The sequence below is a fragment of the Mesorhizobium kowhaii genome, assembly GCF_042431665.1.
Taxonomy (GTDB): Bacteria; Pseudomonadota; Alphaproteobacteria; order Rhizobiales; family Rhizobiaceae; genus Mesorhizobium; species Mesorhizobium kowhaii.
This window is the reverse complement of the sequence record NZ_JBHLYT010000013.1, coordinates 115343-227012: the sequence shown is the minus strand read 5'-3', so window position 1 is coordinate 227012 and position 111670 is coordinate 115343. Positions and strand designations below refer to the sequence as shown.

Annotated in this window: 112 protein-coding genes, 1 pseudogene and 1 riboswitch (2 of these 114 cut by a window edge); of the genes and pseudogenes, 57 read left to right on the top strand and 56 right to left on the bottom strand. The window is 63.5% G+C overall.

Translation table 11 applies throughout. The annotated features are described in order from the left end of the window. Positions 1-741: the 5' portion of a substrate-binding domain-containing protein gene (locus ACFFNA_RS13210; protein ID WP_378918775.1), read on the bottom strand. It extends 282 nt beyond the left edge of the window; only the first 741 of its 1023 coding nucleotides appear in the window; its start codon is at positions 739-741; its stop codon lies off the left edge, out of view. A 362-nt stretch (positions 742-1103) separates the two neighbouring features. Here ACFFNA_RS13210 and ACFFNA_RS13205 point away from each other — a divergent pair, with 362 nt between their 5' ends. The 5 genes from ACFFNA_RS13205 (at position 1104) to ACFFNA_RS13185 (ending at position 7695) form a co-directional block, all read left to right on the top strand. After that, a complete protein-coding gene (locus tag ACFFNA_RS13205) occupies positions 1104-2459 on the top strand; it encodes an ABC transporter substrate-binding protein (protein WP_378918773.1) in 1356 nt (451 codons plus the stop codon). 243 nt (positions 2460-2702) lie between these two features. Continuing rightward, positions 2703-3716 (top strand): carbohydrate ABC transporter permease, encoded by a 1014-nt coding sequence (locus tag ACFFNA_RS13200; protein WP_111544995.1) that lies wholly within the window; start codon positions 2703-2705, stop codon positions 3714-3716. 1 nt (position 3717) lies between these two features. Continuing rightward, positions 3718-4872 carry a carbohydrate ABC transporter permease gene (locus tag ACFFNA_RS13195; protein ID WP_378918771.1) on the top strand — a complete coding sequence of 385 codons (1155 nt, stop codon included), beginning with the start codon at positions 3718-3720 and terminating at the stop codon, positions 4870-4872. Positions 4873-4876: 4 nt separating this feature from the next. Next, entirely contained in the window at positions 4877-6541 is a 1665-nt protein-coding gene (gene bglA / locus ACFFNA_RS13190; RefSeq protein ID WP_378918769.1) for a beta-galactosidase BglA, read from the top strand. A 41-nt stretch (positions 6542-6582) separates the two neighbouring features. Then, on the top strand, positions 6583-7695 hold the full coding sequence (locus ACFFNA_RS13185; protein WP_378918767.1) for an ABC transporter ATP-binding protein: 1113 nt from the start codon (positions 6583-6585) through the stop codon (positions 7693-7695). An 83-nt stretch (positions 7696-7778) separates the two neighbouring features. Here the strand turns inward: ACFFNA_RS13185 and ACFFNA_RS13180 are convergent, their stop codons facing one another. The 3 genes from ACFFNA_RS13180 to ACFFNA_RS13170 form a co-directional block, all read right to left on the bottom strand. Next, positions 7779-8015 carry a DUF680 domain-containing protein gene (locus ACFFNA_RS13180; protein WP_378918765.1) on the bottom strand — a complete coding sequence of 79 codons (237 nt, stop codon included), beginning with the start codon at positions 8013-8015 and terminating at the stop codon, positions 7779-7781. Positions 8016-8086: 71 nt separating this feature from the next. Next, on the bottom strand, positions 8087-8290 hold the full coding sequence (locus ACFFNA_RS13175) for a DUF680 domain-containing protein (protein ID WP_378918763.1): 204 nt from the start codon (positions 8288-8290) through the stop codon (positions 8087-8089). 71 nt (positions 8291-8361) lie between these two features. Further along, complete coding sequence (locus ACFFNA_RS13170; RefSeq protein ID WP_111545001.1) at positions 8362-8559, bottom strand: DUF680 domain-containing protein; 198 nt, start codon at positions 8557-8559, stop codon at positions 8362-8364. 56 nt (positions 8560-8615) lie between these two features. Here ACFFNA_RS13170 and ACFFNA_RS13165 point away from each other — a divergent pair, with 56 nt between their 5' ends. The 3 genes from ACFFNA_RS13165 (at position 8616) to ACFFNA_RS13155 (ending at position 11917) form a co-directional block, all read left to right on the top strand. Then, positions 8616-9071: a hypothetical protein gene (locus tag ACFFNA_RS13165; RefSeq protein WP_378918761.1), complete on the top strand. Its 456-nt coding sequence runs from the start codon at positions 8616-8618 to the stop codon at positions 9069-9071. Beyond that, positions 9072-9273, top strand: a riboswitch (cobalamin riboswitch). It abuts the gene before it with no gap. Positions 9274-9388: 115 nt separating this feature from the next. Beyond that, positions 9389-10636 carry an aromatic ring-hydroxylating oxygenase subunit alpha gene (locus ACFFNA_RS13160; protein WP_378918759.1) on the top strand — a complete coding sequence of 416 codons (1248 nt, stop codon included), beginning with the start codon at positions 9389-9391 and terminating at the stop codon, positions 10634-10636. A gap of 180 nt (positions 10637-10816) precedes the next feature. Further along, on the top strand, positions 10817-11917 hold the full coding sequence (locus tag ACFFNA_RS13155) for an FAD-binding oxidoreductase (protein WP_378918757.1): 1101 nt from the start codon (positions 10817-10819) through the stop codon (positions 11915-11917). 64 nt (positions 11918-11981) lie between these two features. Here the strand turns inward: ACFFNA_RS13155 and ACFFNA_RS13150 are convergent, their stop codons facing one another. The 6 genes from ACFFNA_RS13150 to ACFFNA_RS13125 all read right to left on the bottom strand — a co-directional run bounded on the left by ACFFNA_RS13150 (position 11982) and on the right by ACFFNA_RS13125 (position 18157). Beyond that, positions 11982-12728 carry a ferredoxin reductase gene (locus ACFFNA_RS13150; RefSeq protein WP_378918755.1) on the bottom strand — a complete coding sequence of 249 codons (747 nt, stop codon included), beginning with the start codon at positions 12726-12728 and terminating at the stop codon, positions 11982-11984. Next, complete coding sequence (locus tag ACFFNA_RS13145; protein ID WP_111545004.1) at positions 12725-13336, bottom strand: molybdopterin-dependent oxidoreductase; 612 nt, start codon at positions 13334-13336, stop codon at positions 12725-12727. Before ACFFNA_RS13145 ends, ACFFNA_RS13150 begins: the two co-directional genes overlap by 4 nt. A gap of 150 nt (positions 13337-13486) precedes the next feature. Further along, the gene (locus ACFFNA_RS13140) at positions 13487-15010 is read right to left on the bottom strand and encodes a DegQ family serine endoprotease (protein ID WP_378918753.1); all 1524 of its coding nucleotides are present in this window, start codon (positions 15008-15010) and stop codon (positions 13487-13489) included. 259 nt (positions 15011-15269) lie between these two features. Next, the gene (locus ACFFNA_RS13135) at positions 15270-15989 is read right to left on the bottom strand and encodes an MBL fold metallo-hydrolase (protein ID WP_378918868.1); all 720 of its coding nucleotides are present in this window, start codon (positions 15987-15989) and stop codon (positions 15270-15272) included. 34 nt (positions 15990-16023) lie between these two features. Then, on the bottom strand, positions 16024-17190 hold the full coding sequence (locus tag ACFFNA_RS13130) for a diphosphate--fructose-6-phosphate 1-phosphotransferase (RefSeq protein ID WP_378918751.1): 1167 nt from the start codon (positions 17188-17190) through the stop codon (positions 16024-16026). Positions 17191-17389: 199 nt separating this feature from the next. Next, the gene (locus tag ACFFNA_RS13125) at positions 17390-18157 is read right to left on the bottom strand and encodes a L,D-transpeptidase (RefSeq protein WP_378918749.1); all 768 of its coding nucleotides are present in this window, start codon (positions 18155-18157) and stop codon (positions 17390-17392) included. Positions 18158-18398: 241 nt separating this feature from the next. Between ACFFNA_RS13125 and ACFFNA_RS13120 the strand changes: the two genes are divergently transcribed. Beyond that, a complete protein-coding gene (locus tag ACFFNA_RS13120) occupies positions 18399-18521 on the top strand; it encodes a hypothetical protein (protein WP_013528283.1) in 123 nt (40 codons plus the stop codon). A 95-nt stretch (positions 18522-18616) separates the two neighbouring features. Continuing rightward, positions 18617-19240 (top strand): LysE family translocator, encoded by a 624-nt coding sequence (locus ACFFNA_RS13115; RefSeq protein WP_111545008.1) that lies wholly within the window; start codon positions 18617-18619, stop codon positions 19238-19240. Between the two features lie 57 nt (positions 19241-19297). Here ACFFNA_RS13115 and ACFFNA_RS13110 read toward each other — a convergent pair whose 3' ends face one another. Then, the gene (locus ACFFNA_RS13110; RefSeq protein WP_378918746.1) at positions 19298-22048 is read right to left on the bottom strand and encodes an autotransporter family protein; all 2751 of its coding nucleotides are present in this window, start codon (positions 22046-22048) and stop codon (positions 19298-19300) included. 271 nt (positions 22049-22319) lie between these two features. Here ACFFNA_RS13110 and ACFFNA_RS13105 point away from each other — a divergent pair. Together ACFFNA_RS13105 and xylB are read left to right on the top strand one after the other, a co-directional pair. Continuing rightward, a pseudogene (locus tag ACFFNA_RS13105) lies at positions 22320-23645 on the top strand (tetratricopeptide repeat protein). Positions 23646-23727: 82 nt separating this feature from the next. After that, the gene (xylB, locus tag ACFFNA_RS13100) at positions 23728-25182 is read left to right on the top strand and encodes a xylulokinase (RefSeq protein ID WP_378918866.1); all 1455 of its coding nucleotides are present in this window, start codon (positions 23728-23730) and stop codon (positions 25180-25182) included. 32 nt (positions 25183-25214) lie between these two features. Here xylB and ACFFNA_RS13095 read toward each other — a convergent pair whose 3' ends face one another. After that, positions 25215-25577: a nuclear transport factor 2 family protein gene (locus tag ACFFNA_RS13095; protein ID WP_378918744.1), complete on the bottom strand. Its 363-nt coding sequence runs from the start codon at positions 25575-25577 to the stop codon at positions 25215-25217. A gap of 113 nt (positions 25578-25690) precedes the next feature. Between ACFFNA_RS13095 and xylA the strand changes: the two genes are divergently transcribed. The 4 genes from xylA (at position 25691) to ACFFNA_RS13075 (ending at position 28846) form a co-directional block, all read left to right on the top strand. Beyond that, complete coding sequence (xylA, locus tag ACFFNA_RS13090; protein WP_378918742.1) at positions 25691-27016, top strand: xylose isomerase; 1326 nt, start codon at positions 25691-25693, stop codon at positions 27014-27016. A gap of 149 nt (positions 27017-27165) precedes the next feature. Beyond that, positions 27166-27642 carry a GNAT family N-acetyltransferase gene (locus ACFFNA_RS13085; RefSeq protein ID WP_111545013.1) on the top strand — a complete coding sequence of 159 codons (477 nt, stop codon included), beginning with the start codon at positions 27166-27168 and terminating at the stop codon, positions 27640-27642. 175 nt (positions 27643-27817) lie between these two features. Continuing rightward, positions 27818-28021 (top strand): hypothetical protein, encoded by a 204-nt coding sequence (locus ACFFNA_RS13080; RefSeq protein ID WP_136616442.1) that lies wholly within the window; start codon positions 27818-27820, stop codon positions 28019-28021. Positions 28022-28081: 60 nt separating this feature from the next. Continuing rightward, entirely contained in the window at positions 28082-28846 is a 765-nt protein-coding gene (locus ACFFNA_RS13075) for a TIGR01458 family HAD-type hydrolase (protein WP_378918740.1), read from the top strand. Here the strand turns inward: ACFFNA_RS13075 and ACFFNA_RS13070 are convergent. Further along, positions 28824-29807 (bottom strand): GlxA family transcriptional regulator, encoded by a 984-nt coding sequence (locus tag ACFFNA_RS13070; RefSeq protein ID WP_111545016.1) that lies wholly within the window; start codon positions 29805-29807, stop codon positions 28824-28826. The two genes, ACFFNA_RS13075 and ACFFNA_RS13070, sit on opposite strands and share 23 nt — an antisense overlap. Positions 29808-29941: 134 nt before the next feature. Between ACFFNA_RS13070 and bcoG the strand changes: the two genes are divergently transcribed. From bcoG to ACFFNA_RS13030, 8 genes are all read left to right on the top strand, one after another. Further along, on the top strand, positions 29942-30859 hold the full coding sequence (gene bcoG / locus ACFFNA_RS13065; protein WP_111545017.1) for a 3-dehydrocarnitine:acetyl-CoA trimethylamine transferase BcoG: 918 nt from the start codon (positions 29942-29944) through the stop codon (positions 30857-30859). Between the two features lie 77 nt (positions 30860-30936). Next, a complete protein-coding gene (locus ACFFNA_RS13060) occupies positions 30937-31566 on the top strand; it encodes an HD domain-containing protein (protein WP_111545018.1) in 630 nt (209 codons plus the stop codon). After that, positions 31563-32666 carry a carnitine 3-dehydrogenase gene (locus tag ACFFNA_RS13055; protein WP_378918736.1) on the top strand — a complete coding sequence of 368 codons (1104 nt, stop codon included), beginning with the start codon at positions 31563-31565 and terminating at the stop codon, positions 32664-32666. The genes ACFFNA_RS13060 and ACFFNA_RS13055 overlap by 4 nt, the downstream gene beginning before the upstream one ends. A gap of 4 nt (positions 32667-32670) precedes the next feature. Beyond that, a complete protein-coding gene (locus ACFFNA_RS13050; protein ID WP_111545020.1) occupies positions 32671-33834 on the top strand; it encodes an acyl-CoA dehydrogenase family protein in 1164 nt (387 codons plus the stop codon). 84 nt (positions 33835-33918) lie between these two features. Beyond that, on the top strand, positions 33919-35997 hold the full coding sequence (locus tag ACFFNA_RS13045) for an acetate--CoA ligase family protein (protein WP_378918734.1): 2079 nt from the start codon (positions 33919-33921) through the stop codon (positions 35995-35997). Beyond that, entirely contained in the window at positions 35990-36772 is a 783-nt protein-coding gene (locus tag ACFFNA_RS13040) for a carnitinyl-CoA dehydratase (protein ID WP_378918732.1), read from the top strand. The genes ACFFNA_RS13045 and ACFFNA_RS13040 overlap by 8 nt, the downstream gene beginning before the upstream one ends. 10 nt (positions 36773-36782) lie before the next feature. Continuing rightward, a complete protein-coding gene (locus tag ACFFNA_RS13035) occupies positions 36783-37721 on the top strand; it encodes an alpha/beta hydrolase (RefSeq protein ID WP_378918730.1) in 939 nt (312 codons plus the stop codon). 129 nt (positions 37722-37850) lie between these two features. Beyond that, complete coding sequence (locus ACFFNA_RS13030; RefSeq protein ID WP_111545024.1) at positions 37851-38171, top strand: hypothetical protein; 321 nt, start codon at positions 37851-37853, stop codon at positions 38169-38171. Positions 38172-38228: 57 nt separating this feature from the next. Here the strand turns inward: ACFFNA_RS13030 and dapA are convergent, their stop codons facing one another. Next, complete coding sequence (dapA, locus tag ACFFNA_RS13025) at positions 38229-39185, bottom strand: 4-hydroxy-tetrahydrodipicolinate synthase (RefSeq protein WP_378918728.1); 957 nt, start codon at positions 39183-39185, stop codon at positions 38229-38231. Positions 39186-39201: 16 nt separating this feature from the next. Between dapA and ACFFNA_RS13020 the strand changes: the two genes are divergently transcribed. Together ACFFNA_RS13020 and ACFFNA_RS13015 are read left to right on the top strand one after the other, a co-directional pair. Then, positions 39202-39477, top strand: coding sequence for a hypothetical protein (locus ACFFNA_RS13020; RefSeq protein ID WP_378918726.1), 276 nt, complete (start codon positions 39202-39204; stop codon positions 39475-39477). Positions 39478-39537: 60 nt separating this feature from the next. Next, on the top strand, positions 39538-39837 hold the full coding sequence (locus ACFFNA_RS13015) for a hypothetical protein (protein WP_378918725.1): 300 nt from the start codon (positions 39538-39540) through the stop codon (positions 39835-39837). Positions 39838-39875: 38 nt separating this feature from the next. On the opposite strand, the gene ACFFNA_RS13010 is transcribed toward ACFFNA_RS13015, so the two are convergent. From ACFFNA_RS13010 to ACFFNA_RS12985, 6 genes are all read right to left on the bottom strand, one after another. Next, a complete protein-coding gene (locus tag ACFFNA_RS13010; RefSeq protein ID WP_378918723.1) occupies positions 39876-40067 on the bottom strand; it encodes a hypothetical protein in 192 nt (63 codons plus the stop codon). 203 nt (positions 40068-40270) lie between these two features. Further along, on the bottom strand, positions 40271-41929 hold the full coding sequence (locus tag ACFFNA_RS13005) for an FAD-binding dehydrogenase (RefSeq protein ID WP_378918721.1): 1659 nt from the start codon (positions 41927-41929) through the stop codon (positions 40271-40273). Positions 41930-42039: 110 nt separating this feature from the next. Further along, entirely contained in the window at positions 42040-43026 is a 987-nt protein-coding gene (locus ACFFNA_RS13000) for a Gfo/Idh/MocA family protein (RefSeq protein WP_378918719.1), read from the bottom strand. A gap of 79 nt (positions 43027-43105) precedes the next feature. Further along, positions 43106-43681, bottom strand: a complete 576-nt coding sequence (locus ACFFNA_RS12995; protein WP_378918717.1) for a YceI family protein — start codon at positions 43679-43681, stop codon at positions 43106-43108. A 71-nt stretch (positions 43682-43752) separates the two neighbouring features. After that, complete coding sequence (locus ACFFNA_RS12990; protein ID WP_378918715.1) at positions 43753-44331, bottom strand: cytochrome b; 579 nt, start codon at positions 44329-44331, stop codon at positions 43753-43755. 44 nt (positions 44332-44375) lie between these two features. After that, on the bottom strand, positions 44376-45266 hold the full coding sequence (locus ACFFNA_RS12985) for a LysR family transcriptional regulator (protein WP_111545032.1): 891 nt from the start codon (positions 45264-45266) through the stop codon (positions 44376-44378). A gap of 183 nt (positions 45267-45449) precedes the next feature. Here ACFFNA_RS12985 and ACFFNA_RS12980 point away from each other — a divergent pair, with 183 nt between their 5' ends. Then, a complete protein-coding gene (locus tag ACFFNA_RS12980; RefSeq protein WP_378918712.1) occupies positions 45450-46445 on the top strand; it encodes an aldo/keto reductase in 996 nt (331 codons plus the stop codon). A 114-nt stretch (positions 46446-46559) separates the two neighbouring features. Here ACFFNA_RS12980 and ACFFNA_RS12975 read toward each other — a convergent pair whose 3' ends face one another. The 8 genes from ACFFNA_RS12975 to infC all read right to left on the bottom strand — a co-directional run bounded on the left by ACFFNA_RS12975 (position 46560) and on the right by infC (position 53548). Then, positions 46560-47162, bottom strand: a complete 603-nt coding sequence (locus ACFFNA_RS12975) for a nucleotidyltransferase family protein (protein ID WP_111545034.1) — start codon at positions 47160-47162, stop codon at positions 46560-46562. 39 nt (positions 47163-47201) lie between these two features. Then, positions 47202-49610 (bottom strand): phenylalanine--tRNA ligase subunit beta, encoded by a 2409-nt coding sequence (gene pheT / locus ACFFNA_RS12970; RefSeq protein ID WP_378918710.1) that lies wholly within the window; start codon positions 49608-49610, stop codon positions 47202-47204. Continuing rightward, positions 49607-50029 (bottom strand): GFA family protein, encoded by a 423-nt coding sequence (locus ACFFNA_RS12965; RefSeq protein ID WP_111545036.1) that lies wholly within the window; start codon positions 50027-50029, stop codon positions 49607-49609. Before ACFFNA_RS12965 ends, pheT begins: the two co-directional genes overlap by 4 nt. After that, the gene (pheS, locus tag ACFFNA_RS12960) at positions 50026-51111 is read right to left on the bottom strand and encodes a phenylalanine--tRNA ligase subunit alpha (protein ID WP_184873102.1); all 1086 of its coding nucleotides are present in this window, start codon (positions 51109-51111) and stop codon (positions 50026-50028) included. The genes ACFFNA_RS12965 and pheS overlap by 4 nt, the downstream gene beginning before the upstream one ends. 95 nt (positions 51112-51206) lie before the next feature. After that, entirely contained in the window at positions 51207-51608 is a 402-nt protein-coding gene (rplT, locus tag ACFFNA_RS12955; protein WP_023672281.1) for a 50S ribosomal protein L20, read from the bottom strand. A 37-nt stretch (positions 51609-51645) separates the two neighbouring features. After that, the gene (gene rpmI, locus ACFFNA_RS12950; protein ID WP_006201248.1) at positions 51646-51849 is read right to left on the bottom strand and encodes a 50S ribosomal protein L35; all 204 of its coding nucleotides are present in this window, start codon (positions 51847-51849) and stop codon (positions 51646-51648) included. Positions 51850-52041: 192 nt separating this feature from the next. Continuing rightward, positions 52042-52668, bottom strand: a complete 627-nt coding sequence (locus ACFFNA_RS12945) for a methyltransferase family protein (protein ID WP_378918698.1) — start codon at positions 52666-52668, stop codon at positions 52042-52044. 343 nt (positions 52669-53011) lie between these two features. Further along, positions 53012-53548 carry a translation initiation factor IF-3 gene (gene infC / locus ACFFNA_RS12940; protein WP_010912915.1) on the bottom strand — a complete coding sequence of 179 codons (537 nt, stop codon included), beginning with the start codon at positions 53546-53548 and terminating at the stop codon, positions 53012-53014. Between the two features lie 206 nt (positions 53549-53754). Here infC and ACFFNA_RS12935 point away from each other — a divergent pair, with 206 nt between their 5' ends. The 4 genes from ACFFNA_RS12935 to ACFFNA_RS12920 all read left to right on the top strand — a co-directional run bounded on the left by ACFFNA_RS12935 (position 53755) and on the right by ACFFNA_RS12920 (position 57144). Then, positions 53755-54543, top strand: coding sequence for an alpha/beta hydrolase (locus ACFFNA_RS12935; protein ID WP_378918696.1), 789 nt, complete (start codon positions 53755-53757; stop codon positions 54541-54543). Beyond that, positions 54543-55727, top strand: a complete 1185-nt coding sequence (locus tag ACFFNA_RS12930; protein WP_378918694.1) for a benzoate/H(+) symporter BenE family transporter — start codon at positions 54543-54545, stop codon at positions 55725-55727. The genes ACFFNA_RS12935 and ACFFNA_RS12930 overlap by 1 nt, the downstream gene beginning before the upstream one ends. A 75-nt stretch (positions 55728-55802) precedes the next feature. Continuing rightward, entirely contained in the window at positions 55803-56285 is a 483-nt protein-coding gene (locus ACFFNA_RS12925; RefSeq protein WP_111545041.1) for a DUF2852 domain-containing protein, read from the top strand. Positions 56286-56385: 100 nt separating this feature from the next. Then, positions 56386-57144: a M48 family metallopeptidase gene (locus ACFFNA_RS12920; protein WP_378918692.1), complete on the top strand. Its 759-nt coding sequence runs from the start codon at positions 56386-56388 to the stop codon at positions 57142-57144. Between the two features lie 13 nt (positions 57145-57157). Here ACFFNA_RS12920 and ACFFNA_RS12915 read toward each other — a convergent pair whose 3' ends face one another. Continuing rightward, the gene (locus ACFFNA_RS12915; RefSeq protein WP_111545044.1) at positions 57158-57376 is read right to left on the bottom strand and encodes a hypothetical protein; all 219 of its coding nucleotides are present in this window, start codon (positions 57374-57376) and stop codon (positions 57158-57160) included. A 113-nt stretch (positions 57377-57489) separates the two neighbouring features. Here ACFFNA_RS12915 and ACFFNA_RS12910 point away from each other — a divergent pair, with 113 nt between their 5' ends. The 6 genes from ACFFNA_RS12910 (at position 57490) to ACFFNA_RS12885 (ending at position 63204) form a co-directional block, all read left to right on the top strand. Further along, positions 57490-58149 carry a phosphoribosylanthranilate isomerase gene (locus tag ACFFNA_RS12910; RefSeq protein WP_378918690.1) on the top strand — a complete coding sequence of 220 codons (660 nt, stop codon included), beginning with the start codon at positions 57490-57492 and terminating at the stop codon, positions 58147-58149. A gap of 87 nt (positions 58150-58236) precedes the next feature. Continuing rightward, positions 58237-59487 carry a tryptophan synthase subunit beta gene (trpB, locus tag ACFFNA_RS12905; RefSeq protein ID WP_378918688.1) on the top strand — a complete coding sequence of 417 codons (1251 nt, stop codon included), beginning with the start codon at positions 58237-58239 and terminating at the stop codon, positions 59485-59487. A 2-nt stretch (positions 59488-59489) separates the two neighbouring features. Further along, entirely contained in the window at positions 59490-60329 is an 840-nt protein-coding gene (trpA, locus tag ACFFNA_RS12900) for a tryptophan synthase subunit alpha (RefSeq protein ID WP_378918686.1), read from the top strand. A 48-nt stretch (positions 60330-60377) separates the two neighbouring features. Continuing rightward, on the top strand, positions 60378-61304 hold the full coding sequence (gene accD / locus ACFFNA_RS12895) for an acetyl-CoA carboxylase, carboxyltransferase subunit beta (protein ID WP_111545048.1): 927 nt from the start codon (positions 60378-60380) through the stop codon (positions 61302-61304). Positions 61305-61424: 120 nt separating this feature from the next. Then, on the top strand, positions 61425-62750 hold the full coding sequence (locus ACFFNA_RS12890; protein ID WP_378918683.1) for a bifunctional folylpolyglutamate synthase/dihydrofolate synthase: 1326 nt from the start codon (positions 61425-61427) through the stop codon (positions 62748-62750). A gap of 34 nt (positions 62751-62784) precedes the next feature. Further along, positions 62785-63204: a VOC family protein gene (locus tag ACFFNA_RS12885; RefSeq protein WP_378918681.1), complete on the top strand. Its 420-nt coding sequence runs from the start codon at positions 62785-62787 to the stop codon at positions 63202-63204. Between the two features lie 30 nt (positions 63205-63234). Here the strand turns inward: ACFFNA_RS12885 and ACFFNA_RS12880 are convergent, their stop codons facing one another. From ACFFNA_RS12880 to ACFFNA_RS12820, 13 genes are all read right to left on the bottom strand, one after another. Then, the gene (locus tag ACFFNA_RS12880; RefSeq protein ID WP_378918679.1) at positions 63235-63516 is read right to left on the bottom strand and encodes a cupin domain-containing protein; all 282 of its coding nucleotides are present in this window, start codon (positions 63514-63516) and stop codon (positions 63235-63237) included. 130 nt (positions 63517-63646) lie between these two features. Continuing rightward, complete coding sequence (trxA, locus tag ACFFNA_RS12875) at positions 63647-63970, bottom strand: thioredoxin (protein WP_111545430.1); 324 nt, start codon at positions 63968-63970, stop codon at positions 63647-63649. Positions 63971-64045: 75 nt separating this feature from the next. Then, positions 64046-67558 carry a double-strand break repair helicase AddA gene (gene addA, locus ACFFNA_RS12870; RefSeq protein WP_378918677.1) on the bottom strand — a complete coding sequence of 1171 codons (3513 nt, stop codon included), beginning with the start codon at positions 67556-67558 and terminating at the stop codon, positions 64046-64048. Next, positions 67555-70689 (bottom strand): double-strand break repair protein AddB, encoded by a 3135-nt coding sequence (gene addB / locus ACFFNA_RS12865; RefSeq protein WP_378918675.1) that lies wholly within the window; start codon positions 70687-70689, stop codon positions 67555-67557. Before addB ends, addA begins: the two co-directional genes overlap by 4 nt. After that, positions 70686-71414, bottom strand: coding sequence for a nucleotidyltransferase family protein (locus ACFFNA_RS12860; RefSeq protein WP_378918673.1), 729 nt, complete (start codon positions 71412-71414; stop codon positions 70686-70688). The genes addB and ACFFNA_RS12860 overlap by 4 nt, the downstream gene beginning before the upstream one ends. Further along, positions 71411-72922, bottom strand: coding sequence for a tRNA (adenosine(37)-N6)-threonylcarbamoyltransferase complex ATPase subunit type 1 TsaE (gene tsaE / locus ACFFNA_RS12855; RefSeq protein ID WP_378918671.1), 1512 nt, complete (start codon positions 72920-72922; stop codon positions 71411-71413). The genes ACFFNA_RS12860 and tsaE overlap by 4 nt, the downstream gene beginning before the upstream one ends. A gap of 8 nt (positions 72923-72930) precedes the next feature. After that, on the bottom strand, positions 72931-75486 hold the full coding sequence (locus ACFFNA_RS12850) for a sensor histidine kinase (RefSeq protein ID WP_378918669.1): 2556 nt from the start codon (positions 75484-75486) through the stop codon (positions 72931-72933). Between the two features lie 200 nt (positions 75487-75686). Continuing rightward, positions 75687-77087, bottom strand: coding sequence for an adenosylhomocysteinase (gene ahcY, locus ACFFNA_RS12845; protein ID WP_111545056.1), 1401 nt, complete (start codon positions 77085-77087; stop codon positions 75687-75689). 181 nt (positions 77088-77268) lie between these two features. Further along, the gene (locus ACFFNA_RS12840) at positions 77269-77565 is read right to left on the bottom strand and encodes an HPr family phosphocarrier protein (RefSeq protein WP_111545057.1); all 297 of its coding nucleotides are present in this window, start codon (positions 77563-77565) and stop codon (positions 77269-77271) included. Continuing rightward, positions 77562-77963, bottom strand: a complete 402-nt coding sequence (locus ACFFNA_RS12835; protein WP_056589309.1) for a PTS sugar transporter subunit IIA — start codon at positions 77961-77963, stop codon at positions 77562-77564. Before ACFFNA_RS12835 ends, ACFFNA_RS12840 begins: the two co-directional genes overlap by 4 nt. A 164-nt stretch (positions 77964-78127) precedes the next feature. Then, the gene (locus tag ACFFNA_RS12830) at positions 78128-78589 is read right to left on the bottom strand and encodes an HPr kinase/phosphorylase (protein WP_111545059.1); all 462 of its coding nucleotides are present in this window, start codon (positions 78587-78589) and stop codon (positions 78128-78130) included. 123 nt (positions 78590-78712) lie between these two features. After that, the gene (locus ACFFNA_RS12825) at positions 78713-80497 is read right to left on the bottom strand and encodes a sensor histidine kinase (protein ID WP_111545060.1); all 1785 of its coding nucleotides are present in this window, start codon (positions 80495-80497) and stop codon (positions 78713-78715) included. An 84-nt stretch (positions 80498-80581) separates the two neighbouring features. Further along, positions 80582-81283 carry a response regulator transcription factor gene (locus ACFFNA_RS12820; protein ID WP_065011523.1) on the bottom strand — a complete coding sequence of 234 codons (702 nt, stop codon included), beginning with the start codon at positions 81281-81283 and terminating at the stop codon, positions 80582-80584. 343 nt (positions 81284-81626) lie between these two features. Here ACFFNA_RS12820 and ACFFNA_RS12815 point away from each other — a divergent pair, with 343 nt between their 5' ends. The 3 genes from ACFFNA_RS12815 (at position 81627) to ACFFNA_RS12805 (ending at position 84501) form a co-directional block, all read left to right on the top strand. Then, positions 81627-83237, top strand: coding sequence for a phosphoenolpyruvate carboxykinase (locus ACFFNA_RS12815; RefSeq protein WP_111545432.1), 1611 nt, complete (start codon positions 81627-81629; stop codon positions 83235-83237). A 76-nt stretch (positions 83238-83313) separates the two neighbouring features. Then, positions 83314-83751, top strand: a complete 438-nt coding sequence (gene arfB, locus ACFFNA_RS12810; RefSeq protein WP_111545061.1) for an alternative ribosome rescue aminoacyl-tRNA hydrolase ArfB — start codon at positions 83314-83316, stop codon at positions 83749-83751. 96 nt (positions 83752-83847) lie between these two features. Then, a complete protein-coding gene (locus tag ACFFNA_RS12805) occupies positions 83848-84501 on the top strand; it encodes an alpha-ketoglutarate-dependent dioxygenase AlkB family protein (protein WP_111545062.1) in 654 nt (217 codons plus the stop codon). A gap of 37 nt (positions 84502-84538) precedes the next feature. Here ACFFNA_RS12805 and coaA read toward each other — a convergent pair whose 3' ends face one another. Genes coaA through hisB form a run of 9 tightly spaced genes read right to left on the bottom strand, consistent with a single transcriptional unit; the run spans position 84539 to position 90262 of the window. After that, entirely contained in the window at positions 84539-85498 is a 960-nt protein-coding gene (gene coaA, locus ACFFNA_RS12800) for a type I pantothenate kinase (protein WP_111545063.1), read from the bottom strand. Positions 85499-85521: 23 nt separating this feature from the next. After that, positions 85522-85845 carry a phosphoribosyl-ATP diphosphatase gene (locus tag ACFFNA_RS12795; protein WP_378918663.1) on the bottom strand — a complete coding sequence of 108 codons (324 nt, stop codon included), beginning with the start codon at positions 85843-85845 and terminating at the stop codon, positions 85522-85524. Positions 85846-85854: 9 nt separating this feature from the next. Further along, complete coding sequence (gene hisF, locus ACFFNA_RS12790) at positions 85855-86649, bottom strand: imidazole glycerol phosphate synthase subunit HisF (RefSeq protein ID WP_378918661.1); 795 nt, start codon at positions 86647-86649, stop codon at positions 85855-85857. Next, positions 86646-87482 (bottom strand): arginase family protein, encoded by an 837-nt coding sequence (locus ACFFNA_RS12785; RefSeq protein ID WP_111545066.1) that lies wholly within the window; start codon positions 87480-87482, stop codon positions 86646-86648. The genes hisF and ACFFNA_RS12785 overlap by 4 nt, the downstream gene beginning before the upstream one ends. Beyond that, entirely contained in the window at positions 87479-88228 is a 750-nt protein-coding gene (hisA, locus tag ACFFNA_RS12780; protein ID WP_111545067.1) for a 1-(5-phosphoribosyl)-5-[(5-phosphoribosylamino)methylideneamino]imidazole-4-carboxamide isomerase, read from the bottom strand. The genes ACFFNA_RS12785 and hisA overlap by 4 nt, the downstream gene beginning before the upstream one ends. A 4-nt stretch (positions 88229-88232) precedes the next feature. Then, on the bottom strand, positions 88233-88523 hold the full coding sequence (locus ACFFNA_RS12775; protein WP_378918658.1) for a DUF1330 domain-containing protein: 291 nt from the start codon (positions 88521-88523) through the stop codon (positions 88233-88235). A gap of 6 nt (positions 88524-88529) precedes the next feature. Beyond that, positions 88530-89180 carry an imidazole glycerol phosphate synthase subunit HisH gene (gene hisH, locus ACFFNA_RS12770; RefSeq protein ID WP_378918656.1) on the bottom strand — a complete coding sequence of 217 codons (651 nt, stop codon included), beginning with the start codon at positions 89178-89180 and terminating at the stop codon, positions 88530-88532. A 1-nt stretch (position 89181) separates the two neighbouring features. After that, a complete protein-coding gene (locus ACFFNA_RS12765; RefSeq protein WP_378918655.1) occupies positions 89182-89658 on the bottom strand; it encodes a DUF2628 domain-containing protein in 477 nt (158 codons plus the stop codon). A 4-nt stretch (positions 89659-89662) separates the two neighbouring features. After that, a complete protein-coding gene (gene hisB / locus ACFFNA_RS12760; RefSeq protein ID WP_378918862.1) occupies positions 89663-90262 on the bottom strand; it encodes an imidazoleglycerol-phosphate dehydratase HisB in 600 nt (199 codons plus the stop codon). 213 nt (positions 90263-90475) lie between these two features. Between hisB and hslV the strand changes: the two genes are divergently transcribed. The 5 genes from hslV (at position 90476) to ACFFNA_RS12735 (ending at position 94658) form a co-directional block, all read left to right on the top strand. Beyond that, entirely contained in the window at positions 90476-91027 is a 552-nt protein-coding gene (gene hslV / locus ACFFNA_RS12755; protein ID WP_111545071.1) for an ATP-dependent protease subunit HslV, read from the top strand. Next, on the top strand, positions 91017-91544 hold the full coding sequence (locus ACFFNA_RS12750) for a GNAT family N-acetyltransferase (protein ID WP_378918653.1): 528 nt from the start codon (positions 91017-91019) through the stop codon (positions 91542-91544). The genes hslV and ACFFNA_RS12750 overlap by 11 nt, the downstream gene beginning before the upstream one ends. A 3-nt stretch (positions 91545-91547) precedes the next feature. After that, on the top strand, positions 91548-92147 hold the full coding sequence (locus ACFFNA_RS12745) for a DUF2585 domain-containing protein (RefSeq protein WP_378918651.1): 600 nt from the start codon (positions 91548-91550) through the stop codon (positions 92145-92147). A gap of 4 nt (positions 92148-92151) precedes the next feature. Continuing rightward, positions 92152-93465, top strand: coding sequence for an ATP-dependent protease ATPase subunit HslU (gene hslU / locus ACFFNA_RS12740; RefSeq protein ID WP_378918649.1), 1314 nt, complete (start codon positions 92152-92154; stop codon positions 93463-93465). A 233-nt stretch (positions 93466-93698) separates the two neighbouring features. Then, positions 93699-94658 carry a DUF1402 family protein gene (locus ACFFNA_RS12735; protein WP_111545075.1) on the top strand — a complete coding sequence of 320 codons (960 nt, stop codon included), beginning with the start codon at positions 93699-93701 and terminating at the stop codon, positions 94656-94658. A gap of 71 nt (positions 94659-94729) precedes the next feature. Here ACFFNA_RS12735 and ACFFNA_RS12730 read toward each other — a convergent pair whose 3' ends face one another. Genes ACFFNA_RS12730 through ACFFNA_RS12720 form a run of 3 tightly spaced genes read right to left on the bottom strand, consistent with a single transcriptional unit; the run spans position 94730 to position 97405 of the window. Then, entirely contained in the window at positions 94730-95968 is a 1239-nt protein-coding gene (locus ACFFNA_RS12730; RefSeq protein ID WP_378918644.1) for an NAD(P)/FAD-dependent oxidoreductase, read from the bottom strand. Further along, positions 95965-96279 carry a MocE family 2Fe-2S type ferredoxin gene (locus ACFFNA_RS12725; RefSeq protein WP_111545076.1) on the bottom strand — a complete coding sequence of 105 codons (315 nt, stop codon included), beginning with the start codon at positions 96277-96279 and terminating at the stop codon, positions 95965-95967. Before ACFFNA_RS12725 ends, ACFFNA_RS12730 begins: the two co-directional genes overlap by 4 nt. Positions 96280-96313: 34 nt before the next feature. After that, on the bottom strand, positions 96314-97405 hold the full coding sequence (locus ACFFNA_RS12720) for a fatty acid desaturase family protein (protein ID WP_111545077.1): 1092 nt from the start codon (positions 97403-97405) through the stop codon (positions 96314-96316). A gap of 142 nt (positions 97406-97547) precedes the next feature. On the opposite strand from ACFFNA_RS12720, the gene ACFFNA_RS12715 reads away from it, so the two are divergent. From ACFFNA_RS12715 to ACFFNA_RS12675, 9 genes are all read left to right on the top strand, one after another. Next, positions 97548-98579, top strand: coding sequence for a LacI family DNA-binding transcriptional regulator (locus tag ACFFNA_RS12715; RefSeq protein ID WP_378918642.1), 1032 nt, complete (start codon positions 97548-97550; stop codon positions 98577-98579). Between the two features lie 365 nt (positions 98580-98944). After that, positions 98945-99886, top strand: coding sequence for a sugar ABC transporter substrate-binding protein (locus tag ACFFNA_RS12710; RefSeq protein WP_111545079.1), 942 nt, complete (start codon positions 98945-98947; stop codon positions 99884-99886). Between the two features lie 99 nt (positions 99887-99985). Beyond that, the gene (locus tag ACFFNA_RS12705; protein ID WP_111545080.1) at positions 99986-101062 is read left to right on the top strand and encodes an ABC transporter permease; all 1077 of its coding nucleotides are present in this window, start codon (positions 99986-99988) and stop codon (positions 101060-101062) included. 2 nt (positions 101063-101064) lie between these two features. Next, entirely contained in the window at positions 101065-101832 is a 768-nt protein-coding gene (locus ACFFNA_RS12700; protein WP_095083257.1) for an ATP-binding cassette domain-containing protein, read from the top strand. Positions 101833-101944: 112 nt separating this feature from the next. Next, positions 101945-102946, top strand: a complete 1002-nt coding sequence (iolG, locus tag ACFFNA_RS12695; protein ID WP_378918639.1) for an inositol 2-dehydrogenase — start codon at positions 101945-101947, stop codon at positions 102944-102946. 37 nt (positions 102947-102983) lie between these two features. Then, positions 102984-103778 carry an SDR family oxidoreductase gene (locus tag ACFFNA_RS12690; RefSeq protein WP_378918637.1) on the top strand — a complete coding sequence of 265 codons (795 nt, stop codon included), beginning with the start codon at positions 102984-102986 and terminating at the stop codon, positions 103776-103778. A 191-nt stretch (positions 103779-103969) separates the two neighbouring features. After that, positions 103970-104236 (top strand): type II toxin-antitoxin system Phd/YefM family antitoxin, encoded by a 267-nt coding sequence (locus ACFFNA_RS12685; RefSeq protein WP_111545435.1) that lies wholly within the window; start codon positions 103970-103972, stop codon positions 104234-104236. Continuing rightward, entirely contained in the window at positions 104233-104655 is a 423-nt protein-coding gene (locus ACFFNA_RS12680; protein ID WP_111545082.1) for a type II toxin-antitoxin system VapC family toxin, read from the top strand. Before ACFFNA_RS12685 ends, ACFFNA_RS12680 begins: the two co-directional genes overlap by 4 nt. A 255-nt stretch (positions 104656-104910) precedes the next feature. Next, positions 104911-106002 (top strand): 3-deoxy-7-phosphoheptulonate synthase, encoded by a 1092-nt coding sequence (locus ACFFNA_RS12675; protein ID WP_378918634.1) that lies wholly within the window; start codon positions 104911-104913, stop codon positions 106000-106002. 38 nt (positions 106003-106040) lie between these two features. On the opposite strand, the gene ACFFNA_RS12670 is transcribed toward ACFFNA_RS12675, so the two are convergent. Beyond that, positions 106041-106676, bottom strand: coding sequence for a LysE family translocator (locus ACFFNA_RS12670; RefSeq protein WP_378918632.1), 636 nt, complete (start codon positions 106674-106676; stop codon positions 106041-106043). Between the two features lie 126 nt (positions 106677-106802). Here ACFFNA_RS12670 and ACFFNA_RS12665 point away from each other — a divergent pair, with 126 nt between their 5' ends. After that, positions 106803-107504, top strand: coding sequence for a helix-turn-helix transcriptional regulator (locus tag ACFFNA_RS12665; RefSeq protein ID WP_111545085.1), 702 nt, complete (start codon positions 106803-106805; stop codon positions 107502-107504). 42 nt (positions 107505-107546) lie between these two features. On the opposite strand, the gene ACFFNA_RS12660 is transcribed toward ACFFNA_RS12665, so the two are convergent. Next, positions 107547-108656: a Gfo/Idh/MocA family protein gene (locus ACFFNA_RS12660; RefSeq protein ID WP_111545086.1), complete on the bottom strand. Its 1110-nt coding sequence runs from the start codon at positions 108654-108656 to the stop codon at positions 107547-107549. A gap of 154 nt (positions 108657-108810) precedes the next feature. Here ACFFNA_RS12660 and ACFFNA_RS12655 point away from each other — a divergent pair, with 154 nt between their 5' ends. After that, entirely contained in the window at positions 108811-109656 is an 846-nt protein-coding gene (locus ACFFNA_RS12655; RefSeq protein WP_167458532.1) for a MurR/RpiR family transcriptional regulator, read from the top strand. A gap of 195 nt (positions 109657-109851) precedes the next feature. Continuing rightward, positions 109852-111670 carry the 5' portion of a bifunctional 5-dehydro-2-deoxygluconokinase/5-dehydro-2-deoxyphosphogluconate aldolase gene (locus tag ACFFNA_RS12650; RefSeq protein WP_378918629.1) on the top strand. Its footprint extends 116 nt past the window's final position, so only the first 1819 of its 1935 coding nucleotides appear in the window; its start codon is at positions 109852-109854; its stop codon lies beyond the right edge, outside the window.

Sequence of the window (111670 nt, the reverse complement as noted above, 5' to 3'; positions counted from 1 at the left end):
GGAGCAGACGATCGCGGTCGGCGCGTCGCCCGCCTCCAGCAAGCGCCTGGTGGCGCGATAGCCGTTCTCCTCGGTCATGACCACCGAGCAGACATGGCGTTCGCCCAATGCCAGCCCGCTCGCCGCCAGCGCCCGGCGCACCCCGCGCTCGCGGTGGATGGCAAAGGTCTCGCGGTCGTCACCATTGATCAGCGCCAGCCGCCGGTGGCCGAGTTGGATCAACAGCCGCGACGCCTCGTGAAAGGCGCCCTCATTGTCGATGTCGGTGAACGGATAATCGAAATCGAAGCCTTCGCTGCGGCCGTGGACGATGAAGGGAATGCCGAGCGTGTTGACCAGCGCCACGCGGCGGTCGGCGGGCCTTGGCGAGGAAATGTAGACGGCGTCGACCTGCCGGTTGGCGACGATGCGCCGGTAAGTCGTTTCCTGGTCGTCGGCATCGGCCGGCGACAGCACCAGGTCCAATTCATGCGAGCGGGCATAATCGCCGAGGCCGGACAGGAACTCGACGAAATGCGGATCGATGTCGACGGACGCACCGGTCGGCAGGACATAGCCGATCATGCCGGTCTTGCCCGTCGCCAGCCGGCGCGCGCTGGGGTTGGGACGATAGCCATGGCGCTTGGCGGCGTCCATCACCCGCCGGCGCGTTTCCTCGTTGACCTCGGGATAGCCGTTCAGGGCACGACTTACCGTGGTTTGCGAAAGCGCCAGCATATGGGCGAGCTGCTTGAGGTTCACAGGAGGCCTCCACGCCTCAAAGCGCTTTTAATTCGATTGGATCTGGGCTCCACGAGGGGCGCAGCGATATGAAGATAAGCATAGGCGTGCTTTGGGCGAGTTTGAAACAAAAATTACTGCTGCACTGCCATAAATACATGCTGCAGCGCACTTTTCGCGTCTCGCAAGCCCAAAATTAAATCGATTAGCCAGCCACCCTCTTGACTTCCGAGCGATTCAATGGCGTGATCAAGAAAGCCAAAGCGCTTTGGAAGACTCTTCGAAAGGTTGCGGTTCCTTTGCGACTGAGTCACAGTCCTGCGGCGTCGGCGGGCGGAATGGAGGTTCCGTCCGGTGTTTGTGACCCACTGGGAGGAATACCGATGAAGAAAATGCTTTTGCTGGGTGCTGCGTTTGCCACGCTCGCCCTGAACGCGCCCGCGCAGGCCGAACTGAAGTTCAAGCCGGGCGAGGATCCGCGCTTCAACTGGGCGAACTACGAAGAGCTCAAGAAAGTCGATCTCAAGGGTGAGACGCTGTCGATCTTCGGACCGTGGCGCGGTGAGGACGAAGGCCTGGTGCGCGGCGTTCTCGACTATTTCTCGGAAGCCACAGGCGTCGAGATCAAATACTCCTCCTCGGAGAATTACGAGCAGCAGATCGTCATCGACACGCAGGCCGGCAGCCCGCCCAACATCGCCGTGCTGCCGCAGCCGGGCCTGATCCAGGACCTGGCATCCAAGGGCCTGCTGACGCCACTGGGCGACGACACCGCCAAATGGGTCAAGGACAATTACGGCGCCGGCCAGTCATGGGTCGACCTCGGTACCTTCAAGGACAAGGACGGCAAGCCGGGCTTCTTCGCCTTCCCCTACAAGGCCGACGTGAAGTCGCTGGTCTGGTACTCGCCGGATAATTTCGAGGAAGCCGGCTACAAGGTGCCGAAGACGCAGGAAGAACTCGCCGACCTCGAGAAGAAGATCATCGCCGATGGCGGCAAGCCGTGGTGCATCGGCCTCGGCTCCGGCGGCGCCACCGGCTGGCCGGCGACCGACTGGGTCGAAGACCTGATGCTGCGTACCCAGGCTCCGGACGTCTACGACAAATGGGTGAAGAACGAGATCCCGTTCAACGATCCCGCGGTGGTCAACGCCATCGACATCTTCGGCAAGATCGCGACCGACGACAAGATGGTCGACGGCGGCGCCAAGGCGGTTGCGGCGACCGATTTCCGCGACAGCCCGAAGGGCCTCTTCTCGGTCCCGCCGAAATGCTACCTGCACCATCAGGCGTCATTCATCCCGACCTTCTTCCCGGAAGGCACCAAGGTCGGCCAGGACGCGGACTTCTTCTACTTCCCGCCCTATGCCTCCAAGCCTGAACTGGGCACGCCGGTGCTCGGCGCCGGTACGCTGGCGATGATCACCAAGGACTCAAAGGCCGCGCGCGCCTTCATCGAATTCCTGAAGATGCCGCTCGCTCACGAGATCTGGATGGCCGAGGGTGGTTTCGTGACGCCGTTCAAGGGAGTCAACAAGGCTGCCTATGCCAGTGATGCGCTGAGGAAGCAGGGCGAAATCCTCGCCAATGCCTCGACCTTCCGCTTCGACGGTTCCGACCTGATGCCGGGCAAGATCGGCGCCGGCGCCTTCTGGACCGGCATGATCGACCTGGTCGGCGGCAAGTCCGCGCAGGATGTCGCCACCGACATCCAGAAGAGCTGGGACGCGATCAAGTAGCGGCTGGCAAGCAGCGGCCGTCCGGCTCGGCGACCCTACCATTCTCGCACTGGATCCGGGCCCTGCCGGCCCGGATCCGACGGCGGCCCGTGCCGCAGCCTTTCGTCATGAGCGCATAGACATGAAGCGCAATCGGCATGTGAACAGGTTTCCATCGCCGATGACGCTCCAAACAACTGAATCGGCGCCTGGTCCCGTCACCAAGGTCATTCCTTGTCGGATCATGCGCAGGGGGAGGGACCCATGGCGGCTCAGATTTTCTCGGCCATATTCGTCATCATCGTCGGGGTCGGCGGTTGCGTCGCCTATTTCTGGGGCGCCAACAAGCTGGTCGACCTGATATTCCCGTCGCGCGGCGTCGCCGGCGCCGCGGCCATCGACAATCTGCGCCGGCAAGGGCTGGTCCGGCCTTGGCTGTTCGTCGGTCCGGCGATGATCATCCTGACCATCTACCTCATCTATCCGGTGGTCGAGACGCTGCGGCTGTCATTCCTCGATCGCGGCGGCATAAACTTCGTCGGCTTCGCCAATTATGAATGGGCGTTCGGCGATCGCGAGTTCCGCAACTCGATCCTCAACAACATCGTCTGGCTGGCGGTGGTGCCGGCCGCCTGCACCTTCCTCGGCCTGATCATCGCCGTGCTTACCGACAAGATCTGGTGGGGCACGATCGCCAAGAGCCTGATCTTCCTGCCGCTGGCGATCTCTTTCGTCGGCGCCAGCGTGATCTGGAAATTCATCTACGAGTACCGTGGCGAGGGCCAGACCCAGATCGGCCTGCTCAATGCCATCATCCAGCATTTCGGCGGCCAGCCGCAGGTCTGGATATCGCTGCCGTTCTGGAACAATTTCTTCCTGATGGTGATCCTGATCTGGATCCAGACCGGCTTTGCCATGGTCATCCTGTCTTCCGCCTTGCGCGGCATCCCGGAAGAGACGCTGGAAGCCGCCGTCATCGACGGCGCCAATCCGTTCCAGATCTTCTGGAAGATCATGGTGCCGCAGATCTGGGGCACCATCGCCGTCGTCTGGACCACGATCACCATTCTGGTGCTCAAGGTGTTCGACATCGTGCTGACCATGACCAACGGCCAGTGGAACAGCCAGGTGCTGGCCAATCTGATGTTCGACTGGATGTTCCGTGGCGGCGGCGATTTCGGCCGTGGCGCCACCATCGCCATCATCATCATGATCGCGGTCATTCCGATCATGGTCTGGAACATCCGCCAGGCGAACAAAGAGACGGGAGGACATTGAGATGGCCGTTGCGACCGGAAATTCCTTCGCCAGCCGCTTTGGCGTCCACATTGCCGTCTTCATCTTCGTCGCCATCTGGACCATACCGACGCTCGGCATCCTGGCCTCGTCGCTGCGCGACAAGGACCAGATCATCGCCTCGGGCTGGTGGAACTCGTTCTCCAGTTCCACCCAGACGGAAGCCGGCCGGCTGCCGGCCGCCTCGACGCAAGTCGAAAAGGACGGCAAGTTCGTCCTTCAAGGCAACATCTTCGGCGACAGCGCTCACCGCAACATCAGCGCCTTTGGCGTCAAATCGGCGGCACCGACGCAATATCCCGCCGGCACGTCAGCCGATCTCGGCGACGGCGTCACCCTGCAGCTCAACGCCGACGGCAGTTTCGTCATGGCCTCGCCCAAGGCTTTCGAAGGCGATCGCGGCCAGCGCGTCTACTATGCCTCCTCGGCACCGCCGAAGTTCACCACCGACAACTACAAGACCGTGCTGTTTTCGGAAGGCATCGGACGGTCGTTCATGAATTCGCTGACCGTCACCATCCCGGCGACCGTCATCCCTATCCTGATCGCCGCCTTTGCCGCCTATGCATTGGCCTGGATGCGCTTTCCCGGCCGGGCGCTGTTGATTGCGGTCATCATCGGACTGCTGGTGGTGCCGCTGCAGATGTCGCTGATCCCGCTGTTGAAGCTGTACAACGGCGTCGGCGCTTTCTTCGGCATGCCGTCGAAAACCTATCTCGGCATCTGGCTGGCGCATACCGGCTTCGGCTTGCCCTTCGCCATCTACCTGCTCAGGAGCTACATTGCCGGTCTGCCGCGCGAAATCATGGAATCGGCGCGCATCGACGGCGCCAGCGATTTCGAGATCTTCGTCAAGATCGTGCTGCCGCTGTCCTTCCCGGTGCTGGCCTCGTTTGCCATCTTCCAATTCCTGTGGGTATGGAACGATCTGCTGGTGGCGATGGTTTTCCTGGGTACAGAGGCAGACCAGATCGTACTGACCGCCAAGCTCAACGCGCTGCTCGGCTCACGCGGCGGCGATTGGGAGATCCTGACGACATCGGCTTTCGTGACCATCATCGTGCCGCTGATCGTGTTCTTCTCGCTGCAGCGCTATTTTGTCCGCGGGCTGCTTGCCGGCTCGGTGAAAGGAGGCTGAGACAATGCAATCCGCTTTGAAGGCCAGTTCGAAGCCTGACCTCGCCATCGATCGCGACTGGTGGCGGGGTGCGGTGATCTACCAGATCTATCCGCGCAGCTACCAGGACTCGAACGGCGACGGCATTGGCGACCTGAAGGGCATCATCGGCCGGCTCCCCTACATCGCGGCACTCGGTGCGGATGCCATCTGGATTTCGCCGTTCTTCAAGTCGCCGATGAAGGATTTCGGCTACGACGTCACCGATTACTGCGACGTCGATCCGATGTTCGGCACGCTGGCCGACTTCGACGCGCTGACCGCCGAAGCACACAGGCTGGGCTTGAAGGTGATGATCGACGAGGTACTGTCGCACACCGCCGACAATCATCCATGGTTCAAGGAAAGCCGGTCGAGCCGCAACAACCCGAAGGCAGACTGGTACGTGTGGGCGGACGCCAGGCCGGACGGCACGCCACCCAACAACTGGCTGTCGATCTTCGGCGGCTCGGCGTGGCAATGGGACACCAGCCGCCAGCAATATTACCTGCACAACTTCCTGGCCGAACAGCCCGATCTCAATTTCCACAACCACGAGGTCCAGAACGCGCTGCTCGACGTCACCCGCTTCTGGCTGGAGCGTGGCGTCGACGGCTTCCGGCTCGACACCATCAATTTCTACTTCCACAGCCAGGGTCTGGAAAACAATCCGCCGCTGCCGCCCGAGCAGCGCAACGACCAGACCGCACCCGCGGTCAATCCCTACAACTACCAGGACCATCTCTACGACAAGAGCCGCCCTGAAAACCTCGGCTTCCTCGAACGCTTCCGCGCCCTGCTCGATGAATATCCGGCAACCGCCGCGGTCGGCGAAGTCGGCGATTCGCAGCGCGGGCTGGAAGTGGTGGCGGCCTATACGGCCGGCGGCAAGCGCGTGCACATGTGCTATTCCTTCGACTTCCTGGCGCCGGAAAAGATCAGTGCGGCCAAGGTCCGCTCGGTGCTGGAATCCTTCGGCAAGGTCGCCAGCAACGGCTGGTCGTGTTGGGCCTTTTCCAACCATGACGTGATGCGCCCGGCCTCGCGCTGGGCGGCAGGCGAAGCCGATCCGACCGCCTATCTCAAGGTCATTTCGGCGCTGCTGATGTCCTTGCGTGGCTCGGTCTGCATCTACCAGGGCGAGGAACTTGGGCTCGGTGAAGCCGACCTCCGCTTCGAGGATCTGCAGGACCCCTACGGCATCCGCTTCTGGCCGGAATTCAAGGGCCGCGACGGCTGCCGCACGCCGATGGTGTGGGACGGCAGCGCCAGGAATGGCGGCTTCTCCTCGGCCAAGCCCTGGCTGCCGGTGCCGGCCAAGCATCTGTCGCAAGCGGTCAATGTCCAGCAGGGCGACGAGACCTCGCTGCTCGAGCACTACCGGCGCTTCCTCACCTTCCGCCGCGCCCATCCGGCGCTGGCCAAGGGCGACATCACATTCATCGACAGCGAGGGCGACACCGTCGCCTTCACGCGCCGCGCAGGCAACGAGCAGATCGTCTGCGTCTTCAATCTGGGAGCCGGGCCAACCAAGGTTGACCTTGGCAACCGATCGCTGCAACCTTTGCCCGGGCACGGATTTTCGGGGCAGGCGAGCACTGGTTCCATACAGCTCGGCGGCTACGGCGCCTGGTTCGGGCGCATCGACTGAATTTCAAATCACTTGAATTTCAAATTACTGGGAGGAAACCAATGGCCGATGTCACGCTAAGACAAGTGAAGAAGTCCTACGGCAATCTGAACATTCTCCACAGCATCGACCTCGATATAAAGTCGGGCGAGTTCATCGTCTTTGTCGGCCCGTCGGGCTGCGGCAAGTCGACATTGCTGCGGTCGATCGCCGGGCTTGAGGAAATCACCTCCGGCGAACTCAAGATCGCCGGCGAGGTGGTGAACGACGTGCCGCCGTCGAAGCGGGGCATCGCCATGGTGTTCCAGTCCTACGCGCTCTACCCGCATATGACCGTCTACGACAACATGGCGTTCTCGATGAAGATCGGCAAGGAGAACAAGGCCGAGATCGACCGCCGCGTAAAGCAGGCCGCCGAAATCCTGCAGCTGACCAAATATCTCGACCGCCTGCCCAAGGCGATGTCGGGCGGCCAGCGCCAGCGCGTCGCCATCGGCCGCGCCATCGTGCGCAATCCGAAAGTGTTCCTGTTCGACGAGCCGTTGTCGAACCTTGACGCGGCGCTGCGCGTTGCCACCCGCATCGAAATCGCCAAGCTCAAGGAATCGATGCCCAACACGACCATGATCTACGTCACCCATGACCAGGTCGAGGCGATGACGCTGGCCGATCGCATCGTGGTGCTCAAGGAAGGCCATATCGAGCAGGTCGGCACGCCGATGGATCTCTACAAGAAGCCCGGCAACCTGTTCGTCGCCCAGTTCATCGGCTCGCCGGCTATGAACATCCTGCCGGCGACCATCGACAAGACCGGCAACCCGACCGTGGTCAGCCATGTCGGCGGCCGCAAGGCAAGCGTGCCGATCGCGACGCCGGCTTCGGCAAAGGGTGCTGCTTTGAGCTTTGGCGTGCGGCCGGAAGATCTGATCATCGCCAGCGGCGCGGACTATCTTTTCGAGGGAACGGTGGACTATGTCGAGCAGCTCGGCGAGGTCCAGCTTGTCTATGTCGACATCGGCCGCGCCGACCTGCCGCTGGTGACCAAGATGCCAGGCAATGTCGAGGTCAAGCGCGGGGCGACGCTGCGGCTGAGCGCGGACGCCAGCGACCTTCACATCTTCGACGCGGACGGGCACTCCTTCTCGCTCCGTCAGCCGGAAGCAAAGGCGGCCTGAGGTCAGGACATCGGAGGCCGTATAAAAGACAAAGAGCGGCGGGCACAGGCCCGCCGCTCTTGTTTGGAGATCAGCTTCGGTTGTTAGTGGCCGAAGAGGTTCCGGTCGCTGCCCTGAGGGGCGGACTTCTGTACGTCGCCCGACGAATTGAGCAGCTTGCCGACGAAACCACCGGTGTTGCGGATCGAGCCCGTATGCGAGCTGTCAACCGACGTGACCGCGGGCTGATTGGCACCATCGGAGCCAAAGTTGTCGCTGCCGGCGAAAGCGCTACCGGAAAGCGCCAGAACGGCAGCGGTAGCAATAAGGATCTTGTTCATTTTAGTCTCCTGAATTTTTCGAGCCTCTCCAAGGCGGCGGGACAGACCCGCCGTCCGCGGGGAGTTGGCTGTTAGTTGTTGCCGAACAGGTTGCGGTCACTGCCCTGAGCGGGCGTCTGAGCAACCGGTTGCGACGTCTTGGTGGAAGCCGTGTACGAGTGGTCAACCGCGGCTGCAGGCTGTTTGGCGCCGTTCGAACCATAGTTGTCGCTGGCGGCGAAGGCGCTGCCGGAGATGGCCAGAACGGCGGCGGCGGCGATGAGGATCTTGTTCATTTTAGCTCTCCTGAATTTCTGGATTTCACCAGGGCGGCGGAGCGAGGCCGACGCCCTCTGGGAATCGGCTGTTAGTGGCCGAAGAGGTTACGGTCGCTGCCCTGGACAGGCGTCTGAGCAGCCGGTTCCGACTTCTTGACCGAAGCGGTGTAGGAGCTGTCGACAGCGGTGGCTGCCGGGGCGTTCGAACCATAGTGGTCGCTACCGTTAGCGAAGGCGCTGCCGGAAATGGCCAGAACGGCGGCGGCAGTGAGAATGATCTTTTTCATTTTTTGGTACTCCAGTATTTCTTATTTTTGCCGTCCGTCTAGCGGCGTGTCTTGGGATGAAATCGCGTCGTTCGGACAGCCCCGATGTGGGAAAGCCATCCAGCCATTTCCAATCACGAAGTTGTTCCGCGTGGACCAAGAATCTGCCACTTGAAATTGCGCCAGGAGTTTCCACACTCAATGTTTTTCTGATTTATATCAAAGAGTTGTATGAAACCGCCGGCCAGATCACCAACTGTGTCGGAGGCCCAGTGTTCACCCGTCCTGCACGCACCGTCAACAGAAACGAACCGTTCGGTTCGATTTTAGATGCTGCTAATAGTCACTTTTCGAAACCGTTAACCTTTTTTGGCCCCTGGCAAGGGGTCGAACTCGAGGAGATTGCAGCCGGCTATGGCTGCCGAAGAGATAGGATTTCGGCCCGGCAATCGCCAACCTGGGCGTTTCGCACACGTGTCGCGCCGCATGGATACGATGTCGTTTTCATGCCGATGACGCGCCCGCGATCGTGATTAGATCATGTCATCTCAGGTGCCGCTTCGTGACGACGAGGCGGAGAATTGGGAAGCCGGTCAGAATCCGGCGCTGCCCCCGCAACGGTGGTGGAGTTCAAGTCGCAACGGGAGACCACTGGGCAATCGCCTGGGAAGGTGTCGCGATGGTCCGCAAGGACAACTCCAGAGCCCGGAAACCAGCCCGAGATGTTTGAACTCGACTGATCGCGGTGGGCGGTCAAGAGGTGGATAGTGCATGTCCGGCGCATCGCCGGCCTGCGTCCGATCCTTCCTCCGTCACCACCAGTTCAGTCCTTAGATAACGAGGACAGGACATGGATGCTCGCAACGACATGCTGAGGCTCTTGAGTGGGCGCCGGCAAGGCTTTTCGCTGGAACAGCCCTTCTACACCGATCCAGACTATTTCAAGCTCGACATGGAGCTGATCTGGTATCGCGACTGGCTGTTCATCGGCCATGATTGCGAACTGCCGAAGCCGGGCAGCTACATCACGGCACAGATCGGCGACTATCCGGTCGTGCTTGTCCGCGACCAGCAAGGCAAGATCAACGCCTTCCACAATTCCTGCCGCCATCGCGGTAGCCGCGTCTGCAATTCCGACAAGGGCACGGCGGCAAAGCTGGTCTGCCCTTATCACCAATGGACCTATGAGCTGGACGGAAGGCTCTTGTTTGCCAGGCAGATGGCCGACGGTTTCGACAAGAGCCAGTTCGGCTTGAAGCCCGTCGCCTGCGAAAGCGTCGGCGGCTACATTTTCATCTGCCTGGCCAAGGAGCCGGCGGATTTCGCGCCGATGCGGGCGGTGATCGAGCCTTACCTTTTGCCGCACCGGCTGCGTGAGGCCAAGGTGGCGTTCGAATCGACCATTGTCGAGAAGGGTAACTGGAAGCTGGTCTGGGAAAACAACCGCGAGTGCTACCATTGCGCCGGCAATCATCCGGAGCTCTGCAAGACTTTCCCGGAAGCGCCCACGGTGACCGGCGTGCAAGGCGCCGACAGCGACCCGGAAATGCTTGCGCACTGGGCGAAATGCGAAGCGGCCGGCCTGCCGAGCAAATTCCGCATCGATCCGGCCGGACAGTACCGCGCCACCCGCGCGCCGCTGCTGCGCGATGCCGTCAGCTACACGATGACGGGAAAGCGCGCGGTCAAGAAGAACCTATCCGACAGCGTTTCGACCGACCGCATCGGTTCCTTGCTGCTCTATCACTATCCGACGACCTGGAACCACATCCTGGGCGACCACGCCGTCACCTTCCGGGTGCTGCCGATCAGCGCCACGGAGACCGCGGTGACGACCAAATGGCTGGTCCACAAGGATGCGGTCGAGGGCGTCGACTACGATCTCGCCGAGCTTACCCATGTCTGGACCGAGACCAACGATCAGGACCGCCGCATCGTCGAGGAAAATGCCTTCGGCATCCTGTCGCCCGCCTACGAGCCCGGCCCCTATTCGGAGCTGCATGAGGGGGGCGTGATCCAGTTCGTCGAGTGGTACGCGTCGTTCATCGGTCCGCGCCTTGCCGAAGGCGGCCGGCCGGCGCTGCGCAGCGTTGCCTAATGCATGTCGCTCAAAAGTGGCCCCGGTTTCGAGACAACGACATGCATACAAACAAAGACTTAAAGCGCGGCGCATGAATCCGTTTCGACGCGACGCGCTTTAGGGCATGTCGCCCAAAAGTGCCCGGCGGTTTTGGGATCACGGCATGCACCGAACAAAAGGGACAAGAGGATGAATGCGATGACGGACCTTGGCCTCTATCGCCATCTCGACCAGATGACGCCCTGGAACGACAGGCTCCAGGTGCTGGAAGTGATCGGCGTCAGCGACGAAGCGCCTGATGTGAAGACCTTCACCTTCCGCTCCGACAACCAGACCTGGTTCCGCTACAAGCCGGGCCAGTTCGTGACGCTGGAACTGCCGACCGCCGACGGGCCGCTGATGCGCACCTACACGCTGTCGTCTTCGCCATCGCGGCCGTTCTCGATCGCGGTGACGATCAAGGCGCAAGCGGGCAGCATCGGCACACGCTGGATGTTCGACCATCTGACGCCCGGTTCGCACGTCAAGGCCTATGGGCCGACCGGCGACTTTTCGCTGCACAGCCACCCGGCGGCCAAGTATCTGTTCATTTCGGCCGGCTCCGGCGTGACGCCGATGATGTCGATGCTGCGCTGGCTGAACGACTGCGCGCCATGGACCGATGTCGGCTTCGTCAATTGCGCGCGACGCCCCGAAGAGATCATTTTCCGCAAGGAGCTCGAGCTGCTCGGCAGCCGCATGCCGGGCCTGTCGCTTGGCTTCATGATCGAGGAGCGATCGAGCCGCGAGGGCTGGTTCGGCCATATGGGCCGCATCGACGCGATCCGGCTGCCATTGCTGGCGCCCGATTTCCGCGAGCGCGAAATCTTCTGCTGCGGCCCCGATCCCTTCATGCGCGCCGTGCGCGGCATGCTGGACGCCGCCGGCTTCGACATGACGAAATACCATCAGGAGAGCTTTGCGGCGCCTGTTGTGGAGGAGATTCCGGCACCGTTCACCTCGCCGGCGGAAGACGGCGCTGGCGTCATCGTCGAAGCCGCGACGCCGATCCGATTCGCGCTTTCGGATGTCGACGCCGAATGCGTCGCCGGCCAGACCGTGCTGCAAACGGCCCGCGCCTCGGGCGTGCGGATTCCCGCCGCCTGCGAGTTCGGCCTCTGCGGAACCTGCAAGGTGAAGAAGGTCGCGGGCACCGTCGAGATGAGCCACAATGGTGGCATCCTTGATCACGAAATCGACGACGGCTTTATCCTCGCCTGTTGCTCAAAACCGCTTTCGGCGCTCGAAATCGAGGCGTGACCGGTGGGCGATGCCGAGCCTCGGAACGGCGGCTGCGAGAAACCTCTCGAAGGGCTGCATCCGTTCAAACTCCGTAGCGCTCGGTGCGGATGATGTCCGCTGCAACGCCGGCATCGATCAGCGCTTGGGCGGCGGCCGAAACGAAGGCGTTGGAGCCGCAGACGAAGGCGATATCAGGCGGTCCGGGCAGCCGCGCCATGGATTGCACCATCATGGGAACGTCCACCCGCCGCGAATAATCGGCAGGACGGCGCGCGGCTTCGCGCGTCAGTGTCAGCACGAGGTCGAAGCCGTCCTTGCGATCATCGAGAGCGATCAATTCGTCGCGAAAGATCACTTCGTCCCAGACCCGCGCTGAAAAGACCAGGGCGACGGGCACCATCGAATTGCGCTTGGCGCGATGACGGACCATCGACATCAAAGGCACGACGCCCGAACCACCCCCGACCAACAGAAGCGGCCCGCTATCATCGTGTGGCCAGATGAAATGCCCGCCGAGCGGCCCGCGCAGTTCGACCTCATCGCCAACCGCTGCAACGTCATGGAAGAACGGAGAGACCTCGCCATCGTCGAGTTTTTCGATCGCCAGTTCGATCACCCCGTCCGTCTCGGGCGCGGAGGCAATCGAATAGGAGCGGCGCGCCTGATAGCCGTCCGGCGCTGTCAGCCTGACGTCGACATGCTGACCGGCCCGATAGGGGAACGGCCGCGATGGCTGGAAAAAGAAGCTGGTGACACGCGGCGTGCGCTTTTCGATACGGACGATCCCGGCCGTCTGCCAGGGCGATTGCGGCGCTTGTGCGTCGCTCATGGATCGTTCGTGTAGCGCTGCTCACGCCATGGGTCGCCATAGATGTGATAGCCGCGCAATTCCCAGAAACCCGGCTCATCGCGCTCGGTGAACTGGAGGCCGTTCAGCCATTTGGCCGATTTCCAGAAATACAGATGCGGCACCAGCAACCGCGCCGGGCCGCCATGGTCCGGCGTGATCGGCTTGCCTTCGTAAAACAGCGCGACCATCGCCTTGCCGGCGGTGAGGTCCTTTATCGGCACATTGGTGGAATAGCCGTCGAACGAATGCGCCAGCGTGAAGGCGGTCGGCGGCTCGATGCCGGCATCGGCGAGAATATCGTCGATCAGCACGCCTTGCCATGGCGTGTCGAACTTGGTCCACGCGGTCACGCAATGGATGTCGCGTGTCATCTTGGTCAGCGGCAAGGCGTTGAACTCGGCCCAATTCCATTTCTTGATCGGCCGCGGCCCGTGCTTCAGCGTGAACGACCACTCCTCGGTGCGCACCCGCGGCGTCGGGCCGGCTGACAGGACCGGAAATCCCTGCTCGAGATATTGCCCTGGAGGGATGCGCGCGTCGCCGTCGGTCGGCGGGCGCCGTCCTGAAAGGAAACCTCGGGTGACCATTGCGGCAATCCCCCTGCATCGGGCCATCTGTCAGACTTCATGCAGTTTTCTCGAAGATGCCGTGGCGGGCAACTGAAATCTTGACGGACTGGATCGGCGGCTCGTTGTCGCCGAGTCCCGCCGATCCTGCCTTCAAGTCAGCGCCACGTGTCAGCCATTGGCAAACGGCACCGCGACATAAATCTGGCCGCCGTCGCGCTCCAACAGCAACAGCACCGATTTCCTGCCGGATTTGCCGGCCTGGGCGATCGCCTGGGTGACCTGCCTGGCGCTCTTCACCGGCACCTGATTGACGGCGATAATGATGTCACCGGCCTGGATGCCGGAAGCCGCGGCCGCCTTGTCGGGATTGACGCTGGCAACCACCGCGCCGTGCTGATTGTCGGCTAGGTTCATCTGCTGGCGAATGTCGGGCGTGATGTCCATCAGGCCGAGGCCTATCGCGGGGACTCGATTGCCTTGCCCGGCGCTCGGCGCGCCGGACCCGTCGGTCACGGATGCCGTCTTCACATCGTCGCCGTTGAGCCCGACATCGACGGAAATATCCATGGCCTTGCCCTTGCGCCAGACCTCAAGCGATTCCCGGGCGCCGGGTGCGACATCGGCGACGGCCCGCGACAGGTCCTTGGGATCCTTTACATCCTGTCTGGCAAAGCTGGTGATAACGTCGCCGGTCTCGACGCCGGCCTTGGCAGCCGGCGAACCGTCATTGACCTGCGAAACCAGCGCGCCGCCAGGATGATCGAGCCCGATGGCACTCGCCACATCCGGCGTCACCGGCTGGATCTCGACACCGAGGTAGCCGTACTGGATTGAGCCGTCCTTCATCAGCTTGGCGACCACCTTCTGGGCCTGGTCCGACGGGATGGCGAAGCCGACACCGACACTGCCGCCATTGGGCGAATAGATCGCCGTGTTGATGCCGACGACATTGCCGTTGACATCGACCAGCGGACCGCCGGAATTGCCATGATTGATCGGCGCGTCGATCTGGATGAAGTCGTCGAACGGCCCGCTGTGCAGATCGCGGCCGCGCGCTGAGACAATGCCCGCGGTGACCGTGGTGCCGATGCCGAACGGATTGCCGATCGCCAGCACCTGGTCGCCGGTCATCAGCCTGTCGGAATCACCCCATTTGACGGTCGGCAAGGGCTTGTCGGCTTTGATCTTGAGCACCGCGAGATCGTTCTTGGCATCGCGGCCGACGAGCTTGGCGGGAAGCTCGGTGCCGTCGTCGAGCGTCACCTTGATCGAAGAGGCGCCATCGACGACGTGGTTGTTGGTGACGATGGTGCCATCGGCAGCGACGATGAAGCCGGAACCGAGCGCTTCGGCACGCGGGGCCTGCTGCGGCGGGGTCTGTGGAGCGGGCATGCCCTGGTCGCCGAAGAATTGACGGAAATATTCGTCGAACGGCGAGTTGCCGAGAGGCATGCCGTCATCCGTGCTTTCCGGCTGTGCCTTCATGACGGTGGTGACGGTCACCACCGCCGGCTTGTCGGCGGCCACGATGGGGGCGAACGAGCCGTTGGGTGCCGTGATGCCGGCGACAGGTGTCTGGGTTGTCGGAACGGCGTTGCTCGCACTTTGGGCGAAAGATATGACAAAGGGAGATATGATTAGCGCAGCGCCCAGCAAGGCCGCGACGCGATGTCTGCGAAGGATATCTGACATGGTCGTTTGTCCGGGCGAGAGTTGATCCTGCGCTGTGGCCGCCTCCCTTGGGGAACCAGCCATCCGGCGTGTCGAAGATCGCGATTGCCCGTCTCGCCTGGCATGGCAGCCGACCAGATCGACAGCCCTGCATCTAGGGTACGGCTTGGCCCGATTTAGGGTTTTGAGGCGACCTTACGAAGATTTAATTTCCAGACGGCGACCGGTCACAATGTCGTCGGGCGACAGGCCAGGCGCTCTTCCCTGCCCCGCCGAGGCATCAGCCCGCGCCGGTTCGCTCGAGATAGGCCGTTGCAATTTCGCGCATGCGCTTGCCGTCGAAGCTTGGCCCGTGGCCGCCATGGCCAATGCGGATCGGGATGTCGAGCAGGCGTTGCATCGTGCGGCGATAGGCGGTCCGATCGGAGTCCGGCAGGTCGTCGATCAACGTGTCGTCGTAGATGGCGTCGCCGCTGAAGAACAGGCCATCGGCCTCGTCGAACAGCGCGATCGAATCCGGCGAATGCCCGGGCAGATGCAGCACGCGAAACTGCCGGTCGCCGAGATCGACCACGTCGCCCTCGTCAAGCGTCCGCGTCAATGGCGCTGACGGGATCCTGTAGTCGGCTGCCTTCCAGCCAGGTGCCGGCAATTTCGACACGGCGCCATCGAGATCGTGGAACATGTAGGCGTAGGTCGCCGCCTCATCCATGCTCTCAAACTGCGCGGCACTCATCCTTGGCCCGGCCCGCAACGGGAACTCGTGCAGCGAGCCGACATGGTCGAGATGGATATGGGTGGCGACGACCAGCAGCTGCTTGCCATGCGGCGTCTCGATCTCCGGCGCCAGCGGACAGATGCCCATGCCGGTGTCGACCAGCAGGTCGACATCGCGGCCGCGCAGATGCCAGATGTTGGCACGCACATAATCATGCACGAACGGTTCGGTCAGCATCGTCGTCTTTTCGTCGACGATGCTCTTGCTGAACCAGTCCGGCATCATCTTTGAGCCCGGCATCACGTGTGAGCCTGCATCAGACGAAAGGCTTCCCGACCTTGTATTTCTCCGGCACCAGCCGCTTGAGATAGGCCATGCCGGCCTCGGACAGCTGATTGACATCGGGCTTCATGAAATCGTCGGGCATATGGCGGGTCTTGCCGGCGACGTTCTTCAGCGGCACCTTCTTCAGCACCGTTTTGGCGCCGTCATATTGCAGCGCCACCGAGCCGCCGCCCTGTTCGGCGACGCTGACGGCGAAGGCGCCGGCATCGAATGCCTCCTGGGCGTCGACCGCGCTGATGGCGCCGATATAGCCGCGCGGCATATAGCCGAGCGCATCGACGCGGGCCCGCTTGCCGGGCAGCCCCTCGGCCAGCGCGCGTTCGAGCGCTGCCGGCAGGTCGCTGCCGGACAACTTGACGTTGCCATGCGCGTCGCGCTCCAGTTTCTCCGGCGGCACCAGGCTTTCGACCAGCGCCTTGCCGTCGGCGGTGCTGACACCTTCCGACACCGCGACGATGCAACGCTTGTGGCGATCGAGCGTGGCGCGCACGTCATCGATGAAGCCGGCCGCCGAGAATGGGCGCTCCGGAACATAGACGAGATGCGGGCCGCTGTCCGGGTCGAGTTGCCAGGCTGCAGCCGCAGCCGTGAGGAAGCCAGCGTGCCGGCCCATGACGATACCGACATAGATACCAGGCAGAGCGCGGAAATCGAGGTCGACGGTCAGGAAGGCGCCGGCGACGAACTCGGCCGCCGAGATGAAGCCCGGCGTGTGATCGTTTTCCTCAAGATCATTGTCGATGGTTTTCGGCGCATGGACAAAGGCGATCGTGCCGCCGGCGGCGTCCGTCAGGATCTGCTGCGTGCCGGACGTATCGTTGCCGCCGATATAGATGAAGGCGTCGGCACCGGCCTTCTTCAACCCGTTGAGGATGACCTCGCAATAGGCGGCGTCCGGCTTGTCGCGCGTCGAGCCAAGGGCTGCACTTGGCGTGCCGGCAATCAGCCGCAGCCGGTCTTCTGGGATGGCGGAGAGGTCGACATAGTTGCCGTCACGAATGCCGCGCACGCCGTGGATGGAGCCCAGCACCTTGGCGCCGGGATGCCGCTTGCGGATCTCCAGCGTCGCCCCGACCACCGTCTGGTTGATGACGGCGGTCGGGCCGCCGCCCTGCGCGATAACAAAAGTTCCGGCCATTCCTGACGTCTCCCGAGCGATGAATTCGCAGGCACATTCGCCTGTCTTTCGCTATCGCGCAACGGGAGAACCAGAGCATGATCCCGAAAAGCATGCCCTTGAGCCTGACACTTGGGCCTGACCCAAGAGTGAGAACCGGGTTTCGCCAGAGATCATGCTCAAACAGAGAGAGAAGCGGCCGCGCCGGCGGCCGGCACGATCAGACGACGACGACCGGGTTCTTCTTGGAGACGCGGCTGTAGAGGTCGATGATGTCCTGGTTGATCAGGCGCACGCAGCCCGACGACATCGCCTGGCCAATGCTCCACCATTCGGGCGAGCCGTGGATGCGATAGCCGGTGTCCTTGCCGTCCTGATAGATGTAGAGCGCCCGGGCGCCGAGCGGATTGGTGAGGCCGCCGGGCTGGCCGGCTTGCCATTTCACCAGTTCCGGCTTGCGGGCAATCATTTCGGGTGGCGGCGTCCAGGTCGGCCATTCCCTGCCGTACTGGATGTTGGCGCGGCCGGACCAGCGGAAGCCATCCTTGCCGATGCCGACGCCATAGCGGATGGAATCACCACCCGGCTGGACGAGATAGAGCATGCGCTCCTGCAGATGGACGACGATGGTGCCGGGCGCCTCGCCGGTGGTGTCGACGACGATCTGGCGGCGGAACTCCGGCTTGACCTTGAGATAGGGCACTTCCGGCAGGTTGAAGCCGCCATCGGTCAGCCCGGCATACATCATGTCGGGGCTGGTGATGTGCTTGTCGACGCTGATGCTCGGCCGGATCGGCCGCAATGAACCGGTGACCGTGTCGTCGAGATCGAGTGCCGACAGACCGCCGCCCGAGGTTGAGCAACCGGCGGCGCTGAGCAAAGCCAGCGCCCCCGCTCCAGACAGGATGGCGCGACGGGAAAGATGATGATCGGTTTCGATTGCGTCGCCGTTTCGCGGCGGCGTCAGACCTTGCGGCAACTCACGCATATACCCAAACCCTACGCTGTCGGCGGGAAGCACGGTCCGGCCGGATAGAGCGCATTTTCATCATTCATGGTTGATAAAGCGTGAAGGCGTTGCGCTGCCTGCGTTTGCGCGTTGCCTTGCTGGCGTTCGACCTGCCGCCCGACCGTCGACCAAGGCGCTGCTGCACAAAATGACCTCCGTCAGGTCATATGCCCGGCGCCGGCATTTCCCAATCCCCTCAGGCGGCCATCGAGGGGGATCCATGTGCAAGACCTTAAAAACCGACATCAAGCTTTTTGCCGCGGCCATTGTCGCAGCAGCAACCGTTCTCGGTGCCAATGTCAGCCTGGCCGATATCGTGAGCACATTGAGCGGCGCGAACTGACACCGACCTGCCGTTGGCGAAATTAGGGAAATCGCCCTTTACATTCTCCCATCGCCAAGGATTTATCCTCTTCTTTACGCTCAAAGGAGACGAGCATGTCCTTCGAAAACTGGGCCGCCTTCGCTGCCGCATCGACGATCCTTCTCATCATTCCGGGTCCGACCATCCTTCTGGTGGTGTCCTACGCGCTGGGCCAGGGCTGGCGCACCGCCCTGCCGATGGCGGTCGGCGTGGCGCTCGGTGACTTCACCGCGATGACGCTGTCGATGCTCGGCATCGGCGCGCTGCTGGCCGCTTCGGCGACCGTCTTCACCATCCTGAAGCTGATCGGCGCCGGCTATCTGATCTATCTCGGCGTGAAACTGTTTCGCGCCGGCGGCGCGCTGAAAGCCGAGCCGCGCACCGACGCGGTGTCCTCGGCCAAGATGATGGCGCATGCCTGGCTGGTCACCGCGCTCAACCCGAAAAGCATCACTTTCTTCGTCGCCTTCCTGCCGCAGTTCCTCGACCGGCATGCCGATTTCTGGACGCAGATGCTGATCTTCGAGACGACCTTCCTGGCGCTCGCCTTCGCCAATGCCTTCGGCTATGCGCTGATCGCGGCGCGCGCGCGCAACGTCGTGCGCAATCCCAAGGCGATCCGCATCTTCAACCGCACCGGCGGCACGCTGCTGGTCGGCGCCGGCATCGCCACCGTGGCGATGCGTTCGGGCAATTAGGCGGGCCCACTTTTTTGACCAAGGTCCCGAACCTCCGATTCGGGACCTTGATCTGCCTCACCATTTGACGCTGAAGCCGAGATTGCCCTCGAGAATGCGGCGCTTGTCGCCACCGAGATTGGTGGTGTAGTCGCCGGTGGCGAAGATGCTGACCTTGTCCGTCACCTTGGCGACGAGGCCACCGCCGAATTCGAAGGAGGTCGATCTGCCCTCGGTCGAGATGTCGTTGGCGTCGAAGCTGACATGGCTGGTGCCGCCGAAGTCGTGCCAGATATTGGCTTTGAGGTAAGGCTGCAATGCCATGCCGTTGATGGCAGTCTCGCCCTGCAGCCGCACGCCCAGCCGACCGGTGACGTTGTCGTCGGGATCGAAGGAAACCGACGATAACAGGTCTTTGGTGTCGTCAAGCGACAGATGCTGCCAGACCAGTTGCGCCTGCGGTTCAAGCGTCCAGCCTTGCGCCAGCGCAATGGGATAGCCGCCTTCCAACGAAGCGGTGACACCGGTGCCGTCGACGTCGATGCCGACGTTGCGGGACGATATTGTGTTGCCGCCAAAGAAGGTGGCCATGACGACGCCGTCCAGGTACCAGCCGCCCTGGCCGACACGGGTCCAGTAACCGCCGACACTGGTGCCGTCGATATCCATGCTGCCGACGGACAGATTGTTCCATCCCAGCGCCTGGCCGCGCAAGTCGCCAGTCATGCTGGCATAGGCGACGAACAGGCCAGCGCGATCGATCTGGCCTGACGCGGTCTCGCGGCCGAACAGGTCGAAACCTGCCTGGAAGCCGAACAGAGAGCCGTCGAAGGATGGCGACACCGTTCCCGACCAGCCCATCTCAGTGTCCTGGCCGAAAACGCGGCCCCAGACCGGCGACAGCTCCGCGTTCGACAACAGGCTCTGCTCGCCGCGCCGTTCATGGAAGGTGCCGAGCGTCGTCATCGCCAGATGCTCGGCGACCGGCGGCAAGGCCGAATAGACCGGAACCTCGATGCGATAGAGCGGGATCTCGGCGGCTTGCACCGCACTCGCTCCGGGTGTCGGCGGCGCCGGCTGCACAGGCGGCGGACCAACAGGCGGCGTCGGCACTGGAAGCGCGGGCGCTGCGGTTGGCACCACCGGTGGGGGCGGTGGTGGGTCCGCCGGCGGCGCCGGTGCTGGCGGAGGCGGCGGCGTGGGTTCCGGATCGCTGGCCTGCACGGGCGGCGTCGGGTCGACCGGCGGGGTGTTGATGGTCGGCGGCGGCGTCGGCGGCAGCTCGGAGGGTGGCGGCGGCGGTGGCTCGACCGCAGGCGGTTCAGGTTCCGGCGGCGGCGGGGGTTCGACCCCAGGTTCGACCACCGCTGGTGCCGGTGCCGGTGGGGTCGGCGTCGTCAGCGCCGAGCGCAGATACCAGTTCTCCTGGCTGCCGGCGCTGACGCCACCCTTGAACAGAAAATATTCGAAGGCGCCGGCCGCGACCTGCGTGTCGAGGGCGAAGGTGCTGGTGCCGGAGCTGGCGCCGTTGACCGCCTGGACGACCATGATGCCGTCCTGCGTGGTCTCGGCACCGGCGCCGCCGAGATTGATCACTGCGATGCCGGTCGAGCCGGACGCCGTCCCGCCCGACAGCACCAGCCTGTCCGATGCGGAGGAATCATCGCCAAGCTCGGTCTGGATGAGCAGCAGGCCACCGACGCCGGTATAGTTGCCGGAGATCGTCAGACGATCGGTCGCGCCGGTGCCGCCATTGGTCAGGTCGATGCGTCCGGCATTGGTGACTTGTGCCAACTGACCAGCGGTAAAGGCCTGGATCGAAGCGTTGAAGCCGCCGCCGCCAAACAGCGTGCTCGAGGCGTCGACGTTGAGTGCGCCGGTGCCGGTGCCGCTGTCGCCAAGCACCAGATTGCTGTCCAGCGTCAGTTCGGTATCGTTGGTGGCGCCGATGCTTTCCCAGTTCTGCAGCCGGCTGATCCCATCGAGCTTGACGTTATCGAGGGTCAGCGCGTCGGTGCCGAGGCCACCGATTATTGCATTCGTGGCGCCGAGATTGGCGTTGGTGAGATTGCTCAGCTTGGCGGTGTCGTTGTCGCCGCCGAGATCGACGGCGCCGTAGATGATGCCGCCGCCGTTCCAGACGAAGTTGTCGGCGCCAAAGCTCATCAGGATATCGCCGCCGACCGTGCCGCCGGTGACCGTGACGCTGTCATTGCCACCGCTGACGCTGATGTTGCCGCCGATGATGCCGCCCGACAGGATAATCGTGTCATGGTCGAAGCCGGTGACAAGATTTCGGTCGATGGTGCCGCCCGACATGTTGAAATAGTTCTTGTCGAGTTTCATGTTGACGCGGCCGATGCGGCCGCCGGTCATGACCGCATGGTCGCCATCGTCGAAGAAATCGACGATGCGCCCACCCGTCATGGTGAAGGTGTCGAGGCCGTCGCCCTGGTTGAGCGAACCGATCTGGCCGCCGCTCATGTTGAAGTCGTCGATGCCGGCGCCTTGCTGGACATTGCCGGCGACGGTGCCGGACTGCATGTCGATGCGGTCCGTGCCGACGCCAAAGGTGACATTGCCTGATATTTTCCCGGTCCCGCCGGCGGGAAAATTCAGCGCGTTGTCGCCGCCATTGTCGGTGAGGCTGCCGCCCGAATCACCACTATCGCAAGTGAAGGTGTCGTTTCCGGGAGACGGAATCAGCACACATGCGGCGAAGGCCGCTGAATTGGGCAGCAACGCCAGCGCTGTAGTTGCAAGAACGCTAATAAGCCATGGATGTATCTGACGCGGCTTTCGCAGAAGCAAAGCAATCGTGTCGTCCATCCCTTCCAAACGGCTGTTTAGAAGCTTCATTTCAAAGTGCCGCATCGCGTCCCCTCTCAGATCGCGATTTCAAGCTCTCCACCCGCGCCGCAATGAAGCCACAATTCGTTTGCTTTTACAAAGCCTAATCTGTGACTCATGGTTGATAAACTACAAGATCTACTGGAATAGTCCCAGCACGGCGCGTGATTGGCGTGTCTGTGGCCCATGCTTTAGGATCGCCTTGGGCCGAAGCATCGAGGCCCATCATGGGCCGGTCAAAGGACATTGCATGGCAATCAGGGACGCATTCGGCCTGACACTTTCGGGCGCAACGGAGGCGGGGTTCTTGCCCTACAGTCAGGCTGTGCGTGAACTGCAATGCTTCATCGGCGATCCCGTAGCCTCCGTCGATCGCGCCATCGCGGAAGACCCCGGCTTCGTCATGGCGCATGTCTTCAAGGGCTATCTCTTCGGCCTCGCCACCGAGCGAGAGGCGACGGCCGTGGCCAAGGCTTGCCATGAGGCGGCGCTGCCGCTTGCCGCGACCACGCGCGAGCAAGCGCATGTCTCAGCCCTTGGTCATCTCGCAAACGGGCGCTGGCATGACGCCGCCGGCATTCTTAGGGATATCGCCGTCGACTTCCCGCTCGACGCGGTGGCGCTGCAGACAGGGCATCAGATCGATTTCTTCACCGGCAATGCGCGCATGCTGCGCGACCGCATCGCCGGCGCCCTGCCGTCCTGGCAAAGCGGCATGCCGGGCTACCACGCCATCCTCGGCATGCAGGCCTTCGGGCTGGAGGAGATGGGTGAGTATGCACAGGCCGAGAGGCTTGGCCGCGACGCGATCGACCTGGAGCCGCGCGACGGCTGGGCGCAGCATGCCGTCGCCCATGTCATGGAGATGTAAAGCCGGCAAAGGGATGGCATTGCCTGGATGCGCGCCAATCCCGAAGCATGGACGAAGGAGAGCTTCCTCAAGGTGCACAATTGGTGGCACCTGGCGCTGTTCCATTATGACCTCGGTGAGACCGACGAGGTGCTGGCGCTTTATGACGGCCCGATCTACGGCGAGCGATCGACGCTGGCGCTCAACATGGTCGATGCCTCGGCGATCCTGTGGCGGCTCTATCTCGGCGGCGTCGATGCCGGCGACCGCTGGGCAGCGCTCGCCGCCAACTGGGTGCCCAAAGCCGGCGACGGCAATTACGCCTTCAACGATGCTCACGCGATGATGGCCTTTGTCGGCGCCGGGCTCGACGCGCCGGCTCAGACCTTGCTGGAGGCGCAGCGCGAGGCCATGCGCGGCAGCGACGACAATGCGGCGTTCACCCGGGATGTCGGCCATCCACTGACGCTCGCCATCAAGGCATTCGGCGCCGGGAACTATGCCGACACTGTTCGCCTGATCCGGCCGATCCGGGCGATCGCCCACCGTTTCGGCGGCAGCCACGCCCAGCGCGACGTCATCGACCTGACGCTGATCGAGGCGGCCTTGCGGACCGGTGACCGTGCGCTGGCCAGGGCGCTCACCGCAGACCGTTCAGTAGCGCGACCCGACAGTCCATTGTCGGCGCTGCTTTCGCGACGCGCCGCCGATTTGTCAGAGAATTGACCCGAAGCGGATCTTGTCTTAAAAACTGGCCAAGCCAGATTTTTTCGAGATCCGAAAAAATTAAATGGCATGGGAGGAAATCATGTATCTCGGCCTCGATCTCGGGACATCGGGCGTCAAGGCGCTGCTGATCGATGCCGAGCAGACTGTCATCGGCTCCGGCCATGCATCGCTCGACGTATCGCGGCCGCATCCGGGCTGGTCGGAACAGGATCCGTTTCACTGGATACGCGCCTGCGGAGAAGCAATTGCCGAACTGAAGGCTTCCCATCCAAGCCAACTCGCCGCGGTGAAAGGCATCGGCCTGTCGGGGCAGATGCATGGCGCGACCTTGCTCGATTCCGCCGACAAGGTGCTGCGGCCCTGCATCCTGTGGAACGACACGCGCAGCCACGCCGAGGCGGCGACGCTTGACGCCGATCGACGCTTCCGCCAGCTGACCGGCAACATCGTGTTTCCCGGCTTCACCGCCCCGAAGCTTGCCTGGGTGAAGAACAACGAGCCCGCGGTCTTCGCCAAGGTCGCAAAAGTGCTGCTGCCCAAGGATTTCCTGCGGCTCTGGCTTTCGGGCGAGCACATTTCGGAGATGTCGGATTCGGCCGGCACCTCCTGGCTCGATGTCGGCATGCGGCACTGGAGTGCGGACCTGCTCGCGGCGACATCACTCGATGAAAAGCAGATGCCGTCGCTGGTCGAGGGCACGGAGAAGGCCGGAGCCTTGCGCAGCGAATTGGCCTCGAAATGGGGCATGCAAGCCGGCATCCCGATCGCCGGCGGCGCCGGCGACAATGCCGCCTCGGCCTGCGGCATGGGCACGGTGGGCGCGGGCCACGCCTTTGTCTCGCTCGGCACATCAGGTGTGCTGTTTGCCGCCAATGCTTCCTATCTGCCCAACCCGGCAAGCGCCGTCCACACCTTCTGCCACGCGCTCCCGAACACCTGGCATCAGATGGGCGTCATCCTGTCGGCGACCGATTCGCTGAACTGGCTGGCGGAGATCACCGGCAAAGGCGCCGGCGAACTGACCGCGGAACTCGGCGATACGCTGAAAGCCCCGAGCGGCGTGTCCTTCCTGCCCTATCTCTCGGGCGAGCGCACGCCCTACAATGATTCCGCCATCCGCGGCGCGTTCACCGGCCTGGCGCATGAATCGAGCCGCGCGGTGCTGACGCAGGCCGTGCTCGAGGGCGTCGCCTTTGCCTTCCGTGACAGCCTAGAAGCCCTGGCCAAGGCCGGCACGACCTTGACACGGGTGACGGCGATCGGCGGCGGCTCGCGCTCGCGCTACTGGCTGAAAGCGATCGCCACCGCGCTTGGCCTGCCTGTCGATATTCCCGCCGACGGCGATTTCGGCGCCGCCTTCGGCGCGGCACGGCTTGGCCTGATCGCGGCGACGGGTGCTGATCCGCTGAGCATCTGCACGGCACCCAGGACGGATGCCACGATCGAACCGGATGCGGCACTCGGCGGCGTCTATGCAGATGCCTATCAACGCTACCGGGCGCTGTACCCGGCCATCAAGGTGGCCACGGCGTGAGTGAGTTCTCGCCCACGCCGCGGCCTTGCAGCTCACTGCGCCGGCACCTTGTCGAGAAAGCCGGTGACGCTTTTCAGGCGGCCGTTCTCGATGACGCCGATGTCGGTGCCTTCGATGACGGAAGGGGTGCCCTCCGGGCCGAGGTTCCACGAGAAGCGGATCTTGTCGGCAAAACCGTCCGGCGTGCCCTTCAGCGAGAACCGGAAGCCGGCAAAGCGCTGCTGCACGCCGTCGATCAGCGCCGCGACGCCCGCATGGCCATCGCCCTGCATCAGCGGATCGCGATAGCTGACGTCGTCGGTGAAGGTCGCCTTGAGCAAGGCTGCCCGGCGGTCCGCGTCGCTTTCGTTCCAGGCGCTGATGTAGCCTTCGGCGATCTTGATGAGGTCGGTCATGGTCTGTCTCCTTTGTTGAGTGGCTTTGACTTGAGCCTTTTCGACCAGCGGAAGAACGAAACCAATTACGCCTGAGGTAATCGGGGCGAACTATTCGAAAGAGGACAAAGATCATGAGCAGCGGTTTTTTCGGCGACATCAAAGAGATCAAATACGAGGGACCGGATTCGACCAATCCGCTGGCCTACCGGTTCTACAATCCCGATGAGGTGGTGGCAGGCAAGCGGCTGGAAGACCATCTGCGCTTTGCCGTCGCCTACTGGCATTCCTTCGCCTGGCCGGGCGGCGATCCGTTCGGCGGCCAGACCTTCGACCGGCCGTGGTTCCCGAAAGCCGGCGGCGTCGACACGATGGAGCTGGCAAAACTGAAAGCAGACGTCGCCTTCGAAATGTTCTCGCTGCTCGGCGCGCCCTATTTCTGCTTTCACGACGCCGACGTGCGACCGGAAGGCAAGGATTTTTCCGAAAGTGCGGCGCGCCTCGACGAGATCGCAGACTATTTCGCCACCAAGATGAAGCAGACCGGCGTCAAGCTTTTGTGGGGCACGGCAAACCTGTTCTCCAATCGCCGCTTCATGTCGGGTGCCGCCACCAATCCCGATCCGGATGTGTTTGCCTATGCGGCGGCGACGGTGAAGCACTGCATCGACGTCACCAAGCGGCTGAAGGGCGAAAACTATGTGCTGTGGGGCGGGCGCGAGGGCTATGAGACGCTGCTCAACACCGACCTTGCGCGTGAGCAGGAACAGGCTGGCCGGTTCCTCAGCCTCGTCGTCGACTACAAGCATAAAATAGGCTTCAAGGGCACCATCCTGATCGAGCCGAAGCCGCAGGAGCCCACAAAACACCAGTACGATTATGATGTCGCGACGGTCTATGGCTTCCTCAAGCGCTTCGGGCTGGAGAAGGAGGTCAAGGTCAACATCGAGCAGGGCCACGCCATCCTGGCCGGCCATTCCTTCGAGCACGAACTGGCGCTGGCCAATGCGCTGGGCATCTTCGGTTCGATCGACATGAACCGCAACGACTACCAGTCGGGCTGGGACACCGACCAGTTCCCCAACAACGTGCCGGAAATGGCATTGGCCTACTACCAGGTGCTTCAGGCCGGCGGCTTCAAGACCGGCGGTACCAATTTCGACGCCAAGCTGCGCCGCCAGTCGCTCGACCCGCAGGATCTGTTGATCGGTCATATCGGCGGCATGGATTCGTGCGCGCGCGGCCTCAAGGCCGCGGCCCGCATGGTCGAGGACAAGGCGCTGTCGGGGCCGCTGGCTGAACGTTATGCCGGCTGGAGCACGGCTGAGGGCAAGGCGATGCTTGCCGGCAAGCGCACGCTGGAAGACATCGCCGAGCGCGTCGTCAAGAAGAAAATCGAGCCGCAGCCAAGGTCCGGCCGCCAGGAATTGCTGGAAAACATCGTCAACCGGTACGTGTGAATCCCGATCTCTGGACCGATATCCACCACCTCTGGCTGAAAGCCGCCGTCGTTGCCTTCTGCTAGTCAGGCCATTTCGCGCGGGGCGTCCGCGCAGGATGGACAGGCCGCGTTGCCGAAGGGCCGCGCGGCGGTGACTGGAGACGGAACGTGGCAGAGGACCGAATCATCGTGCGCCGGGCGCAGGCAAGCGATATCCCGGCGTTGAAGCAGGTGCTGCAGGAAACATTCGAAGGCACCTGGTTGCCGCATATCACCGAGCAATCGGCGCAACGCTACGTCGAGTCGGACATTGGCGGGCGCTATGTCGACCAGAGCTGGCCGGAATTTGCCATTGCTGAGATCGATGGCGACGTCGCCGGCCTGATCCATTGGCGCGCGGACTTCATCGAGGCCCTGCACGTCATGGCGTCGCGCCAAGGGCAAGGCGTCGGCCGCAAGCTGCTTTCCCATGCCGAACAGGCGATCGCTGCCGCCGGATTTGCGCAGGCGCGGCTGGAAACCGACACGTTCAACCTGCGCAGCCAGACGCTCTACAAAGCGGTCGGCTATGTCGAGAAGGATCGCTACCCCGACGACGAATGGGACAGCGGCTTCACCACCGTGCTGTTCGAGAAGCGGCTGTAGAAGTCTCCGACCTGGCCTGGCCAGACGCAGGAACGGCTTTGCGCAAGGCCGGCTCCGACGACACGGTTTTGCCCTTTGCCGCCCCTCAATGACCTCGCTCTTGCCTTCAAACTGCCGTCACGTATCTCGTATAAGACTGGCTCGTGGCGGGAGAGGAAGAAGGAGGCGAACCGATATGCAGAACGAACGCGAAATCGACGCCCTGCTCTCACCTGGCGAGGCCGGATCGATCATCGACCGGCTGATGGCAATGCCGCATCCGAAAGACGGCGCGCAGCGCACAAACGAATGGGATCGCGCGGTTGCAGCGCGACTTGAAACGGTGCTGGCCAAGAGCATGCGCTCGCGCATTGTCCACGAAAGCCGTGATGTCGCTTGATGGTCCCTGTGGTTTGACGAACGGAGGCTGTTTCGTCATCCTTCACCGATGGTACGCGCGGTGCTTCTGGACCTTTTGGGTGTCGTCTACAATGGCGACACCCCGATAGCGGGCGCTGTCTCGGCAATCGAGCGCCTGCGCAATGCGGGCTTGCCGCTCCGCTTTGTCAGCAACACAACTCGCTCACCACACAAGGCAATCATCGCGCAACTTACCGCCTTCGGCGTCGAGGTTGGAGAAGAGGAATTGCTGACGCCGGCGCGTGCCGCCGTCGAATGGCTGCGCAGGCACGGCCTCACACCGCATCTGCTCGTCCATCCCAACCTGGAGCCTGAGTTTTCCGGACTGGACGGCGCAAATGGGCGGGCCGTCATCGTCGGAGATGCAGGCGAAGCCTTCGATCATGCCAGGCTCAACCGGGCGTTCCGCGAGCTGGTGGCCGGCGCCGATTTTGTGGCGCTCGCCACCAATCGCACCTTCAAGGATGCAGACGGTCTGCTCAGCCTCGACACGGGCGCCTTCGTTGCCGCCCTCGAATTCGCCAGTAGTCGAAGCCCTGTCGTGCTCGGCAAGCCGTCACCGGACTTCTTTCTTTCGGCGCTTGCCAATATGAACTGCTCGGCCGCCGATGCGGTCATGGTCGGCGACGATGCCGAGAGCGATGTCGCCGGCGCGCTGCGCGCCGGGCTTGGTGCGGCGCTGCTTGTGCGGACAGGCAAGTATCGCCCAAACGACGAAACACGTTTCAATCCGGCCCCCACGGCTGTGGTAGATGACCTCGCCGCTGCGACCGACTGGATACTCACCAACCGCGCCGTAGTCTGACTGGCGCCTCGCCAAAAGCTCTCGAAAACGCTCTGGAAAATGCGGCGGCGGACGAAAATCCGGTCCGCCCGGCAATATCGGCCATCGCCACCCGGGTGTCGACCACCAGTCGGCGCGCCGCCCCCAGCCGAAGCCTGAGATAGTAGGCACCTGGCGTCTCGCCGATCGACTTGCGAAAGATGCTCTCCAGTGTCCGCGCCGTCACGCCGGCGCGCTTGGCCACCGCTTCTATGGTCAGCGGCTGGTCGACATGCGCTTCCATCAATCGGATGGCTTGCGCCAGCCGCGGATCGTAGCCATCGAGCCGGCCGAGCGAGACCAGCGGCTGGGCGTCGGTCGCGGCGCGCGCCTGGTCGTAGATGAAGACGCTGGCGACATCGAGGGCGACGGCCATACCGAGGCGGGTGCGAATGAGATGCAGCATCAGGTCGAAGGTCGGCGACGCACCGCCCGAGGTGAAAACCGGTCCGTCGATGACATAGCGGTCCGGGCGGACGTCGACGCCGGGAAAGGCCGACGAGAAATCCTCCATGTCCTCCCAGTGAGTGGTGGCGCTGCGCCCTTCCAGCAGGCCGGCGCGCGCGACAAGCCATGTGCCGGCCTCGACGCCGCCGCAGGCCCGCGCCGTCCAGGCGGCGCGGCGTAGGCCTGACAACAGAGCCGACGTTGCGTAATTCTGGGTGCCGAAGCCGGCGACGACGACAAGAACGTCGGTTGGATCGGCCGCGTCGAAACGTCCGCTGACCGCCACCGGCAGGCCGCAGGTGGTGACCGGAGCCTCGCCGGTCACAGAGACCAGCTTGAAATCGAACAGGGTCTCGCCGGAGATGCGGTTGGCGGCGCGCAGGGGATCGACGGCCGACGCCACGCACATGATGGACGAGCCGGAAAACACCAGTAGCGTCACCTTGAGCGGCGAGCGCTCGGCGCGAAAGATCGTTGGTTTTTCGCTTTTGATCATATGCCCTTCGTAAAACGCAAAACAGTTTCCGACAAGTCAGGCATTGTTGGGGCAGTTCTTGTGCATGTCGTTGTCCCAAAACCGGTTCCCACTTTTGGGCGACATGCGTGGCAATCTTGATTGGGAGGATTTCGATGCCGCTCGCGATGAACCGTGAGGTTTTCATTACCTGTGCCGTGACCGGGTCCGGCGGCTCGCAGGACCGCAGCCCGCATGTGCCGCGCTCGCCCAAGCAGATCGCCGATTCGGCCATCGATGCGGCCAAGGCCGGCGCCGCGATCGTGCACTGCCATGTGCGCGACCCCGAAACCGGCAAGCCCAGGCGCGACCTGCATCTCTACCGCGAAGTGACCGAGCGCATCCGCGCGGCAGACGTCGACGTCATCCTGAACCTGACCGCCGGCATGGGCGGCGACATGGTGTTCGGCTCGCCGGAAGCGCCGCTGCCGCTCAATGAAAAAGGCACCGACATGGGCGGCGCCACCAACCGTATGGAGCATGTGCGCCTGTGCCTGCCGGAAATCTGCACGCTCGACTGCGGCACCATGAACTTCGCCGAGGCCGACTATGTCATGACCAACACGCCTGGCATGCTGCGCGCCATGGGCGGCATGATGACGGCACTCGGCGTCAAGCCGGAGATCGAGGCCTTCGACACCGGCCATCTGTGGTTCGCCAAGCAGCTGGTCGAGGAGAAGGTGCTCAATCCTGACGCTTTGGTGCAGCTATGCATGGGCGTGCCGTGGGGGGCGCCTGACGACCTCAACACCTTCATGGCCATGGTCAACAATGTGCCGTCGACCTGGAACTGGTCGGCCTTTGCCATCGGCCGCAACCAGATGGCCTATGCCGCCGCCGCGGTGCTGGCCGGCGGCAATGTCCGCGTCGGGCTGGAAGACAATCTCTGGCTCGACAAGGGCGTGCTGGCAACCAATGCGCAGTTGGTCGAGCGCGCCGCCAGCATCGTCACCAATCTGGGCGCCAGGATCCTCGGGCCCGAAGACGTGCGCAAGAAGCTGAACTTGACCAAGCGGGCGCCAATCGCGGCATAACCAGAGCATGATCCCGAAAAGTGGGAACCGGTTTTCGGAAAAGATCATGCTCCCAGTAAGATAACCGGGAGGTCGGCATGACTACCGTCAAGTTCACTGCGATGAAGGATGGCGACCGGGACGACTACGAGTTCCTGACCGCGCACGAAATCGACTACGCGGCCAAGACCGGCGAGCGGCTGCTCGACGCTCTGGTCCAGCTCGACGAGGGCCTGTCGGGCTACAAGATCACCCGGCTCGGCCATTCGCTACAGGCGGCGACACGCGCCTGGCGCGACGGTGCCGACACCGACTGGATCGCCTGCGCGCTGCTGCACGATATCGGCGACATCTATGCGCCCTACAATCACGACGAATACGCCGCTTCGATCCTGAAGCCGTTCGTGCGCGAGCAATGCACCTGGGTGGTGGAGAAGCACGGCGATTTCCAGCGGCTCTATTATGCCCATCACCTCGGCGGCAACCGCCATGCGCGCGACCGCTTCGCTGGCCACGCCTATTTCGACGATTGCGACCAATTCTGTGAACGCTGGGACCAGTCGAGCTTCGACCCCGACTATGACACGCTGCCGATCGAATTCTTCCGGCCGTTCGTGCTCGAAGTCTTTGCCCGCAAGGCCTACGACGCGTCAGTGATCCGCGCCGGCGAGCGCGTGCCCCTCATCGATCCCACAACCGCCACGACAAGAACCGGAGCCCCAGCATGAGCATCATCAACAAGGCAGCCGCCATCGGTGGCGGCGTCATCGGCGCCGGCTGGGTGGCGCGCCTGCTGCTCAACGGCATCGACGTTTCGATCTTCGATCCCGATCCGGAGGCGTCGCGCAAGGTCAGCGAAGTGATGAAGGGCGCACGCCGCGCCTACAAGCAGATGGTGCCCGGCGGCCTGCCGAAAGAGGGCAGACTGACCTTTGCCGCGACCATCGCCGAGGCGGTGGCGGACGCCGATTTCATCCAGGAAAGCGTGCCGGAACGGCTCGACCTCAAGCACCGCGTGCTGGCCGAGATCGATGCCCATGCGCCGGCCAACGCCATTGTCGGCTCCTCGACCTCCGGCATCAAGCCGACCGACATGCAGGTGGCGATGAAGAAGCACCCGGAGCGGCTGGTCGTCGGCCATCCGTTCAACCCGGTCTATCTCCTGCCGCTGGTCGAGATCGTCGGCGGCGAACAGACCTTCCCGGAGGCGATCGAGGTCGCCAAGGAGATTTACGCCTCGATCGGAATGAAGCCTGTCGTCATCCGCAAGGAGATCGAGGCCTTCGTCGGCGACCGCCTGCTCGAAGCCGCATGGCGCGAGGCGCTGTGGCTGATCAAGGACGGCATCTGCACGGTCGAGGAACTCGACGATATCATGCGCTATGGCTTCGGCCTGCGCTGGGCGCAGATGGGCATGTTCCAGGTCTATCGCGTCGCCGGCGGCGAGGCCGGCATGCGCCACTTCATGGCGCAGTTCGGCCCGTGCCTTAAGTGGCCATGGACCAAGCTGTTGGACGTGCCGGAGTTCAACGACGAGTTGGTCGACCTGATCGCCACGCAGTCGGACGACCAGGCGCACGGCCTGTCGATCCGCGAACTGGAAAAGATCCGCGACGACAATCTGGTCGCCATCATGGACGCGCTGTCGAAGCAGAACAAAGGCAAGGGCTGGGGTGCCGGCGCCTTGCACAAGGACTATACCAAGCAGCTGGCCAAACTGGCGGCGAAGAAGCCGACGGCCTCCAAGGCGGCAGAAAAGGCCAAGGCGAGCAAGCCTGTGAAGAAAGCCGAGAAGCCGAAGAAGAAGACCGGCAAGAAGAAAGGCTGACAGCATGGATTTCGGTCTGTCTGAGGAACAGAAGCTCATCGTCGAAACGACGCGCGCCTTCGTCGAGAACGAGCTTTACCCGCATGAACGCGAGGTGGAACGCACCGGCGTGCTGCGCCGCGAGCTGATCGAGGAGATCAAGGCCAAGGCGATCGAAGCCGGCCTCTACGCCGCCAACATGCCGGCGGACGTCGGTGGCGCCGGGCTCGATACGGTGACCTGGCTGCTCTATGAAAAGGAGCTCGGCCGCGCTAACTACGCGCTGCATTGGACCTGCGTGGCGCGTCCCTCCAACATCCTTTTGGCCGGCACGCCGGAGCAGCGCGAAAAATATCTGTTCCCTTGCATCCGCGGCGAGAAATGGGACTGCCTGGCGATGACCGAGCCAGGCGCCGGTTCCGATCTGCGCGGTATGAAGGCGACCGCGGTGCAGGATGGCGACGACTGGGTGCTGAACGGCACCAAGCATTTCATCAGCCATGCCGATCTCGCCGATTTCGCGATTTGTTTCATGGCTTCGGGCGAAGAGGATTCGCCGCGCGGCAAGCGCAAGAAGATCACCGCTTTCTTCGTCGACAAGGGCACCAAAGGTTTTGCCGTGCGCGACGGCTATCGCAACGTCTCGCATCGCGGCTACACCAACGCCATCCTTGAATTCGACGATTGCCGGCTGCCCGCAAGCCAGGTTCTTGGGGAGGTTCACAAGGGCTTTGACGTCGCCAATTCCTGGCTCGGTGCAACGCGCCTGCAGGTCGGCGCCACCTGTCTCGGCCGCGCCGAGCGGGCGCTTGGCCATGCCGTGGAATATGCCGCGCAGCGCCAGCAGTTCGGCCAGCAGATCGGCAAGTTCCAGGGCGTGTCGTTCAAGCTTGCCGACATGGCGACCGAACTGAAGGCCGCCGACCTGATGGTGTTCGAAGCCGGCTGGAAGTACGATCAGGGCACCGTCACTGATCAGGACATGGCCATGGCCAAGCTGAAGGCCACTGAAATGCTTGCCTTCGTCGCCGATGAAGCGATCCAGGTCCATGGCGGCATGGGGCTGATGGACGACCTGCCGCTGGAGCGTATCTGGCGCGACGCGCGCGTCGAGCGCATCTGGGAAGGCACGTCCGAGATTCAGCGCCACATTATTTCGCGGGCGCTGCTGCGCCCGTTTGGAGCCTGAGCATGATCCCGAAAAGTGGAATCCGGTTTTCTCGGACAAACGATCTCGTTTGTCCTGAGATCATGCTCCAACGAGAAGGCCATCATGCATAAACTCGAACGTCTCCTGCGGCCGAAGTCGATCGCTGTCTTCGGTGGCGCGCAGGCTGCCGCAGTTGTCGCACAATCAATCAAGATGGGCTTTGCCGGCGAGATCTGGCCGGTGCATCCGACCAAGGACGAGGTCGCCGGCCGCAAGGCCTATCGTTCGGTGGCCGACCTGCCCGGCGCGCCTGACGCCGCCTTTGTCGGCGTCAACCGCCACCTGACCATCGAGGTGGTCAAGGCGCTGGCCGAACGCGGCGCCGGCGGCGCCGTCTGCTTTGCCGCCGGCTTCCTCGAGACCGAGGCCTATGACGACGACGGCGAGCGTCTGCAGGCCGAACTGGTTGCCGCGGCAGGCCAGATGCCGATCATCGGACCGAACTGCTATGGCCTGATCAACTATGCCGACGGCGCGCTTTTGTGGCCCGACCAGCATGGTGGCATCAGGCTGGCCGAGGGTGGCAAAGGCGTCGCCATCATCACCCAGTCGTCCAACATCGCCATCAACATGACGATGCAGAAGCGCGGCCTGCCGATCGCCTTCCTGATGACCGCCGGCAACCAGGCGCAGACCGGCCTGTCCGAAATGGCGCTTGGCCTGATCGAGGACGAGCGGGTCACGTCGCTCGGCCTGCACATCGAGGCCTTCGATTCGGTAGCCGGATTCGAACGGCTGGCGGCCCGCGCCCGCGAACTGAGGAAGCCGATCATCGCCATGAAAGTCGGCCGCTCCGAACAGGCGCGGCAGGCGACAGTCTCGCACACCGCCTCGCTGGCCGGCTCGGACGCGGCCTCGGGCGCCTTCCTGAGGCGGCTCGGCATTGCCCGTGTCGATTCCATTCCGGCCTTCATCGAGGCGCTGAAGCTGCTGCACGTCACCGGACCTTTGCCCGGCTATCGGCTGTCGTCGATGAGCTGCTCGGGCGGCGAGGCGTCGGTCATGGCAGACAGCGCCGAAGGGCGCTGGGTCAATTTCCCTGACCTGACCGGCACGCACCGCGCTCATGTCAAATCGACGCTTGGGCCGCTGGTTGCGGTGGCCAACCCGCTCGACTACCACACCTTCATCTGGAACAACGAGCCGGCGATGACCGCCACTTTCACCGCCATGGTGTCGGGCGGCTTCGACCTCAACATGCTGGTGCTCGACTTCCCGCGCCCCGACCGGTGCTCGGACACCGACTGGTGGGCGACGCTGCGCGCCTTCGAATCGGCGCTGAAGACCAACAAGGCGCAAGGCGCGATCGTGTCCTCGCTGCCGGAGAACCTGCCGGAGGAGTACACAGCCGGGCTGATGGCGCGTGGCATGGTGCCGTTGTTCGGCATTTCCGAGGCCATGGATGCCGCCCAGGCGGCAGCCTTCATCGGCTGGGCGTGGCGCGAGCCGCAGGCGCAGCCGATCGACACGTCCGCCTCCGGCGCGCCTGGCGGCGACCACGTCACGCCCGACGAGGCCGAGGCAAAATCGCGGCTGATCAAGGCAGGCCTGCCGGTGCCCAAGGGCGAACGCGCCGCCAATGCCGTCGAGGCGGTGATCTCGTCGATGGCGCTCGGCTTTCCGGTGGCGCTGAAGGCGCTGGGCGTCACCCACAAATCCGAGGTCGGCGCTGTCAGGCTCAACCTCAAGGACGCCGAATCCGTCAGCACGGCGGCGCATGACCTGCTGCCGCTCGGCACCGGCCTCTATGTCGAGCACATGGTGCGCGACGGTGTCGCCGAACTGATCGTCGGCTTCACCCGTGACCCGATGTTCGGCGCGGTGATGACGCTGGGCACCGGCGGCGTGCTCGTCGAGCTGTTGCGCGACAGCGTCACGCTGATGCTGCCGGCAACCCGCGACGACATCGAGGCGGCGTTGCGCGGCCTCAAACTGTTCCCGTTGCTCGAAGGCTATCGCGGCCGGCCGAAAGCCGACGTCCAGGCTGCCATCGACGCCATCTCCGGCATTGCCGCCTTCGTGCAACAGAATGCCGGCGAGATCGAGGAACTCGACATCAACCCGCTGATCGTCTGCACAGAGGGCAAGGGCGCCTGGATCGCCGATGCGCTGCTGGTGCTGGGAGATAAGAAGAATGTCTGATGTCATTTCGACCCGCCGCGAAGGCACCATCCTTGAGGTCACGCTCGACCGGCCCAAGGCCAACGCCATCGACCTCAAGACCTCGCGGCTGATGGGCGAGACGTTCAAGGCATTCCGCGACGATCCGGAGTTGCGCGTCGCCATCGTCAAGACCGCCGGCGACAAGTTCTTCTGCGCCGGCTGGGACCTGAAGGCGGCGGCCGGCGGCGATGCGGTCGACGGCGACTATGGCGTCGGCGGATTTGCCGGTCTGCAGGAGCTGCGCGACCTCAACAAGCCCGTCATCGCTTGCGTCAACGGCATGGCGGTGGGCGGTGGTTTCGAACTGGCGCTGTCGTGCGACCTCATCTACGCCTCCGATCATTCCTCCTTCGCGCTGCCCGAGATCCGCGCCGGCACATTGGCCGATGCCGCGACGATCAAATTGCCGAAGCGCATCCCCTACCATGTCGCCATGGACCTTTTGCTCACCGGCCGCTGGATGGATGTCGCCGAGGCGCATCGCTGGGGACTGGTCAACGAAGTGCTGCCGAAGGAGAAGCTCGGGGACCGCGTCTGGGAGATCGCCCGGCTGCTCGCCGGCGGCCCGCCACTGGTGTTTGCCGCGATCAAGGAGACGGCGCGCGTGGCCGAGGCGCTCACCTTCCAGGACGCGATGAACAAGGTGACGCGCCGCCAGCTGCCGACGGTCGATGCCCTCTATGGTTCCGAGGACAATATGGAGGGTTTTCGTGCGTTCGCCGAAAAGCGCGAGCCGGTGTGGAAGGGGAAGTAGTGGCGGCCCCATGACCGATTACAAAACCCTCATCGACGCCGAGACCTGGGCCTTCATCGAGCGGACCAATTCCTATTATCCGCCCGATACGATCGACTACACGATCGCGCAGCAGCGCGAGATCTATGACCGCATGTGCCGCGAGTTCTTTGCCGGCTATCCCGAAGGCGTCGCGGTCGAGACCTCTGCCATTGCCACGCCCACCCGCGACATCCCAATCCGCATCTACCGAAGCGCGCCGCAGGCAGCAGTGACGGTGCTTTATTTCCATGGCGGCGGTTTTATCCTTGGTGGCCTCGACAGCCATGACGATGTCTGCGCCGAGCTCTGCGCACGCACCGGCTATGAGGTGGTCTCGGTCGACTACCGGCTGGCGCCGGAGCACCTGCACCCGGCCGCCTTCGACGACGTGATGAGCGCCTTCGAATGGGCCACCACCAATCGCGAGCATCCAATTGCGCTTTGCGGCGACAGTGCCGGCGGCAATCTTGCCGCTGCCGTCAGCCATGCGACACGCGGCCATCCGCGCAAGCCGATCGGCCAGGTACTGATCTATCCCGGCCTCGGCGGCGACCGCTCGCGCGGCTCTTATGTGACGCATGCCGAGGCGCCGATGCTGACCATGCGCGATCTCGAGTTCTACAAGAACATCCGAACCGGCGGCGCAGATGGGACCGGCGACATCACGCTGTCGCCGCTCGCCGACGCCGACTTCGCCAATCTGCCGCCGACGGTGCTGATCACTGCCGAGTGCGACCCGCTGTCGTCCGACGGCGAAGCCTATCGTGACCGCGTCGTCGCCGCGGGCGGACGGGCATATTGGTTCGAGGAACCTGGGCTGGTGCATGGCTATCTGAGAGCCCGGCACACGGTCGGCCGCGCCCGCATCAGCTTTACGCGGATCGTCAATGCGGTAGCAGCTTTGGCAAGGGGCGAATGGGTCCCGTGAGCGCCGTCGTACATATGCGGTGTATATAATTCAGGCCAAAACCTGCTCTCGAATTCCTATGCGGCCAGCGACTATGTAATTCCCAGCCGCTTGACTGGCGGCCGGAACGACAGACTGGCTTCAAGGACCATGAGATTACATTCAGTCTGGCTGACCTCCAAGGCCAGCCGCAGGGTGCCGACGGAATATTTTGTCCTGGCAAACCTGAAAGAGCAGGGCGCTATCATCGGCCGGCTCGCCGGGCATCCGATCGCCGATACGGTCGTCGATGCGAACGGATCCCGATATCGCTATGTCGGCGTCGCAACGCGCGACGCCGACGGGCGCTTCGATGTCGAAGCGCTGCGGGCTGGCGAATGGATCGTCCAGCCGGGCCTGGTCTATGCCGCCGACGGCAAGGCCGCTCCGTCAAAGCCGCTGCTGCGCGGGCGCGGCCGCAATCCGTCCTGATTGCACCAGAGCGGTTCATCGTTTTACGGAAACGCTGAACCGCTCTATCTCTTTGTTTTAATGCAATTCCGGACGGAAAACCGTTTCACACTTTTCCTGGAATTGCTCCAGGCCCGGTCCACCCTCGTTCAGGGTCACCATCGCCTCTCGTATTGCCGTCGCGGTTTCAGGACGGATAGCGGTCAATGGCAAGCGGACGTCCGGGCTCAGCCCCAGCGCCAGATGCAGGGCGTATTTGACCGGCACCGGATTGCTCTCCAGTTCAAGCGCGGCGATCAGCGGCCGCATGCGATGATGGATGGCCCGGGCGGTGTGGTCTTCGCCTTGCCGGCAGGCATCATGCACCTCGACGCAGAGCCGGGGCGCGACGTTGGAGACCACGGAGATCGTTCCACGCCCGCCCATCGTGTTGAAGCCGAACGACGTGGCGTCGTGGCCGGACAGACAGATGAAGCGGCGCCTCAGTACAGCGGGAAGCGAGGACAGGCGGTTCACATCGCCGGTGGCGTCCTTGATGCCGACGATGGTTGGGATCCGCGCCAGGCGCTCGACCGTCTCCAGCGACAGGTCGACGCCGGTTCGCGCCGGGACATTGTAGACGATGATCGGTATCCTAACCTTGCTGGCGACCGCTTCGAAGTGGCGGAAAATCCCCTCCTGGCTCGGCCTGTTGTAGTACGGCGTCACGATGAGCGCGGCGTCGGCGCCAAAAGCTTCGGCGGCTGTCGAGAAGGCAATTGTCGTCTCGGTGCTGTTCGTCCCGGTGCCGGCGATGATCGGTACCCTGCCGCCGGCAATTTTCACGCAGAGCGCGATGATGTCGAGGCGCTCCTCCCACGACAAGGTCGGGGCTTCACCTGTGGTGCCGCACGGCACCAGCCCGTTGATCCCCTGTTCGATCTGCCAACGCAACAGCGTGGTCAGTTGCTTCAGGTCGACCTCGCCGTCGGTGAACGGCGTTACCAGCGCGGTCATCGCTCCTGTCAGGCGCATTCGTGCTTGTTCGGGTGTCATGGGAATCAAATTCTCCTTGGTGATTGTTTGGGTACGCTGCCTGTTCGAGGTGCGAGGCAAGCAAGGCCGAGAGCACCGCGGCAGCCAGATCCGTATGGTCAGCTTCGACTATGCCGACCTTGCCCGGCGCCCCTGCAGGCGTGACGTGAATGCTGCAAAGCCAACGCTCGCCGATCCTACCGATCGACGACACCGAACGCTCCGGTTTCGACAAGGCGACGAGCAGGAGGACGGCGTCGAGCGTGGCGCCGGCCTCGACCAGATCGGCAAACCGGCGGCCTTGCCGGGATGATCTGTCGAGCGACAGACCGCGTGCGGCCTCCCACAGCTGGTGTTCGAGCAACCTGCCGACATGCGGGAGACGGTCAAGCAGTCCGGCCAGATCGGCAGTGTTGGAGGTGTCCATGGCCAGACCATTCCGGAAAGGCGAAGGCAGCCGGAAACAGGATCAGTTGAACAGGGAGAGGCGGACGCTCGCCGGGGCGAAGCGTATCGCACCGGCCTGACGACCGCTTTCCATCGTGGCGAACCGGACGGCGGAACTCCTGTCGGCAAAAACGCCGCCGGTCAGGCCTTCTTCGTCACGCGCGATCCAGTGACCTTCGCCGTCGCGACCGACCACGAAGCGGTGAAGAGCGTTGCCATCGGGTGATATATGAGAACTTTGCATCGTCATCTCCTGCCTTGCGATCAGGAGACCTGGGCAGCGATGGCGGCGGCGACCAGCAAGGCACCGACGACCAGGAGCCACCATGTCGGCGTGAATGGCGCGACCAGGCTGACATGCCGGCGATTGTTGTTGGCCGCAAGCCGCGCCTGCTCGAGCTGCGAGGTCGGCAGCGGACGATGGGTGGGCAGATAGAGCCCGTCCGAGAGGAACATCGGAGACTTCCTTCTTTCTGGAACTGTCACCACGAGGTGGTGACTGCCTGCAGCGGCTCAGGACCGGCTGCACTCAGAAAGATAAAAGCATCCGCATTTGTATTCGAGGCGGCCCAAAACTGAAAAATATAAAAAAGTCATATGTTTATCACCTGGGCGTATGTAGAGCCCAAGCTGGAAGATCGGACCGTGATGTCGCCTTTTCACGCCACCGAGGCGGCCGCTGCCCGGCCGGCGCCGCGGCCGGAAAAGATGCAGCCGCCGAGGAACGTGCCTTCAAGCGCCGCATAGCCATGCACGCCGCCGCCGCCGAAACCGGCGGCTTCGCCAACGGCGTAGAGCCCCGCCACCGGCTGGCCATCGGCACCCAGCACGCGGCTGTCGAGATCGGTCTGCAGGCCGCCCAGCGTCTTGCGGGTCAGGATGTTGAGTCGGACCGCGATCAGCGGGCCATTTGCCGGGTCAAGCATCTTGTGCGGCTTTGCCGTGCGGATCAGCCGGTCGCCGAGATAGGCGCGGGCACCGCGCAGAGCGGTGATCTGCATGTCCTTGGAGAACGGATTGTCGAGTTGCCGGTCGCGGGCGCGGATCTCGCGCTCGACCTTTGCGAGTTCGAGCAGCGGCTCGCCGCCGGCCAGCGCATTCATGCGGGCGACCAGCGTCGGCAGGTCGGCCTCGACGATGAAATCCTCGCCCTTCTCCATGAACGCCTTGACCGGCCCGGGAATGCCTGAGGTGGCGCGGCCAAGCACTTGCCGCCAGCTCTTGCCGGTCAGGTCGGGGTTCTGTTCGGAGCCCGACAGCGCGAACTCCTTCTGGATGATCTTCTTGGTCAGGATGAACCAGGAATAGTCGAAGCCGGTGCTCATGATGTGGCTGAGCGTGCCCAGCGTGTCGAAGCCGGGATAGAGCGGCACCGGCAGGCGCTTGCCCCTGGCATCGAGCCACAGCGATGACGGGCCGGGCAGGATGCGGATCGCATGATCGGTCCAGATCGGCGCCCAGTTCTTGATGCCCTCGACATAGTGCCACATGCGGTCGCGATTGATGATGCTGCCGCCGGCCGCTTCGGTGATCGCCAGCATGCGTCCGTCGACATGGTCGGGCACGCCCGTGATCATGCGCTTCGGTGCCGCGCCCAGCCGTTGTGGCCAGTTCTCGCGGACAAGCCGATGGTTGGCGCCAATGCCGCCGGAGGCAACGATCACCGCTTGCGCCTTGAGCTCGAAATCGCCTGATATGTCGCGCGAACTCTTGTGGCCGCGCTCGACGGTGCTCGGCTGCAGGATGTCGCCACGCACGCCGTCGACGGCGGCACCCGTGCGGGTCAATTCGTTGACGCGGTGGCGGAATTTGAAGCGGATCAGCCCGCTTTTCTCGGCTTCGCGCACGCGCTGCACAAAGGGCTCAAGCACGCCGGGTCCGGTGCCCCAGGTGATGTGGAAGCGCGGCACCGAATTGCCGTGGCCGATGGCATTGCCGCCGCCACGCTCGGCCCAGCCGACCACGGGAAAGAATTTCAGGCCGCGCTGCATGAGCCAGGAGCGTTTCTCGCCGGCGGCAAAGCCGACATAGGCTTCGGCCCAGCGACGCGGCCAGAGATCCTCCGGCCGGTCGAAGGCAGCGGTGCCCAGCCAGTCCTCGAGCGCCAGATCATGCGAATCGCGGATGCGCATGCGCCGCTGCTCGGGCGAATCGACGAGGAAAAGGCCGCCGAACGACCAGAACGCCTGGCCGCCCAGCGACTGTTCCGGCTCCTGGTCGACGATGACGGTTTTCTTGCCGGCCTCGGCAAGCTCGGCGGCGGCGACCAGCCCTGCAAGGCCGGCGCCGACAATGATCACGTCCGCATCGTCAGCCATTTTTTCTCCTCTCCGTTAGCCGGCTAAAGCAATTCCAGGAAAATTGCAAAACGGGTTTTCCCGGGAAAAGCGCATAGCGCTTTCCCTTGGGAATTGCGTCAAACAAAAGGCTAGACGGCCTCCCAGCCGTCCTTGCCGCCGGCGCGGAAGATGGCGTCGATGACCTTCTGGTTGAGCACGGATTCTTCCAGCGTGAAGACACGCTCCTTGCCACCCTGTGCGGCCCGCGCGAAGGTCTCGACCTCCAGCCGGTACTGCTGGGTGCCGGGAAAGCGGAACACCTGCGCCTCGGTGTGGTTCTGGTTGTGCAGTTCGACACGGTGATGGTCGTAGAGCCCGGCGTTGAAGGGTGAGAACAGCTCGATGAAACCTTTCTCGCCGTGGAACACCATCACCTGGCGCGCCGCCATCTGCGTCGACAGGTAGAAGGACAGCTCGAAGTCGCCGAAATCGGCGCGGATCGAGGAATAGATGTCGGTGCCGAATGTCTTGTCGCGCTCGATTGTCGCCTGCACACGCAGCGGCTCCTTGCCGGTGGAAAAGCGCGTCGAGACGGTGGGGTAGACGCCGATATCGGGCAGCGCGCCGCCGCCGAGATCGAGCTTATTGCGCATGTTGTTGGGATCGACATTGTAATAGGAGAAGGCGCCCTGGACATGGCGCAGCCGGCCGATGGCGCCGCTGGCGATCAGGTCGCGCACCTTGATCCATTGCGGGTGGTAGATGACCATGAAGGCTTCGCAGACCAGCACTTTCTTGGCGTCGCGCAGCTTGATCAGTGGGGCAATATCCTTGGCGTCGAGCGCCAGCGGCTTTTCGACCAGCACGTGCTTGCCGGCCTCGATGGCCTTCGCCGTCCATTCGACGTGCTGGGAGGTCGGCAGCGGGATGTAGACGCCATCGACGTCCTTCGAGGCAAGCAACTCCTCATAGGAGCCGAAGGCTTGGCGCGCGCCGAAGCGCTCTGCCAGTGCCTTGGCCTTCGACAGGTCTCGGCTGGCGATCGCCGACAGAACGCCGTTCTCCGCGTCGACCATTGCCGGCAACAACTGCTCGCGGCCGATCTTGGCCGTCGACAACACACCCCATCGGAACATCACGCTTCTCCATAGCGATTGCAGGCGAGGAGGTTTGCCCGAAATCGAGAGAAAAGCCAATGACCGGGACTGCCTGGATTCAGCCCCGTTTGCCCGTCAGCGTCATGTCGAAGTCGACGATGTTGGAATAGATCGGCGTGCCGACATCCATGCCGTAGCGTGACCTGAGCACCTTGCCGGTGACATGGAATTTTATCGTGCCGGCCTTGAGGTCGCCAAGCTCGGCCGTGAACTTTTCCGGGAATGTCTTGCCTCGCGCCGTCAACCGGCCGCTGACGAGGGCCGTGGTGTCGCTGGTGCGGGTCACGCTGGTCGAGCGGAACTGGATTTCCGGGCTGTTGGCGGCGTCGAACACCGCGTCGGAGCGCAGGAAGGCATCGATGCGGCCCTGGCCGGTGCCGACGCTTTCGGGAAATATGGTGAAATTGACCTGCGAGCGGGCGACCTCGCTGTTGTCGATGCGGATCGAGCCTTTGAAACGGCCGAAGGCGCCATCGAGGCCGCCGCCACCGACCTTGCCGATGGAAAAGCGGATCGAGGAGTTGGCCGGGCTGATCGCGTAACTGCCGGCGGCATCACCAAGCGCGATTGCCGCTGAAGCCGGCATGGCAAGGCAAACGGCGACCGCCGCAAATCCGAGGATACGCGTGTACATTGAGGTGTTCCTTGTTGTAGGCAGCGCATTTCCTGCGCGCCCTCACACAATGAACGAATGACCCGGCCGCTCTATTCCGCACTGTCTTCTGACGAAGGCGTGATCATGCGTGTGAGCACGCCATCCCTGAGCTGGAAATGATGACGCAGCGCCGCCGCGACATGCAGCACGACCAGGGCCATGCCGGCATAGGCGAGATACCAATGCGCTGACGCCCAGAAGCTTTCGGCCGCATCCGATTCGGCCAGCGGCAGGTTCGGCATGATGAACAGATTGAACGGCAGGCTAGGGATCTCCAGCATCGACACCGACACCAGCGCCCAGCCGGACAAGGGTAGGGCCAGTTGAAACGCGTAGAGCCCAAGGTGAGCGAGCGGCGCGGCCCGCCGCTCCAGGATTCCGACCGAACGCGGCAGCGCCGGCGCGGCATTGCCGAGACGCCAGGCGATGCGCAGGATGATCAGGCCGAGCAGCAGAAAACCGAAGGATTTGTGCAGTTGGATCAGTTCGAAGGCGGTGCGCTGGCTGGTCAGCCGCACCATGATGAAGCCGAGCCCGAACTGGCCGATGAAGATCAGCGCAATCAGCCAGTGGAGAATGATCGCGCCCCAGCCATAGCGGGTCGTGCTGTTGGTGATTGATATCTGCATGGGACGTGAACGAATGGTGGGGCGGGTTTCTTCCGGCCCGCGCTTCACCCGCTGATCTTGAAGAAATCAACGAAAGCCCTGAGCGCCGGGCGCATCTGGCGGCGGCTTGGGTAGTAGACGAAGAACCCGTCGAAGGGCGGGCACCAGTCCTCCAGCACGCGCACAAGCCTGCCGTCGGCGATTGCCTCGCTGACATAGCCTTCGAACACAAAGGTCAGGCCGGCGCCGTTGAGCGCCGCTTCTACTATCAGGCGATCCTCGCCGACGATCAGCGGACCTTCGACTGATATCTCCAGCTCCTCGCCATCCTTTTCGAACTCCCAGCGGTAGAGCACGCCGCTCGAGAAGCGGAAGCGGACGCAGCGATGTGCCGCCAGGTCGCGCGGATGCAGGGGGCGCGGCATGGTCTCGAAATAGGAAGGAGCGGCAACCACAGCGCCACGGATCGACGCTCCGATCCGCACCGCGACCATGTCCGGCTGCAGGCTTTCGCCGAGCCTGACGCCGGCATCGAAGCCGCCTTCGACCACATCGGTGAAGCGATCCTCGACGACGATCTCCAGCACGATGTCGGGAAAGGCCTGGGCAAACGCCCCGAGCCGTGGTGCGAGTGTGAGCTGGGCGGCGGTGCGCGGTACGGTAAGCCTCAAATTACCCGCCGGCCGGTCACGCGCCTCGATCGCCGTCTCCAGCGCCAAGTCGATCTCCGACAGCGCCGGCCGCAGCCGCTCCAGCAACTGCGCACCTTCTTCGGTGGGCGCAACGCTGCGCGTGCTGCGCGACAGCAAGCGAACGCCAAGTCGTGCCTCGAGGCTGGACACCGCATGGCTGACCGCCGATGGCGCGATGGCCAATTCCCTGGCCGCGCCGCGAAAGCTGCCGCATTGGGCGACGGTCGCGAGCACCGCGAGTTGTGAAAGATGGGCTCGATTCATCGATCTATTTTATAGAACAGCCCGTGCGCATGAAAGACGATTATCGAACATAGAACAAGGCGCTATCTCCACATGCGTGTCGCCCAAAAGTGCGCAGCGGTTTGGGGGGCAACGACATGCAAAAAACAAAGACTTAAAGCGCGTTGTCGACGCGCTTTAAGCATCACAACAAGGAGACGCGTGATGCAAACCCGCAAGCTAGGAACTGAATTGAACGTCTACCCGGTCGGCCTCGGCTGCATGGGCATGAGCTTCGTCTATGGCGGCCAGCCAGAAGCCGACGCGATCGCCACCCTGCACCGCGCCGTCGACATCGGCGTCAATTTCTTCGACACGGCGGAGGTCTACGGCCCCTACGAGAACGAGATCCTGCTCGGCAAGGCGCTGAAGTCCGTTCGTGACAAGGTGACGATCGCGACCAAGTTCGGCTTCAAGATCCTGGAGGAAGGCACCGGCACCGACCGCATGGCCGGCGTCGACAGCCGCCCCGAACACGTCAAGGCTGTCGCCGAGGCGTCGCTGAAGCGGCTGGGCACCGACGTTATCGACCTCTACTACCAGCACCGCGTCGACCCCAACGTGCCGATCGAGGATACGGTCGGCGCCATGGCCGAGCTGGTGCGCGAGGGCAAGGTGCGCGCGCTCGGCCTGTCGGAGGCGAGTGCGGCGACCATCCGCCGGGCCCATGCCGTGCATCCGATATCGGCCGTGCAGAGCGAATATTCGCTGTGGAGCCGCGACCCGGAAGACGAGGTGTTCGCCGTCTGCCGCGAACTCGGCATCGGCTTTGTCCCCTACAGCCCGCTCGGCCGCGGCCTTTTGACCGGCACCATCGCCAAGCCTGAGGCTTTGAGCGATGACGACTGGCGTCGCGGCCTGCCGCGCTTCCAGGCCGACGCCATGGCGGCCAATGCAGTGGCTATCGCCACGCTGGAGAAGATGGCGGCTGAAAAGGGCGTGAGCTCGGCGCAGCTGGCGCTGGCCTGGGTGCTGCACCAGGGCGATTTCATCGTACCGATCCCCGGCGCACGAAAAATCCGCCATCTTGAGCAGAACACGGCGGCAGCCGGGATCGAGCTCAGCGCGGCCGAGGTGCAAGCCATCGGCGACGCGCTGTCGCCCGACAAGGTGGTGGGCAAGCGCTACACCGAGGAGCTGCTGGCGCTGGTGAATGGGTGAGCATTGATCTCGGATCAATCGAAGGGGCGCTTCGGCGCCCCTCTTGCGTGGTACGCGCTGCATAGAAATTGGAAAGCTTTGGCGGGACAGCGCCCCCCTCTGTCCCGCCGACATTTACCAAGGCAGAACTGTAATTTCCGGCCAGTTGGCCTTCGCACGCGCCCCCTTGGCCTCATGAGTTTGTCGGTTGTCCATTACCCGGTTCGGCGTGATGCGAAACGAGAAGACATCGTCGAGACCAAACGGCGCCACGAGGTCAAGCTGCCCATCCGCATCGAAGCGAACCCCAACCGCATGGGTTTTGGAGGCGAAGTGGCGGACCGAGTCGCTGGAACTTGTGTAGCGCGGGCACGGCTGTCCGAACTTCAGGGGATACCAGAGATGGACACGGGCCTGATTGCGAATTTCGACCGGCAGCGGCAGTTCCGCAAAGACCGGAACGGCAGCGGCAATCACACCATCCTCAGCCTCATAGGAGAGGTCGCTCTCATCGAAATAGAACAGGTCGACATCCTTGATGCCGTAACCCGACGGTTTGCCCGTCAGGTGGTTCCAAACGGAGTTGTAGAGAGCACCGGAAACGACCAGCCAGTCCGGCAGGTCGAACGAGCGTGCCCTCGCCAACGCGTCGTGGACCAGCGGGTCGGCCGACACGATGTCGAGAAACGCCGCGCGTTGTGCGTCGAACGGGAGTCCTGAATAGCGCAAATGGTCCATCGCCCTTTGGAGGGCGATTCGACATGCCTGCGCAATCCCTCAAGTCCTGAGCACGCCACCCGTCTGCTTGCCGACATTCTCGACGATGCGCTTGGCCAGGGCCTCGAAGTCCTCGTCGGTCAGAGTTTTCTCGACCGGCTGGATCGACACCTCGATGGCGATCGACTTCTTGCCTTCGCCAAGCGACGCACCTTCGAAAATGTCGAAGACCGAGACAGCCGTGATCAGCTTCTTGTCGGCGCCGAGTGCCGCGCGGACCAGCGTGCCGGCCTCGACCGTCCTGTCGACGACGAAAGCGAAATCGCGCTTGACCGCCTGGAAGGCGGAGAGTTCCAGCTTCGGCTTGGTTTTCGTCGGCTTGGCCTTCGGCTCGGGCACGGCGTCGACGAACACTTCGAAGCCGCAGAGCGGTCCGGAGACATCGAGGCCCTCCAGCGTCTTCGGATGGAACTCGCCGAAGGTGCCGAGCACGGTTTTCGGCCCGAGCTTGATGGTGCCGGAACGGCCGGGATGATACCAGGCCGGGCCGCCGGCCTCGACCTGCAATCGGTCGACCGGCGCGCCGCAGGCTTCGAGTGCGGCGATCGCATCGGCCTTGGCATCGAACACGCCGACCGGGCCCGAATTGCCAGCCCAATTGCGGCCTGAGCCGTCGAGCTTGGCCGTGCCGCGCCGCACGCCGGCGGCCACGCGCCGCTGCTGGTCGGCGCCGTCGCCCTCATAGGTGCCCGACACTTCGAACAGGGCGACGTCGCCGATACCCCTGTCGGCATTGCGCTGGGCAGCGGCGATCAGTCCCGGCAGCAACGACGGCCGCATGTCGGACATGTCGGCGGCGATCGGGTTGGCGAGCTTCAGCGCCGTCTGGCCGCCGCCGAACAGTTCAGCCTGCTTGGCCGGAATGAACGACCAGGTGACGGCCTCCATCATGCCACGCACGGCGAGCGCGCGCTTGGCCGTGCGGGTGCGGACCTGCAGCGTGGTGAGGATCTTTGCATTGACCGCGTCATGCGCACCGAGCGGCTGCGGCACGATGTTGTCGACGCCGTGGATGCGCATCACCTCTTCGACCAGGTCGGCCTTGCCGTCGACATCGGGGCGCCAGGACGGAACCTTCACGTCGACAATTTCGCCCGAGCCCTGCGGCTCGAAGCCGAGGCGCGACAGGATGTCTAGGCTTTCCGCCCGTGGCACCTCGATGCCGGTCAGTCGCTTCACTTCCGAAAGCGGGAAAGAAACGATCCTGGGCTGGTGGCCGGCATAGCCAGCCACCTCGACCTCCGTCGGCGTGCCGCCGCAGAAATCGAGCACCAACCTGGTCGCCAGTTCGACGCCGGGCACCATGAATTCGGGGTCGACGCCGCGCTCGAAGCGGTAGCGCGCGTCGGTGATGATGCCGAGCGTGCGGCCGGTGCGGGCGGTGGTGATCGGATCCCAAAGGGCCGATTCGATCAGCACGTCCGACGTGTTCTCGTCGCAGCCCGAATGTTCGCCGCCCATGATGCCGGCAATCGACTCGACGCCGTTCTCGTCTGATATGACGCACATCTCCGGCGTCAGCGTGTATTCCCGGCCGTCGAGCGCTTGCACCTTTTCGCCATCGCGCGCGCGCCGCACCGTCAGGTTGCCTGCAACCTTCCTAGCGTCGAACACGTGCAGCGGCCGGCCGCGGTCGAAGGTGACATAGTTGGTGATGTCGACCAGCGCGCTGATCGGCCTCAGCCCAATGGCGATCAACCGCTGCTGCAGCCATTTCGGCGATGGGCCGTTCTTGACGCCGCGCACGAGGCGCAGCGCGAAGCCGGGGCAAAGTTCCGGCGCTTCGATCGTCACCTTGACCGGCGTCTCGCCCTTGCCCGGGATCGGCTCGATCGCAGCGCTCTTCAACGTGCCGAGCCCGCTCGCCGCCAAATCCCTGGCGATGCCGTAGACACTGGTGGCATCCGGCCGGTTCGGCGTCAGGTTGATTTCGATGACCGGGTCGTCGAGATGCGCATAGCTGGCGAAGCTGGTGCCGACAGGCGCATCTTCAGGCAGATCGATGATGCCGTTATGCTCGTCGGAAAGTTCGAGCTCGCGCTCGGAACACATCATGCCATGGCTTTCAACGCCCCTGATCTTGCCGACCGTCAGGGTCGCGTCGATGCCGGGCACATAGGTACCTGCCGCGGCAAAGGCGCCGATCAGGCCCGCGCGGGCGTTCGGCGCTCCGCACACCACCTGAACAGGCGCCTTGCCGTCGCCGGTGTCGACGGTGAGCACGCGCAGCCGGTCGGCATCGGGATGCTGCACCGCTGTCAGCACCTTGGCGATGACGAACGGTTTCAGGCTCGACTTGTCGTCGACATGCTCGACTTCGAGGCCGATCGAGGTCAGCCGCTCGACGATCTCGTCGAGCGAGGCGTCGGTCTCGAGATGGTCCTTGAGCCAGGAGAGGGTGAATTTCATGGGACTGTTCCGTCTGGTCTTTTGACGCTTGTTTTCAGATGTCTCGGCAGATCGTCGGACATATGCAGGAAGGGAAGCTGCTCGCTGACATAGGCATGCAGCGTCGGCCTGAAATCGCCCGGCATGTCCATGGCGCCGAGCGTGAAATAGATGACGTCCTCCAGCCGCTCGTCGACATAGGCGATCGGCGAGCCGCAGACGCCGCAGAACGAGCGCGTCACCGGCCCATTCTCATACATCTTCAACGCCTTGCCCGTGAACGCCACCTGATCGACCAGGAAGCCAACAAAGGCCGACACCGGCGCGCCGCTCGCCCGCCGGCAATCGCCGCAATGGCAATAGCTGATGTGATGCGGTTCGGCCGAGGCCTCGAACCGCACGGCGCCGCAGCGGCAGCCGCCGGCGTGGGCGGCTGTCATGCGCTCAAGCCTCCGAACAGCGTTGGCATGTCGAGCGGCCTGAAGCCGTAATGCGACAGCCAGCGGACATCGGCATCGAAGAAGGCGCGCAGGTCCGGCATGCCGTATTTCAGCATGGCGATGCGGTCGATGCCCATGCCCCAGGCGAAGCCCTGGTATTCGTCCGGGTCAAGCCCGCCATGGCGCAGCACATTGGGATGAACCATGCCGCAGCCGAGGATCTCCATCCAGTCGGAACCTTCGCCGAAGCGCACCTCGCCGGGTCGCGAACGGTCGCACTGGATGTCGACCTCGAGGCTGGGTTCGGTGAACGGGAAGAAGGACGGCCGGAAGCGCATCTTGACCGAGGGCACCTCGAAGAAGGCCTTGCAGAACTCTTCCAGCACCCACTTCATGTTGGCGACATTGGCCGTCTTGTCGATCACCAGCCCCTCGACCTGATGGAACATCGGCGAGTGGGTGGCGTCCGAATCCTGCCGGTAGGTTTTTCCCGGAATGACGATGCGGATCGGCGGCTTCTTCGTCTCCATGGTGCGGATCTGCACCGGCGAGGTGTGGGTGCGCAAAAGCTTGCGCTCGCCCTTCTCGTCCGGCTGGAAGAAGAAGGTGTCATGCATCTCGCGCGCCGGATGGCCTTCCGGGAAATTCAGCGCGGTGAAATTGTAATAGTCGGTCTCGATGTCCGGACCTTCGGCGATCGAGAAGCCAAGGTCGCCGAAGATCGCCGCGATCTCGTCGATGACCTGGCTGATCGGATGGATGCGGCCGCGCTCGGCCGGCGACTGCCGCACCGGCAGCGTCACATCGACCTTTTCGGCGGCCAGGCGGGCGGTGATCGCCACATCCTTCAGCTCGGCCCGACGCAGCGAGAGCGCATCGGTGACGCGGTTCTTGAGGCCGTTGATGGCCGGACCCTTGAGCTGGCGCTCCTCGGCGCTCATCGCGCCGAGCGTCTTCAGCATCTCGGAAACCGAGCCCTTCTTGCCTAGCGCCGAAACGCGCACCGCCTCGATCGAGGCCTCGTCCGCGGCCGATGCGATGTCAGCCATCAGGGAATTTTCGAGAGTTTCCATGTCACTCATGTTCCAGACCCGATTGAGCCAAAGAAAAACCCGCGCCAGCCGTGCCAGCGCGGGTTCCCCAAATCAGAATTTCGAATGCTTGGGAAGCGCTGGTCTTAAGCGACAGCGCTTTCAAAAGCGTTCGGCGTGGTGTTCTTCAGATATTCGAGCGCAACCTTGGCCTTGGCCACGAGTGCGGCGAAAGCCTGCGGCTCATGGATGGCCATGTCCGACAGGATCTTGCGATCGATCTCAATGCCCGACTTGTTGAGGCCGTCGATGAAGCGGCCATAGGTCAGGCCGTGCTCGTGCGTCGCGGCGTTGATGCGCTGGATCCACAGCGCGCGGAACGAGCGCTTGCGGTTCTTGCGGTCGCGATAGGCGTACTGCATCGACTTTTCCACCGCCTGCTTGGCGATGCGGATGGTGTTCTTGCGGCGGCCGTAGAAGCCTTTGGCGGCTTTCAGGACCTTCTTGTGCTTGGCGTGCGAGGTGACGCCTCTCTTTACGCGTGCCATGTCATGATCTCCTTAAAACGTGTCCGGACCGAATGCCTTAGAGGCCGTTCGGCAGAAAATTCTTGATGACCTTCTTGCCATCCGGTTCAGCCAGAACCATCGTGCCGCGGGCATTTCGAATGAACTTGTTGGAACGCTTGATCATGCCGTGACGCTTGCCGGCCGCAGCCGACAGGACTTTACCCGTACCTGTGATCTTGAACCGCTTTTTGGCGGCGGACTTGGTCTTCATCTTGGGCATTTTGCTACTCCGTATTGTTGGCGCACTATCGCGCTTCTTGTTCGCTTCGGGCCGACCAAAGCCCGAAAAGCAAATGAAACCGCCACGGCATGCCCTGCCGGGCGGTTTTCTTGAACGGCGGTCCTATACGTCAAAGCAGGCGGCTGTGCAACACCCACTGCGCCGCTCGTTCCCGGGACGCTGCGTCCCTGGTCAGGGGAGCGTAAACAATACCGGCAGCATGCCCGACTGCTGGGCGCCGTCGATCAGCTCGAAAGCCGGCAGCGCAATGAGGAACACAAGGCCGTCGAGCAGTGTGCTCAACAGCAGGCGCGGCTTGAAGCTGCCCGTATCGCCCTCCTGGTAGAGGGAAAGGTTCGGAAAGAAGCGCGGCACCCTTGCCAGATAGGCCTGATAGGGCGCGCCGAGCGCTTCCTTGAGGAATTTCTCTTCGCGCAGGATGACGATATGGAAGGCGCCCGCGCACAGAACAGCAAAGAGAATGATGCCGGAGAACGAGCCGATCTGCGCGCCGACGCCGGCCGCGGCCACGGTCGAGAACACATAGAGCGGGTTGCGGGTGATCGAGTAGGGTCCGCCCGTCACCACTTCGGAAGATTTGCGCCCGCCTATGTAGAGCGTCGACCAAAGGCGACCGACGAGGCCGAGAAAAATCAGCAGCACGCCGAACATCTCGATCGTCTCATGCATCGCCGTATCGGGCGGGAAGGTCGATTGGCCAAACAGCAGCGCGGCGAACAGTACGACCACGAGAACGGCAAGCACTATCCTGCGCGTGTGCTGGTAGTTACCCAGCCCGTATTTGAGTTCTTTGTCCAAGGGAGGAATCCGATCGTCGAGGAGCCTAATGCATGTCGCCCAAAAGTGGCCCCGGTTTTGGGAGGACGACATGCATAAAAACAGAGCCGGCGATCGCAGCTGTGGCCAAGAAACAGGCGTCCCGCCGATCGCCGGGACGCCCTGTACTACAATTCAGGCGGATTTAGAGCGCGATGACCAGGCCTGACGTCATCGTGATCTCGGTGTGTTGATATTCAGGTGATGCCGGCCTGCAAACGGCAGCTTCCTGCGCTTCCGGTGCTCACGGACCCAAATGTCCGCTCCGCTCCGGATCTCGAAAGCCACCATTTTCGGCTCGGCCTGACCTGAATCTCAATACACCCTAGCGCGGCGCCAGCACCATCATCATCTGGCGGCCTTCGAGCTTCGGTTCCGCTTCGACCTTGGCGATGGTCGCCACTTCCTCGCGAACCTTGTTCAGAAGCTGCATGCCGAGTTCCATATGCGCCATTTCGCGGCCACGGAAACGCAATGTCAGCTTGACCTTGTCGCCTTCCTCGAAGAAGCGGCGAACCGCCTTCATCTTGGTCTCGTAGTCATGGCTGTCGATGTTCGGGCGCATCTTGATCTCCTTGATCTCGATGACCTTCTGGTTCTTGCGCGCCTCGGCCGCCTTCTTCTGGTTGGCGTATTTCAACTTGCCGAGATCGAGGATCTTTACGACGGGGGGCACCGCATTGGGCGATATCTCGACGAGATCGAGCCCAGCCTCTTCGGCGAGCAGCAATGCGTCGTTGATGGAAACATCGCCGCGGTTCTGGCCTTCGGCGTCGATAAGCTGGACCCGGGGAACCCGGATATCACGGTTGGAGCGCGGGCCATCCTTGGTCGGCGCCGCTGCTTTGAAAGGTCTGCGAATGGTCGTGGTCTCCTTGGCCGTTTCGTTCGGGGTTTGTCAGTCTTGATGCGTGGACGCGCCAATGTGGTGAGCGCGCGGGCGGAGTCAATAGCACAGCGTCGACAGAAAATCACCCTGATCGCTGGCCTGCACCAAAGAAAGAAACATAGCGAGCACTTTCCGCCCCGGCGCTGGCTGTGCCAAAAGCGAGGTGTGAGGAAAAAGCCATGACTGCCACGCCCCCAATCTTTCTGGATGTCCCAATCTTTCTGGATGTTGGGGGATCGAGCATCGCGGTGCGCGATACAAAAGGTGCCGAGCCCGGCATCGTCTGGCTCGGCGGCTACAAGTCGGACATGCTGGGCACGAAGGCGCAGACGCTGTCGGGCTGGGCCGAAAAAGAAGGCCGCGCGTTCCTGCGCCACGACTATTCCGGCCATGGCGAATCCGGCGGCGCCTTTGCCGACGGCACGATTTCGACATGGCTTGCGCAAAGCCTTGCCGTGTTCCGGCAGTTCACCCAGGGCAAGCAGATCCTGGTCGGCTCCTCGATGGGCGCCTGGATCGCGCTGCGCATGGTGCAGGAATTGCGCAAGGCGGGCGACAGCAATGTCGCAGGACTGGTGCTGCTGGCGCCGGCGCCGGACTTCACCGCTGAGCTGGTCGAACCGGTGCTGACCGAGGCGCAGAAGCGCGACCTCGCCGAAAAGGGCTTCTTCGAGGAGCCGTCGGATTATTCCGCTGAGCCTTACATCTACACAAGCGCGCTGATCGAGGACGGACGCAACAACCTGGTGATGACAGGCCCTATCGACACGCATTGCCCGGTGCACATCTTGCAGGGGCTGGCCGATGCGGACGTGCCGGCAAGCCACGCGCTGAAGCTGGTCAGTCTGCTGCCGTCCGACGACGTGACCTTGTCGCTGATCCCCGACGGTGATCATCGGCTGTCGCGACCGCAGGATCTCGACATGCTGGTGCGGGCCGTCGGCGCCATGGCACAGAGGGAGAACTGATGCGCCTTTCCATTCCGATACAAGCGTTCGTCGCCGCCATCGTCGGCTTTGGCGGCACGCTGGCCATCGTCATCGCCGCGGCCAAAGCAGTCGGCGCGACGCAGATCGAGACGGCGAGCTGGGTGACGACGATCTGCCTTGCCATGGCGATCGAAAGCCTGTGGCTGTCGTGGCGCACGAAAATGCCTGTCATCACCGCCTGGTCGACGCCGGGCCTGGCGCTGATCGCGGCTTCGAGCGGCTTTTCGGTGGGCGAGGCCGTCGCGGCCTTCATCGTCACCGCCGTCCTCTTGATCGCTACCGGGCTGTTCCGGCCCCTGACGAAGCTGATCTCGAGGATACCGCCCTCTGTCGCCTCGGGCATGCTGGCCGGTATCGTCGTCACCTTCGCCCTCAATGCGGTGAAGACCGTTCCCGTCGATCCCCAGTTGATCCTGCCGCTGATCGCGACCTTCTTCGTCATCCGCCTATTCAATCCGGCGCTGTCGGTGCTGGCCGTACTGATCGGCGGTGGCCTCGCCGCCTTCCTGACGGGCCGCGTCGGCGGCCTGCCGACACCGGAACTGTCGACCCTGACGCTGATTGCGCCTGATTTCACCGCCAAGGCGATCATTGGTCTCGCGCTGCCGCTCTATCTCGTCACCATGGCTTCGCAGAACCTGTCGGGACTCGCGGTGCTGCGCGCCGCCGGCTACCACCCCGAGCCCGGCCCGCTGATCGGCGTCACCGGCCTGTTTTCGCTGCTGTCGGCGCCGTTCGGCGGCTCGACCACCAATCTGGCGGCAATCTCGGCGGCGATCTGCACCGGGCCGGACGTCCATCCCGACACCGCCGAGCGCTGGAAGACCGGCCCGTTCTATGCGCTGGCCTATCTCGTCTTCGCGATTTTCGGCGCTTCGCTGGTGGCGATCTTCGCCGTCCTGCCGCAGAGCCTGATCGTGCTGGTCGCGGGTCTCGCGCTGATGGCGTCGCTCGCCAACGCGCTGTCGATCGCGCTGAAGGAGGAGGCTGATCGCATGGCCGCCACCGTCACCTTTGTCGTCACCGCCTCGGGGCTGACGCTGTTCGGCGTCGGTGCCGCATTCTGGGGCCTGATTGCCGGCCTGGTCGTGCTTTTCCTCGATAGGCTCAAAAAGCGACAATCATTTCAGCCGCTTGTCCGGTTTTGGCAGGCATTGTCTTGAATCGCCGTTTTCTCCTTCCCATTTCGATTCCACGCAGCCGGGTTTGGCTGTCTCCAACCGAAGGAATGGGAGAAAATGAACACATCTGCATTGATCCGTCCGGCCTGGACGCCGGCAACCATCGCGTTGATGGTGATCGGTTTCATGGTGTTCTGGCCACTCGGCTTCGCCATGCTTGCCTATATCATCTGGGGCGACCGCCTCGATGGCTTCAAGCGTGACGTCAACCGCGCGACCGACGGTATCTTCGCCGGCTGCCGCCGCGGTTCCGACAAGGCCGCGCGCTGGGGTCACGGCTCCACCCGCACCGGCAACGTCGCTTTCGACGACTGGCGCGAAAAGGAACTTGAGCGGCTGAACGAAGAGCGCCGCAAGCTCGACGAGATGCTGACCCAGTTCGACGAATACGCTCGCGAATTGCGCCGTGCCAAGGATCAGGACGAGTTCGACCGCTTCATGGCCAACCGCAACAAGTCGACGGCGCCGACGAAGACCGATCCGAGCACCGGGACGACGACCACCAAGCGTGGCAAGGGCTCGAACCTGCTTGACGACTGAGGCCCGGCGACAGGCCACATCGTGAAAAAACGGCGTCGCGCGAGCGGCGCCGTTTCTTTTTTGTTCTATTCGTTTTCCTCGAATCGCGTATCGTCCGGCCATGTCTTTCGGCTTCTTCCGCAATCTGACAAAGCCCAAGCCCGCGCCTGTAGAAGAGCGCGAGCATGTCGTTGCCGGCCGCTCATTGCCGCTCAAGATCGTCGAGAACGACCGCGCAAGGCGGCTGACGCTGCGCATCGATTCCGGTGGTCGCGGCCTGCGCATCACCGTGCCACCCGGCCTGCGCCGGGGCGAGGTCGAAAAGTTCCTCGACCGCCATCAGGAGTGGCTGGAACAGCGGCTGGCCAAGGTGCCCAACCGGCCGCAGGTGCGGCCCGGCATCAAGATCCCGGTGCGCGGCGTGTCGCATCGCATCGTCCATGAGCCCTCGAAACGCGGCACCGTCACCGTGTCGCGTGACGAGCGCGGTCCGCTGCTGATCGTGCATGGCGACCGCATACACCTGCCGCGCCGCATCGCCGATTTCCTCAAGCGCGAGGCCAAGCGCGAGATCGAGGCGCTGGTGGTGAAGCACACGCAGGCGCTGGGCAAGCGCGCCAAGGCGATCCGCTTCAAGGACACGACGAGCCGCTGGGGCTCCTGCACGTCCGACGGCAATCTGTCGTTTTCCTGGCGCATCATGATGGCGCCGTCGCCGGTCATAAATTATCTCGTCGCGCATGAAGTGGCGCATCTCAAGGAGATGAACCACGGCCCGAAATTCTGGAAACTGTGCGAGCAGCTTTGCCCGGACACCGAGCGCTGCAAGGCATGGCTGAAGCGCAATGGCGGTGCGCTGCAGGCGATTGTATTCGAGTAGTTCCAGACGACGCTCAATCGTCATTCGCCGCGTTGAGCTCCTCCGGCCGCAGCCCCTCATCACCGTGATGCGGCCAGGGCAGGAAGTTGCCGTCGAATTCATCGCCGCCGAAATAGTCGAGCGCGCGATGCGCTTCGGCGCCGTTGAAGGCGGCTTTGTCCATTAGATGGGCGATGACCTCGCGCGCCTGCGCGATCTTCTGTCTGAGTTCGGCAACGGTTCTGTCAGCCATGATCTTGCTCCCGCCTTGTATCCCTGTCCTTCAATAGGTAGCGCCTTTGGCCTTGCTGGCAAACAGTATGCTTTTTCTCGACTCTTTCCGCTTTTCATGCCAATTCCCGCGCCATGGCGCTCGACATCAAGATTTGCGGCTTGAAGACCGACGGGGCAATGGCGGCGGCGCTGGCCGGCGGCGCCAGCCATGTCGGGTTTATTTTCTTCGCCAAAAGCCCGCGCTATGTCGAGCCTGCCGAAGCTGGCCGTCTACGCGAGGCAGCGCGCGGCAAGGCAAAAGCGGTCGCCGTCACCGTGGATGCCAGCGACGCCTTCCTGGATGAGATCGTGGCAGCGATGCAGCCCGACATGCTGCAGCTGCACGGCTCGGAAACGCCGGAGCGGGTGGCCGAGGTGAAAGCCCGCTACGGCTTGCCGGTTATGAAGGCGCTATCGGTCAGCGAGGCCGCCGACCTCGAGCGGCTAAAGCCGTTTATCGGCATTGCCGATCATTTCCTGTTCGACGCCAAGCCGCCTAAGGGCTCTGAGCTGCCGGGCGGCAACGGCGTGGCCTACGACTGGCGCATCCTCACCGGCCTTGACGCCGGCGTCGATTACATGCTTTCCGGTGGGCTCAACGCCGCCAATATCGGCGATGCCCTTCGGCTTGCCAACCCGCCCGGAATAGACATTTCCTCCGGCGTGGAAAGCGCGCCGGGTGTCAAGGATCCGGCGCTGATCGAACAGTTTTTCCGGGCCGTCAGGGCAGCGCGCGACAACCGCGCCGCCTGACCGGCTCAAACCAGAGCATGTCCCGGAAAAGTGGGAACCGGTTTTCCGACAAGGACATGCCCCCACATCGAGACCAGGAGATCGGCGATGGACAAGCCGGCGACACCCAATTCCTTCCGCACCGGACCCGACGAACAGGGCATGTTCGGCATTTTCGGTGGTCGTTTCGTTGCCGAAACGCTGATGCCGCTGATCCTCGACCTCGAGCGGCACTGGAACGAGGTCAAGAACGATCCCGATTTCAAGGCTGAACTCACGGACCTTTCGACCCACTATGCCGGGCGACCGTCGAAGCTTTATTTCGCCGAGGGTTTGACGAAGCATCTTCGTGAGGTTTCCTCGGCGAAGGGCCTCGGGGGCGGCGCCAAGGTCTATTTCAAGCGCGAGGACCTGAACCACACCGGCTCGCACAAGATCAACAATTGCCTCGGCCAGATCCTGCTGGCCAAGCGCATGGGCAAGAAGCGCATTATCGCCGAGACGGGTGCCGGCCAACATGGCGTGGCTTCTGCCACGGTCGCGGCCCGCTTCGGCTTTCCCTGCGTCGTCTATATGGGCGCGACCGACGTCGCTCGCCAAAGCCCCAACGTCTTCCGCATGAAGCTGCTCGGCGCCGAAGTGCGGCCGGTGACCGCCGGCCACGGCACGCTGAAGGACGCCATGAACGAGGCGTTGCGCGACTGGGTGACCAATGTCGAGGACACCTATTATCTGATCGGCACCGCCGCCGGCCCGCATCCCTATCCGGAGCTGGTGCGAGACTTCCAGTCGGTGATCGGCACCGAGGCGCGCGCGCAGATCCTGGAGCAGGAAGGCCGGCTGCCGGACACCATCATCGCCTGTGTCGGCGGTGGCTCCAATGCCATTGGCCTGTTCCATCCTTTCCTCGATGACAAAGAGGTTCGTATCATCGGCATCGAGGCCGGCGGCCGCGGTCTCGACGGCATCGAGCATTGCGCCTCGATGAACGCCGGCAAGCCTGGCGTGCTGCACGGCAACCGCACCTATCTCTTGCAGAATTCCGACGGCCAGATCATGGACGGGCATTCGATCTCGGCCGGGCTGGACTACCCGGGCGTCGGCCCGGAGCATTCCTGGCTGCGCGATTCCGGCCGCGTCGAATATGTGCCGATCCTCGACGACGAGGCGCTGGAGGCCTTCAAGCTGACGACGCGCGTCGAAGGCATCATCCCGGCGCTGGAATCGGCGCACGCCATCGCGCATGCGGTGAAGATCGTTCCGGCCATGGACAAGGACCAGATCGTCATCGTCAACCTGTCCGGCCGTGGCGACAAGGACGTGCACACGGTGGCCAGCATGCTGGGCATGGAGATCTGATCATGACCACACGCATCGACCGCCGCATGGTCAAGCTGAAGACCGAGGGCCGCCCGGCACTCGTCACCTATTTCATGGGTGGCGACCCCGACTACGACACCTCGCTGTCGATCATGAAGGCACTGCCTGGAGCAGGCGCCGACGTCATCGAGCTCGGCATGCCCTTCTCCGATCCGATGGCCGATGGCCCTGCGATCCAGGCGGCGGGCTTGAGGGCGCTGAAAGGCGGCCAGACGCTGGTCAAGACGCTGAAGATGGCGTCGGAGTTCCGGACCGGAGACAATGAAACGCCGATCGTGCTGATGGGCTATTACAATCCGATCTACATCTATGGCGTCGACCGCTTCCTCAAGGATGCGATCGCCAGCGGCATCGATGGGCTGATCGTCGTCGACCTGCCGCCGGAAATGGACGAGGAACTGTGCATTCCGGCGCTCAAGGCCGGCATCAACTTCATCCGGCTGGCGACGCCGACCACCGACGACAAGCGCCTGCCCAAGGTGCTGCAGAACACGTCGGGCTTCGTCTACTATGTGTCGATGACCGGTATCACCGGTTCGGCGCTGGCCGACACCGGCAAGGTGGCGGCGGCGGTGAAGCGTATCAAGGGCCATACCGACCTGCCCGTTTGCGTCGGCTTCGGCGTCAAGACCGCAGAGCAGGCGCGGGTGATCGGCGCCAATGCCGACGGCGTCGTCGTCGGCACCGCGATCGTCAATGCGGTGGCCAATGTGCTGGGGCCGAAGGGCGAAAAGACCGCCGACCCGGCCGAAGCCGTTGCCACGCTGGTCAGCGGCCTTGCGCAAGGTGTGCGCTCGGCCCGCCTTGCTGCTGCCGAATAGTTTTCCTACCTCTCTTCCCAAATCTTCGTCAGGACAGGAGCCGAAGCGATGAACTGGATCACCAATTACGTTCGCCCGAAGATCAATTCGATGCTCGGCCGGCGCACCGACATGCCCGAGAATCTCTGGATCAAGGATCCGGAGACCGGCGAGATGGTGTTCCACAAGGACCTGGAATCCAACCAGTTCGTCATCCCGTCCTCCGGCCATCACATGAAGATCTCGGCCAAGGAGCGGCTGAAGTTCTTCTTCGACGACGGCAAGTACGAGACCCTGGACAACCCCAAGGTCATGCAGGATCCGCTGAAATTCCGCGACGAGAAACGCTATGTCGACCGGCTGAAGGACGCCAAGGCCAAGACCGGCCTCGAAGACGCGATCATCAATGCGCTGGGAACCGTCGAGGGCCTGCCGGTGGTGGTGACGGTGCAGGATTTCGCATTCATGGGCGGCTCGCTCGGCATGGCCGCGGGCGACGCCATCGTGCACGGTTTCGAAGTGGCCTTGCAGCGCAAGCGGCCGCTGATCCTGTTCGCCGCGTCCGGCGGCGCCCGCATGCAGGAAGGCATCCTATCGCTGATGCAGCTGCCGCGCACCACGGTTGGTGTCGACCGGCTGAAGGAGGCCGGCCTGCCCTACATCGTCGTTTTGACCAACCCGACCACCGGCGGCGTCACCGCTTCCTACGCCATGCTGGGCGACGTGCACATCGCCGAACCCGGCGCGCTGATCGGCTTTGCCGGGCCGCGCGTCATCGAACAGACGATCCGGGAAAAACTGCCGGACGGCTTCCAGCGCTCCGAATACCTGATGGAGCACGGCATGGTCGACATGGTGGTGTCGAGGCTTCAGATGCGCGAAACGATCGCAAGGCTGCTGAAAATGCTGCTCAAGCTGCCGGAGGAGCAAAGGCCTCTCGAACCGGAAATCCTGCCGCCGGCAACAATTCCGGCCGAGGCACGCCCACAGGCCTGACGCGACATTCTTCGCCGCGAAACGCGATTGCGCCATGTCCGTGGCGCGCTGTAGCTTTTTGATTGCCATGGCCATTTCGAAACCGATTCTGGTTCCCGGGCCATGGGCCAGGATTGCGCCATGACAACGCTTGCCGCCGACCGCGAAATCGAAGCCCTGATGGCGCTTCACCCGAAAGGCTTCGACCTTTCGCTCGACCGCATTTCGCGGCTGCTGGAGCGGCTTGACAATCCGCAGGACCGGCTGCCGCCGGTGATCCACATTGCCGGCACCAACGGCAAGGGCTCGTGCGCGGCGTTTTCGCGCGCACTGCTGGAAGCGGCGGACTACCGCGTCCATGTCCACACGTCGCCGCATCTGGTCAACTGGCACGAGCGCTACCGGCTGGCCGCCGATGGCGGCGGCAGGCTGGTCGACGACAGGGTGTTCGCCGACGCCATCGCCCGCGTCGCCAGGGCCAATGAAGGCGAGCACATCACCGTCTTCGAGATCCTCACCGCCGTCACCTTCCTGTTGTTTTCCGAACACCAGGCCGATGCCGCCATCATCGAGGTCGGGCTAGGCGGCCGTTTCGACGCCACCAACGTCATCAAGGAGCCGGCCGTATCGGTGATCATGCCGGTGTCGCTCGACCACGAGGCCTATCTTGGCGACCGCGTCGAACTGATCGCCGCCGAAAAGGCCGGCATCATCAAGCGCGGCTGCCCGGTGGTCATCGGCGCGCAGGAAAGCGAGACTGCGCTGCAGGTGCTGATCGAGACCGCCGAGCGGCTCGAGTGTCCGACCTTCGTCTACGGCCAGGATTTCCTCGCTTTCGAGGAGAACGGCCGCATGGTCTACCAGGACGAAGACGGCCTGATGGACCTGCCGCCGCCGCGGCTGCCGGGACGCCACCAGTTCGCCAATGCGGCGGCGGCGATCGCGGCGGTCAAGGCGGCCGGCTTCGAGATCAGCCATCGCGCTGCCGAGAAGGCGATGATCAATGTCGCCTGGCCCGGCCGCATGCAGAAGCTGGCGCAGGGCCGGCTGACCGAACTGGCGCCGAAGGGTGCCGACATCTGGCTCGACGGCGGCCACAATCCGGGCGCCGGCGTGGTGATTGCCGAGGCGCTGGCCGAGCAGGAAGAAAAGAACCCGCGGCCGCTCTTCCTCATCTCGGGCATGATCAACACCAAGGACCAGAGCGGCTATTTCCGCGCCTTCAAGGGCCTCGCCCGGCATGTCTACACGGTGCCAGTGAGCCTCAGCGACGCCGGCGTGCCGAACGATGAACTGGCGGTCCGCGCGACGGAAGCCGGGCTGACCGCCGAGCCGGTGAGTTCCGTCGCCAGCGCGCTGATGCTGCTGCGCGACACATGGGTCGGCCCGCCGCCGCGCATCCTGATCGGCGGTTCATTGTATCTGGCCGGCGCGGTGCTGGCCGAGAACGGCACGCCCCCGACCTGAGGCCGGCTTTCGGCGATCACCGCAAGGAGCAGTCATGATCAAGGTGAAGCAGGTCGCTCACGTCTGCATCTTTGCAAATGATCTGGAGGCGACGCGACGCTTCTATCGCGATGTCCTCGGCATGGACACCCAGTTCAATTTCCTGCGTGACGGCAAGATTTTCGGGTTCTACCTCGATTGCGGCGGTCGCAGCCACGTCGAGGTGTTCCAGAAGGACGGGGCCAGCTATAGCGACCTGAACCAGATCAACCACTTCTGCCTTGAAGTGGAAAACATCGACGCAGCGATCACCCATATCAGGTCGAAGGGCGTCGAGGTTACGGCAAAGAAGCTCGCCTGCGATGATACCTACCAGGCCTGGATTCGCGACCCCAACGACGTGAAGATCGAGCTGTTCGAGTATACCGAAAAAAGTGCGCAATTCGCCGGAGGCGATCGTATCGCCGACTGGTAATCGCGCCTGCCGCCTGACGGCTTTGGCGGGTTACTTCAACTCGATCTCGATGAAGGCGTATTCGCCGTCATTGGCGTTGATGACATCGTGTTCGACGCCCTCCTTGCGGAAATAAGGCGCGCCCTTCTTCATCTCGGCGAAGGATTCGCCGTCCTTGGTCAACAGCTTCACCTTGCCGTCCATCAGCGGCACGACGACATAGTCGTGGCCATGGCGATGCCAGCCGGTGTTGTCGCCCGGCGCGAAGCGGTACTCGGTGACGATGACACGCTCATTGTCGATGAAGACGGTGGCCTTTGCGGATCCGGTCATAGCGTTTCTCCTGCTTCTGCTGCCAACAGAAGACATCGAGTGCGCAGATGTGAGGGCCAGAGCGGCCCACCGATGACGCCAACAAAAAGCCCGGCGTGAGGCCGGGCTTGAATCAGGAATTTCAAACGGATCAGGCGAGGCTGCCATTGATCCAATGCGACAGCGCGGTCTTGGGTGCGGCGCCAACCTTCATGTCGGCCACTTCGCCGCCCTTGAAGATCATCAGCGTCGGGATCGAGCGCACGCCGAACTGCGCGGCAAGCTCGGGATTCTCATCGATGTTGAGCTTGGCGATCTTCACCTTGGCGCCAAGTTCGGTGGCAATGTCTTCGAGCGCGGGAGCGATCATCTTGCAGGGACCGCACCATTCCGCCCAGAAATCGACGACGACCGGTACGCTGGCGTTAAGCACATCGGCCTGGAAATTGCTCTTGTCGACCTTGACGGTGGTCATGCGGAAAATCCTTTCGAAAGTTTTTGTCGCACCAAATGTGGTGGTGATCGTGCCCTTCTTCAAGCAGGTGTTGTGTCACGCTCCCGTGAGTCGAGCAAGGGCGTCATCCATGGCGCCCGCCGGCAGTTCGATCAGCCGCGGCGCCTCGGTGAACAGCAAGGCGGCCTTCACCGCGCGTTCGGGATAAAGCGGCTGCAGCAGGGCGCGATAGAGCGCGAGTTGCAGGACATAGGCCGGAGGGACCTCGGCCAGAGAGGCGGGTGCCGCTCGGTTGGTCTTGTAGTCGACGATCGAGACCGCGTCCGGCGTCACTGCCAGCCGGTCGATCTTGCCGGAGATCGAGCGCTTTTTGCCCTTGACCTCCAGGCTGCCCATGATCGCGACCTCGGCACGCGACGATGGCGCAAACAGCTGACCGAAGCTCGGATCGGCAAGGATGGCGGTGACCGACGCCAGGGCCTTTTCACGCTCGCCGGCAGGCCATTGCCCTCCGGTGCGGGCGAGGTAGCGTTCCGCCGCGACCTCGCGTTCGCCCTCGGCAATGCCGGGCAACATCTGCAGCAGTTTGTGCAAAGCGAGCCCACGCAGCACGGCAAAGCCTGGCTCAGCATCGGCGTCTAGCACCGGCGAAGCCTTGTCGACCACCGCTTCCTTGCCTTCGTCGATCAGCGCCGAAGCGCCGGATGGCGACAGCGGACGCGGCAGATCCTCGAAAGGCGGCAAGGGTCGGAACAGGGTCGCCGGCAAAGGCCCGAAACTGTGCGCCTGCCGTGCCTGTTCGCTGGAGACCAAAGCCACGGGCGGCAGCTTGGTGACGTGAAAACGATGTACCGGCTCGCCGCCGGCTGGATGCGGACGCTCCTCGCTCTCAGGAGCGCCGATCAGCGCGCGGCTGACGATCGAGTGCCAAGTGCCGGTGTTCGGCGCCCGCTTGCCGTGATAGCCGCAGACGATCAGCCGGTCCTCGGCGCGGGTCATGCCGACATAGAGCAGGCGACGATATTCGTCATCGGCAAGCTCCCGAGCCCGCATCGCCGCAGCCTTGGAAAAGCCGTTGGCGACATCGCTGGCCGAACGCCAGAGATAGCCCTTGCCGTCCCAGCCCGAGCCGTCGAACGGCATCAGGCGCGGCAGATGCTGGTCGCTGAACGGCGCCGAACCACCGTCGACCAGGAACACGACCGGTGCCTCCAGGCCCTTGGCCGCATGCACGGTCATGACGCGAACCTCGTCGCGGGTCTGGTCCATCTCGCGCTTGATCTCGGGGCCGGCATTCTCCAGCGTCGACAGGAAGGCTTCCAGCCCGGGCAGGCCGGTTCGCTCCTCGGCAAGGCAGAAGCTCAGGAACTCGTCGAGGATATCGCCGGCCTCGGGTCCGAGCCGCGCGATCATTTTTCTGCGCACGCCATCGCGCGCCAGCAGGCCGGCGTAAAACTCAAACACCGGCTTGAAGGCGGCCTCACTCGTCCAGATGTCGAGCTGTGCGACGACGGCCGCCAAAGCCTCGCTGTCGCCGGCGTGGGCGCGCAGCGATGCGATCAGCGACAAACCAGGCGGCCGCTCCGCCGCGAGCGCAAAAAGCCTCTCCTCCGGCAGATCGAAGATCGGGCTGCGCAGGACGGCGGCGAGCGACAGATCGTCCTGCGGCTGGATGAGGAGATGGCCGAGCGCGATCAGGTCCTTGACCGCGATATGGCCGGGCAGGCTCAACCGGTCGGCGCCGGCGACCGGAATGTCGCGGCGTTTGAGCGCCCGGGTCAGCGCGTGGACGAAGCGGTCGCGCTTGCGCACCAGCACCAGCACGTCGCCCGGCCGCAGCCGCTTGCCGCGTCCTTCGATGATCTCGCCGGTACCAATCCAGCCGGCAATGGTGGCCGCGACGTTCTCGGCAACGCGCACCGCTGGCGCATGGGCGTGGTCGATGGCCTGCGTCCAGTCGTCGGGCTCGTCGACGACGTCGGCGCCGACCGACGGCCAGACCTCGACATAGCCTGGCGCATCGGTGCGGATCGCCTGGTGGCGCAGCGGATCGGGGTCATGGCTGATGCCGCGCCGCACGATGGGATCGGCAAAGACGCGGTCGACCGCGGTCAGAACGTCGTCAGTCGAGCGAAACGACCAGGTCAGCTTGAGGTCGGCGAAGGACGCCTCGGCGTCGCGCACGCGTCCTGCAAACAACAGCCGGCTGTCGGCGAAGGAATCCGGTGCGGCACCCTGAAAGGAATAGATCGACTGCTTCTCGTCACCGACGGCAAAGATCGTGCGATGGACCCTGTCGCGGGCGCCGAAGCCGGCGAAGAATTCTTCCGCCAGCCGTTTCACCACTTCCCATTGATCCGGGCTGGTGTCCTGCGCCTCGTCGAGCAGGATGTGGTCGATGCCCTGGTCGAGCTTGTATTGCACCCAGGGGCCGGCATCGGGCCGCGCCAGAAGATTGACCGTGCGGGTGATCAGGTCGTTGAAGTCGAGAAAGCCGCGGCTGCGCTTCAACACCTCGTAGCGGGCGATCAGCCAGTCGGCGATGGTCAGCGCGGCGCGCGTGCCTTCCAGCATCCGAAACAGCGCCAGCCTGTCGACCGTTTCGACGATGGCATTGGCCGTCGAGAGGTAGCGTTCCGCCAGATCCGGCAGCCGGTCGACCAGAGCTTTCTTGAAGGCCTTGGCCGGATCGTAAGCGTCGCCATCGGTCTTGAGAAAGGCTCTCGCAAGCAGTTGCAGACGGCGAACCGGGTCACTTTCCGCGAAAGCCTGACGCGCATAGGGCAGCATGTTGTTCACCACCGTCCTGGCATCGGCGGCATCTGCGGCCTGGGCAAAGCCGGCAAAATAGTCGGGCAGGAAGCCCGGCAACGGCCAGACCGATGCCGCTATGCCTTCGGCTGTCTGGCCGGGGCGGAAATGGAATTCATCGAACAGCGCCTGGAAACGCGTGCCGTCGCGCCCGATCGTGTCGATGAAACTGCGCAAGCCGTCGCGCTTGCGCACGATCTCGCCCAGCAACGTATCGAGCCCGGCTTCACCGCCACGATCGAGAATGGTGGCAAACGCCTCGGCCAGATCCATGTCGCCGGTGGCCGTTCCGGAAATCATGTCGCGGCGCGCGGTGGCAAATAACGATGCCTCCATCGGCGGGTCGAGCATCTCGAAATGGGCCGGGATGTTGGCCTCCAGCGGGAACTGGTGAAGCACCGATTCGCAGAAAGCGTGGATGGTCTGGATCTTCAGCCCGCCGGGTGTTTCCAGCGCCTCGGCGAACAGGCGCCGTGCCCGGCGCATGGTCTCAAGATCGGGCCGGCGGCCTTCCAGTGTTTCGATCCTTGCCGCAAGATCCGCGTCAGCGAGCGCCGTCCACTCCGACAGTGTCGAGAAGACCCGGTTCGACATGTTGGCGGCGGCGGCGCGCGTATAGGTCAGGCACAGGATCTTTGACGGATCGGTGCCGCGCAGCAGCAGCCGGATGACGCGCTGGGCCAGCACATGGGTCTTGCCGGAGCCGGCATTGGCCGACACCCAGGCGGAATTCTGGGGGTTGGCGGCGCGGGCCTGGCTGGTCGCGGTGTCGCTGGGGATGGGATAGGCCTTCTTCATGCCTCCCCTCCCTCGTCGCCGGCATCGCCGCCGGCGGACCATTCGAGCACGCGGGCAAGATGGTCGTAATCGCCATCGGTCTCGCCTTCGCGAAACGGCAGCGCGCGCGATAGATATCCGGTCGCCGGGTCGGCATAATGGATCAACAGCTTTTCCAGCCGTGCCCAGGCCTCTTCGGCGAGATCGGTGGCGGTCCGCGGCTGGCGGTTGTGTTCGAGGATCGATTCCTCGAACACCTCGCCATTCGGCTTCAGCCGCACGAAGGCCAGTTGCGAGGGTTCGCGCGCGCCCAAATCCTTGAAGGCGCCGCGCCTGAGCAGCGCGGCCTCCAGCGCCAGTTGCGGCGCGAGCAGCGTGTGCGCTTGCGCCTTGGACGGTGAGGAGCCTGTCTTGTAGTCCAATATGTCGGCCATGCCGCCGGCCAGCAGGTCGACCCGGTCGGCATAGCCGGATAATGTCACGCCGGACTGGCCGACGACGGTCTTGCCGGCGCGCTCCTCGGCATGCCGCCGCGTCACCGCGTCGGCGCGCGTGCGCTCCCACTCGATGATGTTGGCGGCGAGTTTTTCAAAACGCGGCCACCACACCGCCTCGACATCGGCCGGAAGTGCGGCTTCGGCAAAACAGGCACGGCCCGCTGCGATAAGGCCGGCCAGCGCGTCGGGCGTGCGCGGATCGGCAACGCGCGCCGAAAACAGATGCAGGATGGCGTGAAACAGCGTGCCGCGCTCGGCCGCACCGGGATCGCGGATGACCGGATCGAGCGGCATCAGGCCGAGGATTTTTCGTGCGTAGACGGCGTAGGGATCACGGCGCAGGGTTTCGATCTCGGTGACCGAGAAATGGCCTGGGCGCACCGACAAAGGCGGCTTTGGCTGCGGCCGCGGTGCGAAATCCCGCTTCGGGCCGGTATCGAGCGCGCGTGCCCAGGCGAGCAGCTCGTCGCCACGCCGGCGCAACTCAGAGGCCTGGTCGTTGCCGATGAAGGTGAGCAGGCGCTGCAGCCAGCGCGACGGCACGGCAGGCGCGTCGCCAGCACGCGCCGAGCGGGCCAGCACCACCTTCTTCGCGCCCATGGCCATCTGAAAATCATGCGCGGCAAGGCCGATGCGCCGTTCGGGCGGTTCGAGATCGATGCCGGTCTTCATCAGCCGCGACATGAAGCGGTCGCTCTCGGGCTTGCGCGGCCACACGCCCTCGTTGAGCCCGCCGATGACCAGCGTGTCGACATCCTGCAAGCGTGCTTCCAGGGCGCCCCAGATGGCGATGTTCCTGTCGGTGCCCTGTGCCGGCTTGACCGTTTCAGGCGCGATCAGCGCCGCCATCACGTCGGGCCACTCGTCTGCGGCGAAGGACAGCGGTGCAGAAGCCGCGACCAGCCCGCGCAGCAATTCGGCAAGCTTTTCGCCGGCGTCACCCGCATAGAGCGCGCCAAGGCCGCCATCGGCGGTACGGCCGAGATTTTCGAGCGCCTCGACGCTGGCCCTGACCAGCGCGGCAAGATCGGCGTCCGCCTGATCGCGAAACGCCGCGAGCGGCGCCAGCGCGTGCGCGAGACGTTCGAGCAAATTCTTCGCGCCTTCGATGGAGCGCACGGTCAGACGGGAAAACCAGAAGGGCGGCCGGCTGCCGCTGCCAAGGCCGGTGAGGCGGGTTTCGAACAGTTCCGGTAGCGAAACGATGTCGGGCCGGCCGGTGCCGCCGCGCAGCGCCACCAGTTCAACCAGCTCCGCCGCGTGGCGCACATCAGCGCGTTCGAGGCCAAGCCCAAGCAGAGGATGCTTGAGCAGCGACAGCAGGCCGACCGGATCGCCTGGCCGGAACACCGCCTCGAGCGCCAGCCCGAGCAGGCTGGCCGCCGGGTTGTTGGCGAGCGGCGTGCCACCGGAATCGTCGGCGACGACGCCGAACCGCAGGAGTTCGACCGAGACGCGCCGCGCCAGTGCGCGATCGCCGGTCACGAGAGCCGCCCTTTGGCCCCGTTCTTCGACCGCGCGCTTGAGCGCAACGGCGATGGCGACGGCTTCATCGCGTTCGCTTGCGGCTTCGAGCAGGGTCACGCCGGCGAAGGCGCCGTCAATGTCGGACGCTGAAAAGCCGTCGCGCGTCTCGGCCCACAATTCGGTGGTTTCGGCCGGCCGCAGCGCTTCGCCGACCAGGGCGGCGCGGAGCGCGAGCCGCGGCTCCGCCGCGCCGATCTCCTCGACATCGCCACGCAGCACGCCGATCTTGCCGATCAATCTGGCGAGACCGTATTGCGGGTGGCCGAGCACGGCCGGACGCGCGCCGGGCGCCGCGATTGCCTGGAACGACGCTTCGTCCAGCGTCCGGTCGAGACCGGGCAGCACGATGGCGCCGCCGGGCAGGCGCGCAATCGCGGCAAGCAGCTCGGCCGTTGCGGGTATCGAGCCGGTCGAGCCCGCGGCGATGACCGGCCCGGCAGGTGGATTGCGCTGCAGCCGCGCGGCCTCGGCGCGGATCAGCGCGCTGCGATGCGCGGCCGGGTTGGAGCGATCGCGCTCTTCAAGGAATTTCGGCCAGGCATCGGTGACGATGCCGAGAAATTCGAGCGTCACCTGCCACCATCCGGCAAGGTTGCCGGTCACCAGGTCGGTAAGCTTGGCCCAGTCCGTGCCTTCCGTCTCGATCTCGTCCATCAGCCGGGCGAGATCGCGCGCCAGCCAGATCGCGTCGGCAGTAGAGGCCGGGATGACGATCTCCTCGGCGAAGAGCGCCGCGACATGGGCCGGCAGCCGGCGCTTCCAGGCGCGCACCAGCGGCGCCAGCAGCAACAGGCGTTCGGCTGCCGCGATGGGCGGCGCGAGGTCGATTGCCGCGGACGCCTCTATCTCGAATGCGGCCTCATCCTCGTCGAACTCGCCGAGTGGCCGGATGACCGGCAGGATCGCCGATCCGCCGCTGCCGCGCGCCGCGAGGCTGTCGACGAAGACACCCCGCAAGGCGCGCGCGGCGCGGCGCGTCGGCACATAGATGGTGACATCGGCCAGAGCGAGCGGGTCGCCGTCAAACCGAAACCCCGGAACAAGACGCCCGGCAAGCAGCGCCTCGGCAAGCGTCGGCAGAAACGGCGCTCCGGAGGGAATTGAGAAAACGCGGCTTGAGCCGCTCATCGTGACTCGGCTAGCGCGTCGGCCACCGCCGCTTCTGCGAGCGCAATGGCATCGGGCGTGCCGACGGTGATCCAATGGCCATGCATCGGCATGCCGAACAGGCGGCCGGCAGCAATGGCCGTGTCGAAATAAGCGTTGAGCGAGTGCGGTTCGGCCGGCGCTTGCTCGAACAGGCGCGGATGGACGATCGCCGCCCCGGCATAGATCAGGCCGGCCGGGTCACCCTTTGAACGCCGCAAGCCGCCATCCGGCGCCACCAGGAAATCGGTGCTGCCGCAGTGTCCGGTCGCCTGATGGAGATCCGCCAGCATCAGCAGAATATCCATTTTCGCCGCGTCCCATGCAAGGGCAAGGCGGCCGAGATTGAGAGGACTTTGGTCGATCCAGAAGGTGTCGGCGTTGAGGATGAAGAAGGGCTGCTCGCCCAGTTCCGGCAACGCCTTGACGATGCCGCCTGCAGAATCGAGAAGTCGTTCGCTCTCGTCGGAAATGACGATCCGTGGCGCGCGGCGCGCCGCGACATGGGCAACGATCTGCTCGGGAAGATAATGGACGTTGACGACGGCCTTGCCGACACCGGCGGCCGCCAGGCTGTCGAGCCCCCAGTCAAGCAACGTCTTGCCGGCGATCTTGACCAGCGGCTTGGGAATGGTGTCGGTGATCGGCCGCATGCGCTTGCCAAGCCCGGCGGCAAGCACGATGGCAGTGTCCGGTCTTGCTGTCACAGTGCCCGCTCCTCCAGCAAACCGTTGGCGTTGTAGAACTCCCGCAGGCTGGCCAGCGCAGGATGAGACAGCGCCCGGCGCAGATAATCGCGAATGCGCGGCAGGTGCTTCAGATAATAGGGCTTGCCGTCACGCTTTTCGAGGCGGACGAAGATGCCGAGGATTTTGGAGTTTCGCTGCGCCGCCATGATTGCGTAGGATTCCAGGAAGCTTTCTTCGTCGAAGGCGCCGGCTGCGTAGCGCGCCGCGACATAGGCGTCGAGCGTCTCCCTCTCGATCTCGGGCGACATCGTAACACGCGCGTCCATGGCCAGCGAGGCGACGTCATAGGCGCACGGGCCGATCAGCGCGTCCTGGAAATCGACGATGCCCAGCCGATCATGCCCGGAACGGTCGCCGCGCCAGATGATGTTGGGCGAATGGAAATCACGCAGCATCAGCGTGACTTCGCGGCCTTGCAGCCGGTCGAGGAGCGCGTTCCATTCCTTGTGGTAACCGGCGCGCAAGGCATCGCTTGCCGGGCTGCCTGATATGGCCGGCACGTACCAGTCGACCAGCAGATCGGCTTCGATCATCATGGCATCGCGGTCGAAAGGCGGCACGTCATGGAAGCCGCCCCGCCCCGTTGCCAGGCGTTGCGGCCAGGTCCTGCCATGCATCATGGCCAGCAGTTCGGCCGCCGCCGCATAGCGCGCGGCCACCGGCTGGCCATCGCTCACAAGAAATCCTTCGGAACCAAGATGCTCGAGCAGAAGGAACCCCTGATCCTGGTCCTCGGCATGGATTTCCGGAACACTGACGCCACCCGCCTTCAAAGCCCGGTCGATGGCGACGAAGGCGGAGACCGACTGCGCGGTATGAGCGATCTCGGCATAGGGCCTGCCGTCGCGGACCGGCGGCCCGAGCACCAGCTGCGGCGAATTCATCAGCACACGCGGCTCCGCGCCGGCAAGCGATACGATCTCGTAGGAGCGGGCCGAGGCATCGCCGATGAAATGGCGGCGCCTTGCTTCGCCCCAGCCGGCACTTTCGAGAAAGCGGCGCATGGCCAGCGACCGCGCCGCCCGGTCGAAGGCAGCGCCCTCGCCCGACAACCGGGCCAGCCGACCCTCGCCATGCTGGACGATTTCGATCAGCACCGAGGCCTTCGGCAGATAGTCCTGCGCTCGTTCCGGCCATTCGACCAGGGCAGCCCCTTGCGCCAGGGCTTCCTCGAAACCTAGCTCATCGATCTCAGTCGCCGAGGACAGGCGGTAGAGATCGAAATGATGGACCGGGACGCGGGTGTCGTAGCTCTGCACCAGCGTGAAGGTGGGGCTCGGAACATCGAGGCCGGCATCATCGGCCAAAGTCCTGATCAACGCCCGCGCCAGCGTCGACTTGCCGGCGCCGAGATCGCCCTTGAGGGCAAGCACATCACCTGGACGCAATGACAACGCCAGATCCTCGCCCAGCAACGCTGTCTGTGTCTCGTCGGCGAGTAAACGCTCCAGCACCAACCCCGTCATCGAGCGCGCTACTCGGCCGCGGCGCGGATGCCCGGCATGTCGGGAAAGGTGCAGATGACGGTCGTGCCCTTGTCCTTGCCGGTTTCGATGCGAACGCTGCCGCCATGCAGTTCGACAAAGCTCTTGACGATCGACAGGCCGAGACCGGCGCCGCGGCGGCGGCCGCCATTGGCACGCGGCTCGAAACGGCGGAACACCGAATCGAGCAGGTCCGGCGGCATGCCGGGACCGTCGTCATGAACCGAGAATTCCACCCCGTCCGCCAGATGGCGGCAAGTGAGCCGGATGGTGCTGGCCTCCGGCGCGTAGTTGGCGGCGTTGCTGAGCAGATTGTAGAGGATCTGGCGGACGCGGATCTCGTCGCCGTGGAACGTCTTCGGCGCCGCGGCGGCGTCGACCTCGAGCCTGATCGAATGTTCTTCCAGCCGGTCGGCCACAAGTTCGGCCGCAGCCGCGATGGTGCGATCGACATGCACCTCTGAAATGTCGAGCTGCATGATGCCGGCGTCCACCGTCGCCAGGTCGAGGATGTCGTTGACGATGGTGAGCAGGACCGAGGAGGACGAGCCGACATGCTCGACATATTCGCGCTGCTTCTGCGTCAGCGGACCGGTCGCCGGCAGCGACAGAAGTTCGGTGAAGCCGATGATGTTGGTCAGCGGCGAGCGCAATTCGTAGGAGACGTGCTGGACGAATTCGTTCTTGAGCTGGTCGGATTTCTGCAGCGCCTCGTTCTTGTCCTTCAGCGCCCGTTCGACGTTGACGCTGTCGGTGACGTCGACGAAGGTCATCATCACCTGCCCGTTGGGCAACGGGATCATGGCGTAACTCAGCACATTGCCGTTGTTGAGTTCGGTCTGGCCGTGGCGGTCGCGGCGCTCGTCGTCGAACCCGGTGATGGCGGCAACGAAGCCCGGCCAAGGACTGTTCGCCGCCTGCCCATCGCAAAGGTCGCGGATCGCGGAAACGTGCACATTGGGCTTGGCCGCTTCGCCGCTCAAGCCCCAGAGCTTGGCAAAGGCAGGGTTCGACAGCCGAAGCCTGCCATCGGGGCCGAACACCGCCACGCCTTCGGCAAGATTGTCGAGCGTCTCGCCCTGCACCCGCACCGCTGTCTGGTAGCGGCTTTCGAGGTCCATCTTCTCGGTCAGGTTCTCGAACACCCAGGTCACGCCGCCCTTGGGCTGCGGGTTGGCGACGACGCGGATGGTCTTGCCGTCCGGCAGATGCCACCAGTGTTCCTGCGATTCGACGGCGCGGTAGGCGCCGAGCAGGGCTTCCTTCCAGCGGCGCCATTCCGGCTGCTCGGCGATCTTGCCCGAGCTGCGCAGCCGGTCGAGCAACAGGGCATTGTCGGGAGCGCTGTGCAGGAAGCCGCTGTCGAGGCCCCACAGCTTCTGGAAAGCCTGGTTGAAGAACCGCAACTTCTCGTCGGTGTCGAAAATGGCGACCGCCGTATTGAGCTGGTCGAGCGTGTCGGCGTGGCTCCTGACGGTCCGTTCGTATTCGCCGCGAACGGCCTCGATGGCGCTGGTGTCGCAGGCAAGGCCGGCCGAGCCGTCCGCGCCGGCGAAATCGGTGACCGCAAACACACGGCGGTCGCCTTCGATCACGGTGGAAAGCGACTGCTCGAAGACCGGATGCGTCTTGTGCTGGGCGGCAATCGCATCGCGTGCCTGGCCGCCGAGGAACTCCTTTGCCTCCCGAACCGCGGCTTCGGCATTGTCTGCTTCGACCGCATCGGCATAGGCCCGGTTGACCCACTTGAGCCGCCCATCCTCGCTGCGAAGCCATGCCGGCATGTTCAGCGCGTCGAGCAGGCCGATCATCGTGTCATGGTCGGCGGCCAGCCGCTGGTTCTCGATCTTCAGCCTGGCCTGGCTGCGCTGCGTCTCCGAGAGCGAGACGAAACGCACGAGCACATGGGCGGCGCTCTTGCGGCCATGCACTTCGAGCGGTGCGCCGGCCTGCGATTCGATGACGAGGTCGAAGTGTTTCGCCTTTTCGCGCAGTCCCGCGACGGCATGTTCGAGCGCCGCCGCAGAACGCGGCATCAGCCAGCGGCCGAAAGCGAGGAAAGCAGCCCGGTCCTCGGGAGCACCGCTCTCTACGGGCAGTGTGCCGATGAGTTCGGGCTTCTTGTTTTCAGCGGCCCAGATGACCACGCGCTGGTCGCGCAGATTGAGCAGCGCCTCCGAGCGGCGCAGGGCCGCGTTGATGTCGGCGAGGCGGCTCCTGAGTTCGACATTATCCGCCGAGGTGCGGGCTCTTTCGCGGATGAGGACGATGGCCGACAGAAGTGCCGCGCCGGTCACGCCGACAAACACCGCAAGCTGCATGACCTCGATCGCGCTGATCGACAACCCGGCCGTTGTCACGCCGGCGGCTTCGGCATGCGCAACCGCATTGGCCAAGGAGCCGGCAAACGCCGATGTGGCAAGGAACAGTGCCGCGCGGGCGCGCCATGACAGGCTTCCGCTTTGCATGGCGGAGCCAGTGATCCCCGAATCGTCTTGGCCGCCGGAAACGGCCCGTCCCGCTCCGTGCGGGTGTTGCCCCGGCATGTCTTGGTCCTCTCCGCCGCCTGAATGCAAGACCGCCCTGATGCGCGCTTCTCTTGATCCCCTCTCGGGCCGGAAGCGTCGCGAATCACCTGACAATAAACCCTCGCCGAATCGGCGTGAAGGCTGGTGGCGCGCAAAAATAAAGCCGGGCGAAAAGTCAATCGCCCGGCGTCAATATCTGGTAGCAATTTTAGCTTTGGTTAATAGCGGTAGTGTTCCGGCTTGAACGGCCCCTGCTGAGTCACGCCGATATAGGCGGCCTGCTCGCCGGACAATTCGGTCAGGCGGGCGCCAAGCTTGTCGAGATGCAGGCGCGCGACCTTTTCATCGAGATGCTTGGGCAGGACATAGACCTGGTTCTCGTACTGGCCGGGCTTGGTGTAGAGCTCGATCTGGGCCAGCACCTGGTTGGTGAACGAGGCCGACATGACGAAGCTCGGGTGACCGGTGGCGTTGCCGAGATTGAGCAGCCGGCCTTCCGACAGCAGGATCATCCGCTTGCCGTCCGGGAAGGTGATCATGTCGACCTGCGGCTTGACGTTGGTCCATTTCAGGTTGCGCAGCGCGGCCACCTGGATCTCGTTGTCGAAGTGACCGATGTTGCCGACGATCACCATGTCCTTCATCGAGCGCATGTGGTCGAGGGTGACGACATCCTTGTTGCCGGTGGTGGTGATGACGATATCGGCGGTGGGTGCCGCATCTTCCAGCGTGACGACTTCAAAACCGTCCATCGCCGCCTGCAGGGCGCAGATCGGATCGACCTCGGTGACCTTGACGCGGGCGCCGGCGCCCTTGAGCGAGGCCGACGAGCCCTTGCCGACGTCGCCATAGCCGCAGACAACCGCGACCTTGCCGGCCATCATGGTGTCGGTGCCACGACGGATGCCGTCGACCAGCGATTCCTTGCAGCCATATTTGTTGTCGAACTTCGACTTGGTGACCGAGTCGTTGACGTTGATGGCGGGGAAGGGCAGCAGGCCCTTCTTCTGCAGCTGGTAAAGCCGGTTGACGCCGGTGGTCGTCTCTTCGGTGACGCCGCGGATCGCCGCCTTCTGCTTGGTGAAGAAGCCGGGCGAAGCCTTCAGGCGCTTCTTGACCTGAGCGTAGAAATATTCCTCTTCCTCGCTCTGCGGGTTGGACAGCACGTCCTCGCCGGCCTCGGCGCGGGCGCCGATCAGGATGTACATGGTGGCGTCGCCGCCATCATCGAGGATCATGTTGGAGGTGCCGCCGTCGGCCCATTGGAAGATCTTGTCGGTGTAGTCCCAATACTCCTCAAGCGACTCGCCCTTGACGGCGAACACCGGGATACCGGATGCGGCGATGGCCGCGGCCGCATGGTCCTGGGTCGAGAAGATGTTGCAGGAAGCCCAGCGGATTTCGGCGCCGAGCGCCTTCAGCGTCTCAATCAGCACCGCCGTCTGGATGGTCATGTGCAGCGAGCCGGTGATGCGCGCGCCCTTGAGCGGCTTCTTGTCGCCGAATTCCTCGCGGCTGGCCATCAGCCCCGGCATTTCGGTTTCGGCGATCTCGATTTCCTTGCGGCCCCAGCCGGCGAGCGAGATGTCGGCGACCACATAGTCCTTGCTACCCGTCATGGCAGTGCTCCGATGCGAATTGGTTGTGCTGCGAATTGGTTGCGAATGCGCCCGCGCCGTCGGCGCGTCGAAGGGCGCGAATTGCCGGCCTGACTAGCAGATCGGGGCCGAGACGACAATGGGATATAAAGAAATCTTTATCCGTGCATGTCTCGAAGAGCTTCTTCGCTCCGCGCGAGGATCAGCTTTCCTCGCCGAAGCGGGACGCCACCAATTGCTCCAGCGCGTCGATGACCTGCAGCGCCTCCGGCCCGCTGGCAGTGACACGGATCGAGTAGCCGGGGCTTGCCGCCAGCATCATCAGGCCCATGATCGAGGTGCCGCCAACCTTGACACCGTCCTTCTCGACATGCACCGAGGCGTCGAAGCCGCTCGCCAGCTGGACGAATTTCGCTGAGGCGCGCGCGTGCAGGCCGCGCTGGTTGATGATGGGAAAGTCCCGGATGATCTGATCTTTTTCCGGGGACAGCGCGTTCATTTGCTGCTCAAAAGCTGACTGGCGACGTTGATGTATTTGCGGCCGGCGGCCTGCGCCTCGTCTAGCGCGGCCGCCATGTTGTCGCCCTTGCGGATCGAGGAGAGCTTGATCAGCATCGGCAGGTTCATGCCGGCGATCACCTCGGTGCGACCGGACTCCATCACCGAAATGGCAAGGTTGGAGGGCGTGCCGCCGAACATGTCGGTCAGCACGATGACGCCCGTTCCGGTGTCGACACGGGCCACGGCATCGACGATGTCGCGGCGACGCTGCTCCATATCGTCATCGGCGCCGATCGCCACGGTTTCGAAATTGTCTTGTGGCCCGACGACATGTTCCACGGCATGTCGAAATTCGGCGGCCAGTTGACCGTGCGTTACAAGCACGAGTCCGATCATTCTTTGGTGGCTCCCGTCATCGCCGCTTCACAGGCGCATATTATGCTCGCCAGCCATTCCAGGCGGCGGGAGCGCTATCTTGTCGACGCGCGGCCGGTTGACAAGCCCCAAATTGCGCCGGCCCATGCCATTTTGACGCATTGCAGCAAAAAATCCGGAGCGGATCATAGAAAAGGCGCGATCGACAGCCGCGCCATCACGGCGGGCAAGGCCGTGGCGGCGTTACGCTCGGCAAGGTCGATACGCGGCACCGGGCAGCCTGCGACCGGCTCGCTGATTTCCTCCTGGAAACGGGCCATCTCTGCCTTTGGCACCAGCCTCACATGGAGGTCGATCACTCCGCCCGGCTCGAACGGCAGCGGGCGCGGCATGAACCCAGGTACTTCGGCGAGACCGGCGATGGTCGCCGGCACGCGACAGACCAGCCGCCCGGCGCGGGCCGCGGCAAGCAGCCTGTCGTCGCCGATCAGCCGCGAGAACAGCCCGCGCGCGCGGCAATGGTCCAGGAGTGTCAGTGCCAGCGTCGTCTTGCCGGCGCCGGATGGCCCGGTGATAAGGACGCCGCGCTCGCCGATCAGGATCGCGGTTCCGTGAATGTTTTCAGGCTGCGCAACCGGATCAGGCACGATCTTGCCCGATCATGTTTTTGGATGGCATGATCTTGTCCGAAAACCGGTTCCCACTTTTCGGGATCATGCCTTTTGCATGAAGCATGATCCTGTCCGAAAACCGGTTTCCACTTTTCGGGATCATGCTTCGGCCGGCAGCGTCACGACAAAACGCGCGCCCTTGATTTCGCCGGGTTTGGTGCCGGGGATGTTTTCGGCGGTCAAGGTGCCGCCATGGGCCTCGACGATCTGCCTGGATATCGACAGGCCAAGGCCCGAATTCTGGCCGAACGCCTCGCCGGCCGGCCGGTCGGTGTAGAAGCGTTCGAAGATGCGGTCGATGTTGTCGGCGCGGATGCCGGGACCATTGTCGTCGACGGTGACGATGTTGAACTTGCCGGCGCGCGCCAGCGACAGGCTGATATGGCCATGGTCTTCGGGAACGAAGGAACGGGCGTTCTCGATCAGGTTGGTGATGACCTGACCGATGCGCAGATCATGGCCGACGACCACATAGCCTTTGACGCCCTGCGGCAGCTTGGCGACCTTGAATTCGATCTCGACCGCCTTCTTGTTGCGCGTGGCTTCACGCGAAACGGCGACGAGATCGGTGATGAATTTCTTCAGGTCGACCGTGCCTGCATCTTCACGCGCCAGCTCGGCATCAAGACGGGAGGCGTCGGAAATGTCGGTGATGAGCCGGTCCAGTCGCCTGACATCGTGCTGGATGATGTCCATCAGCCGGCCGCGCGAATTGTCGTTCTTGGCCAGCGGCAAGGTTTCCACCGCGCTGCGCAGCGACGTCAGCGGGTTCTTCAATTCGTGCGACACGTCAGCCGCAAAGCTTTCGATCGCCTCGATGCGGGCGTAGAGCGCGTTGGTCATGTCGCGTATGGCGATCGACAGATTGCCGATCTCATCCTGGCGGTCGGAAAAGTCCGGGATTTCCTCGCGGCTCTTGACGCCGCGCCGCACCCGCACGGCAGCCGCCGACAGCCGGCGCAGCGGATTGGCGATGGTGGAGGCGAGCAGCATCGACAGGATGGCGGTGACAAGGGCCGCGATGCCGAACACGCGCAGGATCGCCTTGCGCTCGGCGGCGACGATCTTGTCGATGTCGCCGCCTTCGGTCGACAGCATCAACACGCCGAGAACGGCGCGGAAGCGCTGGATCGGCACCGCCACCGAGACGATCTGCTCGCCCTGTTCCGAGATGCGCACGATGGTCGACGGGCTGCCGGTGAGCGCCTTGACCACTTCCGGGAAGGCGGCGCCATTGCCACCCGGCTGCTCGTGATAGACCGGCAGCTCGGTGTTGCGGAAGAAATCGAAGACAAACTTCTGGATGCGCTCGACCAGATCGGGCTCTTCCTCGTCGACCGGCGGCAGGTCGTAGCGCAGGATCTGGCCGCGCGAATAGAGATGGCGCGAATCGAGCAGCAGATTGGCGTCGCGGTCATAGATGCGGGCGCGCGTCCGGGTCGGCGAGATCAGCCTTCGCAGCACCGGCGCGACGCGCTCCGGATTGATCGGGAAGTCGAGATTGTCGAGCTGGTCCGAGCCCGGCCCGAGGCTTTCGCCGGCCTGCAGCTCGAGCAGCTTTTCCGGGTCGATGCTGATCGAATCCGTCTCGACCGTCGCCGACGCGGCGATGGCGCCGGCGATGATCTCCCCCTGGGTCATCAGGCTTTCGACGCGGGCGTCGATCAGCCCGTCACGGAAGGTGTTGAGATAGAGGATGCCGGTCACCAGGACGGCCAAGCCGGCGAGGTTGAGGAAGAGGATACGCCGCGTCAGGCTGGAAAAGATATGATGGCCGAGGAAGCGGCGCATCGGCACCGTGATTTTCGACACGAATGACGGCATGATGCGCGACGGCCGCCTGGAGGCGCCCGCCGGTCTGCTTCGCTGTGCTTCCACTGCCATCGAATAGCAGCTCCCGCCTAGTCTTTGCTTTGATGCATGTCGTTGTCCCAAAACCGGGACCACTTTTGGGCGACATGCATCAACTTACGCTTCGCGGAACCGGTATCCGACTCCGTAAAGGGTTTCGATCATCTCGAAGTCGTCGTCGACGGCCTTGAACTTCTTGCGCAGCCGCTTGATGTGGCTGTCGATGGTTCGGTCGTCGACATAGACCTGTTCATCATAAGCCGAATCCATCAGCGCATCACGGCTTTTTACGACACCGGGACGCTGCGCCAGCGAATGCAGGATCAGGAATTCGGTGACGGTCAGCGTCACCGGCTCGCCTTTCCAGGTGCAGGTGTGGCGCTCCTGGTCCATGACAAGCTGGCCGCGTTCGAGCGAGCGGGCCTGCTGGCTGGGCGTCTTTGCCGAAGCCTCGCGGGCACTGGCGCGGCGCAGCACGGCGCGCACCCGCTCGACCAGCAGACGCTGCGAGAACGGTTTGCGGATGAAATCGTCGGCGCCCATCTTGAGGCCGAACAATTCGTCGATCTCGTCGTCCTTGGAGGTCAGGAAGATCACCGGAAGGTCGGATTTCTGACGCATCCGGCGCAGCAGTTCCATGCCATCCATGCGCGGCATCTTGATGTCGAGGATGGCAAGATTCGGCGGGCGTGCCGCCAACCCTTCCAGCGCAGACGCACCATCCGTGTAGGTCTCGACCCGATACCCTTCGGATTCGAGGGCGATCGACACCGATGTCAGAATGTTGCGGTCGTCATCGACAAGCGCGATTGTTGCCATTTCAAGCGGCTCCCTCATGAGCTGTCCCTTCTTTTGTAGAGAAGGGGCTTTTGCAGGACAAATTAGGTACAAAATGTGGCATAGGCCTTGTCCGCTGTCACGCGCGGCATGCCGGCGGCCACAATCCTACCTCGATATGGATTGGACGAACGAACACCGCCAATCCTTTGGGCAACCGCCAAACTTTTTGCACATATAAACGATTTAAACAACTTTCAAAATATTTAAATCGATTAATGATTTGATATCATTTGGCTTTTCTGGTTCTGACGATCTCAGCCTGCGTCGTGGGCCTGCCGGAAAATACGCCGGCAAAGATGCGGAAAACGAAGAGGGACACTTGATGTCGGAAGTCGGCAAACGCAATTCTGCCTGCGCGATCGATCATATCGGCCTGAAAACCACCGGCGTGGTGCGCTATAATTTCGGTGCAGCGGCCCTTTACGAGGAATCGATCCGGCGCGGCGAGGCCCGGCTCACCGCACATGGCGCACTGGTCGCCGAGACCGGCCAGCACACCGGCCGCTCGCCCAAGGACAAATTCGTCGTGCGCGACGGCGCCACCGAGCCGCATGTCTGGTGGGACAACAACAAGGCGATCTCACAGGCCCAGTTCGACCTGCTGCTTGCCGATTTCCGCGATCACGCCGCGGCCAGGGATCTTTACGTGCAGGATCTGGTCGGCGGCGCTGACGAAGGGCTGAAGCTGCCGACCAGGGTGGTTACCGAACTCGCCTGGCACTCGCTGTTCATCCGCAATCTGCTCATCCGCCCGGATGCTGCCGAGCTCGAGCATTTCGTGCCTGAGATGACGATCATCGACCTGCCGTCGTTCCGCGCCGATCCCGCCCGTCACGGCAGCCGCACCGAAACGGTGATCGCTGTCGACCTGACGCACAAGATCGTGCTGATCGGCGGCACCTCCTATGCCGGCGAGATGAAGAAGTCGGTGTTCACCATGCTCAACTATCTGCTGCCGGCGAAGGGCGTGATGCCGATGCATTGCTCGGCCAATGAGGGTGAGAGCGGCGACGCCGCCATCTTCTTCGGCCTATCAGGCACCGGCAAGACGACGCTCTCGGCCGATCCGTCGCGCACGCTGATCGGCGACGATGAGCATGGCTGGGGACCGCACGGCATCTTCAATTTCGAAGGCGGCTGCTACGCCAAGACGATCAAGCTGTCGGCGGAAGCCGAACCGGAAATCTTCGCCACCACGCAGCGCTTCGGCACGGTGCTGGAGAATGTCGTGCTGGACGCGAACCGCGTGCCGGATTTCAACGACGGAAGGCTCACAGAGAACACGCGCTGCGCCTACCCGCTGGATTTCATCCCCAATGCCAGCAAGACGGGACGCGCCAGTCATCCGAAGAACATCATCATGCTGACCGCCGATGCCTTCGGCGTGATGCCGCCGATCGCCCGGATGACCCCGGCACAGGCGATGTATCATTTCCTGTCCGGCTACACGGCCAAGGTGGCCGGAACCGAAAAGGGCGTGACCGAACCCGAAGCGACGTTTTCGACCTGCTTCGGCGCGCCGTTCATGCCGCGCCATCCCTCGGAATACGGCAATTTGCTGCGCGAGTTGATTGCCCGCCATGACGCCGATTGCTGGCTGGTCAACACCGGCTGGACCGGCGGCGCCTACGGCACCGGCAAGCGGATGCCGATCAAGGCAACGCGAGCATTGCTTGCGGCAGCACTCGACGGCTCGCTGAAGGCGGCCGAGTTCCGCACCGACCCTCATTTCGGTTTCGTGGTGCCGATGGCTGTCCCGGGCGTCGACAGCGCCATTCTCGATCCGCGGTCGACCTGGGCGGACAAGGCCGGTTATGACCGGCAGGCGGCAAGGCTGGTCGGCATGTTCATCGACAATTTCGAGAAGTTCGAAAGCCATGTCGACGCCGTGGTGCTGGGTGCCGCCCCCCACATGCAGGAAGCGGCGGAGTAATCAGTCAGCCTGTCGTTGAAAGGCCCGGTTTCGATCGGGCCTTTTCTTTTTCGATCCGCCGCGCCATGACTGCGGCATGGCGAGCGACGACGACATCATCATTGCCGACGATGCGGTGATCCACCCGGGCGACCTGCACGAGGACTTCATCCGCTCGTCCGGTCCGGGCGGCCAGAACGTCAACAAGGTGGCGACGGCGGTGCAGCTGCGCTTCGACGCGGCCAACGCAACGGGTCTTTCGGAGCGCGTGCGCGAGCGGACGATCAAGCTTGCCGGCCAGCGTGCCACCAAGGACGGTGTCATCGTCATAGAGGCAGGCCGCTTCCGCACCCAGGAACAGAACCGGGCGGACGCACGGGCAAGGCTCACGGCACTGGTCGCCAAGGCCGCCGAGCCGCCACCGCCACCACGCAAGAAGACGCGGCCGTCGAAAGGTGCGGTGGAGCGGCGGCTGAAGAGCAAGGCCGGACGCGGCACGATCAAAAAACTGCGCGGCCGCGTTGGCGACGATTGAGCCATCGGAAGTGTCCGGACATGCGGTTTTCGGGTCGCCGGGAGCGACTCATCATGTCATCCTGTTTCACACGATTGACTCGATTGAACCGACCTCATGCTCGTCCTGCCCAAAGGCGTCCGCCACATGCCGGCCTACCTGTCACGCACCGTGCAGGAAGCGCTGGTCGAGGCGGTGAGAGGCATCGTGCAGCAGGCGCCGCTGTTCGTGCCGGCGATGCCGCGCACCGGCAAGGAGATGAGCGTGCGCATGACCAATTGCGGCCCGCTCGGCTGGGTCACCGACAAGGAAGGCGGCTACCGCTACCAGCCGACGCATCCGGTGACCGGATTGCCATGGCCGCCAATTCCGGACGGGCTGCTCGACCTGTGGCGGCAGGTGTCGGGCTATCCGCATCCGCCGGAAGCCTGCCTGGTCAATTTCTACACGCCGGACGCAAAAATGGGCCTGCATCAGGACCGCGACGAGGCCGAGTTTTCGGCACCGGTGGTTTCCGTTTCACTGGGCGACGATTGCCTGTTCCGGGTCGGCCAGACGACGCGTGAGGGGGCGACCCGGTCGTTCAGGCTGAAAAGCGGCGACGTCGTGGTGCTCGGCGGCGAAGGGCGCCTCAGCTTTCACGGCGTCGACCGCATTTATCCCTCGACCTCGGCATTGCTGAAAAATGGCGGCCGCATCAATCTGACACTGCGGCGGGTGACGAAACCGATCTCAGCCGCGCCGGACGAAGGCTCGCGAGAGGGCCTATAAGGCAATTCCAGGAAAATTGACGCGCTGGCGGCCGCCGTCACAGCTTCCTGAGCGCCACTTCCTCGATCAGGTGATCGGCGCCCTTGCGCAGGATGAGGTCGGCGCGGGCCCGCGTCGGCAGGATGTTCTCGCGCAAATTCTTCAGATTGATGTTGGTCCACAGGCCTTCGGCGATGGCGCGGGCCGAATCCTCCGAGAGCTGCGAATAGCGGTGAAAGAAGGAGTCCGGATTGCGGAAGGCGGTTTCGCGCAGCCGCATGAAACGAGCGGTGTACCATTGATGGATCAGCTTCTCGTCGGCATCGATATAGATGGCGAAGTCGAAGAAGTCCGACAGGAAGGGCACGATCTTGCCGTCCTGCGGCAGCTTGCCGGGCTGCAGGACGTTGATGCCTTCGAAGATCAGGATGTCCGGCCGGTCGATGGTGACGAACTCGCCGGGAATGACGTCATAGGTCAGGTGCGAATAGACCGGCGCGCGGACATTGCGCAGCGCCGACTTGATGCCCGACAGGAAGCGCAGCAGCGCGCCGACATCGTAGCTGTCGGGAAAACCCTTGCGCTCCATCAGGTTTTCGCGGCGCAGGACCTCGTTGGGCAGCAGGAAACCGTCGGTGGTGATGAGATCGACCTTGGGGCTCGATGGCCAGCGCGCCAGCAACTCCTTCAATACGCGCGCGGTGGTCGATTTGCCGACCGCGACGGAGCCGGCAATGCCGATGATGAACGGCGTCTTGACCACGTCGACCGCGTTGAAGAAGGCCTGGCGCTGCCTGAACAGCAACTGGCTCGCTTCGACATGCGCGGATAAGAGCCGCGACAGCGACAGGTAGATGCGCTTGACCTCTTCGAGGTCGACCGGGTCGTTGAGCGAACGCAGGCGGCGGAATTCGTCCTCGCTCAGCGTCAGCGGCGTGTCGGCGCGGAATTGCGACCATTGCTCGGCGGAGAAGAAACGAAAGGGGGAATATTTCTCGGTTGGCGCGAGCTGGTCCATCGAGATTCCTACCCTCCTCGCGGTCAGCCCTTGGGCCGTGACGCCTTCTCGGCAATGCCCGAACGCCCGGTGCGGCCTTCGAGTTCCCTAAGCACATCGCTCAGCGGAACCCCTGAGATGCCGAGAACGACGAGCCAATGATATATGAGATCGGCGCTTTCCGAAACGAGGGCCTGTTTGTCGCCCTTGACGGCGGCAATCACTGTCTCGACAGCCTCTTCGCCGAGCTTCTGCGCCGCCTTGTCGATGCCGCGCGCAAACAGCTTTGCCGTCCACGAATCCGGGTCACCGGAATAGGCGCGTTCCCGGACGATTTTTTCCAGGTCGGAGAGCGAAAACTCGGTCATGGCCGCCGTTTAAGACCGATTACCGGGCGAGTCCAGCCGCATCGGCAGCCCGGCTCGGGCCATATGCGCCTTGGCTTGCCCTATCGTGTAGGTTCCGAAATGGAAGATGGATGCCGCCAGCACCGCGCCGGCATGGCCATCACGGATGCCTTCGACCATATGATCGAGTGTGCCGACGCCGCCGGACGCGATGACCGGCGCGCGCACCGCATCTGCAATCGCGCGGGTCAGCGCGATGTCATAACCGGCCTTGGTGCCGTCTCGGTCCATCGAGGTCAAAAGGATCTCGCCGGCGCCGCGATCGACCATCAGCTGAGCAAATTCAACCGCATCGATGCCGGTTTTCTCGCGTCCGCCATAGGTGAAGATCTCCCAGCGATCGGCTTCGCCGGCGCCTGACACCTTCTTGGCGTCGATGGCGACGACGATGCACTGGTTGCCGAACTTGTCGGCGGCCTCGGCGACGAAATCCGGGTTCTTCACCGCCGCCGTGTTGATCGACACCTTGTCGGCACCGGCAAGCAGCAGCTTCCTGATGTCGGCGACCTGGCGCACGCCGCCGCCGACTGTCAGCGGCATGAAGCACTGTTCGGCGGTGCGGGCAACGACGTCGAAGATGGTCTCGCGATTGTCCGATGAAGCCGTGATGTCGAGGAAGCAGAGCTCGTCGGCGCCGGCCGCGTCATAGGCCTTGGCCGCCTCGACTGGATCGCCGGCGTCGATGAGATCGACGAAGTTGACGCCCTTGACGACACGGCCGTTCTTGACGTCGAGGCAGGGGATGACACGGGCTTTCAGCATCACCTTCCCTCTATCGTGGCGATGAGATCGTTCAGCAGCTGGCCGACAAGCGGGGGAACATCGGCCTGCGCATCGAAAGCCGGATCGTAGGCGGAAACGGTGATGCCGACCACCGGCACCGTAAGGGCCATGGCGCAAGCCGCGTCGCGCAATTGTTCCGGGTTCGGCCCGCCCGAACTGACGTAGCGGTTGGCCTGCAGCTCCTCGGGATCGTGCACGTCCAGATCGAGATGCATATGCACGCGTTTGGCGCCGGCAACCTTCAGTCTTTCGGTCGCCTGGGCCACTCCAGGGCATTCTGTTCGAAGGATCGGCAATGTCTCGAGAAGCTGTTTTTCCGCCGGATCGAGATCGCGCGCGTTGACGAGCACGCAACGTGACGGATCGATCGGCTGGAAGCCTGGAATGGCCGCCGCCATCGGCCGCCAACACAGGCCGAGTACCGTCGCCAGCGCCATGCCGTCGAGAAAGCCATAGACGGATGTCTCGGGCGTGTTGAGGTCGCCGTGCTGGTCGGCCCAGATGATTGCATCGGCGCCTTCGCCAGCGACTGCGCCGGCGCTGGTCAGGCAATTTCCTGAGAGAACGATGGGAAAGCGACCGCTGTCGCGAGCAAAGCGAACCTCGGCCGCGACGGCGTTGCAGACGGCAAAGCCGGTGGCGATCTCGCGCTCTTGGTCGTCTCCGACCCTGCCGATGTCCTCGACCGCGACGTCGTGACCCGCCATGGTCAAGGCATCGACGAGACCGCCTGATATCAGTGCGTCCGGCCCCTGGCCCATGCCGCCATGATAATGGCCGCTGTCATAGGACGCCAGGATGATCGAGATCTTCACGGCCGCGTCTCCATCGCCGGCCTGCCTTGCAGGATCGCCAGCGCCTCGGCCGGATCGATGCGGCCGTCATAGAGCGCCCGGCCGGAGATCGCGCCTTCGAGCTTCTGCGCATCGGGCATGGTCATGCGCACGATGTCGGCGATCGAGGCGAGGCCGCCGGACGCAATGACGGGAATAGACACGGCGTCGGCGAGACTGATGGTGGCGTCCCAGTTGATGCCGGTCAGCACGCCGTCGCGGTCGATATCGGTGTAGATGATGGCGGCGACGCCGGCGCCCTCGAATTTCTTCGCCAATTCGATGACCCCGAGGCTGGACGCCTCGGCCCAGCCTTCGACGGCGACCTTGCCGCCCTTGGCGTCGATGCCGACTGCCACCTTGCCCGGGAACGCCTTGCAGGCCTGCTTGACCAGATCGGGATCGCGCACCGCCACCGTGCCGAGGATGACACGGGCCAGCCCGCGATCGAGCCAGTCTTCGATCTGCGGCAAGGTGCGGATGCCACCGCCGAGCTGGACCGGGTTCTTCGTCGCCTTGAGGATGGCGCCGACCGCCGCGCTGTTGACGCTCTGGCCCTTGAAGGCGCCATTGAGGTCGACGACATGCAGCCATTCGAAGCCCTGTTGCTCGAAGGCTTTGGCCTGGGCGGCCGGGTCGTCATTGTAGATGGTCGCGGTCGCCATATCGCCGTGCTTCAGACGCACGCATTGGCCGTCCTTGAGATCGATGGCGGGGAAAAGGATCATCCGTTCAAGCGCCTTCAACGATGACGAAATGGCCTGTCGAGGCGGCAAACCGAAACTTCGAGGCATGCTGATATTCGGGCGAATGATAGCATTCGACCGCCTTGTCGTAGGATTCGAACTCGACCAGCACGTGGCGGTTTCCGGTCGGTCCTTCCGGATTCTCGTAGCGACCGGCCCGCACGGGGAATCTCGCGCCGTACTTAGTGAAGGCGACGGCATTCGCCTCGATGTATTGCTTGTACACATTGGGATCGCGAACATCGATCATCGCCATCCAGTAGCCCTTCTTGCTCATGATGCTTCAGGGCCTCCAGCGCAGGAAATTGGTGATCAGCGCCAAGCCCAACGCCTGGCTCTTTTCGGGGTGGAACTGCGTGCCGACGAGATTGTCGCGGGCGACGGTGGCCGTCACCGGGCCGCCATAGTCGGCGATCGCCAGAACCTCGTCGGGCTTCTGCGCATCGAGATGGTAGGAATGCACGAAATAAGCGTGCAGTCCGTCCGGCCCGGTCGGGATGCCCGCAAACAGCGGGTGTTGACGCTTGATTTCGATCGTGTTCCAGCCGATCTGCGGGATCTTCAGTGAGGGATCGGCCGGCGTGATCTCCTTGACGTCGCCGGCGATCCAGCCAAAGCCGTTGGTGACGGTCTTTTCCAGGCCGCGCTCGGACATCAGCTGCATGCCGACGCAGATGCCCAGGAAAGGCCGGCCCTTGGCCACGGCGACCTCCTCGACCGCTTCCCACATGCCGGCGACGGCGCGCAAGCCGGCCGCGCAGTCGGCATAGGCACCGACGCCGGGCAGGACGATGCGGTCGGCGGTGCGGACCCGTTCCGCATCGGCGGTCAGGTCGATTTCAGCTGATATGCCGGCTTCACGCGCGGCGCGCTCGAAGGCCTTGGTGGCCGAGCGCAGATTGCCCGAGCCGTAATCGATGATCGCAACCCGCATGTCAGGTCCGTCCCGGAATGTGGGTCAGCCCCAGCGCGATGCCCGGCTGCGCCGGGCGCGCAAGGGCGGCATCCGGAACCATGCGCGGCACTGGAGCGGCTTGATCGGAAAGTGCTTCCGCCTCCAGCGCATAGCGCATCTCGGCCTCATCGAGCCAGCCGGCCTCGACCACGCCCCATTCATGCCAGCCGCGCCGACGGAGCGCTGCGATCCGCAGGCCCTGCCCCTCCAACCCGACATAGAGCGAAACCAGGAGCGACAGCAGCGAGCCGGCGAGCCCAAGGCCGAGCCTTTGGCCAAGCATCGAAAGCAGGCCCATGACGACGAAGGCGAGTGCTGCTTCGATCCACAGCCGATGCCAGACGAACCATAGCGGCGGCACCAGAAAACCCAGCCAGGTGAAGCCATCGCGGACAAAAGCCGTGGCGTCAACCTTCTCGCGGCGGCCGGGCGGTTCCATCACGACATAAGCGGCCATCACGCTATCCCTTCAACGATCCCTTGGTGGAAGGAACCGCGTCCGGCTGGCGCGGGTCGCGTTCTAGCGCTGTGCGCAGCGCACGCGCCACCGCCTTGAAGCAGGTCTCGGCGATATGGTGATTGTTGGCGCCATAGTGGTTGGTGACATGCAGCGTGATGCCGGCATTTTGCGCCAGCGCCTGGAAGAATTCACGCACCAGTTCGGTGTCGAACGTACCGATCTTCGGCGACGAGAAGGAAACGTTCCAGACCAGGAACGGCCGGCCGGACACATCGATCGCCGCGCGCGTCAGCGTCTCGTCCATGGCAAGGTCGATCGAGGCATAGCGCATGATGCCGCGCCGCTCGCCGAGTGCCTTGGCCAGCGCCTGGCCGAGCGCGATGCCGGTGTCCTCGACGGTGTGGTGGTCGTCGATATGCAGATCGCCCTTGGCCTTGACCGTCATGTCGATCAAGGAATGGCGCGACAGCTGATCCAGCATATGGTCGAAGAAACCGACGCCCGTCGAAATGTCTGATTTGCCCGAGCCGTCGACATGGACCGATACGGCGATATCGGTTTCCTTGGTCTTGCGGCTGACTTCGGCGGAACGGGGCGACATGACCTTGTCCTTGTCCCAGGGTTTGATGCGATCCAAGCCTTCACCGGCTTGAAAACGAAAGCCTTCTAGCAGCATGATCCGGCGATTGCCAGTTGCCATCCCGGTCGGTATCGAGCCGTTTGCAATCACCGGGCCTGTGCATACATATGGCCGATCAAGTCACTCGTACCGCGCCAATCGCCTTTTTGGGATCGCGCGAATCGGAGCCAGGAAATGTCGAATGAACTGACCATGCACGCCACGACCATCGTGACGGTGCGCAAGGGCAACAAGGTGGTGATCGCCGGCGACGGCCAGGTCAGCCTTGGCCAGACCATCATGAAGGGCAATGCCAGGAAAGTGCGCCGCATCGGCAAGGGCGGCAATGTGATTGCCGGTTTCGCCGGCGCCACCGCCGATGCCTTCACGCTGCTGGAGCGGCTGGAAGCCAAGCTCGAACAATATCCCGACCAACTGACGCGCGCCTGTGTCGAGCTCGCCAAGGACTGGCGCACCGACCGCTATCTGCGCCGGCTGGAAGCGATGATGCTGGTTGCCGACAAGTCGATCTCGCTGGCGCTGACCGGCACCGGCGACGTGCTCGAACCCGAACATGGCGTCATGGCCATCGGTTCCGGCGGCAATTACGCACTGGCCGCGGCACGCGCGCTGATGGACACCGACAAGGATGCCGAAGAGATCGCCCGCAAGGCGATGCAGATCGCGTCCGATATCTGCGTCTACACCAATAACAACTTTGTCATCGAAACGCTCGATGCCGGTTGATCCGGCTTTCCTTTATGATTTTCGGCCGGTGACCGAAAAAGACCTGCCGATGATCGCCGGCTGGCTCGACGAGCCGCATGTCGCGCAATGGTGGGACGATCCAGAGACGGAAATCGCCGGGATTCGCGACCACATCGACAGCATTTCCGTCGAGCCGCTGATCGTCGAGCTCGACGGCAGACCGATCGCCTACCTGCAGAGCTACGACCCGCATCTGGAAGACGACCACCCCTATGCCGACCAGCCGTTCGGCACACTCGGCATCGACCTGTCTATCGGCCGGCCGGAGCTGGTCGGCCGCGGCCACGGCTCGGCGATCGTGCGGCAGTTCGTCGAACAGCTGTTCGAGGAAGGCGTGCCGCGTGTCATCATCGACCCGGATCCCGCCAACGGACGCGCCATCCGCGCCTATGAAAAGGCTGGTTTCAGGCGTATCGACCGCAGGCAATCGGAATATGGCGACGTCGTGCTGATGGCTATCGATGCCGAAGAAGGCGACGCGGAAGAGGGGCAATAAGGCATGATCGCATCCGGCGAGGATAAAAACCTCTCGGCCTATGAAAACAGCTGGCGGATGGGGCTGCTGATCGTGCTTGGCCTGGTCATTGTCCAGGCCGTGACGCTCTACCTGATGGGCCGGACGCCGATCTGCACCTGCGGTTACGTCAAGCTCTGGCACGGTGTCGTGCAGAGTTCAGAGAACTCCCAGCACATTTCGGACTGGTATACGTTCTCGCACATCATCCACGGCTTCCTGTTCTACGCGCTGGCACGGTTCCTGTTTCCGCGTTCGCCGATCGGCTTGAGGCTGGCATTCGCGGTCCTCATCGAGGGCGGTTGGGAGCTGCTGGAAAACAGCCCGTTCATCATTGACCGCTACCGCGCCGGTACCATCTCGCTCGATTATTACGGCGACAGCATCATCAATTCGGTGTCCGACACACTGGCCATGGTGCTGGGATTTGTGATGGCGCGAAGGCTACCTATATGGGTGATCGTCAGCCTCGCCATCATCTTCGAACTCGGTACCGGCTATCTCATCCGGGACAATCTGACACTCAACGTGATCATGCTGCTGCATCCGTTCGAGGCCATCAAGCAGTGGCAAAGTGGAATTTAGTGATATGAGCACATTCTCTCCCCGCGAAATCGTTTCGGAACTCGACCGCTTCATCATCGGCCAGAAGGACGCCAAGCGCGCCGTGGCCATCGCCTTGCGCAACCGCTGGCGCCGCCAGCAGCTGGAAGGCCAGATGCGCGAAGAGGTGATGCCGAAGAACATCCTGATGATCGGGCCGACGGGCGTCGGCAAGACCGAGATCTCGCGCCGCCTGGCGCGCCTTGCCGGGGCGCCTTTCGTCAAGGTCGAGGCGACCAAGTTCACCGAAGTCGGCTATGTCGGCCGCGATGTCGAACAGATCATCCGCGACCTGGTCGAGATCGCCATCGGCCTGGTGCGCGAGAAGTTGCGCGAGGACGTCAAGGCGCGCGCCCACATCAACGCCGAGGAACGCGTGCTGGAGGCGCTGGTCGGCAAGACGGCGAGCCCGGCCACCCGCGATAGCTTCCGCAAGAAATTGCGCGACGGCGAACTCGACGACAAGGAGATCGAGATCGAAGTGGCCGACACCGGCAGCGGCGGCATGCCCGGCTTCGAGATTCCCGGCATGCCGGGCGCCAATATCGGCGTGCTGAACATCAACGACATGCTGTCGAAGGCGATGGGCGGCAAGAAGACCAAGTCGCGCAAGACGACAGTCAAGGAATCCAACGCGCTGCTGGTCAACGACGAGTCCGACAAGCTGCTCGACCAGGACGAGGTGGTGCGCCAGGCGCTGGATGCGACGGAGAATGACGGCATCGTCTTCCTCGATGAGATCGACAAGATCGCGTCGCGTGAAGGCGGCATGGGCGCCGGCGTTTCCCGTGAAGGCGTGCAGCGCGACCTCTTGCCGCTGATCGAAGGCACCACGGTGGCGACCAAATATGGGCCGGTGAAGACCGACCACATCCTGTTCATCGCCTCCGGGGCGTTCCATGTCTCGAAGCCATCCGACCTTTTGCCTGAATTGCAGGGCCGCCTGCCGATCCGGGTCGAATTGCGGGCGCTGGAGAAGGACGATTTCGTCCGCATCCTGACCGAGACCGAAGCCAGCCTGATCAAGCAGTATATCGCGCTGATGAAGACCGAGGGCGTCGAACTGACCTTCACCGACGACGCCATCGATTCGCTGGCCGGCATCGCCGTCGACCTCAACGACAGCGTCGAGAACATCGGCGCCCGGCGGTTGCAGACGGTGATGGAGCGGGTGCTGGACGAAATCTCCTATGACGCGCCCGACCGCAATGGCACTGCGGTCACCATCGACGCCGCCTATGTGGAAAAGCATGTCGGCGACCTCTCCAGAAACACAGATTTGTCGCGATTCATCCTTTAAACGACGGCGCCGGGTTTATTCCGGTGCCGGCCTCTTCAAAGTGACGCATCGTGCTTTACAAAAATCGATTCCGATTTTTGAGCCGATGCGTTGCAACACAGTCTGGCAAACAGAATCATGTGTGGCCAGATGGCACCATCTGGCCACCTTTCGTCTTGCCGGTGGATGGGGCGCTCTCGACTCGACCAAGAGCACTACCTAGTTTGCGCGGCAACATCTGCAGGCGGCGGCGCATGAAAAAACTGATCCTGGTCATTCTCGGCTTGACGCTGGCGGCGACGCTGTTCGCCGCCAATGCGGCGACATTGGTGCCGCCGGGAAACCGCAACGCCGAGCAGCCCGATATTCCCGGCGCTTCGAGCCGGCGCACGCAGGCCACCAACACCACCTTCCAGGCGAAGTACCGCAAGGTCTATGCCTTGCTGCAGAACGACGCCGATCTGCGCGGCAAGATCAAGAAGGCCGCTGCCGCCTACGGCATTGATCCCCTGCACATTGTCGGCGCCATCGTCGGCGAGCACACCTACAATGTCGACGCCTACGACCGGCTGCAGACCTACTACGTCAAGGCGATTTCCTATCTCTCCAGCAAGCTCTCCTTCGCCTATGACGGCGAGGACATCACCGATTTCGTGCAGCGGCCGGAATTCAAGAAATGCGCTGGGGTGTCGGACAGCTATGATCTGTGGGAATGCCGCGAGCAGGTGTGGAACCATTCGTTTCGTGGCAAAAGCGTCGGTGGCGAGAGTTTCCCCGATGACCGTTTCGGCGCCACCTTCTTCCAGCCCTATTATGCCGGCCAGACCTTCGGCCTCGGCCAGCTCAACCCGCTGACGGCCTTGCAGATGAGCGATCTCGTGCACAAGGTTTCCGGCCTGCCGAAGCTCGACGTCGCCGATCCCAATTCGGTCTACAAGACCATCATGGATCCGGACCTGACGCTGCCTTACGTCGCCGCGACGATCAGGAAATCGATCGACGCCTACAAGAGCATTGCCGGCTTCGACATTTCGGGCAATCCGGGGCTCACCGCCACGCTCTACAATGTCGGCAATCCGGAGCAGCGCGCCGATGCGCTGAAGGCGGAGAACGACAGGCGCCGCGCTGCCGGCGAGCCGGAAAAGCTGCCCGAGGAGAATTATTACGGCTGGCTGGTCAACGACAAGCTGCCGGAGCTGAAGGCGCTTTTCTAGGGCGTGTTGAGGTTCGGGTTGCGCCGCACCAGAGTTGAATTCGCCCCCTTTTTTGGGCGTTTGCGCCGCCCCTAAGCCGCCAGCAGTGACTTCAATTTTACCGTTTGTGAGCGAAGCGCTTCCGGCGCCGGCTTCGCCCGCTTGCCGATCAGCATTTCGGCCAGCCTGATGTCGCGGGCGACCGCGTTGCCCGGACCGATGCCGCTGGCCGCCATCAGCCTGCCGTCCTCAGCGAGGTGGAAGAGGATGAAGGCGCCGTCGTCGAGATCGCGGCGCACGATGCTGCGGCCTTCGTCGGACAGCCCGGCGATCTGCAGGGATAGACCATATTGATCCGACCAGAACCACGGCACCGCCGCATGCGCCTCGCCGGCGCCCAGCATGTTCCTGGCCGCCAGCGCGCCCTGCTCCTGGGCGTTGCGCCAGGCTTCCAGCCGCACCCGCCGGCCGCCATAGACGGCGAGCGGAAACGAGCAGCAATCGCCGGCGGCGAAGATGTCGGGATCGCTGCTGCGCAGTTGCGCATCGACAGCGATGCCGTTGTCGATCGTCAGCCCCGCTTCGGCTGCCAGCCCGGTCACCGGCACCGCGCCGATGCCGATGATGGCGAGATCGGCTGATATCTCCTGTCCGCCAGCAAGCGTCACACGAACCTCTTTGCCGTCGTCGGCGATGGAAGCGATGCCGTCGCCGCACAGAATGTCGACGCCCTCAGCGACATGCGCATCGTGGATGATTTCGGCGATCTCGGCCGGTACGCCACGCATCAGGATGCGCGGCTGCGCCTCGATCACGGCGACCGAAGCGCCGAGCTTGCGCGCCGCGGCAGCGAGCTCAAGGCCGATGAAGCCGCCGCCGACAATGGCGATACGGTTGCCGGCGCTGAGATGGGCGCGAATGGCCAGCGCGTCGGCGAAAGTGCGGAGATAAACGCAGCGCGAACCCAATCCCGGCATCGGCAGCTTGCGCGGCGTCGAGCCGGTGGCCAGCAGCAGCTTCTCATAGGGCAGGTCCGAACCGTCCGACAGACGCACCCTATGCGCCGCACGGTCGATCGCCACGGCCTGGACGGAATGGATATGGCGGATCGATTTTTCGGCCAGAATTGCGTCGCTGGCGATCGCCTTGATTTCGGGCGCATCGCTGGTCATCGCTTCCTTGGACAGAGGGGGCCGTTCATAGGGTAGATGCGGTTCGTCGCCGACCAGCGTCACCGGCCCTTCATAGCCGAGATCGCGCAACGCCAATGCTGCCCGACCGCCGCATTCGCCGGCGCCGATGATGACCATTCCGTGCACCATCGCCGTCATCCGATCTGAACCAGCACTTTGCCGGCGTCGACTTTGACCGGATAGGTCTTGAGGTTGACGCAGACCGGCGCGCCGCGGGCGTCCCCCGTCTTGTAGTTGAAGCGGCCATTGTGCTTGGGGCATTCGATGATGTCGTCCATCACCAGCCCGTCGGCAAGATGCACCTTTTCGTGCGTGCAAAGGCCGTCGGTGGCGAAATAGTCATCGTCCGGGCTGCGATAGATGGCGAAGGTGCGGCCGCCATGATCGAAGCGCATCACATCCTCTTCATCGATATCGCCGGCGGCACAGGCCTCGACCCAGTCGCTCATTCAGTCCTCCCCTGGAAATCGGATAAGCGCACGATCACTCCGCCGCGGCCGCGACGGCATCGTTGTGGAATTCCTCGCGGTATGGCCTGGCGGTCGGCGGCAGCTCGCGCTTGAGGAAATAGTCTTCGTTGCGCAGCTGGCGCAGGAAGGCCGGGATCATCTCGCGGTAGCCGGCCAGGATCGATGGTGTCGGCGCCGGCAGGTCGTGCTTGATCAATTCATGCAGTTTTGGCAGCGCATGATAGGGCACCATCGGGAACATGTGATGCTCGACATGATAATTCATGTTCCAATAGATGAAACGGCTGATCGGGTTCATGTAGACGGTGCGGCTGTTGAGGCGATGGTCGGTGACGTTGTCGGCCAGGCCGCCATGCTGCAGCAGCCCGACCATGACGTGATGCCAGGCGCCATAGAGCCTGGGCAGGCCGATCAGCATCAGCGGCAGGAACGAACCGGTGTAGAGCGCCAGGGCGATGGTGGCGGCATAGATCGCCGTCCAGATGCGGGCGATGCGGATCGCCTTTGGCTGCTCCTGCTCGGGAATGAAGGTCTTTTCCGCCGCGCTGATGTTGCCGGCCGCGTTGCGCAGCATGTCGCTCATCGCATGCCAGGCATCGAGCACACCGACAAAGGCAAGGACGACGCGAACCAGGTCCGGCGGCCGCATGACCGATATTTCCGGGTCGCGGCCGACGATGATGGTGTCGGTGTGGTGGCGCGTGTGGCTCCAGCGCCAGGTCACCGGATTGCGCATGATCATGAAGCAGGCGATCTGATAGATCACATCATTCATCCACTGCGTCCGGAAGGCGGTGCCGTGGCCGCATTCATGCCAGCGCGAATCGGTGGATGAGCCGTAGAGGACGCCATAGGCGAAGAAGAACGGCACGCACCACCATGTGCCCCAAAACCAGGCGCCGCCGGCGCCGCTGACGATCAGGGCGGCGAGCCAGATGATGGTGTCGCGGATCGCCGGTGCGTCTGAGCGCTGCATCAGCTCCTTCATCTGCTTGCGCGGGATGTCGGTGTGATACCACTCGGCCGCCGACAGGCCGGTCTCGACGGCGAGCTTGGCGTCGCGGCCGATCAGGCTGTAGTCACGCCGGGACGGCGTTGTGGACATGATTGCCTCCCTTGGCAAAGGCACTCGGCTTCGAGGCTGAAAATAACGCCGACGCATGATAGACTCAACATCACAAAGATAGTTTCTATCATTTCCTATCATGATGATGTAAGAAGGGGCCAAGCAATCCGATGAGGCAAGCATGGCAAAACGGCCGACCATCACCGACCTGGCGCGCATCTCTGGTGTCAGTGTTGCCACGGTGGACCGCGTGCTCAACAGCCGCCTGCCGGTGCGCGAGGACACGGCGCGCCGCGTCTACGAGGCGGCGACCGAGATCGGCTATCACGCGGCCGGCCTGATCAAGCAGCGGATGCGTCACGAATTGCCGGAGTATCGGCTGGGTTTCCTGCTGCTCAAGGGCAATTATGTCTTCTACAGCGAGTTCGCCCGCGAGCTTGAACTCGCCGTGTCGCGATCGCCGCGTTTCCGCGGTGTCGCCGCCATCGACTTCGCGGATTCGCTAGCTCCCGATGAAATCGTCGAGCGCGCGCGCAGGCTGGCGGCCAAAAGCAGGGCCGTTGCTTTGGTCGGGCCAGATCACCCGACGCTGACGGTCGCCGTCGAGGAGATGAAGGCGAAGGGGCTGCCGGTGTTTTCCCTGCTATCCGACTTCGCCGCCGGCATTCGCGAGGGCTATGTCGGCCTCGACAACCGCAAGGTTGGCCGCAGCGCGGCCTGGATGATTTCGAAGGCCGCCAAGCGGCCGGGCAAGGTTGCGCTGTTCGTCGGCAGCCATCGCTTCCATGGCCATGAACTGCGCGAGATCGGCTTTCGCTCCTTCTTTCGCGAGCAGGCGCCGGAATTCACCTTGCTTGAGACATTGGTCAATCTGGAAGCCAACCAGATCACGCAGGACACGCTGCTCGACCTCCTCGGCCGCCACCCCGATCTCGTTGGCTGCTATGTCGCCGGCGGCGGCATGGAGGGCGCGGTCGCGGCACTCAGGCAGGCAAAGCCGGCCGAGATGCCCGCGGTCATCTGCAACGAGATCACGGCAGTATCGCGCTCCGCCCTGGCGGACGGCGTCCTGACGATGGTGATCTCGACGCCACTGGCAGCGCTTTGCCGCGAGCTGGTCGACCTGATGGCACATGCCATCGAAACGGGTGCCGCGAACGCGCCTGGCCAGACCTTCCTGCCATTCGACATCTTTCTGCCCGAGAACATCTAGGCTCTCGACCCTTCGAGTTCGGACCGAAGCGCCTAAACTTCGTCATCCCAGGGCGGAGCAGGAGCGAAGCGACGTCGCGGAGACCCCGGGATGACGAAGTGATGGGTGCCCATCATCCGAAAATCGCGCATCCGGTTTTGGAATCTCCCTTGACGCCCGGAGGCAAAATGGAATAAATATTTCACCAACTGTGTATTTTGGTTCTTTCGTTCCGGAACATCTGTTTCAAACAGAGGGTTTGGCGTTCCAGCAAGCAGGAGACGTTACCCGGAACAGAAATGACAATCGGGAGAGATTCCCCGGGGAGATCGGGGATTCCGGATAGATCGGTGCAACCGGACACCAAAATGTGGAGGAGAAACACAATGAAGAAACTGATTTTGGGCGTCGCTTTCGCGGCGCTGATGAGTTCATCCGCCATGGCCGCCAAGGTCGGTGTGTCGATGGCCAAGTTCGACGACAACTTCCTGACCGTGCTGCGCAACGGCATGATCGAGCAGGCCAAGGGCATGAGCGGCGTGGAGCTGCAGGTCGAGGACGCGCAGAACGACGTCGCCAAGCAGCTCGACCAGATCAAGAACTTCGCCGCCTCGGGCGTCGATGCGATCATCGTCAATCCGGTCGACACCTCGGCCACGCAGGCCATGTCGGACGCCGCGGCGGCCGCCAAGATCCCGCTGGTCTATGTCAATCGCGAACCGGTCAATGTCGACACACTGCCGGACAACCAGGCCTTCGTCGCTTCGAACGAGGCCGATTCCGGCACGCTCGAAACCAAGGAAGTCTGCCGCCTGTTCACGGAAGCCGGCAAGAAGGAAGCCAACGTCTATGTGATCATGGGCGAGCTGTCCAACCAGGCCGCCGTGCAGCGCACCAAGGATATTGAAGAGGTGATCGCCACGCCGGATTGCAGCTTCATCAAGATCATCGACAAGCAGACGTCGAACTGGAACCGCGACGAGGCCCAGAACCTGATGACCAACTGGCTGTCGACCGGCAAGAAGTTCGATGGCGTCATCGCCAACAATGACGAAAGCGCCATCGGCGCCATCCAGGCGATGAAGGCCGCCAACATCGACATGAAGGCGGTCGTGGTCGGCGGCGTCGACGCCACCCAGGACGCGCTTGCCGCCATGCAGGCCGGCGACCTCGACGCTACCGTGTTCCAGGACGCGGCCGGCCAGGGCGCGGGCGCGCTGGATGCAGCACTGAAACTGTCCAAGGGCGAGAAGGTCGAACACAAGGTCTACGTGCCCTTCCAGCTGGTGACGCCGGCGAACATCGACAAGTTCCTGAAGAAGAACTGAGCGGCGGACATACGGAGCGGCGCCAAGAGCGCCGCTCCCCTTTCCCTCAGCGCCGGCAAGGCAGCGAGGGGCGACCGCGGCTGACGGAGGATAGAAGATTTGGCACAGACATCTCACGGCGTCGGCGGGGTCGGCTATGACGCGAAGAAGCGCGCATGGCCTGCCGAAATCAATGTCTTCCTGGCGCTTGTCATCCTCGTCGTCGTCTTCGAACTGATCGGCCGGATCTTTCTCGGCGACAGCTTCCTGTTCAACACCCGCAGCGACGTCAGCGCGATCTTCAACGAGGCACGCCTGCAGATCATCATCCTGCAGGTGTCGATCGTCGGCATCATCGCCATCGGCGTCACGCAAGTGATCATCACCGGCGGCATCGACCTGTCCTCGGGCTCGATCGTCGGTGCGACCGCGATGATCGCCATGAGTTTTGCCCAGGTGGCGACCGTCAACGGCAATCCCAACCCCAAGGCGATGTTCCTGGCCCAGGGCTGGACCGACCTGCCCGTCATCGTGCCGGTGCTGGTGGCCATCGGTTGCGGGCTGTTCGCTGGCCTGGTCAACGGCGCCTTGATTGCCTACACGCGCATTCCGCCATTCATCGCCACGCTTGGCATGATGGTCACCGCGCGCGGCATCGCCAAATGGTGGTCCAAGGGTCAGCCGATCTCGTTTCCCACCGAAAGTTTCGCAGGCATCGGCAAAGGCCTGATGCCCGTCATCATCTTCCTGTCGCTGGCGGTGCTGTTCCAGCTGATCATGACCTACACGCGCTATGGCAAGCACTGTTACGCGATCGGCTCCAACGAGGACGCCGCGCGCATGTCCGGCATCAAGATCGCCAACCACAAGATCCTCGTCTACGTCATCGCCGGCGTGCTCGCCGCGCTCGCCGCCGTGGTGCTGAGTTCCAAGAACCTCACTGCGCAGTCGGGCATGGGCGTGATGTACGAGCTCGACGCGATCGCCATGGCGGTCATCGGCGGCGTGTCGCTGTCGGGCGGCCGCGGCTCGATCGTCGGCACGGTGATCGGCTCGCTGATCTTCGGCGTCATCATCTCCGGCTTCACCTTCCTGCGCCTCGACGCCTACTACCAGGAGATGGTCAAGGGCGTGATCATCGTCGGCGCAGTCGTTCTCGACCAGTGGCGTCAACGCCTGCGGGCAATGAGGGCTTGATCATGGCAGACATCGTCCTGAAGACCGAAAACCTGACCAAGCGCTATGGTGGCGTGCATGCGCTGGAAGGCGCAAATTTCGAGCTGCGCAAAGGCGAACATGTCGCCATCATGGGCGACAACGGCGCCGGCAAGTCGACTTTCGTGCGCCAGATCACCGCCGTCGAGCAGCGCACCGACGGCAAGATCTGGTTCGACGGCAAGGAAGTGAATTTCACCGGGCCGATCGCGGCGCGCGAGGCCGGCATCGAGACGGTGTTCCAGAACCTGGCGCTCGCCGACGATCTCGACGTGCCGTCGAACCTGTTCCTCGGCCGCGAAAAGGTGCTGTTCAATCTCGGACCGTTCTCGATCCTGGACCGCAAATACATGCGCAAGGCGACCGAGGCCGCACTTGTCCGCACGGCGGTGAAGATCCCCAATCTGTCCAACACCATCCGCCATATGTCGGGCGGCCAGCGCCAGTGCGTGGCGATCGCCAGGACCGCGACCTTCGCCTCCAAGCTGATCATCATGGATGAACCGACGGCAGCCCTCGGCGTGCAGGAGACCGCGCAGGTTGAGAACATCATCCGCACGCTGAAGGACAATGGCGAGCCGCTGATCCTGATCAGCCACAACATGCGCCAGGTGTTCGACCTTTGCGACCGCATCGTCGTCTTCCGCCGCGGCCGCATCGTCGCCAACCTGCGCAAGCAGGACACCGACGGAAACGATATCGTCTCCTACATCACCGGCGCCAAGACCGGGGAGGCGGAACTCGCGGCCTAGGCCGGGCGCGGAGGCGGTGGTCGCCGCCTCCCTGTCGATGTCATCTTGACCGGAAAATCACCCGCGCCCATGACCGGCGCCTCGCTTCGAACCATCCCTAGAGGAAATATCCATGACTCTCCGCTTCGCCCTCCTCGGTGCCGGCCGCATCGGCAAGGTCCATGCCCGCGCCGTCGGCTCCAATCCGCAGGCCAAACTGGTTGCCGTTGCCGACGCCTTCGAGAAGGCAGCGACCGAACTGGCGACGGCCTATGGCGCCGAGGTGCGCAGCATCGACGCCATCGAAAAATCCAAGGACATCGACGCCGTCGTCATCTGCACGCCGACCGACACCCATGCCGACCTGATCGAACGTTTTGCCAAGGCCGGCAAGGCGATCTTCTGCGAGAAGCCGATCGACCTCAACGTCAAGCGCGTCGAGAAATGCCTGGCCGTGGTCGAGAAAACCAAGGCAACGCTGATGGTCGGCTTCAACAGGCGCTTCGATCCGCATTTCGCCGCCGTGCGCAAGGCGATCGACGACGGCGCCATCGGCACCGTCGAGATGGTGACCATCACCTCGCGCGATCCAGGTGCGCCGCCGATCGACTACATCAAGCGCTCGGGCGGCATCTTCCGCGACATGACCATCCATGATTTCGACATGGCGCGCTTCCTGCTCGGCGAGGAGCCGGTGGCGGTCAGCGCGCATGCCTCGGTGCTGGTCGACAAGAAGATCGGCGCGGCCGGTGATTTCGACAGCGTCAGCGTCATCCTCGAAACCGCTTCCGGCAAGCAGGCCGTCATCTCCAACTCGCGCCGCGCCACCTACGGCTACGACCAGCGCATCGAGGTGCATGGCTCGAAGGGCATGGTCGCGGCCGAGAACCAGCGCCCGGTGTCGATCGAACTGGCCAATGAGAAGGGTTATACGCGCCCGCCGCTGCATGACTTCTTCATGACCCGCTACCTCGACGCCTATGCCAACGAGATCGCTGCCTTCATCGCAGCCGCGACGTCAGGCAAGAAGGCGGCACCGAGCGGCGCCGACGGCCTCGTGGCGCTGAAGCTGGCGGATGCGGCGCTGAAATCAGCGACGTCAGGCAAGACCGTCCGCCTCGACACGGCAAAGTAAGAACCGGAATCCGGACCCAAGCCACAGGAGCAGAGCGATGAGCACATCAGCCGATCGCAATCATGAAACGCGCGCCATCGTCACCGGCGGCGCGCAAGGCATCGGCTTTGCCGTCGCCGAGGCGCTGGCCGACGAGGGCTGCCGGGCGCTGGCGCTCATCGGCCGCTCGCAGGAGAAGGGCGACAAGGCCGTCGCCCATTTCAAGAAAGCAGGCGTCGACGCGATGTTCATCAGCGCCGACGTTTCAAAGGTCGCTGACTGCAAGCGTGCGGTCGCGACCGCGATCTCGCATTTCGGCACCATCAACGCACTGGTCAATGCCGCCGCGACATCGGCACGCGGTTCACTGGTCGAGACGAGCGAAGAGCTTTTCGACACTATTTTCGACACCAATGTGCGCGGACCGTTTTTCCTGATGCAGGGCGTGGTCGCGCATTTGCTCGAGCGAAAGGCGCCGGGCTCGATCGTCAATGTGCTGTCGATGTCGGCGCATTGCGGCCAGTCGTTCCTGACGCCCTATTCCACAAGCAAGGGCGCGCTGATGACGCTGACCAAGAATGTCGCCAATGCGTATCGACACAATCGCATCCGCAGCAATGCGGTGCTGCCCGGCTGGATGGACACCGAGGGCGAGGCGATCGTGCAGAAGAAATGGCACGACGCGCCCGATGACTGGCTGGAAAAGGCCGAGGCGGCGCAGCCGATGGGCCAGTTGGTGAAGCCGGCGCAGCTCGCCCGGCTGATCAGCTATATGGTCAGCCCGCAGTCGGGGGTGATGACCGGATCGCTGGTCGACTACGATCAGAGCGTTGCGGGGTCATCGCCAGAGTAGCAGCAACAGGGTAGCCTCACGTCCAGAAGTAGCTTGGCCATGCGTCGGCCGAAAATATCGGCGCCGGGGTGATCGGTTCCGGATCAAACTCACCAAGGCACCCGGGCTCTGAAAGCCCCTCTCCCTGCCTGTTGCCGCCGCATCGCCATTCCCATATAGTCATGATAGTCAGAGTGGTCACTGAGGTAGAGATGCCGTCTGCGCCCAAAGAGGATACCAACTGGACGGTCGCTGGGGCAAAAGCCCGGCTCTCGGAGGTAATCGAGCGTGCGCAGTCTTCGCCGCAGACGATCACCAGAAACGGCAAACCAAGCGTTGTTGTCGTCTCGGCCGAGGAATGGCAGCGGAAGACCGCGCGCAAGGGTACGCTTGCGGAGTTCCTGCTGGAGTCGCCGCTGTGCGGCGCCGATCTCAACCTTGAGCGTCAGCGCGACGAACCGCGTGATCTGCCGCTGTGAGGCTACTGCTCGATACGAATGTCCTGTCCGAGGTGACAAGGCCGGCGCCGGATGCACGCGTTCTGGACTGGCTGGACGGGCTTGATGAGGACCGCTCATTCATCAGCGTCGTGTCGATCGCCGAGATCCGGCGCGGCGTCGCCCTCATGGATGAGGGCCGGAAACGCGAGGCACTGGCCGACTGGCTCGCTCGGGACCTGCCGCAGCGCTTCGAGCAGAGGGTTCTTCCCGTGAACGAACCGGTTGCCTTGGCCTGGGGCGACCTGATGGGCCTTGCGAAGCGCCGCGGTCGCGGTCTGTCGTCGATGGACGGCCTGATCGCAGCCACGGCGATTGCACAGGAACTCACCTTGGCAACACGTAATACGAAGGATTTCGAAGGCTTTGGAATTGAACTCTTCGATCCCTGGATTGCATGAACCGCTCGGTGCTGCATGTTGGGTCTCGACCCTATGCTACGTCAGTAGCCTCATCAGGTACGTGACAAGCGCCTCCGCTTCGACTATATGAGCCTCATGATCAACCTGACCGCCACGTATTGGTACTTTAGGAGCTCGCTGGCGGCGGGAGGATTGCGCTCGATCTGAAGATTGCAGCATCAATATCCGAACAGCCGCCAGACCTGGCGGCTTTTTTGTTTCAGCCGGCAGGTCTCCTAACAGGAGCAGAAAGCCGTGTTGACCACCACAGATGACCTTCGGGTCAAGGAAATCAGGGAATTGAGTACGCCGGACCAGGTGATGCGGGAGATACCGCGCACGCTGACGGCGACGCGCACCGTTACCGCGTCGCGCAATGCGATACACGCTATTTTGAATGGTACCGACGATCGACTGCTGGTCATCGTCGGTCCGTGTTCGATCCACGATCCAGTCGCTGCGGTGGACTATGCCAGCCGTCTGGCGGCGCTGCGCGAGAGCCTGTCGGACCGGCTCGAGATCGTGATGCGGGTTTATTTCGAGAAGCCGCGCACGACGGTCGGCTGGAAGGGGCTGATCAACGATCCCGACCTCGACGGCAGCTTCAACATCGACAAGGGGCTGCGGATGGCGCGCAACGTGCTCTCCGCCGTCAACAATCTCGGCCTGCCGGCGGCGACTGAATTCCTCGACATGACCACGCCGCAATACATCGCCGATCTCGTCGCCTGGGGCGCCATCGGCGCGCGCACGACCGAGAGCCAGATCCACCGCGAGCTCGCTTCCGGTCTGTCGTGCCCGGTCGGCTTCAAGAACGGCACCGACGGCAATCTGCGGATCGCCGCCGAGGCGGTCAAATCCGCCGCGCAGCCGCATCATTTCATGGCGGTGACCAAGGGCGGACGCAGTGGCATCGCGACGACCACCGGCAATGAGGACTGCCACGTCATCCTGCGCGGCGGCATCGCGCCCAATTATGATGCACCGAGCGTCGAGGCCGCCAGCGTGGAACTCGCCCGCATCGGCGTGGCCCCACGGCTGATGATCGATGTCAGCCACGCCAACAGCTCGAAGAAGCCCGAGAACCAGCCCAAGGTGGCGGCTGATGTCGCGGGCCAGGTCGCGGCGGGCGACGAGCGCATCATCGGCGTCATGATCGAGAGCAATCTCGTCGCCGGGCGGCAGGACGTGGTGCCCGGCAAGCCGCTCGTCTACGGCCAGAGCATCACCGATGGCTGCATCGACTGGGCGACCACCGAGACGGTGCTGCACGGCCTTGCCGGCGCCGTCGAGTGGCGCCGCTCAGTGCGCCGCGCCATGATGGACAGCAGGCAGGGAGCCGCCTGACGCAGTTGGCGATGGAGCGAGGACAAGGCGGCGTTTCCTCACGCCGCCTTCAAACCTTGCCAGGCGGTCAGCACCGACACCGCAACCAGAAGCAGTCCGGCCGCCCGGCCAGCAAATGCGGTCGCCCGTGGATTGGCGACCAGGAGATTGCGGCTGCGCCCGGCTGATATGGCGAGCCCGCCATAGACGGCAAATTGTACGACGATCGTCATCAATCCCATGATGGCCGCCTGCATCCAGATCGGACCGTAAGCCGGCTTCAGAAATTGCGGATAGACCGCAAAGACAAAGAGATAGGCTTTGGGATTGATCAGGCAGATCACCAGCCCCTGGCGAAACGCCTTCCATGCGGAGCGGCTGCCGGCAGGCCCCTCCTGGCCGACCTTGATTGAGCTGCGCATCAGCGTCAGGCCGATAAAGGCCATGTAGGCAGCGCCGGCAATCAGCAGCGGATTGTAGAGGATCGGGACGAAGTGCATCAGTAGGCCGACGCCGACAGCGCCGTTCAGCGTATGCACCATGCCGCCCAGCATGATGCCGCCTGTCGCGGCAAGCCCTCTGTTGCCGCCACCGGTCAGCGCATTGGCAAGCACGAAAAGCATGTCCATGCCGGGCACGATGATGATGCCGAACAGGAGGAGGAAGAACAGCCAGAGATTTTCCGCATAATTCATGTCAGTTGCCTGTCGCCTCGCCCAGCCAAGCCGCCGAGGAATGTGTTGCTTTTCAATTCGATAGGCGATCGTATAGGTCAGCCCAACTGACGATGTAGTGTCAGTTGTGATCGGAGCGGTGAGGAAATGCGCAAGGCGTCACGGCTGTTCGAGATCATCCAGATCGTGCGGCTGGCGAGGCAACCGGTGACGGCGGCCATGATGGCCGAAAAGCTGGAAGTGACGGTGCGCTCTGTCTATCGCGATATTGCCGCTTTGCAGGCGATGCGCGTGCCGATCGAGGGCGGGCGCGGCATCGGCTATATCCTGCGCCCCGGCTTCGACCTGCCGCCGCTGATGTTTTCGATCGAGGAGATGGAGGCGATCGTTCTGTCGCTCGCGCTGCTGGAGCGCACGGGGGACAGCGAGCTCAAGCAGGCGGCCAAGCGCGTCAGCGCCAAGATCGCCGGCGCGGTGCCGCCGCCCTTGCGCCAGACGTTCGATGCCAATGCGTTGCATGCGTGGGGGTTCGCCGCGCCCTCGGTCGGCGCGGTCGATCTGGCGCTGGTGCGCCGCGCCATCCGCGACGAGGAGAAACTCGACCTGTCCTATCGCGACGAACTTGGCCGCGCCTCCGAGCGCCTGATCCGCCCGATCGCCCTCATCTACTACGCCGAAACCGCCAACATCGTCGCCTGGTGCGAGCTACGCCAGGCGATCCGCAATTTTCGCAGCGACCGGATCGAGGATTGCCAGGCGACGGGGCTGCGATTCAAGGGCGAAGGCGATCGATTGCGGCAGGTCTGGGTAAACGGATGGGAGACGAACGCCTCGGCCGCCGGCGGCTGAGGCCCGCGAAGCGCATGCCGGAAACCCATGCCAGGCGAGGAACTACCTCACATCCACCCAGCGCTTTTCCTCGAACGAGCGCGCCATCGCGTGCACGGTGCGCTCGATCTCGAGCCCTTCGGCAAACTCGATGACCCGCGCCGGCTTGCCGGCAAGCCGCTTCAGCAGTTCGTGGCATTCGATGATCTTGAGATCGTTGAAGCCGAGGCCATGGCCGGGCGCCGGCAGGAAGGCGTCGTAGGGTTTGTGGTGCGGCGCCACCAGGATGGTGCGATAGCCCTGTTCGGTCGGGCGATCGGCGGTGAGATAGAGCTGGAATTCATTCATCCGCTCCTGGTCGAACAGGATCGATCCCTTCGAGCCGAATATCTGGATGGCGATGCGGCCCTTGCGGCCCCAGGCCGAACGATTGACCAGCAACGTGCCGGCGATGCCGTTTTCCAGATGCATCAGCACGCTAGCGATGTCGTAGGTCTCCACCGCGCGGCGCCCGCCGGCCGCGAGCTTGCGGTCGGCATAGGGTTTTGCCATGTCGCAGATGACGCTGGCGACGCGGCCGAACAACACGGAGACCAGCGACAGCGGATGCACGGCGAAATCGTCGAGCGCGCCATAGCCGGAAGCCGCTTCGTGCTTCCAGAAGAACAGCGCCTCCGGGTCGGCCATGAAGTCCTCGTCCATCTCGATGCGCAGATGGTTGACCTCGCCGATGACCTTCTCGTCGAGCAGCGCGCCGATGTGACGGATGGCCGGGCTCTGGATGTAGTTGTAGCCGAGTGCGGCGACCTTGCCTGACTTTTTCGCCGCCGCGGCCATGGCTTCGGCCTCGGTGAAGCTCGGCGCCATCGGCTTTTCGCACCACAGATGCTTGCCGGCCTCGAGGATGGCGATGGCCATTTCCGGATGGAACTGGTTGGGCGTGGTCAGCGAGACGATATCGACGTCCGGGTCGTTGACGACGGCGCGCCAGTCGCCGGATGCCTTGGCAAAGCCGAACTCGCCCGCCTTGCGCCTGGCGAGGTCCTCATTGACCTCGCCAAGATGGACGAGCCGTGGCTTGGCCACGTCGGGAAAGACGGCACCGACGGCACTCCATGCAATGGCGTGACACTTGCCCATGAAACCCGTGCCGATGAGACCGACGCCGACCATTTTCCGTTCCTCCACTGCCTGAAGCGTTGCGTGGATGAATTAGTCCATTTTCTCTTGGAATGGAATGTCTGCCTCATTTTTTATGGCGTTCTTGCGCAGGCTCGCTATGATGGGGCAGAGAGGGTACCCATAGATGAGCCTGGACAGAGCGACGATGGACGAACGGGTACCTCGCGACTTCGAGACGCTGCGCGCCACCATCCTGGACCGGCGCGAAAGCCTCCCGAAACGCATCGCCCAGATCGCCGCCTACGCGCTCGACAATCCCGACGATATCGCCTTCGGCACCGCCGCCAGCATCGCCGCTTCGGCCGGGGTGCAGCCGTCGACCCTGATCCGCTTTGCCCAACAACTCGGCTTCGACGGTTTCACCAGCCTGCAGCAGGTGTTTCGCGAGCGGCTGCGCGAGCGCAACTCGTCCTATGACGAACGCCTGCAAGCCCTGCGCGCCAAGGCCGAGGGCGGCGCCGGCCACAGGTCGATCTTCGACGGCTTCGTCGCCGCCGCCAGCACCTCGCTCAACGACATTTCGCGCACGCTGGATGACGCGCATCTGGAAGACGCGATTTCCCTGCTGGCAAAGGCAGAGACCATCTACGTGCTGGCCAAGCGCCGTTCCTATCCGGTGGCGTCCTACATCGCCTATGCGCTGGGCAAGCTGAAGATCCGCAACCAGCTGATCGAATCGGCCGCCGGGCTGAACGCCGAGATGATCGCATTCGCCACGCCGGCGGATGCCGTCATTGCCATCAGCTTCTCGCCCTACGCGCCGGCCACCATCGATGAGGCGCGCAGCATTTCGGAACAGGGCGTGCCGATCGTCGCCATCACCGACAGCTCGTTTTCGCCGCTTGCCCAGTTCGCCCGGGTCTGGTTCGAGGTTGCCGAAGCCGATTTCGCCGGCTTCCGCTCGCTGTCGGCGACGATGGCGCTGGCCATGTCGCTGACCGTCGGCGTCGGCGAGAAGCGGCGCAGTACGGGCAAGAAGCGCAAGGCCTAGCAGGCCTTCTTTGTTCTTTGACCACGATCTTTTCCGAAACCGGCGGCCACTTCTCGGGATCATGCTCGGGCAATTTTAGAGCGGGGAACGCTCATTCCATATTGACTATGGATTGGAATTATTATTTCATATTCCCGGCGCCACGCTGCCGCTCGCGCGTGTACCCCAAAACAACAAGGCCGACGGGAGGTTCCAATGAGCGAAGCCGTGGACGCGAAACAGGCGCCGCTCGACGTCATCACCATCGGTCGTGCTTCCGTCGACCTTTACGGCCAGCAGATCGGCTCGCGGCTGGAGGACATCACCTCGTTTGCCAAGTCGGTCGGCGGCTGCCCGGCCAACATTTCGGTCGGCACGGCGAGGCTCGGCCTGCGCTCGGCGCTGCTCACCCGCGTCGGCGACGAGCAGATGGGCCGCTTCATCCGCGAACAGCTTAAGCGCGAAGGCGTTTGCGTCGACGGGCTGAAAACCGACAAGGAGCGGCTGACCGCGCTGGTGCTGCTGTCGGTCGAGGATGAAGGCGTTTCGCCGATGATCTTCTACCGCTCGGACTGCGCCGACATGGCGCTGGCGCCGGAAGACGTCGACGAAGCCTTCGTCGCCTCGGCGCGCGCCATCGTCGTCACCGGCACGCATTTTTCCCGCCCCAACAGCGACGCCGCCCAGCGCAAGGCGATCCGCATCATCAAGGCCAAGGGCGGCAAGGTGGTGTTCGACATCGACTATCGGCCGAACCTCTGGGGCCTGGCCGGCCATGCCGAAGGGTTCGAGCGCTATGTCAAATCGGACCGGGTCTCGGCCCAGTTGAAGACGGTGCTGCCCGATTGCGACCTGATCGTCGGCACCGAAGAAGAGATCATGATCGCGTCGGGTGCCGACGATTGCCTGAGCGCGCTGAAGACGATCCGCTCGCTGTCTTCGGCGACCATCGTTCTAAAGCGCGGCGCCATGGGCTGCATCGTCTATGACGGGCCGATCAGCGACGATCTGGAAGACGGCGTCGTCGGCAAGGGTTTTCCGATCGAAATCTACAATGTTCTCGGCGCCGGCGACGCCTTCATGTCCGGCTTCCTGCGCGGCTGGCTGGGTGGCGAAGACCATGCGACGGCGGCGACCTGGGCCAATGCCTGCGGCGCCTTCGCCGTGTCGCGGCTGCTCTGCGCGCCGGAATACCCGACCTTCGAAGAATTGCAGTTCTTCCTCAAGAACGGCAGCAAGCATCTCGCCTTGCGCAAGGACGAGGCTATCAACCACATCCATTGGGCGACCACTCGTCGCCGCGACGTTCCCTCGCTGATGGCGCTCGCCTGCGACCATCGCATCCAGCTCGAGGATGTGGCGGCGAAGGCCGGTGCTGATCCCGCACGCATCCGCGATTTCAAGGTTCTGGCGGTCAAGGCGGCGGCGAAGGTTGCCGCCGGCCGCGACGGCTACGGCATGCTGATCGACGAGAAGCATGGCCGCGAGGCGATGTTCGAATTCGCCCGCCATCCCTTCGCCTGGCTCGGGCGGCCAGTCGAATTGCCGGGATCGCGGCCGCTGCGTTTCGAGTTCTCGCAGGACATCGGCTCGCAACTCGTCGAATGGCCGGTCGACCACTGCATCAAGTGCCTGTGCTTCTATCATCCCGACGATCCGTCGGCGCTGAAGGAAGAGCAGCAGCAGAAGCTGCGCGCGCTGTTCGAGGCCGCGCGGAAAGTAGGCAGAGAACTTCTCATCGAGATCATCGCCGGCAAGCATGGTAAGCTCGACGACACGACGATCCCGCGTGCGCTGGAGGAACTCTATGCGCTCGGCATCAAGCCAGACTGGTGGAAGCTCGAACCGCAGGCTTCGGCAGCGGCCTGGGCCAAGATCGAAGCGGTAATCCTGAAGCACGATCCGTGGTGCCGGGGCGTCGTGCTGCTTGGCCTGGAAGCGCCGCAGGACGAGCTGGAAGCGGCTTTTGCCGCGACCGCCAAGGCGCCCATCGTCAAGGGGTTTGCCGTCGGCCGCACCATCTTCGTCCACGCGG

Coding starts and splice junctions, on each gene's coding strand:
- ACFFNA_RS13205 (WP_378918773.1), top strand. CDS start 1,104: ATGAAGAAAATGCTTTTGCTGGGTGCTGCGTTTGCCACGCTCGCCCTG.
- ACFFNA_RS13200 (WP_111544995.1), top strand. CDS start 2,703: ATGGCGGCTCAGATTTTCTCGGCCATATTCGTCATCATCGTCGGGGTC.
- ACFFNA_RS13195 (WP_378918771.1), top strand. CDS start 3,718: ATGGCCGTTGCGACCGGAAATTCCTTCGCCAGCCGCTTTGGCGTCCAC.
- bglA (WP_378918769.1), top strand. CDS start 4,877: ATGCAATCCGCTTTGAAGGCCAGTTCGAAGCCTGACCTCGCCATCGAT.
- ACFFNA_RS13185 (WP_378918767.1), top strand. CDS start 6,583: ATGGCCGATGTCACGCTAAGACAAGTGAAGAAGTCCTACGGCAATCTG.
- ACFFNA_RS13180 (WP_378918765.1), bottom strand. CDS start 8,015: ATGAACAAGATCCTTATTGCTACCGCTGCCGTTCTGGCGCTTTCCGGT.
- ACFFNA_RS13175 (WP_378918763.1), bottom strand. CDS start 8,290: ATGAACAAGATCCTCATCGCCGCCGCCGCCGTTCTGGCCATCTCCGGC.
- ACFFNA_RS13170 (WP_111545001.1), bottom strand. CDS start 8,559: ATGAAAAAGATCATTCTCACTGCCGCCGCCGTTCTGGCCATTTCCGGC.
- ACFFNA_RS13165 (WP_378918761.1), top strand. CDS start 8,616: ATGAAATCGCGTCGTTCGGACAGCCCCGATGTGGGAAAGCCATCCAGC.
- ACFFNA_RS13160 (WP_378918759.1), top strand. CDS start 9,389: ATGGATGCTCGCAACGACATGCTGAGGCTCTTGAGTGGGCGCCGGCAA.
- ACFFNA_RS13155 (WP_378918757.1), top strand. CDS start 10,817: ATGACGGACCTTGGCCTCTATCGCCATCTCGACCAGATGACGCCCTGG.
- ACFFNA_RS13150 (WP_378918755.1), bottom strand. CDS start 12,728: ATGAGCGACGCACAAGCGCCGCAATCGCCCTGGCAGACGGCCGGGATC.
- ACFFNA_RS13145 (WP_111545004.1), bottom strand. CDS start 13,336: ATGGTCACCCGAGGTTTCCTTTCAGGACGGCGCCCGCCGACCGACGGC.
- ACFFNA_RS13140 (WP_378918753.1), bottom strand. CDS start 15,010: ATGTCAGATATCCTTCGCAGACATCGCGTCGCGGCCTTGCTGGGCGCT.
- ACFFNA_RS13135 (WP_378918868.1), bottom strand. CDS start 15,989: ATGCCGGACTGGTTCAGCAAGAGCATCGTCGACGAAAAGACGACGATG.
- ACFFNA_RS13130 (WP_378918751.1), bottom strand. CDS start 17,190: ATGGCCGGAACTTTTGTTATCGCGCAGGGCGGCGGCCCGACCGCCGTC.
- ACFFNA_RS13125 (WP_378918749.1), bottom strand. CDS start 18,157: ATGCGTGAGTTGCCGCAAGGTCTGACGCCGCCGCGAAACGGCGACGCA.
- ACFFNA_RS13120 (WP_013528283.1), top strand. CDS start 18,399: ATGTGCAAGACCTTAAAAACCGACATCAAGCTTTTTGCCGCGGCCATT.
- ACFFNA_RS13115 (WP_111545008.1), top strand. CDS start 18,617: ATGTCCTTCGAAAACTGGGCCGCCTTCGCTGCCGCATCGACGATCCTT.
- ACFFNA_RS13110 (WP_378918746.1), bottom strand. CDS start 22,048: ATGGACGACACGATTGCTTTGCTTCTGCGAAAGCCGCGTCAGATACAT.
- xylB (WP_378918866.1), top strand. CDS start 23,728: ATGTATCTCGGCCTCGATCTCGGGACATCGGGCGTCAAGGCGCTGCTG.
- ACFFNA_RS13095 (WP_378918744.1), bottom strand. CDS start 25,577: ATGACCGACCTCATCAAGATCGCCGAAGGCTACATCAGCGCCTGGAAC.
- xylA (WP_378918742.1), top strand. CDS start 25,691: ATGAGCAGCGGTTTTTTCGGCGACATCAAAGAGATCAAATACGAGGGA.
- ACFFNA_RS13080 (WP_136616442.1), top strand. CDS start 27,818: ATGCAGAACGAACGCGAAATCGACGCCCTGCTCTCACCTGGCGAGGCC.
- ACFFNA_RS13070 (WP_111545016.1), bottom strand. CDS start 29,807: ATGATCAAAAGCGAAAAACCAACGATCTTTCGCGCCGAGCGCTCGCCG.
- bcoG (WP_111545017.1), top strand. CDS start 29,942: ATGCCGCTCGCGATGAACCGTGAGGTTTTCATTACCTGTGCCGTGACC.
- ACFFNA_RS13060 (WP_111545018.1), top strand. CDS start 30,937: ATGACTACCGTCAAGTTCACTGCGATGAAGGATGGCGACCGGGACGAC.
- ACFFNA_RS13055 (WP_378918736.1), top strand. CDS start 31,563: ATGAGCATCATCAACAAGGCAGCCGCCATCGGTGGCGGCGTCATCGGC.
- ACFFNA_RS13050 (WP_111545020.1), top strand. CDS start 32,671: ATGGATTTCGGTCTGTCTGAGGAACAGAAGCTCATCGTCGAAACGACG.
- ACFFNA_RS13045 (WP_378918734.1), top strand. CDS start 33,919: ATGCATAAACTCGAACGTCTCCTGCGGCCGAAGTCGATCGCTGTCTTC.
- ACFFNA_RS13040 (WP_378918732.1), top strand. CDS start 35,990: ATGTCTGATGTCATTTCGACCCGCCGCGAAGGCACCATCCTTGAGGTC.
- ACFFNA_RS13035 (WP_378918730.1), top strand. CDS start 36,783: ATGACCGATTACAAAACCCTCATCGACGCCGAGACCTGGGCCTTCATC.
- ACFFNA_RS13030 (WP_111545024.1), top strand. CDS start 37,851: ATGAGATTACATTCAGTCTGGCTGACCTCCAAGGCCAGCCGCAGGGTG.
- dapA (WP_378918728.1), bottom strand. CDS start 39,185: ATGACACCCGAACAAGCACGAATGCGCCTGACAGGAGCGATGACCGCG.
- ACFFNA_RS13015 (WP_378918725.1), top strand. CDS start 39,538: ATGCGGGAGACGGTCAAGCAGTCCGGCCAGATCGGCAGTGTTGGAGGT.
- ACFFNA_RS13010 (WP_378918723.1), bottom strand. CDS start 40,067: ATGTTCCTCTCGGACGGGCTCTATCTGCCCACCCATCGTCCGCTGCCG.
- ACFFNA_RS13005 (WP_378918721.1), bottom strand. CDS start 41,929: ATGGCTGACGATGCGGACGTGATCATTGTCGGCGCCGGCCTTGCAGGG.
- ACFFNA_RS13000 (WP_378918719.1), bottom strand. CDS start 43,026: ATGTTCCGATGGGGTGTGTTGTCGACGGCCAAGATCGGCCGCGAGCAG.
- ACFFNA_RS12995 (WP_378918717.1), bottom strand. CDS start 43,681: ATGTACACGCGTATCCTCGGATTTGCGGCGGTCGCCGTTTGCCTTGCC.
- ACFFNA_RS12990 (WP_378918715.1), bottom strand. CDS start 44,331: ATGCAGATATCAATCACCAACAGCACGACCCGCTATGGCTGGGGCGCG.
- ACFFNA_RS12985 (WP_111545032.1), bottom strand. CDS start 45,266: ATGAATCGAGCCCATCTTTCACAACTCGCGGTGCTCGCGACCGTCGCC.
- ACFFNA_RS12980 (WP_378918712.1), top strand. CDS start 45,450: ATGCAAACCCGCAAGCTAGGAACTGAATTGAACGTCTACCCGGTCGGC.
- ACFFNA_RS12975 (WP_111545034.1), bottom strand. CDS start 47,162: ATGGACCATTTGCGCTATTCAGGACTCCCGTTCGACGCACAACGCGCG.
- pheT (WP_378918710.1), bottom strand. CDS start 49,610: ATGAAATTCACCCTCTCCTGGCTCAAGGACCATCTCGAGACCGACGCC.
- ACFFNA_RS12965 (WP_111545036.1), bottom strand. CDS start 50,029: ATGACAGCCGCCCACGCCGGCGGCTGCCGCTGCGGCGCCGTGCGGTTC.
- pheS (WP_184873102.1), bottom strand. CDS start 51,111: ATGAGTGACATGGAAACTCTCGAAAATTCCCTGATGGCTGACATCGCA.
- rplT (WP_023672281.1), bottom strand. CDS start 51,608: ATGGCACGCGTAAAGAGAGGCGTCACCTCGCACGCCAAGCACAAGAAG.
- rpmI (WP_006201248.1), bottom strand. CDS start 51,849: ATGCCCAAGATGAAGACCAAGTCCGCCGCCAAAAAGCGGTTCAAGATC.
- ACFFNA_RS12935 (WP_378918696.1), top strand. CDS start 53,755: ATGACTGCCACGCCCCCAATCTTTCTGGATGTCCCAATCTTTCTGGAT.
- ACFFNA_RS12930 (WP_378918694.1), top strand. CDS start 54,543: ATGCGCCTTTCCATTCCGATACAAGCGTTCGTCGCCGCCATCGTCGGC.
- ACFFNA_RS12925 (WP_111545041.1), top strand. CDS start 55,803: ATGAACACATCTGCATTGATCCGTCCGGCCTGGACGCCGGCAACCATC.
- ACFFNA_RS12920 (WP_378918692.1), top strand. CDS start 56,386: ATGTCTTTCGGCTTCTTCCGCAATCTGACAAAGCCCAAGCCCGCGCCT.
- ACFFNA_RS12915 (WP_111545044.1), bottom strand. CDS start 57,376: ATGGCTGACAGAACCGTTGCCGAACTCAGACAGAAGATCGCGCAGGCG.
- ACFFNA_RS12910 (WP_378918690.1), top strand. CDS start 57,490: ATGGCGCTCGACATCAAGATTTGCGGCTTGAAGACCGACGGGGCAATG.
- trpB (WP_378918688.1), top strand. CDS start 58,237: ATGGACAAGCCGGCGACACCCAATTCCTTCCGCACCGGACCCGACGAA.
- trpA (WP_378918686.1), top strand. CDS start 59,490: ATGACCACACGCATCGACCGCCGCATGGTCAAGCTGAAGACCGAGGGC.
- accD (WP_111545048.1), top strand. CDS start 60,378: ATGAACTGGATCACCAATTACGTTCGCCCGAAGATCAATTCGATGCTC.
- ACFFNA_RS12890 (WP_378918683.1), top strand. CDS start 61,425: ATGACAACGCTTGCCGCCGACCGCGAAATCGAAGCCCTGATGGCGCTT.
- ACFFNA_RS12885 (WP_378918681.1), top strand. CDS start 62,785: ATGATCAAGGTGAAGCAGGTCGCTCACGTCTGCATCTTTGCAAATGAT.
- ACFFNA_RS12880 (WP_378918679.1), bottom strand. CDS start 63,516: ATGACCGGATCCGCAAAGGCCACCGTCTTCATCGACAATGAGCGTGTC.
- trxA (WP_111545430.1), bottom strand. CDS start 63,970: ATGACCACCGTCAAGGTCGACAAGAGCAATTTCCAGGCCGATGTGCTT.
- addA (WP_378918677.1), bottom strand. CDS start 67,558: ATGAAGAAGGCCTATCCCATCCCCAGCGACACCGCGACCAGCCAGGCC.
- addB (WP_378918675.1), bottom strand. CDS start 70,689: ATGAGCGGCTCAAGCCGCGTTTTCTCAATTCCCTCCGGAGCGCCGTTT.
- tsaE (WP_378918671.1), bottom strand. CDS start 72,922: ATGACGGGGTTGGTGCTGGAGCGTTTACTCGCCGACGAGACACAGACA.
- ACFFNA_RS12850 (WP_378918669.1), bottom strand. CDS start 75,486: ATGCCGGGGCAACACCCGCACGGAGCGGGACGGGCCGTTTCCGGCGGC.
- ahcY (WP_111545056.1), bottom strand. CDS start 77,087: ATGACGGGTAGCAAGGACTATGTGGTCGCCGACATCTCGCTCGCCGGC.
- ACFFNA_RS12840 (WP_111545057.1), bottom strand. CDS start 77,565: ATGAACGCGCTGTCCCCGGAAAAAGATCAGATCATCCGGGACTTTCCC.
- ACFFNA_RS12835 (WP_056589309.1), bottom strand. CDS start 77,963: ATGATCGGACTCGTGCTTGTAACGCACGGTCAACTGGCCGCCGAATTT.
- ACFFNA_RS12825 (WP_111545060.1), bottom strand. CDS start 80,497: ATGGCAGTGGAAGCACAGCGAAGCAGACCGGCGGGCGCCTCCAGGCGG.
- ACFFNA_RS12820 (WP_065011523.1), bottom strand. CDS start 81,283: ATGGCAACAATCGCGCTTGTCGATGACGACCGCAACATTCTGACATCG.
- ACFFNA_RS12815 (WP_111545432.1), top strand. CDS start 81,627: ATGTCGGAAGTCGGCAAACGCAATTCTGCCTGCGCGATCGATCATATC.
- arfB (WP_111545061.1), top strand. CDS start 83,314: ATGGCGAGCGACGACGACATCATCATTGCCGACGATGCGGTGATCCAC.
- ACFFNA_RS12805 (WP_111545062.1), top strand. CDS start 83,848: ATGCTCGTCCTGCCCAAAGGCGTCCGCCACATGCCGGCCTACCTGTCA.
- coaA (WP_111545063.1), bottom strand. CDS start 85,498: ATGGACCAGCTCGCGCCAACCGAGAAATATTCCCCCTTTCGTTTCTTC.
- ACFFNA_RS12795 (WP_378918663.1), bottom strand. CDS start 85,845: ATGACCGAGTTTTCGCTCTCCGACCTGGAAAAAATCGTCCGGGAACGC.
- hisA (WP_111545067.1), bottom strand. CDS start 88,228: ATGATCCTTTTCCCCGCCATCGATCTCAAGGACGGCCAATGCGTGCGT.
- ACFFNA_RS12775 (WP_378918658.1), bottom strand. CDS start 88,523: ATGAGCAAGAAGGGCTACTGGATGGCGATGATCGATGTTCGCGATCCC.
- hisH (WP_378918656.1), bottom strand. CDS start 89,180: ATGCGGGTTGCGATCATCGATTACGGCTCGGGCAATCTGCGCTCGGCC.
- ACFFNA_RS12765 (WP_378918655.1), bottom strand. CDS start 89,658: ATGGCCGCTTATGTCGTGATGGAACCGCCCGGCCGCCGCGAGAAGGTT.
- hisB (WP_378918862.1), bottom strand. CDS start 90,262: ATGTCGCCCCGTTCCGCCGAAGTCAGCCGCAAGACCAAGGAAACCGAT.
- hslV (WP_111545071.1), top strand. CDS start 90,476: ATGTCGAATGAACTGACCATGCACGCCACGACCATCGTGACGGTGCGC.
- ACFFNA_RS12750 (WP_378918653.1), top strand. CDS start 91,017: ATGCCGGTTGATCCGGCTTTCCTTTATGATTTTCGGCCGGTGACCGAA.
- ACFFNA_RS12745 (WP_378918651.1), top strand. CDS start 91,548: ATGATCGCATCCGGCGAGGATAAAAACCTCTCGGCCTATGAAAACAGC.
- hslU (WP_378918649.1), top strand. CDS start 92,152: ATGAGCACATTCTCTCCCCGCGAAATCGTTTCGGAACTCGACCGCTTC.
- ACFFNA_RS12735 (WP_111545075.1), top strand. CDS start 93,699: ATGAAAAAACTGATCCTGGTCATTCTCGGCTTGACGCTGGCGGCGACG.
- ACFFNA_RS12730 (WP_378918644.1), bottom strand. CDS start 95,968: ATGACGGCGATGGTGCACGGAATGGTCATCATCGGCGCCGGCGAATGC.
- ACFFNA_RS12725 (WP_111545076.1), bottom strand. CDS start 96,279: ATGAGCGACTGGGTCGAGGCCTGTGCCGCCGGCGATATCGATGAAGAG.
- ACFFNA_RS12720 (WP_111545077.1), bottom strand. CDS start 97,405: ATGTCCACAACGCCGTCCCGGCGTGACTACAGCCTGATCGGCCGCGAC.
- ACFFNA_RS12715 (WP_378918642.1), top strand. CDS start 97,548: ATGGCAAAACGGCCGACCATCACCGACCTGGCGCGCATCTCTGGTGTC.
- ACFFNA_RS12710 (WP_111545079.1), top strand. CDS start 98,945: ATGAAGAAACTGATTTTGGGCGTCGCTTTCGCGGCGCTGATGAGTTCA.
- ACFFNA_RS12700 (WP_095083257.1), top strand. CDS start 101,065: ATGGCAGACATCGTCCTGAAGACCGAAAACCTGACCAAGCGCTATGGT.
- iolG (WP_378918639.1), top strand. CDS start 101,945: ATGACTCTCCGCTTCGCCCTCCTCGGTGCCGGCCGCATCGGCAAGGTC.
- ACFFNA_RS12690 (WP_378918637.1), top strand. CDS start 102,984: ATGAGCACATCAGCCGATCGCAATCATGAAACGCGCGCCATCGTCACC.
- ACFFNA_RS12685 (WP_111545435.1), top strand. CDS start 103,970: ATGCCGTCTGCGCCCAAAGAGGATACCAACTGGACGGTCGCTGGGGCA.
- ACFFNA_RS12670 (WP_378918632.1), bottom strand. CDS start 106,676: ATGAATTATGCGGAAAATCTCTGGCTGTTCTTCCTCCTCCTGTTCGGC.
- ACFFNA_RS12665 (WP_111545085.1), top strand. CDS start 106,803: ATGCGCAAGGCGTCACGGCTGTTCGAGATCATCCAGATCGTGCGGCTG.
- ACFFNA_RS12660 (WP_111545086.1), bottom strand. CDS start 108,656: ATGGTCGGCGTCGGTCTCATCGGCACGGGTTTCATGGGCAAGTGTCAC.
- ACFFNA_RS12655 (WP_167458532.1), top strand. CDS start 108,811: ATGGACGAACGGGTACCTCGCGACTTCGAGACGCTGCGCGCCACCATC.